The 115,343-nt window shown below is 66.7% G+C and carries 103 protein-coding genes, 3 tRNA genes and 3 pseudogenes (1 of these 109 running past the window's edge); 66 read left to right on the top strand and 43 right to left on the bottom strand.

Features of this window, described 5'->3' with window-relative positions; translation table 11 throughout:
• On the bottom strand, positions 1-352 hold the 5' portion of the coding sequence (locus AC1DNG_RS14545) for a universal stress protein (RefSeq protein WP_459383496.1). It extends 608 nt beyond the left edge of the window; only the first 352 of its 960 coding nucleotides appear in the window; the start codon lies at positions 350-352; its stop codon lies beyond the left edge, outside the window.
• Between the two features lie 54 nt (positions 353-406).
• Positions 407-1,795, bottom strand: coding sequence for a flavin monoamine oxidase family protein (locus tag AC1DNG_RS14540; protein ID WP_476873857.1), 1,389 nt, complete (start codon positions 1,793-1,795; stop codon positions 407-409).
• Between the two features lie 194 nt (positions 1,796-1,989).
• On the opposite strand from AC1DNG_RS14540, the gene AC1DNG_RS14535 reads away from it, so the two are divergent.
• Entirely contained in the window at positions 1,990-2,682 is a 693-nt protein-coding gene (locus AC1DNG_RS14535) for a TetR/AcrR family transcriptional regulator (RefSeq protein ID WP_476873856.1), read from the top strand.
• 196 nt (positions 2,683-2,878) lie between these two features.
• Here AC1DNG_RS14535 and AC1DNG_RS14530 read toward each other — a convergent pair.
• Positions 2,879-2,961, bottom strand: a tRNA-Leu gene (locus tag AC1DNG_RS14530).
• A gap of 384 nt (positions 2,962-3,345) precedes the next feature.
• Between AC1DNG_RS14530 and AC1DNG_RS14525 the strand changes: the two genes are divergently transcribed.
• The 7 genes from AC1DNG_RS14525 to pknB are packed head-to-tail and all read left to right on the top strand — an operon-like array spanning position 3,346 to position 13,105.
• Positions 3,346-4,095 carry an FhaA domain-containing protein gene (locus tag AC1DNG_RS14525; RefSeq protein WP_476870300.1) on the top strand — a complete coding sequence of 250 codons (750 nt, stop codon included), beginning with the start codon at positions 3,346-3,348 and terminating at the stop codon, positions 4,093-4,095.
• The gene (locus AC1DNG_RS14520; protein ID WP_018775647.1) at positions 4,092-4,574 is read left to right on the top strand and encodes an FHA domain-containing protein FhaB/FipA; all 483 of its coding nucleotides are present in this window, start codon (positions 4,092-4,094) and stop codon (positions 4,572-4,574) included. The genes AC1DNG_RS14525 and AC1DNG_RS14520 overlap by 4 nt, the downstream gene beginning before the upstream one ends.
• A 2-nt stretch (positions 4,575-4,576) precedes the next feature.
• Positions 4,577-6,388, top strand: coding sequence for a PP2C family protein-serine/threonine phosphatase (locus AC1DNG_RS14515; RefSeq protein WP_476873855.1), 1,812 nt, complete (start codon positions 4,577-4,579; stop codon positions 6,386-6,388).
• A complete protein-coding gene (locus AC1DNG_RS14510) occupies positions 6,385-7,830 on the top strand; it encodes an FtsW/RodA/SpoVE family cell cycle protein (RefSeq protein WP_476850716.1) in 1,446 nt (481 codons plus the stop codon). The genes AC1DNG_RS14515 and AC1DNG_RS14510 overlap by 4 nt, the downstream gene beginning before the upstream one ends.
• Complete coding sequence (locus AC1DNG_RS14505; RefSeq protein ID WP_476850715.1) at positions 7,827-9,284, top strand: peptidoglycan D,D-transpeptidase FtsI family protein; 1,458 nt, start codon at positions 7,827-7,829, stop codon at positions 9,282-9,284. Before AC1DNG_RS14510 ends, AC1DNG_RS14505 begins: the two co-directional genes overlap by 4 nt.
• On the top strand, positions 9,281-11,125 hold the full coding sequence (locus tag AC1DNG_RS14500) for a protein kinase domain-containing protein (RefSeq protein WP_476850714.1): 1,845 nt from the start codon (positions 9,281-9,283) through the stop codon (positions 11,123-11,125). Before AC1DNG_RS14505 ends, AC1DNG_RS14500 begins: the two co-directional genes overlap by 4 nt.
• 6 nt (positions 11,126-11,131) lie before the next feature.
• Entirely contained in the window at positions 11,132-13,105 is a 1,974-nt protein-coding gene (gene pknB / locus AC1DNG_RS14495) for a Stk1 family PASTA domain-containing Ser/Thr kinase (RefSeq protein WP_476859649.1), read from the top strand.
• Positions 13,106-13,168: 63 nt separating this feature from the next.
• Here the strand turns inward: pknB and AC1DNG_RS14490 are convergent, their stop codons facing one another.
• Both AC1DNG_RS14490 and AC1DNG_RS14485 read right to left on the bottom strand, forming a co-directional pair.
• A complete protein-coding gene (locus AC1DNG_RS14490; protein WP_028278232.1) occupies positions 13,169-13,810 on the bottom strand; it encodes an anthranilate synthase component II in 642 nt (213 codons plus the stop codon).
• A 170-nt stretch (positions 13,811-13,980) separates the two neighbouring features.
• Entirely contained in the window at positions 13,981-14,748 is a 768-nt protein-coding gene (locus tag AC1DNG_RS14485; RefSeq protein WP_476873854.1) for a class E sortase, read from the bottom strand.
• Between the two features lie 177 nt (positions 14,749-14,925).
• Here AC1DNG_RS14485 and AC1DNG_RS14480 point away from each other — a divergent pair, with 177 nt between their 5' ends.
• Complete coding sequence (locus AC1DNG_RS14480) at positions 14,926-15,180, top strand: cell division protein CrgA (RefSeq protein WP_028278234.1); 255 nt, start codon at positions 14,926-14,928, stop codon at positions 15,178-15,180.
• Between the two features lie 105 nt (positions 15,181-15,285).
• On the top strand, positions 15,286-15,891 hold the full coding sequence (locus AC1DNG_RS14475) for a DNA-3-methyladenine glycosylase I (protein WP_476850711.1): 606 nt from the start codon (positions 15,286-15,288) through the stop codon (positions 15,889-15,891).
• Between the two features lie 1,126 nt (positions 15,892-17,017).
• Here the strand turns inward: AC1DNG_RS14475 and AC1DNG_RS14470 are convergent.
• Complete coding sequence (locus AC1DNG_RS14470; RefSeq protein ID WP_230008395.1) at positions 17,018-17,887, bottom strand: rhomboid family intramembrane serine protease; 870 nt, start codon at positions 17,885-17,887, stop codon at positions 17,018-17,020.
• Positions 17,888-17,896: 9 nt separating this feature from the next.
• The gene (locus tag AC1DNG_RS14465) at positions 17,897-18,442 is read right to left on the bottom strand and encodes a peptidylprolyl isomerase (protein ID WP_026538031.1); all 546 of its coding nucleotides are present in this window, start codon (positions 18,440-18,442) and stop codon (positions 17,897-17,899) included.
• Positions 18,443-18,597: 155 nt separating this feature from the next.
• Between AC1DNG_RS14465 and AC1DNG_RS14460 the strand changes: the two genes are divergently transcribed.
• Both AC1DNG_RS14460 and AC1DNG_RS14455 read left to right on the top strand, forming a co-directional pair.
• On the top strand, positions 18,598-19,596 hold the full coding sequence (locus AC1DNG_RS14460; protein WP_230011606.1) for a hypothetical protein: 999 nt from the start codon (positions 18,598-18,600) through the stop codon (positions 19,594-19,596).
• A 188-nt stretch (positions 19,597-19,784) separates the two neighbouring features.
• Entirely contained in the window at positions 19,785-20,657 is an 873-nt protein-coding gene (locus AC1DNG_RS14455; protein ID WP_223914864.1) for a glycosyltransferase family 2 protein, read from the top strand.
• A gap of 54 nt (positions 20,658-20,711) precedes the next feature.
• On the opposite strand, the gene AC1DNG_RS14450 is transcribed toward AC1DNG_RS14455, so the two are convergent.
• On the bottom strand, positions 20,712-21,641 hold the full coding sequence (locus AC1DNG_RS14450) for a DMT family transporter (RefSeq protein WP_476850708.1): 930 nt from the start codon (positions 21,639-21,641) through the stop codon (positions 20,712-20,714).
• Positions 21,642-21,772: 131 nt separating this feature from the next.
• Between AC1DNG_RS14450 and AC1DNG_RS14445 the strand changes: the two genes are divergently transcribed.
• A complete protein-coding gene (locus AC1DNG_RS14445; RefSeq protein WP_230006371.1) occupies positions 21,773-22,141 on the top strand; it encodes a cupin domain-containing protein in 369 nt (122 codons plus the stop codon).
• 58 nt (positions 22,142-22,199) lie between these two features.
• Here AC1DNG_RS14445 and AC1DNG_RS14440 read toward each other — a convergent pair.
• The 11 genes from AC1DNG_RS14440 to dnaA all read right to left on the bottom strand — a co-directional run bounded on the left by AC1DNG_RS14440 (position 22,200) and on the right by dnaA (position 34,590).
• Positions 22,200-22,275: transfer RNA gene (locus AC1DNG_RS14440), tRNA-Ala, on the bottom strand.
• A 72-nt stretch (positions 22,276-22,347) separates the two neighbouring features.
• Positions 22,348-22,464, bottom strand: coding sequence for a DLW-39 family protein (locus AC1DNG_RS14435; protein WP_230006372.1), 117 nt, complete (start codon positions 22,462-22,464; stop codon positions 22,348-22,350).
• Positions 22,465-22,533: 69 nt separating this feature from the next.
• Positions 22,534-22,607: transfer RNA gene (locus tag AC1DNG_RS14430), tRNA-Ile, on the bottom strand.
• Positions 22,608-22,705: 98 nt separating this feature from the next.
• Complete coding sequence (locus tag AC1DNG_RS14425; protein WP_476873852.1) at positions 22,706-23,338, bottom strand: DUF3566 domain-containing protein; 633 nt, start codon at positions 23,336-23,338, stop codon at positions 22,706-22,708.
• Positions 23,335-26,073, bottom strand: coding sequence for a DNA gyrase subunit A (gene gyrA, locus AC1DNG_RS14420; protein WP_476850707.1), 2,739 nt, complete (start codon positions 26,071-26,073; stop codon positions 23,335-23,337). The genes AC1DNG_RS14425 and gyrA overlap by 4 nt, the downstream gene beginning before the upstream one ends.
• Before the next feature lie 61 nt (positions 26,074-26,134).
• Entirely contained in the window at positions 26,135-28,234 is a 2,100-nt protein-coding gene (gyrB, locus tag AC1DNG_RS14415) for a DNA topoisomerase (ATP-hydrolyzing) subunit B (RefSeq protein WP_374706707.1), read from the bottom strand.
• A 414-nt stretch (positions 28,235-28,648) separates the two neighbouring features.
• Positions 28,649-29,206, bottom strand: a complete 558-nt coding sequence (locus tag AC1DNG_RS14410) for a DciA family protein (protein WP_223914868.1) — start codon at positions 29,204-29,206, stop codon at positions 28,649-28,651.
• The gene (gene recF / locus AC1DNG_RS14405; protein ID WP_476873851.1) at positions 29,203-30,429 is read right to left on the bottom strand and encodes a DNA replication/repair protein RecF; all 1,227 of its coding nucleotides are present in this window, start codon (positions 30,427-30,429) and stop codon (positions 29,203-29,205) included. Before recF ends, AC1DNG_RS14410 begins: the two co-directional genes overlap by 4 nt.
• 45 nt (positions 30,430-30,474) lie before the next feature.
• Positions 30,475-31,359 (bottom strand): phosphogluconate dehydrogenase (NAD(+)-dependent, decarboxylating), encoded by an 885-nt coding sequence (gene gnd / locus AC1DNG_RS14400; RefSeq protein ID WP_223915420.1) that lies wholly within the window; start codon positions 31,357-31,359, stop codon positions 30,475-30,477.
• A gap of 99 nt (positions 31,360-31,458) precedes the next feature.
• A complete protein-coding gene (gene dnaN, locus AC1DNG_RS14395) occupies positions 31,459-32,583 on the bottom strand; it encodes a DNA polymerase III subunit beta (RefSeq protein WP_018775670.1) in 1,125 nt (374 codons plus the stop codon).
• A 585-nt stretch (positions 32,584-33,168) separates the two neighbouring features.
• The gene (gene dnaA / locus AC1DNG_RS14390) at positions 33,169-34,590 is read right to left on the bottom strand and encodes a chromosomal replication initiator protein DnaA (RefSeq protein WP_018775671.1); all 1,422 of its coding nucleotides are present in this window, start codon (positions 34,588-34,590) and stop codon (positions 33,169-33,171) included.
• Positions 34,591-35,053: 463 nt separating this feature from the next.
• Between dnaA and rpmH the strand changes: the two genes are divergently transcribed.
• From rpmH to AC1DNG_RS14350, 8 genes are all read left to right on the top strand, one after another.
• Positions 35,054-35,191 (top strand): 50S ribosomal protein L34, encoded by a 138-nt coding sequence (gene rpmH, locus AC1DNG_RS14385; protein WP_003800212.1) that lies wholly within the window; start codon positions 35,054-35,056, stop codon positions 35,189-35,191.
• A 41-nt stretch (positions 35,192-35,232) separates the two neighbouring features.
• Positions 35,233-35,643, top strand: coding sequence for a ribonuclease P protein component (gene rnpA / locus AC1DNG_RS14380; RefSeq protein ID WP_079552763.1), 411 nt, complete (start codon positions 35,233-35,235; stop codon positions 35,641-35,643).
• Positions 35,636-36,031, top strand: a complete 396-nt coding sequence (gene yidD, locus AC1DNG_RS14375; protein ID WP_230009110.1) for a membrane protein insertion efficiency factor YidD — start codon at positions 35,636-35,638, stop codon at positions 36,029-36,031. The genes rnpA and yidD overlap by 8 nt, the downstream gene beginning before the upstream one ends.
• A 15-nt stretch (positions 36,032-36,046) precedes the next feature.
• Positions 36,047-37,018: a membrane protein insertase YidC gene (gene yidC, locus AC1DNG_RS14370; RefSeq protein ID WP_223914872.1), complete on the top strand. Its 972-nt coding sequence runs from the start codon at positions 36,047-36,049 to the stop codon at positions 37,016-37,018.
• Positions 37,018-37,608 carry a Jag family protein gene (locus tag AC1DNG_RS14365; protein WP_476856762.1) on the top strand — a complete coding sequence of 197 codons (591 nt, stop codon included), beginning with the start codon at positions 37,018-37,020 and terminating at the stop codon, positions 37,606-37,608. The genes yidC and AC1DNG_RS14365 overlap by 1 nt, the downstream gene beginning before the upstream one ends.
• 16 nt (positions 37,609-37,624) lie before the next feature.
• Complete coding sequence (gene rsmG, locus AC1DNG_RS14360) at positions 37,625-38,275, top strand: 16S rRNA (guanine(527)-N(7))-methyltransferase RsmG (RefSeq protein WP_370116794.1); 651 nt, start codon at positions 37,625-37,627, stop codon at positions 38,273-38,275.
• An 87-nt stretch (positions 38,276-38,362) separates the two neighbouring features.
• Positions 38,363-39,430, top strand: coding sequence for a ParA family protein (locus AC1DNG_RS14355; RefSeq protein ID WP_275450894.1), 1,068 nt, complete (start codon positions 38,363-38,365; stop codon positions 39,428-39,430).
• 67 nt (positions 39,431-39,497) lie between these two features.
• On the top strand, positions 39,498-40,772 hold the full coding sequence (locus tag AC1DNG_RS14350) for a ParB/RepB/Spo0J family partition protein (RefSeq protein WP_476856763.1): 1,275 nt from the start codon (positions 39,498-39,500) through the stop codon (positions 40,770-40,772).
• Between the two features lie 187 nt (positions 40,773-40,959).
• Here the strand turns inward: AC1DNG_RS14350 and AC1DNG_RS14345 are convergent.
• Positions 40,960-42,206 (bottom strand): annotated as a pseudogene (locus AC1DNG_RS14345) (IS110 family RNA-guided transposase); the annotation flags it as partial.
• 1,464 nt (positions 42,207-43,670) lie between these two features.
• Here AC1DNG_RS14345 and AC1DNG_RS14340 point away from each other — a divergent pair.
• Positions 43,671-43,913, top strand: a complete 243-nt coding sequence (locus AC1DNG_RS14340; protein ID WP_230008313.1) for a hypothetical protein — start codon at positions 43,671-43,673, stop codon at positions 43,911-43,913.
• Between the two features lie 4,713 nt (positions 43,914-48,626).
• Here the strand turns inward: AC1DNG_RS14340 and trxA are convergent.
• From trxA to AC1DNG_RS14315, 5 genes are all read right to left on the bottom strand, one after another.
• Entirely contained in the window at positions 48,627-48,953 is a 327-nt protein-coding gene (trxA, locus tag AC1DNG_RS14335; RefSeq protein WP_223914875.1) for a thioredoxin, read from the bottom strand.
• A gap of 37 nt (positions 48,954-48,990) precedes the next feature.
• Entirely contained in the window at positions 48,991-49,947 is a 957-nt protein-coding gene (trxB, locus tag AC1DNG_RS14330) for a thioredoxin-disulfide reductase (RefSeq protein WP_028277980.1), read from the bottom strand.
• Positions 49,948-50,244: 297 nt separating this feature from the next.
• Positions 50,245-51,792, bottom strand: a complete 1,548-nt coding sequence (locus AC1DNG_RS14325) for an ABC transporter substrate-binding protein (RefSeq protein ID WP_476856764.1) — start codon at positions 51,790-51,792, stop codon at positions 50,245-50,247.
• Positions 51,793-51,963: 171 nt separating this feature from the next.
• Positions 51,964-54,027, bottom strand: coding sequence for a murein biosynthesis integral membrane protein MurJ (murJ, locus tag AC1DNG_RS14320; RefSeq protein WP_476856794.1), 2,064 nt, complete (start codon positions 54,025-54,027; stop codon positions 51,964-51,966).
• Between the two features lie 62 nt (positions 54,028-54,089).
• The gene (locus AC1DNG_RS14315) at positions 54,090-54,638 is read right to left on the bottom strand and encodes an NUDIX hydrolase (RefSeq protein ID WP_223914878.1); all 549 of its coding nucleotides are present in this window, start codon (positions 54,636-54,638) and stop codon (positions 54,090-54,092) included.
• Between the two features lie 171 nt (positions 54,639-54,809).
• Between AC1DNG_RS14315 and AC1DNG_RS14310 the strand changes: the two genes are divergently transcribed.
• The 5 genes from AC1DNG_RS14310 to AC1DNG_RS14290 all read left to right on the top strand — a co-directional run bounded on the left by AC1DNG_RS14310 (position 54,810) and on the right by AC1DNG_RS14290 (position 60,954).
• Positions 54,810-56,288 carry a CCA tRNA nucleotidyltransferase gene (locus AC1DNG_RS14310; protein WP_223914879.1) on the top strand — a complete coding sequence of 493 codons (1,479 nt, stop codon included), beginning with the start codon at positions 54,810-54,812 and terminating at the stop codon, positions 56,286-56,288.
• Positions 56,289-56,873 (top strand): histidine phosphatase family protein, encoded by a 585-nt coding sequence (locus tag AC1DNG_RS14305; RefSeq protein ID WP_028277661.1) that lies wholly within the window; start codon positions 56,289-56,291, stop codon positions 56,871-56,873. It abuts the gene before it with no gap.
• A 752-nt stretch (positions 56,874-57,625) separates the two neighbouring features.
• Positions 57,626-57,760, top strand: coding sequence for a hypothetical protein (locus AC1DNG_RS14300; protein WP_263407439.1), 135 nt, complete (start codon positions 57,626-57,628; stop codon positions 57,758-57,760).
• Positions 57,761-58,030: 270 nt separating this feature from the next.
• Positions 58,031-59,509, top strand: coding sequence for a glycosyltransferase family 87 protein (locus AC1DNG_RS14295; RefSeq protein WP_476850699.1), 1,479 nt, complete (start codon positions 58,031-58,033; stop codon positions 59,507-59,509).
• Entirely contained in the window at positions 59,506-60,954 is a 1,449-nt protein-coding gene (locus AC1DNG_RS14290; protein ID WP_476856765.1) for a phytoene desaturase family protein, read from the top strand. Before AC1DNG_RS14295 ends, AC1DNG_RS14290 begins: the two co-directional genes overlap by 4 nt.
• 3 nt (positions 60,955-60,957) lie before the next feature.
• Here AC1DNG_RS14290 and AC1DNG_RS14285 read toward each other — a convergent pair whose 3' ends face one another.
• Positions 60,958-61,686, bottom strand: a complete 729-nt coding sequence (locus tag AC1DNG_RS14285) for an ABC transporter ATP-binding protein (RefSeq protein ID WP_476887643.1) — start codon at positions 61,684-61,686, stop codon at positions 60,958-60,960.
• A 43-nt stretch (positions 61,687-61,729) separates the two neighbouring features.
• On the bottom strand, positions 61,730-62,830 hold the full coding sequence (locus tag AC1DNG_RS14280) for an FtsX-like permease family protein (RefSeq protein WP_476887642.1): 1,101 nt from the start codon (positions 62,828-62,830) through the stop codon (positions 61,730-61,732).
• Between the two features lie 196 nt (positions 62,831-63,026).
• On the opposite strand from AC1DNG_RS14280, the gene AC1DNG_RS14275 reads away from it, so the two are divergent.
• The 14 genes from AC1DNG_RS14275 to AC1DNG_RS14210 all read left to right on the top strand — a co-directional run bounded on the left by AC1DNG_RS14275 (position 63,027) and on the right by AC1DNG_RS14210 (position 80,931).
• Positions 63,027-64,439: a sensor histidine kinase gene (locus AC1DNG_RS14275; RefSeq protein ID WP_476887641.1), complete on the top strand. Its 1,413-nt coding sequence runs from the start codon at positions 63,027-63,029 to the stop codon at positions 64,437-64,439.
• A complete protein-coding gene (locus AC1DNG_RS14270; protein ID WP_476887640.1) occupies positions 64,436-65,092 on the top strand; it encodes a response regulator in 657 nt (218 codons plus the stop codon). Before AC1DNG_RS14275 ends, AC1DNG_RS14270 begins: the two co-directional genes overlap by 4 nt.
• Before the next feature lie 72 nt (positions 65,093-65,164).
• Positions 65,165-67,183: a penicillin-binding transpeptidase domain-containing protein gene (locus tag AC1DNG_RS14265; RefSeq protein ID WP_476856769.1), complete on the top strand. Its 2,019-nt coding sequence runs from the start codon at positions 65,165-65,167 to the stop codon at positions 67,181-67,183.
• Between the two features lie 35 nt (positions 67,184-67,218).
• The gene (locus AC1DNG_RS14260; RefSeq protein ID WP_476856770.1) at positions 67,219-68,901 is read left to right on the top strand and encodes an ABC-F family ATP-binding cassette domain-containing protein; all 1,683 of its coding nucleotides are present in this window, start codon (positions 67,219-67,221) and stop codon (positions 68,899-68,901) included.
• A gap of 140 nt (positions 68,902-69,041) precedes the next feature.
• Positions 69,042-69,815 (top strand): DeoR/GlpR family DNA-binding transcription regulator, encoded by a 774-nt coding sequence (locus AC1DNG_RS14255; protein ID WP_476856771.1) that lies wholly within the window; start codon positions 69,042-69,044, stop codon positions 69,813-69,815.
• Positions 69,812-70,999: an MFS transporter gene (locus AC1DNG_RS14250; protein WP_476856772.1), complete on the top strand. Its 1,188-nt coding sequence runs from the start codon at positions 69,812-69,814 to the stop codon at positions 70,997-70,999. Before AC1DNG_RS14255 ends, AC1DNG_RS14250 begins: the two co-directional genes overlap by 4 nt.
• Positions 71,000-71,014: 15 nt before the next feature.
• Positions 71,015-72,511 carry a phosphatase PAP2 family protein gene (locus AC1DNG_RS14245; RefSeq protein ID WP_476856773.1) on the top strand — a complete coding sequence of 499 codons (1,497 nt, stop codon included), beginning with the start codon at positions 71,015-71,017 and terminating at the stop codon, positions 72,509-72,511.
• A gap of 177 nt (positions 72,512-72,688) precedes the next feature.
• Positions 72,689-73,630: an ABC transporter ATP-binding protein gene (locus AC1DNG_RS14240; protein WP_476856774.1), complete on the top strand. Its 942-nt coding sequence runs from the start codon at positions 72,689-72,691 to the stop codon at positions 73,628-73,630.
• A 3-nt stretch (positions 73,631-73,633) separates the two neighbouring features.
• Positions 73,634-74,518: an ABC transporter permease gene (locus AC1DNG_RS14235; RefSeq protein WP_476856775.1), complete on the top strand. Its 885-nt coding sequence runs from the start codon at positions 73,634-73,636 to the stop codon at positions 74,516-74,518.
• A gap of 49 nt (positions 74,519-74,567) precedes the next feature.
• The gene (locus AC1DNG_RS14230; protein WP_476856776.1) at positions 74,568-75,947 is read left to right on the top strand and encodes a sensor histidine kinase; all 1,380 of its coding nucleotides are present in this window, start codon (positions 74,568-74,570) and stop codon (positions 75,945-75,947) included.
• Positions 75,907-76,668 (top strand): response regulator, encoded by a 762-nt coding sequence (locus AC1DNG_RS14225; protein WP_476856777.1) that lies wholly within the window; start codon positions 75,907-75,909, stop codon positions 76,666-76,668. Before AC1DNG_RS14230 ends, AC1DNG_RS14225 begins: the two co-directional genes overlap by 41 nt.
• A 285-nt stretch (positions 76,669-76,953) precedes the next feature.
• Entirely contained in the window at positions 76,954-78,417 is a 1,464-nt protein-coding gene (locus AC1DNG_RS14220) for an amino acid permease (protein WP_223914895.1), read from the top strand.
• 247 nt (positions 78,418-78,664) lie between these two features.
• Positions 78,665-79,555: an intradiol ring-cleavage dioxygenase gene (locus AC1DNG_RS14215; RefSeq protein ID WP_476856795.1), complete on the top strand. Its 891-nt coding sequence runs from the start codon at positions 78,665-78,667 to the stop codon at positions 79,553-79,555.
• A gap of 62 nt (positions 79,556-79,617) precedes the next feature.
• Positions 79,618-80,931, top strand: coding sequence for a M18 family aminopeptidase (locus tag AC1DNG_RS14210; RefSeq protein ID WP_476856778.1), 1,314 nt, complete (start codon positions 79,618-79,620; stop codon positions 80,929-80,931).
• An 11-nt stretch (positions 80,932-80,942) separates the two neighbouring features.
• Here AC1DNG_RS14210 and AC1DNG_RS14205 read toward each other — a convergent pair whose 3' ends face one another.
• A complete protein-coding gene (locus AC1DNG_RS14205) occupies positions 80,943-81,626 on the bottom strand; it encodes a DUF1345 domain-containing protein (RefSeq protein ID WP_476870321.1) in 684 nt (227 codons plus the stop codon).
• Positions 81,627-81,897: 271 nt separating this feature from the next.
• Between AC1DNG_RS14205 and rpsF the strand changes: the two genes are divergently transcribed.
• The 4 genes from rpsF to rplI all read left to right on the top strand — a co-directional run bounded on the left by rpsF (position 81,898) and on the right by rplI (position 83,669).
• Entirely contained in the window at positions 81,898-82,203 is a 306-nt protein-coding gene (gene rpsF, locus AC1DNG_RS14200) for a 30S ribosomal protein S6 (protein WP_026266755.1), read from the top strand.
• A 55-nt stretch (positions 82,204-82,258) separates the two neighbouring features.
• Positions 82,259-82,834 carry a single-stranded DNA-binding protein gene (locus AC1DNG_RS14195; RefSeq protein ID WP_018775330.1) on the top strand — a complete coding sequence of 192 codons (576 nt, stop codon included), beginning with the start codon at positions 82,259-82,261 and terminating at the stop codon, positions 82,832-82,834.
• A gap of 125 nt (positions 82,835-82,959) precedes the next feature.
• Positions 82,960-83,199 (top strand): 30S ribosomal protein S18, encoded by a 240-nt coding sequence (gene rpsR, locus AC1DNG_RS14190; protein ID WP_003800144.1) that lies wholly within the window; start codon positions 82,960-82,962, stop codon positions 83,197-83,199.
• A 17-nt stretch (positions 83,200-83,216) separates the two neighbouring features.
• Complete coding sequence (rplI, locus tag AC1DNG_RS14185) at positions 83,217-83,669, top strand: 50S ribosomal protein L9 (protein WP_018775331.1); 453 nt, start codon at positions 83,217-83,219, stop codon at positions 83,667-83,669.
• A gap of 171 nt (positions 83,670-83,840) precedes the next feature.
• Here the strand turns inward: rplI and AC1DNG_RS14180 are convergent, their stop codons facing one another.
• Positions 83,841-84,263: a DUF1801 domain-containing protein gene (locus AC1DNG_RS14180; protein WP_476887639.1), complete on the bottom strand. Its 423-nt coding sequence runs from the start codon at positions 84,261-84,263 to the stop codon at positions 83,841-83,843.
• Between the two features lie 140 nt (positions 84,264-84,403).
• On the opposite strand from AC1DNG_RS14180, the gene AC1DNG_RS14175 reads away from it, so the two are divergent.
• Positions 84,404-85,030, top strand: coding sequence for an FMN reductase (locus tag AC1DNG_RS14175; protein WP_476887638.1), 627 nt, complete (start codon positions 84,404-84,406; stop codon positions 85,028-85,030).
• Positions 85,031-85,082: 52 nt separating this feature from the next.
• On the opposite strand, the pseudogene AC1DNG_RS14170 reads toward AC1DNG_RS14175, so the two are convergent.
• Positions 85,083-85,139 (bottom strand): annotated as a pseudogene (locus AC1DNG_RS14170) (hypothetical protein); the annotation flags it as partial.
• Between AC1DNG_RS14170 and AC1DNG_RS14165 the strand changes: the two are divergent.
• Positions 85,116-85,556 carry a TFIIB-type zinc ribbon-containing protein gene (locus AC1DNG_RS14165; RefSeq protein ID WP_476887637.1) on the top strand — a complete coding sequence of 147 codons (441 nt, stop codon included), beginning with the start codon at positions 85,116-85,118 and terminating at the stop codon, positions 85,554-85,556. The pseudogene AC1DNG_RS14170 and the gene AC1DNG_RS14165 sit on opposite strands and share 24 nt — an antisense overlap.
• 57 nt (positions 85,557-85,613) lie before the next feature.
• Here AC1DNG_RS14165 and AC1DNG_RS14160 read toward each other — a convergent pair whose 3' ends face one another.
• Positions 85,614-86,186: a hypothetical protein gene (locus AC1DNG_RS14160; RefSeq protein ID WP_476859629.1), complete on the bottom strand. Its 573-nt coding sequence runs from the start codon at positions 86,184-86,186 to the stop codon at positions 85,614-85,616.
• 3 nt (positions 86,187-86,189) lie between these two features.
• Positions 86,190-86,636, bottom strand: a complete 447-nt coding sequence (locus AC1DNG_RS14155) for a hypothetical protein (RefSeq protein WP_476850679.1) — start codon at positions 86,634-86,636, stop codon at positions 86,190-86,192.
• A gap of 829 nt (positions 86,637-87,465) precedes the next feature.
• On the opposite strand from AC1DNG_RS14155, the gene dnaB reads away from it, so the two are divergent.
• On the top strand, positions 87,466-88,851 hold the full coding sequence (gene dnaB, locus AC1DNG_RS14150; RefSeq protein ID WP_018775337.1) for a replicative DNA helicase: 1,386 nt from the start codon (positions 87,466-87,468) through the stop codon (positions 88,849-88,851).
• Positions 88,852-88,861: 10 nt separating this feature from the next.
• On the opposite strand, the gene AC1DNG_RS14145 is transcribed toward dnaB, so the two are convergent.
• Positions 88,862-89,836, bottom strand: a complete 975-nt coding sequence (locus AC1DNG_RS14145) for an acyl-CoA thioesterase (protein WP_230007189.1) — start codon at positions 89,834-89,836, stop codon at positions 88,862-88,864.
• Between the two features lie 166 nt (positions 89,837-90,002).
• Positions 90,003-90,437: a DoxX family protein gene (locus AC1DNG_RS14140; RefSeq protein WP_028277632.1), complete on the bottom strand. Its 435-nt coding sequence runs from the start codon at positions 90,435-90,437 to the stop codon at positions 90,003-90,005.
• A gap of 149 nt (positions 90,438-90,586) precedes the next feature.
• Between AC1DNG_RS14140 and AC1DNG_RS14135 the strand changes: the two genes are divergently transcribed.
• The 3 genes from AC1DNG_RS14135 to AC1DNG_RS14125 all read left to right on the top strand — a co-directional run bounded on the left by AC1DNG_RS14135 (position 90,587) and on the right by AC1DNG_RS14125 (position 93,041).
• Positions 90,587-91,942 carry an MATE family efflux transporter gene (locus AC1DNG_RS14135; RefSeq protein ID WP_476856783.1) on the top strand — a complete coding sequence of 452 codons (1,356 nt, stop codon included), beginning with the start codon at positions 90,587-90,589 and terminating at the stop codon, positions 91,940-91,942.
• Positions 91,943-92,001: 59 nt separating this feature from the next.
• Positions 92,002-92,595, top strand: coding sequence for a hypothetical protein (locus AC1DNG_RS14130; protein ID WP_028277630.1), 594 nt, complete (start codon positions 92,002-92,004; stop codon positions 92,593-92,595).
• Between the two features lie 83 nt (positions 92,596-92,678).
• On the top strand, positions 92,679-93,041 hold the full coding sequence (locus tag AC1DNG_RS14125) for a hypothetical protein (protein WP_079555031.1): 363 nt from the start codon (positions 92,679-92,681) through the stop codon (positions 93,039-93,041).
• 98 nt (positions 93,042-93,139) lie between these two features.
• Here the strand turns inward: AC1DNG_RS14125 and AC1DNG_RS14120 are convergent, their stop codons facing one another.
• Positions 93,140-93,682 carry a CGNR zinc finger domain-containing protein gene (locus tag AC1DNG_RS14120; protein ID WP_230007185.1) on the bottom strand — a complete coding sequence of 181 codons (543 nt, stop codon included), beginning with the start codon at positions 93,680-93,682 and terminating at the stop codon, positions 93,140-93,142.
• Positions 93,683-93,922: 240 nt separating this feature from the next.
• On the opposite strand from AC1DNG_RS14120, the gene AC1DNG_RS14115 reads away from it, so the two are divergent.
• A complete protein-coding gene (locus AC1DNG_RS14115) occupies positions 93,923-94,876 on the top strand; it encodes an EamA family transporter (protein WP_476887650.1) in 954 nt (317 codons plus the stop codon).
• A gap of 118 nt (positions 94,877-94,994) precedes the next feature.
• Complete coding sequence (locus AC1DNG_RS14110) at positions 94,995-95,267, top strand: DUF2277 domain-containing protein (protein ID WP_476887636.1); 273 nt, start codon at positions 94,995-94,997, stop codon at positions 95,265-95,267.
• 26 nt (positions 95,268-95,293) lie between these two features.
• On the opposite strand, the gene AC1DNG_RS14105 is transcribed toward AC1DNG_RS14110, so the two are convergent.
• The 4 genes from AC1DNG_RS14105 to AC1DNG_RS14090 form a co-directional block, all read right to left on the bottom strand.
• Complete coding sequence (locus AC1DNG_RS14105) at positions 95,294-97,597, bottom strand: heavy metal translocating P-type ATPase (protein WP_476887649.1); 2,304 nt, start codon at positions 97,595-97,597, stop codon at positions 95,294-95,296.
• Between the two features lie 180 nt (positions 97,598-97,777).
• The gene (locus tag AC1DNG_RS14100; protein WP_028277624.1) at positions 97,778-98,008 is read right to left on the bottom strand and encodes a heavy-metal-associated domain-containing protein; all 231 of its coding nucleotides are present in this window, start codon (positions 98,006-98,008) and stop codon (positions 97,778-97,780) included.
• Positions 98,009-98,075: 67 nt separating this feature from the next.
• Positions 98,076-98,435: a metal-sensitive transcriptional regulator gene (locus AC1DNG_RS14095; RefSeq protein ID WP_476887635.1), complete on the bottom strand. Its 360-nt coding sequence runs from the start codon at positions 98,433-98,435 to the stop codon at positions 98,076-98,078.
• Positions 98,436-98,649: 214 nt separating this feature from the next.
• Positions 98,650-99,147, bottom strand: a complete 498-nt coding sequence (locus AC1DNG_RS14090; RefSeq protein ID WP_476850674.1) for a universal stress protein — start codon at positions 99,145-99,147, stop codon at positions 98,650-98,652.
• A 150-nt stretch (positions 99,148-99,297) separates the two neighbouring features.
• Here AC1DNG_RS14090 and AC1DNG_RS14085 point away from each other — a divergent pair, with 150 nt between their 5' ends.
• The 3 genes from AC1DNG_RS14085 (at position 99,298) to AC1DNG_RS14075 (ending at position 101,055) form a co-directional block, all read left to right on the top strand.
• Positions 99,298-99,510: a hypothetical protein gene (locus AC1DNG_RS14085; RefSeq protein WP_028277621.1), complete on the top strand. Its 213-nt coding sequence runs from the start codon at positions 99,298-99,300 to the stop codon at positions 99,508-99,510.
• Positions 99,511-99,588: 78 nt separating this feature from the next.
• Positions 99,589-100,713 carry a WD40/YVTN/BNR-like repeat-containing protein gene (locus tag AC1DNG_RS14080; protein WP_476850673.1) on the top strand — a complete coding sequence of 375 codons (1,125 nt, stop codon included), beginning with the start codon at positions 99,589-99,591 and terminating at the stop codon, positions 100,711-100,713.
• Between the two features lie 15 nt (positions 100,714-100,728).
• On the top strand, positions 100,729-101,055 hold the full coding sequence (locus tag AC1DNG_RS14075) for a MoaD/ThiS family protein (RefSeq protein ID WP_476850672.1): 327 nt from the start codon (positions 100,729-100,731) through the stop codon (positions 101,053-101,055).
• 4 nt (positions 101,056-101,059) lie between these two features.
• On the opposite strand, the gene AC1DNG_RS14070 is transcribed toward AC1DNG_RS14075, so the two are convergent.
• The 3 genes and pseudogenes from AC1DNG_RS14070 to AC1DNG_RS14060 form a co-directional block, all read right to left on the bottom strand.
• A complete protein-coding gene (locus tag AC1DNG_RS14070) occupies positions 101,060-101,296 on the bottom strand; it encodes a hypothetical protein (RefSeq protein WP_018775353.1) in 237 nt (78 codons plus the stop codon).
• A 152-nt stretch (positions 101,297-101,448) separates the two neighbouring features.
• Positions 101,449-103,182, bottom strand: coding sequence for an alpha-amylase family protein (locus AC1DNG_RS14065; protein ID WP_476856786.1), 1,734 nt, complete (start codon positions 103,180-103,182; stop codon positions 101,449-101,451).
• Between the two features lie 142 nt (positions 103,183-103,324).
• Positions 103,325-103,435: pseudogene (locus AC1DNG_RS14060) on the bottom strand (LLM class F420-dependent oxidoreductase); the annotation flags it as partial.
• A gap of 118 nt (positions 103,436-103,553) precedes the next feature.
• Between AC1DNG_RS14060 and AC1DNG_RS14055 the strand changes: the two are divergent.
• Positions 103,554-104,639 (top strand): ATP-dependent DNA ligase, encoded by a 1,086-nt coding sequence (locus tag AC1DNG_RS14055; RefSeq protein WP_476874159.1) that lies wholly within the window; start codon positions 103,554-103,556, stop codon positions 104,637-104,639.
• 126 nt (positions 104,640-104,765) lie between these two features.
• Here AC1DNG_RS14055 and AC1DNG_RS14050 read toward each other — a convergent pair whose 3' ends face one another.
• Positions 104,766-106,082, bottom strand: coding sequence for an MFS transporter (locus AC1DNG_RS14050; RefSeq protein ID WP_230007574.1), 1,317 nt, complete (start codon positions 106,080-106,082; stop codon positions 104,766-104,768).
• Between the two features lie 225 nt (positions 106,083-106,307).
• Between AC1DNG_RS14050 and AC1DNG_RS14045 the strand changes: the two genes are divergently transcribed.
• The 9 genes from AC1DNG_RS14045 to AC1DNG_RS14005 form a co-directional block, all read left to right on the top strand.
• A complete protein-coding gene (locus AC1DNG_RS14045; RefSeq protein WP_476850668.1) occupies positions 106,308-107,150 on the top strand; it encodes an IclR family transcriptional regulator in 843 nt (280 codons plus the stop codon).
• 216 nt (positions 107,151-107,366) lie between these two features.
• Positions 107,367-108,248, top strand: a complete 882-nt coding sequence (locus AC1DNG_RS14040) for a shikimate dehydrogenase (protein WP_230007572.1) — start codon at positions 107,367-107,369, stop codon at positions 108,246-108,248.
• The gene (locus tag AC1DNG_RS14035) at positions 108,248-110,221 is read left to right on the top strand and encodes a bifunctional sugar phosphate isomerase/epimerase/4-hydroxyphenylpyruvate dioxygenase family protein (protein ID WP_476887634.1); all 1,974 of its coding nucleotides are present in this window, start codon (positions 108,248-108,250) and stop codon (positions 110,219-110,221) included. The genes AC1DNG_RS14040 and AC1DNG_RS14035 overlap by 1 nt, the downstream gene beginning before the upstream one ends.
• Before the next feature lie 41 nt (positions 110,222-110,262).
• Complete coding sequence (gene pcaH / locus AC1DNG_RS14030) at positions 110,263-111,171, top strand: protocatechuate 3,4-dioxygenase subunit beta (protein ID WP_374706709.1); 909 nt, start codon at positions 110,263-110,265, stop codon at positions 111,169-111,171.
• The gene (gene pcaG, locus AC1DNG_RS14025) at positions 111,164-111,754 is read left to right on the top strand and encodes a protocatechuate 3,4-dioxygenase subunit alpha (protein WP_476874162.1); all 591 of its coding nucleotides are present in this window, start codon (positions 111,164-111,166) and stop codon (positions 111,752-111,754) included. The genes pcaH and pcaG overlap by 8 nt, the downstream gene beginning before the upstream one ends.
• Positions 111,751-113,298, top strand: coding sequence for a lyase family protein (locus AC1DNG_RS14020; protein ID WP_476856790.1), 1,548 nt, complete (start codon positions 111,751-111,753; stop codon positions 113,296-113,298). Before pcaG ends, AC1DNG_RS14020 begins: the two co-directional genes overlap by 4 nt.
• Positions 113,291-114,109, top strand: a complete 819-nt coding sequence (locus AC1DNG_RS14015) for an alpha/beta fold hydrolase (RefSeq protein WP_230007407.1) — start codon at positions 113,291-113,293, stop codon at positions 114,107-114,109. Before AC1DNG_RS14020 ends, AC1DNG_RS14015 begins: the two co-directional genes overlap by 8 nt.
• A complete protein-coding gene (pcaC, locus tag AC1DNG_RS14010; protein ID WP_476850664.1) occupies positions 114,106-114,591 on the top strand; it encodes a 4-carboxymuconolactone decarboxylase in 486 nt (161 codons plus the stop codon). The genes AC1DNG_RS14015 and pcaC overlap by 4 nt, the downstream gene beginning before the upstream one ends.
• Positions 114,588-115,343 (top strand): thiolase family protein (locus AC1DNG_RS14005; protein ID WP_476887633.1); only part of this gene is annotated, 756 nt, incomplete at its 3' end. The genes pcaC and AC1DNG_RS14005, both read left to right, overlap by 4 nt.

The raw sequence follows: 115,343 nt of genomic DNA, 5'->3' as shown, positions 1-115,343 counted from the left end.
TGAACCGTTTGAAGAGCCCGGTGCTGGTGGCCCCGATGATGAGCATGTCCGCGCCCAGTTCCTCGGCCGCCTCGATCAGTGCGTGCGCGTCGGAATCATGGCTGCGGATGTGGGCCTGCGCCGGGACACTGGATGGAACCAGCGCCAGGGCCTGGTCGAGCCACTCCTGGGCCTGCTCGGTGAGCAGATTTTCGAAGCCCGCCTTCGGCGCGAGGGCGTGCCCGGACTGCTGCACTTCGGGCACCACCAGCACAAGGTCCAGGCTCGCCCCCCGCCCGAGCGCCAGGGAGACGGCCAGATTGACCGCATCATGGCCCCTGGCATTGGCTGAATACCCCACTACGTAACGCATCTGGCCGCTCTCCTAACTGAACTGGACTGCATTCAACTGAATTGTTGGGATTTTCTACGAGGCGACGGACGCACGGTCCGCAGCAGCGACGATCCGGGCCGCCGTGAGCTGCCCCATCCGGACGGCGCCGTCAACATGCTGGTAGCCCTCGGCCGCAAGGTCCGAGCAGGACCAGTAGATCGGCCCGACCGGCGTCAGCTGGTCCTTGCCGTAGCGGTGCAGTCCGCCAAGGTCGTAGCTGGCGGCGTAAGCCCCCCGGGTCCATTCCTCCGAACCCCAGTCGGACTCGTAGTAAACCTCGGGATCCAGGGCCTTTTCGCCGAGGAAGGACGCAATCGACTCGAGGATGGCGCGGCGGCGGTCCTCCGCGCTGAGCTCGAACATGGCGTCGGCCTTCTCATCCGAGACAAAGCCCACCAGCGTGCCGCGCGGGTCCTCGTGGTTGGTGTTGTCGTAGACCTCCTGCACAATGGCGCCGGCGCCGAAGGCCGTTCCGGACAGCCCGTCTTCGCGCCAGAACGGGCTGCTATAGACGGCGTGGACCTTGATGACCAGGCCAAGTGACTGGTGCTGGTGCATCTGGTGCTGGCGGCGGGGCAACGGCGGGTTAAAGGACACCCGGGTGTAGAGGTTCGGCGGCACGGCCATAATGACGAAACGTGCGTTCACCGTGGCCCGGTCGGAGACGGCAGTGACACGGTAGCCTCCGCTCGCGTCATCGGCCCAGTTGATGGTGCGGACCGGGCTGCCGAGGACGACGTCGTCGCCCAGTTCCGCGGCCTGCAGCAGCGAAACCTGCTGCATCCCGCCGACAACCCGCTTGTCCAGGATGAAGTCCTCATCCGTGAGGTTGGTGAAGGACCCCGCCGAGGCAGCCATGAGGACGGCCTGCAGGGCGGAGAAGGCGTGGGCCGGTTTGGTCAGCATGCCGCCGGCGATGAACAGGCCGATGTTGTTGCAGGCTTCCTCATCTGTTGAGTTCTGCCGCAGCCAATGGTGAAAGGAGATGGTGTCCAGCTCGCGGGCCTTGGGGTGGGCCCACGGCTCCTCGGGAGCCATCTCCGCGGCCAGGGAGTCCAGCAGGGCCGTGAGCTTGTCCATTTCGACGGCGGTGGTTTCGCTGACCGGGAAGGTGTCACCGGTGTACAGGGTGCGCCTGCCGTCCGCGCCAATGTAGACGGATTCGCCGTCGCGGTAGCGGGAATAGGTCTGCAGTCCGAGCTCATCCAGGAGCCCCAGGAGCCCGGTCTGGTCCGGCGAAACCCACTGGCCGCCGATCTCGAGCATGGCCCCGTCAACCGTGTCGGTCCAGGTCCGGCCGCCCACGCGGTCCCGCGCCTCGAGCACCGCCACACTGAGTCCGGCCTTTCTCAGCTCGCGGGCGGCGGTCAAGCCCGACGGGCCGGCTCCTACGATGACGACGTCGCGGTCAAGTTCCAGCATGATGTTCCTCCCCGTGGCCGCTAGAGTGATGCGGACCACAAAATGAATGGCGTTCATTTAGAATGATAGACCTTCCACACGCTTCGGGGAAGACCCTCCGCCTAATGAATTTCGCCCGTAAAGTAGGGGCAGAACGGGCTCACCCCGAACCCGCCAGCCAAACTGAGAAGCCAAGCAGAGAAGAAAGGCCCGGAATGACGGCAGCAACCAGCGCCCCCGCCGATCCGCACGGCCCCGCAGCCAGGCCCCGCCGCCGCGCGGGACGGCCCGCCGCGGCAGTGCTGGACCAGAACGGCATCACCGTGGCGGCCCTGCAGCTGATTGGCAAGAGCGGCTACGACGGGTTCACCATGGCTGCCCTGGCGAGGACCCTCAACGTGGCTCCCTCGGCGCTGTACAACCATGTCTCGTCCAAACGGGACGTGCTGGTCCTCGTCCAGGACCACCTGACCTCGTTCGTGGACGTCACCGCCTTCGAGGCCGGGGACTGGGAACAGGCCGTGAGGGATTGGGCCTGGAGCTACCGCGATGTATTTTCCAAGCACACCCCGCTGATTCCCGTCATTGCCGTACTGCCCGTGACCGACGCGCCCAAGACACTGGCCATGTATGAGGCCGTCAGTGCCGGTTTCAGCCGCGCAGGCTTTCCGCAGAAGCGCATTGTCCCGGCCATTGTCGCGATCGAATCGTTCATCTTTGGCTCCGCCTACGACGTCACCGCACCCGCGGACATCTTCGATTCCGGCACCATGGCCGCGTCGACACCGCATTTCACCGCCGCCGTCCAGCGCCTGGCCGAGGAAGGCCATGAGAAACCGGCCGACGTCGCCTTCAAGCTGGGACTCGAGGCACTCCTCGCCGGGCTCGGGGCGCTGCGGGCAGCCTAGCGGTCTTGCCGCGTGGTCCGCTGCTGCGGAGTTTCCCCACTTTTGACGGACCGGCGCCGCCCCACACCGGCGGGTCGGCGCAACACGCCGGGCCAAGCCTTCGAATGTGGGGAAACCGGGAAACCCCGACGCCGGCTGCCCCCGTGCGGGTTAAACAAAAGAACCCCGGTCCAAGACCGGGGTTCTTTCGATTGCGTGCGCGAGGGGGGATTTGAACCCCCACGCCCTTTCGGACACTGGCACCTGAAGCCAGCGCGTCTGCCGTTCCGCCACTCGCGCGCAACTTCTTCCACTCGGATAGGGCCGGTTTCCCGGACCGCCAACCTCGTAAAAGCAGCGAGATCAAGCATAACGGACAATTGCCGGAAAACACCAATCGAGCCCCAGAGCCCCCTGAATGGGGTCGTTTGCCGGCCACGCTTGCCCCGCGGCCGGGCGTCACGCGGGGACCCGCCGCGGCAGTCCCGGCGGCGGTGTCCGCGCACGTCAGGGCGCGGCGGGCACTCATTTTGACGTCGCCCCGGCGGCGTCCGTTGAGGCCATTCCCAGACACGCCCAGTAGTATCTGATGTAGGAGTGTCCGCTGAGCGCGGGCTCGCAAAAGTTGGAAACCGAGTTCCGGAACGAACGCTGCCCCGCAGCCAACAGGAAAGGAGAAGGACCATGGGATTGCTGGACAAAGTCGAGCGCGGCATCGAAAAGGCCGTCCGCGGAGTCTTCTCCACCGGTTCCCGCGCCCAGGTTGAGCCTGTCGAGATCGCGAGCCGCCTCCGCACCGAGGTGGACAACAAGGCCATCACGATCGCCGCGGGACGCACCCTGGCCCCTAACGTTTTTGACGTACTCCTCAGCAGCGAGGACTTCCAGCGCGCCCAGGAATGGGGCACACCGCTCGCGGAGGAACTGTGCGACGTCGTCATCAACCATGTCCGCAGCCAGGGCTACACCCTCCAGGGCCCGGTCCGGATCAGTTTCCGCCGCGATGAGGAGCACCGCGCCGGGAATTTCGACATCACCTCGCGGACCGAGAAAGCCTCCGCCCCTTCCGTCCCGGCGCAGCCGGGTATTCACGGCAACGTACCCGCGGCTCCGACACGCCAGCCGACACAGCTTCAGCCTGTACTGGACATCGACGGCCAGCGCTATTCGCTGAACGCGCCCTCAATCGTCCTCGGACGGTCCTCCGAAGCAGACATCCTTATTGACGACACCGGCGTTTCGCGCCGCCACCTGGAAATCCGGACTGGGCCTGGTACGGCCCAGGCGATCGATCTCGGCTCCACGAACGGCAGCTACGTCAACGGCCAAAAGATCGTGGGCAGTTCGGATCTTGCTGACGGCGCCACGATCATGATGGGACGAACCAAAATCATCTTCCGCCTACTGCCCGCCCACCCAGGCGGCCACGCATGAGCGAATTGACCATCACGGCCCTGCGTTTCGGGTTCCTCATCCTCCTGTGGGTGCTGATCTTCAGCATTGTCTCGGCCATGCGCCGCGACCTGATGATCGGCCGCAAGGCGGCGGCCGGTGCCCCCACGGCACGCCAGGTGCGCAAGAATCCTTCCCTTGCTGAACCGCCGCCCGCCCCCGTCAAACAGCAGGCCCGCCAGCTGATCGTGACCGAGGGACCGTTGAAGGGCACCACCATCGCCCTCGCGGCGAGCCCGATCCTCCTTGGCCGGGCACAGGAAGCCACCCTGGTCCTGGAGGACGACTACGCCTCGGGCCGCCATGCCCGCCTGTTCCCGCAGGGCAGCCGCTGGTTCATCGAGGACCTCGGCTCCACTAATGGCACATATCTGGCAGACCAGCAGCTGACCCGGGCCCTCCCGGTGGAGCTGGGCGTCCCCGTGAGAATCGGCAAGACGGTCATCGAATTGAGGCCGTAGCCGTGGCTGCCCCGGAATTTCCCGCAGACAGGGCCGAAGGCAAGCCAACTGCCCCGAAGCGGCCGCTCATCATGCGCTACGCCGCGCGGTCAGACGTCGGCCGCATACGCGCCAAGAATGACGACTCCGCCTACGTCGGCCGGCACCTCGCCGTCGTTGCCGACGGCATGGGTGGCCATGCCGGCGGCGACGTCGCCTCCGCCGCGACCGTCCTGGACATGATCCACCTGGACCATGACGACTACGACGGCGACGCCGGGACCGTCCTCGCCGACGAAATCCAGACGGCCAACTCCCTGCTGTCCGAACTGGTGCACATGAATCCCAAGCTCGCCGGGATGGGCACCACGGTCACGGCCCTGCTCCTCGCCGAAGGAAAGCTCCACTTCGCCCACATCGGCGACTCCCGGGCCTACCGGCTGCGCGACGGCGAGTTCGAACAGGTCAGTGTCGACCACACCTTTGTCCAGCGGCTCATCGATGAGGGCAGGCTCCGCCCCGAAGAGGCCGAAACGCATCCGCACAAGAACGTCCTCATGCGCGTGCTGGGCGACGTCGATGCCAGCCCGGAGCTTGATCTTGACACACTGGCAGTCCAGGCCGGGGAACGATGGCTGCTCTGCTCGGACGGCCTGAACTATGTGGCCGGCCACGTCGTGGAGCGCACCGTCCGGGAGACGAAGGACCTGGGCGAATGCGCCGAACTGCTGGTTGAACTCACGCTGGAGGCCGGCGCCCCGGACAACGTGACCGTGGTGGTACTCGACATCGCCGAGCCGACACGCGATGACGTCCGGACCGCCGCCGTCGACGTCGTGCCCGCGCCCGCAGCGGCCGCCGGGACGTCAGCGCCCGCCGCCCCGGCCGGACCCCTGGCCGGGCCCCTGGCCGGGAGCACCGTTGGTGCCGCGAAAACCCCCGGCGAGTCCGTAAACGAGTCCGTAAAGAAGGACAACTCCGCCCAGGACACCGGGCCCGCCGCGCTGGCCGCCGCGGCAGGAGCCTCGGGGCCGCCGGCCGAACCGGCCGCAGGGTCCCCGGCCGACGGCACATCGCCGGCCGCCGCCACACAGAAGGCCGCCGAGGGCAAGGAACCCGAGACCACCACCGACCCGCATCTGGGCGAACACCTCTCGGCCGAAGTCCTGCGGGAAGAACTCTCCATGCGCCCGCACGAACTTGTCGGGGCCGCCGCCGCAGCAGCGGAATCAGGGTCCATTCCTTCCATCGCCGGACGCACCGTGGCCCGGCGCGCGGCCACGGTCCTCACGCACAAGTCCGAACAGGACCGCGAGGAGGCAGACGACTTCAGGCCCGCCGGACGGCCGCGCCGGTGGCTTACCGTATCCATTGCCGCCGCGATCGTCGCGCTGCTGGCCGTCGGACTCTGGCTTGGCTACGCCTGGACCCAGACGCGCTACTACATCGGCGAACACGATCAGCATGTGGCCATCTTCAACGGCGTCTCCCAGCGTCTCGGACCTATCCAGCTTTCCACTCTCGAAGCGGTAACCGATATCAAGATGTCCGACCTTCCCGAATTTTCGCAGCAGCGGGTGCGCCAGACTGTGCCCGCCCGCGACCTCTACGACGCGCAGCGGATCGTCAAAAACCTGGAACGCACCGGCACGACCGCCCCGGCCGATGAATGCCTCACCCCGTCCCCCGCAGCGACGGCCGCCGGTGCCACCCCCTCCCCCGGCACCACGGCCAAGCCGGGCTCCACGGCGTCGCCAAGTGCCACAGCCTCCCCTGGAGCGGCCAAGCCGTCGCCATCCGCCACCCCGACTACGAATTGCGAGGGGGCCAAATGACACCCATCGACCCCGTGCCCAGGCCACGACGAAACGTGGAGCTTGTCCTCCTGGTCCTCGCCCTCGCCGTAGGGATTGGTGCCCAGGCACTCGTGGGCGTGGACCGGCAAAAAGCGTTTGACACCGACTTCTGGTTCCAGTCCGGACTCCTGGCGTTGGCCGCCCTCGCCTTCCATGTGGTGCTGCGGCTCCGCGCAAAATATGCCGACCCGGTAATACTTCCGCTCGTGGTCGCCCTTAACGGGCTGGGCCTGGCCATGATCCACCGGCTGGACAGGGTGGGCGAAGACACCGGCAACAACCAGCTGCGCTGGACCCTGGTGGCCATGGCGGTCGCGATCGCGGTCATTTGGTTCCTCAAGGACCACCGGATCCTGCGCCGCTTCACCTATATCTCCCTGGCCATCAGCGCCGTGCTCCTCATCCTGCCGCTGGTTCCCGGCGTCTCCGCCGGAGAGGTCCTGGGTGCCAGCGTCTGGATCAAGATCGGTTCCATGACCTTCCAGCCGGGTGAAATCGCCAAGATCACGCTGGCCATCTTCTTTGCCGGCTATCTGTCGTCGAACCGGGACCTCATCCTGCTGGCGGGCCGCAAGATCGGCCCGGTGCAGTTCCCGCGGTTCAAGGACATGGGCCCCATGATCACCGCCTGGCTCGTGAGCATCGGCGTGCTGGTCTTCCAGCGTGACCTGGGATCCTCGATCCTGTTCTTCGGCCTGTTCCTCGTCATGATCTACGTCGCCACGAGCCGCATCAGCTGGGTGATCATCGGCCTCGTGCTGATTGCCGTCGGCGGCGTCGTCGCTGCCCGCGTGTTCTCGCACGTGGCCCTGCGGATCGACGGCTGGCTCAACGCGTTCACCGATGAGGTCTACGGCCGGCAGTTCGGCGGCAGCCTCCAAATTGTCGAGGGCCTGTTCGGCATGGCCAACGGCGGCCTGGTCGGCACCGGCCTCGGCCAGGGCCGGCCCAACCTCGTCCCCTTCGCCAACAGCGACATGATCATCGCCTCCTTTGGTGAGGAACTGGGCCTGATCGGCGTCTTCGCGATCGTCCTGATGTACCTGCTGCTGTTCACCCGGGGCTTCCGTGCCGCGCTGGGCACCCGTGACGCGTTCGGCAAACTGCTCGCCACCGGGCTCTCCTTCGCGATCGCGCTGCAGTGCTTTGTGGTGATCGGCGGCGTGACGCGCCTGATCCCCCTGACCGGACTTACGACGCCGTTCCTCGCCGCCGGCGGGTCCTCGCTCCTGGCGAACTGGATCATTGTGGGTCTGCTGCTCATGATTTCGCACTCTGCGCGCGGCCCGGTGGATACAACGCCGTTGCCGCCCGGCCAGGAACCCGGTGCGCGCAAGAACTTCCCCGTGCTGCCTGCCAAACCGGCGCCGGATCCCCGTAACAGTCCCGACGCACCCACCGAGGCGGTGAAACAGCTGTGAACCAGGCCATCCGCAATTCATGGATTGCCGCCATCGCGATGTTCGTGCTGATCTTCGGCGCGCTCAGCTATGTGCAGGTGGTTGGCGCCGACGAGCTTAAGGCCAACGCCTGGAACAGGCGCGCCATCCTGCAGAACTACTGCAACGACCGCGGTGCGATCATTGTCGGCGGCACCCCGGTGGCAGAGTCCGTGCCCGCCACGGAAAGCTGCAAATTCCAGCGGACCTACTCCCAGCCCGAGCTCTACGCGGGCGTCACCGGCTACTTCTCCAAGAACTACGGCCTCACCGGACTCGAGAAGTCCATGAACGATGTCCTGGCCGGCAGCTCGGACCAGCAGTTCCTGGACCGGGTGGGCCAGTTGTTCCTCGGCAACCAGCCCAAGGGCGCGTCCGTGGAGCTGACCCTGGACCCCAAGCTCCAGAAGCTGGCGTACGACCTCATCCCGGACGGCATTCGCGGGCACATCGTGGTCACCAACCCGAAGACCGGCGCGGTCCTGGCCATGGTGTCCAAACCGTCCTATGACCCCAACCTGATTGCCACCCAGGACGCTGCCGCCGAACAGGCCAACTACACCGAGCTGAACCAGGTCCCCGGGATCAACCTGAACCAGAACGTCTCTGGACCCACGGGCGAGCTGCTGGCACCGGGATCGGTGTTCAAGCTCATAGACACCTCTGCGGCGCTGAAATCGGGCAAGTACAACAAGGACAGCGACCTGCCCAACCCGGCCGAGATGTCCTTCCCCGGCATCGACTACAAGCTGCCCAACTACGCGGGCGGCAACTGCTACACGCGCACGACGGCGTCGTTCGCGTTTGCCCTGCAGCAGTCCTGCAACACACCGTTCGCCAGCATCGCCCTGGACCTGAAGCAGAAAGCCATCGCGGACGAGGCGGAGAAATTCGGCTTCGGCCAGGACTTCGGCGACCAGCTCAAGCTCGACAGTGCCCCAAGCTTCTTCCCGACCGAACCGCTGGACGACGCCGGGCTGGCGCAGTCCTCGATCGGCCAGCGCGACGTCCGCGCCACGCCGCTGCAGATCAACACCATGACAGCGGCGATCGCCAACGACGGAGTGCAGATGCAGCCGAACCTGATCAAGGCCGTACGCGCCCCCGACCTGCGGACGATCAACGAACCGAAACCCCAGGCCCTGCGCACCGCCACGACTCCGGAGATCGCACGGCAGATCAACGAGTGGATGGTCAGCGTTGTCGACGACGGCATCGCACACCGTGCGGCCGTGCCCGGTGTCCAGGTGGCCGGCAAGACCGGTACCGCGGAACTCGGCAACGGCCTGAACAATTCTTGGTTTACCGGGTTTGCCCCGGCAAATGACCCGCAAGTGGCCGTCACCATCGTCATGGAAGGCGTAGACATCACCACTGGCGCAAACCTAACCAGTCCGAACGCGAAGAAGATTTTTGAGGCGGTGTTGAATAAGTGAGGCCTACTTCGGGAATCACCCTCGGCGGCAGATTCCAGCTGACCACGCGCATTGCGATCGGCGGCATGGGAGAAGTCTGGAAAGCCAAAGACCTGATCCTTGGCCGCATCGTCGCCATCAAGGTGCTCAAGGAGGAATACACGGGCGACCCCGGTTTCCTGCAGCGCTTCCGCGCCGAGGCACGCCATACCGCCCTGCTGAACCACGTGGGCATCGCCAACGTCTTCGATTACGGCGAGGAAGAGGGTTCCGCCTACCTGGTCATGGAACTGGTTCCGGGCCAGCCGCTGAGCAGCATCATCGAGCACGAACAGGTGCTTTCCCCGGACCGCACCCTTTCGATGATCGCCCAGACGGCGCGGGCCCTGGCAGTCGCCCACGCCCAGGGCCTCGTGCACCGCGACATCAAGCCGGGGAACCTGCTCATCACCCCCGACGGCCGCGTCAAGGTCACCGACTTCGGCATCGCGCGCCTGGCCGACCAGGTTCCGCTGACCCAGACCGGCCAGGTGATGGGCACCGCCCAGTACCTGGCGCCCGAACAGGCCACGGGGCAGACTGCCACCGGAGCCTCGGACATCTACTCCCTCGGCGTCATCGGCTACGAGTGCCTCACGGGCCACCGGCCGTTCTCCGGGGAATCCCAGATCGCCATCGCGCTGGCCCAGGTCAACGATGCGCCTCCGCCCCTGCCGGACACACTGCCCAGACCCGTCCGCGCCCTGCTGATGTCCATGCTGGCCAAGGATCCGAAGAACCGCCCGGCCGACGCCATCAAGCTGTCCGAGGCGGCCGAGGCCATCCGCAACGGTGATATCGCCGCCGCACACGCAGCCGTACCGGGCATGCTGCTTTTCGAGGCAGCCACCGGGCCCATCACGGCCCCCGTCGACGTCCCCACAGCGGCCACCAGCGTCATTGGCTCCAGCGCCGCAGAGGACAAGTCGACGTCGGCGACGTCCGCGCTGCCCGTAGTGGGCGCCGCCGGTGCAGGTGCAGCCGCGGGCCTGGCAGCAGGCGCTGCCGCAGCCAGCGGCTACGGCGCCCGCAACGCTCTCAACCGCGCCGATGCCCTGGCGGCCGAGCGAAGCTGGGTGCAGGAAGAGGAGGAAGAAGACTACGACGAGCCGGAGGAGGAGCCGAAGCGCCGCGGACGCAGCCCGTGGACGTGGCCGCTGATTGCGCTGATCCTGCTGGTGGTGTTCGCCCTGGTCGGTGTGGTCCTGAGCCAGGCCGGCAGCCTCTTCCCCTCGCAGGGTCCGGCCACGAGCAGTGCCACGTCCAGCATCGCGAAACCGAGCAGTGCCACGCCGTCGGCGTCCTCGGCTTCCCCGACCGAGACCCCCACCCCCACGCCCAGCTCCGCGACACCCACCGAATCCACCCCGGCCGCGGTCAACCTGATCCCGGACGCCTACCTCGGGCGGCCGTACAACGATGTCCGCAATGAGCTGATCGGCAAGGGGCTGCAAGTCACCGGTGTCGAGGTCGTCAACGACGCGACGCCAGGCACCGTCACCAACATCGATCCCTCCGGTGCGGTCCAGCCCGGCACCACCATCACGGTCAGCTACTCCAAGGGCCCGGAAATGGTCGACGTCCCGTCCATCAAGGCGGGCGCCAGCGAGGCTGAAGTCCAGCAGGCAATCCAGGACGCCGGGCTGCGCTGGGCCAAGGGAGCCGACGTCAGTCCCACAAACAAGAAGGAAGATCCGGGCACTTTCGTGAGCTCGCAGCCTCCTTCCGGGTCCAAAGTGACCGCGGGAAGCGTCGTGACCTACCACCTCGCCAAGGCCACGGCCGCATCCCCTTCACCTTCAGCTACCAAGTCCGGACCCTAAACGATCATGAGCAATACACCCCGCACTCCGTCGCACAGGGAGGAACGCCCGGCGAACACGCAGCGCGTCCTCAGCGGGCGCTATGAGCTGGGTGAGCTGATCGGCCGTGGCGGCATGGCGGATGTTTTCCGCGGCCTCGATACCCGGCTGGGACGTACCGTGGCCGTCAAGCTGCTGCGCCCGGACCTGGCCCGGGATCCGCAGTTCCAGGCCCGCTTCAAGCGCGAGGCCCAGGCTGTCGCGGCACTCAACCACCCCTCGATCGTGGCTGTCTTCGACACCGGGGACCACGCGGTCCCCGGTGACCACGACGACAGCGTCCGGGTGCCCTACATCGTGATGGAGTTCGTTTCCGGCAAGACCATCCGCGACATGGTGCGGGCCAAGGACGTCACCATCGACCAGGCGATCGACTTCACCCTGGGCGTGCTGTCCGCGCTCGATTACAGCCACAAGGCCGGGATCGTGCACCGCGACATCAAGCCCGCCAACGTGATGTTTTGCCCCGATTCAAACAGCGTCAAGGTCATGGACTTCGGAATCGCCCGCGCCATTGCGGATTCGTCCGCCACCATGACACAGACGCAGGCCGTCGTCGGCACGGCGCAGTACCTGTCCCCGGAACAGGCGCGGGGCGAAGCCGTCGACGCGCGCAGCGACCTGTACTCCGCCGGATGCCTTCTCTACGAGATGCTGACCGGCCGGCCGCCCTTCATCGGCGACAGCCCCGTCTCCGTGGCCTACCAGCACGTTCGCGAGATCCCCGAGCCCGCCAGCAGCCTCAATCCCGAAGTCTCCGCCGCGCTGGACAGCGTGTTGATGAAGGCCCTGCAGAAGAACCGCGCCGACCGTTTCCAGGACGCCGCCGCCTTCCGCCGCGCCCTGCGGGCCGCGCGCAGCGGCGTTCCGGTGACGGCGCCGTCCGCCAGCGAGGCCCCCACCGACCCCACCAACGAGGTTCCCCGGCACGACCCCCTGGCGCCCACGGCAGCTTTCTCCCTGACCGGCGCCAAGTTCCTCGACGATTCCCCCGGCGGCCGGCTGCGGCCCGCCGAAGAAATACCCGACGACGAGGAAGTGCTGCAGCCGGCTGGCACCGAACTCTATGGCATTGCGGACACCGGCAGCCTGCCACTGGCACTGCCGGTCGAACGCGAGCACACCCCGCGCCAGAAGACGCGCCGCCGCACCTGGATCGCGACGCTCGTGGTCCTCACACTGCTGGTGCTGGCCGGCGGCGGCCTGTGGCTGTACAACCTCATGAATCAGGCCCCGCCGCAGGCAACCAAGGTACTGGTTCCCACGGTGACGTCCCTGACGGAATCAGAGGCCCTGCAAAGGCTGTACAACGCAGGTTTCAAGCCACAGCTCCAACGGCTGCAGCACGAGAGCATTCCCAAAGGCACCGCGATTGGCACCGTGCCGACGTCGGGGAGTTCCATGGACGCCAACTCGGACATCATCCTCAACATCTCCGAGGGCCCCAGCGCGATCACCATTCCGACGGATCTGCCCGGCCGGACCGAGGCGGCAGCCCGCGATCTTCTCCACCAAACGGGGCTGACTGGCGCCCTCACCACCAAGATGTCCAACAACCCCACGGTTCCGGTCGGCATTGTCATCACCACCAACCCGGCCCCCGGCCAGATTGTGGCCGTGGCGGACGCGGTCGAAATCGTCGTCTCCACCGGCAAGGTGGCTGTGCCGCAGCTGATCGGGCTGCCGCTGGCGGAGGCGGAGGCGAAACTGAAGGAACAGGGCCTGGTGCTCAAGGCCACCGAGGTGGAGAACTCCCAGGTGGCTCCGGGCAAGGTGACAGGCCAGGCCGATGCCGCGGATTCGCTCGTCGAACAGGGCAAGACCATTACCGTGACCGTGGCGAAGGCACCGGCGCCGCCGCCGCCCCCGCCGTCGCCCACACCGACGCCGACCAAGAGCGCGTCCAAAGAGGACGCGGCCCTGGGCGGACTGTTCCCCTAACCCGGTCGGGAAAAACCTAAGGTGCCGGCTACCGCCGCGCCCGCGCTTTCAGTGCCTGCCGGGTCAGTGTTTGATGAGCGGGCTCAGGTCCGCTGCCCGTTCGGCAGCGCCCGCCATGCCCAGTGACTCCAGCCAGTTGCCGAGCATCTGGTAGCCGCCTTCGGTCAGGACGGATTCCGGGTGGAACTGGACGCCGCACAGCGGGGCGGTGCGGTGCTGCAGGCCCATCACCACACCGGTGCCCGTTTCCGCGGTGATCTCCAGGACCTCCGGGATGCTCTCGCGGACAGCGGCCAGCGAATGGTAGCGGGTGGCCGTGAGGGGCGACGGGAGCCCCGCAAAGACGCTGGTTCCATGGTGTTCGACGAGGGAAGTCTTGCCGTGCATCAGTTCGGGAGCGTGCGTCACGGTTCCGCCGTAGGCCTCCGCCAGCGCCTGGTGCCCCAGGCAGACACCCAGCATGGGCTTGTCGTGGCTGCCGCACCACTTGATCAGCTCAATGCAGACGCCGGCCCCGGCTGGATTCCCCGGACCGGGAGAGATAAGGACCCCGTCCCGCGCCTCGGCCATTTCGATCGCCTCGGCGAGCGTGACGTCGTCGTTGCGGACTACGGTGGTCTCCGCACCGAGCTCCTGGAGATAGCCGACCAGGGTGTAGACAAAGCTGTCGTAGTTGTCTACGACCAGGATCTTCGTTGTGCTCATGGGTGCCTTGCCGAACCAATCGTTGAATCTGTTAACTGGGTGAATTGCGCCAGCCAGGGAAAAAGGAACTGAACCATCAATACCAGTGCTCCGGCCGCCAGCACCAGCGCGGTCGCAATCCTGAGCCACAAGGGCCCGGGAAGGCGGCGGAAAAGCCAGCCATACATTCGTCAGCCTTCCCCGGCCGCGCGGGCCGCCCGGGAAATTTCAGCCGGCGGTCCAGCCGAAAGGGACTGCCACCGCTCCAGCAGGGCGTAGGCCACAAAGCGTTCCTCGGAGCCAAACCGCGGGTTGCAGCTCGTCATGGTCAGGTAGCTCTCTGTCGGCGCGGCGCCCGGCCGCATCGGCACCGGCAACAGCACATCGGTCCGCGAGGGGAGGACTGTCTGGCTGTTCCGGAACACGTAGACATAGTAGCCCTCACGGGTCTGGACGTAGATCCGGTCCCCGGGCACCAGGGCGTCGATATGGTCCAGGACGGCGCCGTGGGTCTGCCGGTGCCCTGCCAGGGCGAAGTTTCCCGCAGCCCCTGGCATGGCCGTGCCCTGATAGTGCCCGATGCCCAGAGTGTCCAACACCGCCGGAGTGGTTCCCTGAACGATTGGACGCGTGTATCCGGCGCCGAAACGGGGAACATACAGGATGCCGATGGTCGCGCCCTCGGCCGGTTCGGGCGCGTCGGCGGGATCCGGGGCAACAGCCGACGGCAGAGGCGGCGCTGCGGGAGCGGCTGTTCCAATCCCGCGGGCGAAGTCGTGCACCGCCTCGCGCTGCCGGGCGTCGGAGGCCACATTCGTCCACCACAACTGCCAGGCCACAAAGAGCAAGACAATGACGCCCACGGTCAGGAGCAGCTCGCCCGCGACGTGGATGGTGCGCAGGAGCAGCCCGCGGCGGCTGCGCGCCGTCCGGCCGGATTCCTGCTCCAACTCCAGCACTGCGGGTTCTCCTCCAGGACGGTTGCGCGGGTCCCCGGCGTGGCCGGAACTACAGCTAGAATTGTGCGACACAAGAATTCAAGCTCGACCAAGAGCACGTTGGCCGGCGGGGGCTCGCTTCCTGCAGGATACCAAGCCACGTTGGCCGCTCTTGTTCCAGCCCGCCAAGGAGGATCAGTGCCCGAGTCGAAGCCGCGTAAAAGGACTGCCCGTGTGGCCCCGCAGACTTCTGCCGCGGAGGCCTACAAGCCCAATCCGGTCTGGTTCAAGCCCGTCATGTTTGGCCTGATGATCATTGGCCTGCTGTGGATCATCACGTTCTACATCACAGAGGGCGCCTTCCCGGTTCAGGCTTGGGGCTCGTTGAACATCGTCGCCGGCTTCGGAATCGCGATCATCGGCTTCCTGATGACTACCCGCTGGCGTTCCTGACACCAGGCCCGCGCGGCGCAGATCCCTGACGGGCCGGTACACACAGTGTGCCGGCCCGTCGCCGTTAACCCACAGCACTAGTCCCTGCCCAGCGAAGGAATCCAGATGACCCCGGCAGTAAACGGCTCGACCATTGGCGACGACGGACTGGCGCGGCCGGCGTGGGCCGCCGTGGATCCCATGCTGCGCGAGTATTACGACTCCGAATGGGGCATGCCCGTCCGGGACGAACAGGGCCTCTACGAACGCATCAGCCTCGAGGGATTCCAGGCGGGGCTTTCATGGGCGACGATCCTGCGCAAGCGGCCCGCTTTCCGCGCGGCGTTCAAGGAGTTCGACCCGGAACTGGTGGCGCGCTTCACGGACGCCGATGTGGAGCGGCTCATGCTCGATGCCGGGATCGTCCGGAACCGGCTGAAGATCCAGGCAACCATCACCAATGCCCGCGCTACTCTGGCGTTGAGGGACGACGGCGGCCTGGTTGACTTCGTATGGGCGTTCCAGCCGCCCGCCACACCCCGGCCGAACTCCCTGGATGAGGTCCCCACCACCTCGGCCGAGTCCGTCGCGCTCTCCAAGGCGCTGCGCAAGAAGGGCTTCGCCTTCGTGGGGCCCACCACGATGTTCGCGCTCATGGAGGCCATCGGAATGGTCGACACCCATCTGCTGGACAGCCACAGGCGCGGGTCATCGGGCGTCTGGCCGCAGTGACCCGGCGGTGACCCGGCGAGGTCCCGCCTCATTATCCACAGCTGTGCACAAGTCTGGGGAAACTTATCCACACTGTTCATAAGTTTCCGGGTCTTCATGCGGTTCAGCCGGGTTCGGCGGCCACAGCGGGGCGCAAAGCCACTGTTGAGATCCCCGGCCGGTCCTGAATTACACGGCTGTAAGTTATTAACAGTGTGGATTTCCTGTGGACAAGTTCCCTGATCCCGGCAACAGGCCGCGGATGGCACCGCGGTCCCGCCGCACGGCCGGCTCACGGCAGCCTCGGGGCCGCCTCGGGGCAGGCCGGCCGCCCGCCGTTGTGGCCCGTCCCGACCACAGCTGCACCGGACGAGTTATCCACTTAATAACAGCTCACTACCCACAAGTTATCCACAGCTGGGGATAACAGCCGGCGCATCGGAGCCGCAACCCCCTCTGCCGGGCCATGAGCCGGGTTAAATCCCGCGGATGCTCAGACCATCAAGTTATTAACACTGTGAATAACCCTGTTGAAACACACACCGCGGCCGTCCCACGGCCCGTCGCGACCTGCCGCCGCCGCGCGCGGGCCCTGTGGGGGCGACGGCGCTGGGAGAACGTCGGGGAGACGCGGCGCCGCCTGAAGGTCCTGAGGCACCGGTCCTGGTGTGCCCGTGGCACCGTTCTGTGGAGTACTACCTTGAGTGCCCACGGCGCAGGGCCTGCGCAGGGCCGGAACAGGGCTGGTGCCGCCCGGCGCCAGGCAACAGGGCTTGGGCGGGCAAAGTTGTCCACTTACTCACAGGGCAACCCACAGAAGTTATCCACAGGTGTGGAGATCGGGTCGGCAGCATTGCCTGCAAGCTGGATAATCGCCAGCCCGGGCGGTCAGAACCGGGTCGTCACAGTGAACTACACGCTTGTAAGTTATTAACAATGTGGATAAACGCTGTGGAAAACTCTCGGATCCGCACCTGTGAATTCAGGTTCGGGGCGCGGCCCGGGTGTACAGGGGGAAAGATCCACAAAGCGGAGGGAACAGCCAAGGAACACCAGCGAGGGAAACACTGGAAAAGAGTGAAGGGGCCGGGCGTTCAATTCCGGCCGGTTACGGCCGATTGCGGCCGGGGACTTCGGCAGGAACGGGCTAAGCGCCGGCGCCGGCCATCCGCACGACGGACACGGCGATCACCAGGGCCAGGACCACCGCGAGGCCGATGGCCTGCAGCAGGGTCTGCCGCGGGCCGCGGGGGGTGTAGGCAATCACGGCGGCGCTCAGGGCGCCGGTGACGAGGCCGCCAAGATGGGCCTGCCAGGCGATCTGCGGGACCATGAAGCCGATGACGCCGTTGATGGCAATCAGGACCAGGAGCTGGCGGACTTCGCCGCCGCGCTGGCGCTGGACCACCAGCAGGGCGCCAAACAGGCCGAAGATGGCGCCGGAGGCGCCGACGAGGCCCACCGGGCCGTTCAGCGGATACACCGGGGTCAGCAGGAGGAAGCCGACGGAGCCTCCGACGGCCGAGAGCAGGTATATGGCCAGGAAGCGGGCGTGGCCCAGCAGCGGCTCGAGGATCTGGCCGAATATCCACAGCGTGTACATGTTCAGGACGATGTGGAGCAGGAATCCCTGCGAGTGCAGGAACGCCGAGGTGAGCATCCGCCACGGTTCAACGCCGGTCAGGGCGGGAGCGTAGGCCAGTTGCTGGTAAATCCCGTCGTTGGGGACTATCCACTGCAGCGCATAGACAAGGGCACACAGCGCGATGATCACGTAAGTGACCACGGGTTTGCCAGCGGTCACGGCGCCGCCGTAGACGGTCCTGACGGCCGGCGTCGTGCGCTTGGTTTCGTTGACACAGTCAACGCATTGGAATCCGACGGCGGCCGCCCGCTGGCAGTCGGGGCACGCAGGGCGCCCGCACCGCTGGCAACGCACATAGGCGGGCCGGTCCGGGTGCCTGGGGCATACCGGGACCTCTGCGGACGGCTCTGCCGCCGGAATTCCGTAGCTCATGGTGGTGGGTTAGAGCTTTTCGATGTCAATGCTGTTAATGGTGACATCCTCGACGGGGCGGTCGCCCATGCCGGTGCGGACGCCTTCGATCGCGTCGACGACCTTCTTGGATTCGTCATCGGCGACCTCACCGAAGATGCTGTGCTTGCCCTGCAGCCAGCCGGTGGGGATGGTGGTGATGAAGAACTGCGAGCCGTTGGTGCCGCGGCCCATCTGGACGCCGGCGTTGGCCATGGCCAGCTTGTACGGCTCGTTGAAAGTCAGTTCCGGGTGGATCTCATCGTCGAACTTGTAGCCCGGTCCACCGGTGCCGCGGCCCAGCGGATCTCCGGCCTGGATCATGAAGTCCTTGATGATGCGGTGGAAGATGGTGCCGTTGTAGAGCGGCGTGCCGGTCTTGTCCTCGCCCGTTTCCGGGTGGGTCCAGGCCTTCTCACCGGTGGCCAGCCCGACGAAGTTGTCGACGGTCTTCGGCGCGTGGTTGCCAAAGAGGTTGACGACGATGTCGCCGAGGCTCGTGTGGATAGTGGCTTTTGCGGTTGCGTTGGCAGTCATAGGGCCCATTCTTCCATGACGGCTACGCCCGCATAGGGCCGCACAGTCAGTTCCGCGCTGGGTGAAATCCACTGGAAATCGGCCTGAAGAATAGCCGGTGCGTTCCTAGACACGTAGGCTAACAGCAGAACCGTCACATTAATCGGGAGGTAGTTGTGAAGAAAACGGATCGTATTGCCCGTGACTTGGAGCAGTCAGTCAGCACCGGAGTAGACAGCGCCAAGGATTGGGCGGCCCCGCGGGTTGAGGCTGCCGTGAACTGGGCTGTTCCCCGCCTGCAGCACGGACTGGACACCGCCTCTCCCAAGATCCAGGAGGGCCTCAAGTCGGCGGCCCACAATCTGGCCGGCGGCGTTGCCACTGTCACTCCCCGCCTTCAGGATGGCCTGGCTCAGCTGGCGCCGAGGATCCACGATGCCGCGGACAGCGCGACCCCGCGCCTGCACGAAGCTGTGGACAAGGCAGCCCCGGTCATCGCCAATGCACGCGACCGGGTTGTTGTCGAGTACCTGCCCAGGCTTTCCGACCAGATCGGGCAGGCTTCCGTGGCCGTCCACCGCACGTTGGAAAACGCCCCGGCCCACGTGGACGCCGTCGCACAGAAGCTTGTTGATTCCGGTGTTGTCACCGGCGTCCAGACGCAGGCCCAGGCCGTCAAGGGACACGCCAAAAAGGCAGGCAAGAACGCCAGCAAGAACATCAAGGCGGCCGCCAATGAGGTCACCAAGACGGCTAATGCCAAGCTCGCCAAGCAGCAGAAGCCCAAGCACCGCGGCCTGCTGATCTTCGGCATCATCGCTGCCGCCGTTGCAGCCGGTGTCGCCGCCTGGCGGGCGTCCAGGCCGGTGGAGGACCCCTGGAAGGTACCGACGCCGGTAAAGCCCGCCCCCACGGCCGCCCCGGCCGGCGAATCGCTGAAGGACGCCGCCGACAAGGCCGGTTCCGCGACTGTAGCGGCAGCGGACTCCGCGGCTGAGGCATCCAAGGAGGCTTCCGATTCCGCAGCCACCGCGGCGGACAAAGCCACGGAAACGGCCAAGGACGCCGCCGGCAACGCCGCTGAGGCCGCCGACAAGGTTGCCACCGACGCCAAAACGGCCGTACGCAACATCGCGGCCAGCCTGAACAACGGCGCAGACAAGCCCGGCAAGTAGAACCTGGCCGGCACAGGCCGGCTGAGTCGAGACCCTGCGCCGGGCAGTCCCGCTGCCGGCAGGTGACCTGCACTCTCCCAAGGAGGGATTCCGCCACGGTGCGGGATCCCTCCTTTTGTTTGACGCGGCCTCCGCAGGCACGTCACGGTCCGGCTTGAAACGCCAGGCTAGATGCTAAATTTGTGGTGATGTCACCCCATAGATCACCCCAGGATGCCTTGCTCCTTGCTCCGCCGCCGGCTGTGTCTATCGTCATCCCGGCGTACAACGAGGAAAGCGTCATCCGGCAGTGTCTGATCGCCGCGGTTTACCAGTCGGTGCCCGCCCACGAAATCATTGTGGTGGACAACCTGTCCAAGGACCGCACGGCGGAAATCGTGCGGCAGATGCAGCTGGAGTATCCGGAGAGCCCGATCATCCTGCTCAGCCAGGACCGCGACCAGGGGCTCATCCCCACACGCAATTTCGGTTTGGACCATGCCACGGGCGATATCCTCGGCCGGATCGACGCCGATTCCGTGCTGGAACCGGACTGGGTGGAGCAGGTGCAGAAGGCCTTCGCCGACGAGTCTGTGCACGCTGCGACCGGTCCGGTGGTCTATTACGACATGCCCATGCGCCGGTTCGGGCTCAAGGCCGACGACAAAATGCGCCAACTGATGCTCAGGCTTGCCAAGCACCAGTATCACTTCCTCTTCGGTTCCAACATGGCAATGCGCCGCTCGGCCTGGGAGACCATCCGCACAGAAGCCTGCCGCGACGAGCGGGACGAGATGCACGAGGACATCGATCTGTCGCTGCACCTGGCCGACCACGAGCTCAGGATCCAGTACTGGCCGCAGATGATCTCGGGCATGTCGGCCCGGCGGCTGGAGGACTCGCCGCGGGATTACCGCTACTACGTGACGCGCTTTGACCGCACCTACAAGGCCCACAACGTCAAGAAGATGGCACTGAAGGCGCCCATGGTGGTCTTCTTCTCGGTCTACTTCCCGGCGAAACTGCTCCGTGCCATCCACACGGTCAACGTTCCCCAGCCGGCCCGCCGCGGCGGCCAATAGCGGCCAATGACGGCGGCCACGCGGCCACCGGGAGATGCGGCCGCCGGGAGCGGCCTAGTCGGTGCCGAGCTCCGCCAGCCGCTCTTCACCGGCTCCCTCGCCCGTTCTCCGGGCGGAACGTGAGCCTCGCTGCCCCAGGACCACGACGGCGAGCCCCACCAGGATCATCGCCAGCCCCGCGTAGGTTCCGGCCGGCAGCGTCTCGTCCAGGAAGGCTGCGGCCAGGAGCGCCGCTCCGGGGATTTCCAGCAGGATGATCATGGACACCAGCAGCGGGCTCATGGTCGCCAGCAGATAGTTGAACGCGGTGTGCCCCACCAGCTGTGCGCACACGGTAATGGCGAGGATCCCCAGCCAGCCGGTGGCTTCGAACCCTGCCAGCGGCTGTCCAGCCAACAGCGCCATCCCCGCCACAATCGCGGCGCACATGCCGTAGCACAGGGTCGTATAGACGCCGGTGCCCATGCTCTGCCGCGCCTTGCCTCCGGCGAGCGTGTAGATGCCCGCCAGGGCGCCGCCGGCGACGGCCAGGAGATCGCCCACAAGCGCCTCGGGCGAGGAACCCATATCAAAACCGGTGATTGTCACGACACCGCCGAAGGCGAGCCCCAGCCCTACCAGGACCGGCCAGCGGAACCGGACTCCCCGGAAGAGTTGGAAGATCGCGATCCAGCCTGACTGAAGGCACACCAGCGCCGTCGCCGCCGCGACCGACGTCAGCTGCAGGGAGGTAATGAAGCACGCGAAGTGCAGGGCCAGGGCCACCGCCGCGGCGAGCGACCAGCGGAACTCGGCTCCGGTCACCTTTCCGAACTGACGGGGGTTGCGGACCACAACCGGACCGGCCATCACGACTGCTCCAATGGCGTTGCGCCAGAAAGCGATGGCGAGGGCACTGACCGACGTGGCGCCCAGCGTGGCGGCAATGAGGGGCCCCGACGAGGCCACACCCAGCACGCCTACGGCCGCAAGTAAGAAGTTCACGCTCCAACACTAATGGGACGGACAGCAGGGGCCCTTACGGCCCCTGCTCCTTGACGGGTGCATACCGCGGTGCCAATCTTAAGGCGCGGTCTCACGTTCCGGTCTCGCCATCATCGAAGAAGGAGACCATCATGGCGTCAATGATCCGCAAGAGCCTGGACGATCCCGAAGAGACGCGCCCCGTTGCCGAGGGCATGGGTCAGGTGGATCTCGTCAACCTCGAGGCCGGCCCGGTTGGACGGGCCACCTTCCTTCCGGGCTGGAAATGGTCAGACCACGTCAAGCCGATCGCCAAAACTGACAGCTGCATGGCCAGCCATACCGGCTACACGATTTCCGGCCGCATCAAAGTCGTCATGGACGACGGCGAAGAACTCGAATTCGGGCCCGGCGACTTCGGTGTGATTCCGCCGGGCCACGACGCCTGGGTCCTCGGCGACGAGCCCTACGTGTATATCGACTGGCAAGGGATGGCGGACTACGCCAAGCCGAAGGAGTGAGTGGGGAAGGCATGAAAAAAGCCCCGGACAGCGTTTCCGCTGTCCGGGGCTTTTCCTATGGTGGAGGCACGGGGACTCGAACCCCGAACCCCCTGCTTGCAAAGCAGGTGCGCTACCAATTGCGCCATGCCCCCATAAGAAGCAACCAGACAATCATACCCTAGGTCTGGAGAGCCGGTTTCCAGCTTCCATCCCCAGATTCCGGGCTAGTCAACCGTATCGGTTGAATTGCTCCAGACCACTTTCCGGGCTTCGGATTCCTGCACTTTCCTGTAGAGGAGGACGCCTGCGACCGTGGCTGCGATAACCAGCAACTTCTTCACATGCACCCCGTTCCGGTTCTGTCATGGACGAACCTTCACTAACCTCTGCCAGAACCAGTACAGGTTCCGTGGGCGTACCAGGACTTGAACCTGGGACCTCTTCGTTATCAGCGAAGCGCTCTAACCGCCTGAGCTATACGCCCCGATGCCTCATCGGGCCGAGATATGACTGTACAGCACATCCCGGCCCGATCTCAAATCGAGGCCTTTTTCCGCGGGAATCCGCGGAAAAGTACGGGAATTAGTCGTCCGTGAGGGTCACGCCGATGCCGCCGACGAGCGTCGCGGCAATGTTGTAGAGCACCGCCGAAAGCATCGACAACGCCGTCAGCAGCACCACATTGATCACGGCGATGATGGTGGCGAATGACGCCACCTGGCCCAGGGATGCCACCTTCTTCAATTCGAAGCCGCCGCCTTCAGAGCCGGCGAGGGTCCCGAGCAGGCTGTCCACCTGGTCAAAGATCCCGGTCAGGTCCAGGACGGTCCAGAGCACGATCGCCGCCACGACGGTGACGATTCCCAGCGCCACGGAGAGCAGGAAGGCCATTTTCAGCACGGACCAGGGGTCCACCTTGCTGACCAGCAGCCGGGCACGGCGCACCTTGGCCTTGGGAGCGGGCTTGATCAGCCCGGCAGTGCCTTGCCCGCCGGGCTGGGCGGGGCGCTGACCCGGGACGGCGGGGCGCTGTCCGGGGACCGTGGGGCGCTGGCCGGGTGCGGCGGGCCGCTGGCCCGTTCCCGTGGGTGCGCCGGACACGCCGGGGCGCTGCTGCGGACGCGAGGGGGCGCCTACGCGCGGTGCGGCGGCGGGCTGCCGCACTCCGCTCGGCACGCCGCTGCTCGGCTTGGGATATGAGTCGGAATTACTCACTCGTTACCTCCGGTATTGTCTTCGTCCAGCTCGGCATTGCCTGATGACTCATCTGACTCCGGGGCCGGTACTGATTCTGCCGCTGCGGACTCCTCATGCAGTCCGCCATCTTCAGCCAACGTTACGTCATCGGGCGTGGATGCCCGATTTTCGGTCACGTCTGCGGTATTTTCGCCGGTGTCTTCACCGGCATCTTGACCTTCGGCCGGTTCCTCGACTTCGAGCCCGCGTTCGCTGTTGCGCGCGACGGCGATGATGCGGTCGTTCTTGTCCGGCTTGGCAAAGATCACGCCCATGGTGTCGCGGCCCTTGGCCGGCACGCCGCTGACCGACGAGCGGACCACCTTGCCGCCTTCCATGACCACCAGGACTTCGTCTTCCTCGTTGACAATGAGGGCCCCGACGAGGTGGCCGCGTTCTTCCTGGTACTTGCCCACCTTGATGCCAAGGCCGCCGCGGCCCTGGAGGCGGTATTCCTCCACAGCGGTCCGCTTGGCGAAGCCGCCTTCGGTGACAATGAAGACAAACGAACCGTCCTGCACGACGTCGGCCGCCAGCAGTTCGTCGTCCTCGCGGAACTTCATGCCGGTCACGCCCGAGGTGGCACGGCCCATCGGGCGCAGCGCATCGTCCGTCGCGGTGAAGCGGACGGACTGGCCCTTGCGGGAGACCAGCATGAGGTCATCGGTCTCGGACACCAGCTGGGCCGAGACAAGCTCATCGCCGTCGCGCAGGTTGATGGCGATGACGCCGGCGGACCGGTTGGTGTCGTAGTCCTCCAGACGGGTCTTTTTGACGAGGCCGCGTTTGGTGGCGAGCACCAGGTACGGGGCGTGCTGGTAGTCGCGCAGGTCCAGCACCTGGGCGATGTGCTCGTCCGGCTGGAACGCCATCAGGTTTGCCACGTGCTGGCCCTTGGCGTCGCGGCCGGCTTCCACGAGCTCGTACGCCTTGGCGCGGTAGACCCGGCCCAGGTTGGTGAAGAAGAGCAGCCAGTGGTGGGTGGTGGTGACGAAGAAGTGTTCGACGACGTCGTCGCCGCGCAGCTGCGCGCCCTTGATGCCCTTGCCGCCGCGCTGCTGCGAGCGGTAGTTGTCGCTGCGGGTGCGCTTGACGTAGCCGCCGCGGGTAATGGTGACGACCATTTCCTCCTCGGGGATCAGATCCTCGATGGACATGTCGCCGTCGTAGCCCAGCAGGACCTTGGTGCGGCGGTCATCGCCGTGCTTAGCCACGATCTCCGAGAGTTCGGTGCTGATGATCTCGCGCTGGCGCTCCTCCGAGGCCAGGATCGAGTTGTATTCGACGATCAGGGCCTCAAGTTCGGCGTGCTTGTCCTGGATCTTCTGGCGCTCCAAGGCGGCGAGCCGGCGCAGCTGCATGTCCAGGATGGCCCGGGCCTGCACCTCGTCGATGTCCAGCAGCTCCATCAGCCCGTCGCGGGCCGCTTCGGTGGTGGTGGACGCACGGATCAGGGCAATGACCTCATCGAGCGCATCCAGCGCCTTGAGAAGGGCCCGCAGGATGTGCGCTTCCTCCTCCGCCTTCCGCAGCCGGTACCGGGTGCGGCGGGCAATGACGTCCATCTGGTGCGTGACCCAGTGCCGGATGAAGGCATCGAGGCTGAGCGTGCGCGGCACGCCGTCGACGATCGCGAGCATGTTGGCGGCGAAGTTGTCCTGCAGCTGGGTGTGCTTGTAGAGGTTGTTCAGCACCACCTTGGCCACGGCGTCGCGCTTGAGCACGATCACCAGTCGCTGGCCGGTGCGGCCCGAGGTCTCGTCGCGGAGGTCGGCGATGCCGGAGATCTTGCCGTCCTTGACGAGTTCGGCGATCTTGATGGCCAGGTTGTCCGGGTTGGCCTGGTACGGCAGCTCGGTGACCACCAGGCACGTGCGGCCCTGGAGTTCCTCGACGTTGACCACGGCGCGCATCGTGATGGAGCCGCGGCCCGTGCGGTAGGCGTCCTCGATGCCCTTGTGGCCCAGGATCGTGGCGCCGGTCGGGAAGTCCGGTCCCTTGACGCGCTGGATCAGCTCTTCGAGCAGCTCTTCGCGGCTGGCGGTCGGGTTGGCCAAGTACCACTGCACACCGTCGGCGACCTCACGGAGGTTGTGCGGCGGGATGTTGGTGGCCATACCGACGGCGATGCCCGAGGAACCGTTCACCAGCAGGTTCGGGAACCGGGCCGGCAGGATGGTCGGCTCCTGGTTCTTGCCGTCGTAGTTGTCCTGGAAGTCGACGGTTTCCTCGTCGATGTCCCGGACCATCTCCATGGCCAGCGGCGCCATCTTGGTTTCGGTGTACCGCGGGGCGGCCGCGCCGTCGTTGCCGGGCGAGCCGAAGTTGCCCTGGCCCAGTGCCAGCGGGTAGCGCATGGTCCAGTCCTGGATCAGGCGGACCAGGGCGTCGTAGATCGCGGTGTCGCCGTGCGGGTGGTACTGGCCCATGACCTCGCCCACCACGCGGGCACACTTGTTGAAGGAGCGTTCCGGGCGGTAGCCGCCGTCGAACATCGCATAGAGCACGCGGCGGTGGACGGGCTTGAGGCCGTCGCGGACATCCGGCAGGGCACGGCCCACGATCACAGCCATGGCGTAGTCGAGGTAGGAGCGCTGCATTTCGGTCTGCAGGTCAACCTGCTCGACGCGGTCGGTCAGTACGTCGCCATCGAGGATGGCGCCTTCAAGGACGGGCTCGGAGCCGGCCGGCACCTCTGGTGTTTCGTCACTCATAGTCTATATTTTCCGTTTCAGGTATATATCAGTCCGGGCATATTCGGGGCTTGACTGCCCTCTAGATGTCCAGGAACCGAACGTCCTTGGCGTTCTGCTGAATGAAGTTTCGGCGCGATTCAACGTCCTCGCCCATCAGGACCGAGAAGATCTGGTCCGCCGCCAGGGCATCGTCCATCGTCACCTGCAGCAGGGTCCGGTGGTCCGGGTCCATGGTGGTGTCCCACAGTTCCGTGTAGTCCATTTCACCGAGGCCCTTGTAGCGCTGAATGCCGTTGTCCTTGGGGATGCGGCGGCCGGCGGCCTGGCCCGAGAGCAGCTTCGCGTCGCGTTCACGGTCGCTGTAGACGTAGTCGTGCGGGGCATTGGACCACTTGATCCGGTACAGCGGCGGCTGCGCGAGGTAGACGTAGCCGTTTTCGATCAGCGGGCGCATGTAGCGGAACAGCAGCGTCATCAGCAGCGTCGTGATGTGCTGGCCGTCGACGTCGGCATCGGCCATGAGCACGATCTTGTGATAGCGCAGCTTGGCGATGTCGAAGTCCTCGCCAATGCCGGTGCCGAATGCTGTGATCATGGACTGGACCTCCGCATTGCCGAGCGCCTTGTCCAGCCGGGCACGCTCGACGTTCAGGATCTTGCCGCGCAGCGGCAGGATGGCCTGGGTCTCCGGGTTGCGGCCGCGCTTGGCGGAGCCGCCGGCCGAGTCACCCTCCACGATGTAGACCTCGCACCTCTCCGGGTTCTTCGAGGAGCAGTCGGACAGCTTGCCGGGCATCCCGAAGGATTCCAGCGGGCTCTTGCGGCGGGCGTTGTCCCGGGCCTTCCGGGCGGCCATGCGCGCCTGGGCTGCGGAGATGGCCTTGCGGATGACGTCCCGGGCGGGGCCGGGGTTGCGCTCGAGCCAGTCGCCCAGGCCGTCCGTGACAACGCGCTGGACAAAGCCCTTGACCTCGGAGTTGCCGAGCTTGGTCTTGGTCTGGCCCTCGAACTGCGGTTCGGAGAGCTTCACGGAAATGACTGCCGTCAGGCCCTCGCGGATGTCGTCCCCGGTGAGGTTGTCTTCCTTTTCCTTGATGATGTTCTTCTCCCGCGCATAGCGGTTGATGAGTGAAGTCATCGCGGCGCGGAAACCCTCTTCGTGGGTGCCGCCCTCGTGCGTGTTGATCGTGTTGGCGTAGGTGTGGACGCTTTCGGAGTACGCGTTGGTCCACTGCATCGCCATTTCCAGGGCAATGTGCCGTTCCGTGTCCTCGGTTTCGAAGGCGATGACGTCCTCGTGGACCACATCAACCTTCTTGCCGGAGTTCAGGTGCTTGACGTAGTCCAGCAGGCCGTCGTCGTACTGGTAGACCACGGTGTGGAATTCCGCGGCGATCTCACCTTCGGTGGGGACGGTGTCCAGGTCCAGGTCGTCGTCCTCGGACGATTCCTCCGGAGCGCGGCGCTCGTCCGTCAACGTGATGCGCAGGCCCTTGTTGAGGAATGCCATCTGCTGGAAGCGGGCCCGCAGTGTTTCGAAGTCGAAGTCGGTGCTCTCGAAGATGCTGGCATCGGGGTAGAACGTCTGGGTGGTGCCGGTCTCGGTGGTTTCCTCGCCCTCGACCAGGCCGCCTTGCGGCTTACCGCCGTCAGCGAAAGACATCCGCCAGACGTGTCCCTGGCGGCGGACCTCGGTGTCGACCCGGCTGGAGAGTGCGTTGACCACCGAAATGCCGACGCCGTGCAGGCCGCCGGAGACAGCATATCCGCCGCCGCCGAACTTGCCGCCGGCGTGCAGGATCGTCATGACGACTTCCACGGTGGGCTTGTGCTCGGTGGGGTGCATGTCCACGGGGATGCCGCGGCCGTTGTCGACCACCTTGACCCCGCCGTCGGCCTGCAGCACGATTTCGATGTGCGTGCAGTAGCCGGCCAGGGCCTCGTCCACCGAGTTGTCCACCACTTCATAGACCAGGTGGTGCAGGCCGCGGGGGCCGGTGGAGCCGATGTACATGCCGGGACGTTTCCGGACAGCTTCCAGGCCTTCAAGTACGGTGATGTCGCTGGCGCCGTATTCGCGCGATGTCGCGGTCCCCGACGGCGCCGCCACCGCAGCCTCTTGTTCCACCGCTTCCGCTACGTCTTCCACTGCCGGGATCTCTGCATTGTCGTTAGCCACAGGCGCTTTCGACTCCTCTATGTTCGTTGAAGGCCGGCGGTTGCCCCTTCCGTGGAAAAGGCTCCTGCCAACAGGCACGTCACTGACGACGCCGGGTGTTTCCGCTGACTTGGGGATCCCGTCCGCCGCACGCTGAAATTGCGTCGGAAACGGACTCAGTCAACGCTTCACCGGCGCCCAGTTATCTACACCGATTCTATCGTGTTATAGGGGCCAAACTTGCATTCCAGGGCGCCAAACGGGCGGGAAAGTGCCGCTGGGAGGGCGCTGGCTCCCCCTGCAAGGCTTTCGGGGTCCAGCCCTAGGGTTCCTATACGACTCCGGGAGGTTCAAGCGCCCTACACGCCGCTTGCGGATTTTTCAAGGGTTTTTGCAAGAAGTGCTTCAGATCCGGTGCCCGCCATTGGGCCGGGGCTATCCGTACGTGTCGCGGGGACCCCGGCCGTTGACCGTCCGGAGGCCCTTGCGCCAGCTCGGGGCGGCGGGTCCGAGCACCTGGATGCTGGTGACGACGCCATCGCCAAGCTCGGTCCGGAATTTTTCCAGCAGGCTGCTGCTGAGCAGCCGCAGCTGGGTTGCCCAAGCCGTGGAATCGGTCCGCACATGCAAGGTGGTGTCGGTAAAACTCTCGGGAGTGCAGTGTGCCGAGATCTCCGGGCCCACCAGCACGGCCCACTGCGCCATGACGGACCCGACGGCCACCGGCGAGCTCCAGCCGCGTTCGGCCACGAGGCGTCCCACGACTTTTCCGAGGCCCAACGGATCCCTGCCGGTACCGTGGAATTGGGAGAACCCGCGGGTTCCAGCGCTGCGGGCAGGCTTTTGGGTGCTGCCGGGCCGCGGCGGCGCCTTTCGGCGGATTTCGCCCCGGGCCGCGGCGGCGTCGCGCATCCGGTTCAATGCGGCCTGCGCGGCATCGATATCGTCGGGGTCACGGCCGGGCTGCAGGCCGCCGTCGGTATCCTTATTCATCGATTTTCCTGCTCATCGATTCCTCCCGGGATGACCTTCACCCGCCGTCCGGTCAGCTCTGCCGGGATATCGTCCTCGACGGCGGCAGTGACCAGCACTTGCTCGGCGCCGGATACTATTGCCGCCAGTTTACGCCGCCGCTGGACGTCGAGTTCGGCAAAGACATCGTCCAGAATCAGGATCGGGGGCGAGCCGCCCGTGCGGGCATCGTCGAGCATGACGTAGTAGGAGGCCAGGCGCAGGGACAGACACATGGACCAGGTTTCCCCGTGGGAGGCGTAGCCCTTGGCCGGCGCCGATCCAAGCACGAGCTCAAGTTCGTCGCGGTGTGGACCGACCAGCGAGATTCCCCGTTCCAGTTCCTTGCGCCGGGCTGCGGCGAAGGCCTGGATGTAGCGGTCGGTGAGCTGCTCCACCGAGAGCACGCGCAGGTCGTCCGCCGGTGCGGCCTCATCGGCTGCGGTTCCGTCCGCAGGCCTGGAATCCGCTGGTCCTGAGGTGGCGCCGTCGTCGTCCAGGCTGTCCTGCAGCGTGGAACGGTACACCGCAGTGGCCTCCTTGGAGCCGTCGGTCAGCTGCGCGTAGGCGTTTTTCAGGTGCGGTTGCAGCCGGTCCACCAGCTCCAGGCGCGCGTGCAGCAGCTCAGCCCCGGCCCGGGCCATGTGCTGGTCCCAGACATCGAGCGTTGCCTCGTGGCCGGTGCTGAATTTTCCGGCGCGGGCCGACTTGAGCAGCGCGTTGCGCTGCTTCAGGACCCGGTCATAGTCGCTCCTGGTCGCGGCGTGGCGCGGCATGAGGCTGACCAGGAGCTCGTCCAGAAACCGGCGGCGGCTGGACGGATCGCCCTTGACCAGCGCCAGGTCCTCCGGCGCGAAGAGCACCGTCTGGCAGATCCCGAGCAGGTCCCTGGCACGGACCGGATTGCTCCGGTTGATTCGGCCGCGGTTGGCCCGGCCCGCGTTGATTTCCAGCTCCAGCACGGTGGACTGCTCGCCACGGACCAGCTTGGCCCGGATCATGGCCCGCTCGGCACCGAACCGCAACAACGGCGCATCCGTGCTGACCCGGTGCGAGTTGAGCGTGGCCAGATACCCGATCGCCTCCATCAGATTGGTCTTGCCGATGCCGTTGGAACCCACCAGGACGGTGACTCCGGGCTCAAGGCTGAGATCGACCTGGGCGTAGCTGCGGAAATCGGTGAGCGAGAGCTTTTCTAGGTACACGCGGGATTCAGGACTTCACAGGCAGGATCAAGTGGCCGGGCAGGATTATTTGGCCGGCCGGGTCGCGTGGCCGCCGAACTGGTGGCGCAGCGCCGAGACCATCTTCATGGCCGGCGAATTGTCCTCGCGGGAGGAGAACCTGGCGAACAGCGCAGCCGTGATCGCCGGGGCCGGCACCGCGTTGGCAATGGCCTCCTCGACGGTCCAGCGGCCTTCGCCCGAATCCTCGACGTAGTCGGAGATCGATTCCAGTCCGGGATCCTCGTCAAGGGCCTTGACCATGAGGTCCAGGAGCCAGGAGCGGACAACCGTTCCCTTCTGCCAGGCCCGGAATGTCCCGGGAAGATCGGCGACGATCTCCTTGGCGGCCAGGAGCTCGTACCCCTCGGCGTAAGCCTGCATCAGGCCATATTCGATCCCGTTGTGGACCATTTTGGCGTAGTGGCCGGCGCCGACGCCGCCGACGTGCACAAAGCTGTCGGCCCGCTCACCTGCGGGACGGAGCGCATCGAAGACGGGGAGTGCCCGTTCGATGTCCGCGGCATCGCCGCCCGCCATCAGGCCGTAACCGTTCTGGAGGCCCCAGACCCCGCCGGACACGCCGCAGTCCGCAAAGCGGATTCCCTTTTCGGCCAGCGCGGCACCGTGCTTCTGGTCTTCCGTGAAGCGGGAGTTGCCGCCGTCGATCACGAGGTCACCGGCGTCGAGCTTGGTGCCCAGTTCGGTGATCACGGCGTCGGTAATCTCGCCCGAGGGGACCATGACCCAGATCAGGCGCGGCGCCGGGACGGCGGCGATGAGTTCGTCCAGGGTGGCGACGTCGGCAACGTCGGGGTTGCGGTCAAACCCGGTGACCTCGATCCCGCCGTTGCGCAGCCGTTCACGCATGTTGAAGCCCATTTTTCCAAGGCCGATTAGTCCGATGTGCACGGGGATGAACTCTTTTCTGCGCTGGGGTGCTTCGTTGGTGACGGCCGTGATGGCCCGCAGGTGCTGTGCTCCGGAGGTCCGGGGCACGGCAATGACGGGCTAGTTGGGCAGCCGGACGGGCATGACGAGGTAGCGGTAGTCGCCCTGGTCCTCGCCCTCGGCGTCCTGCTGGGCAGTGATCATGGCCGGCTTGGGTGCGGTGGTGAAGGAGAACCGCACAAACTTGGTTTCGATGACGCTGAGGCCCTCGATCAGGTAGTGCGGGTTGAAGGCCACGGTGATGTCTTCACCGGACAGCTGGGCTTCGAGCTCTTCGGAGGCCTGGGCGTCCTCGCCGGTGCCGGCGTCCAGGTGCAGCTGGCCCTGGGTGAACGCGAGCCGGACAGGCGTGTTGCGTTCGGCCACGAGCGAGACGCGGCGCACGGCTTCGACCAGTTCCTGGGTCTGCACAGTGGCGTGGATGGGGGTCGAATCCGGGAAGAGCGAACGGATCTTCGGGTAGTCGCCGTCGACCAGGAGTGAAGTGGTGGTCCTGCCGCCGCTCTCGAAGCCGATCAGCCGGCTGTCGTCGTCGGCGAGGGCGATGTTGATATCGCCGCTGCTGCCCAGGGTTTTCGCCACTTCGTTGAGGGTCTTGGCCTTGACCAGAGCGCTCGTGGAGATGCCCGGCGTCGCAGGCTTCCACGGGACTTCCCGCATGGCCAGGCGGTAGCGGTCGGTGGCCAGGAGGGTGATGAGGTCGTCCTCGATTTCCATCCGCACGCCGGTCAGGATCGGCAGGGTGTCGTCCTTGCTGGCCGCGATGATCACCTGGGATACGGCCTGGGCGAACGAATCGCCGGGCACGGTGCCGCTGATCGTCGGCAGGGCCGGCAGCGGCGGGTATTCAGCCTCGGGCATCGTGGCCAGGTGGAAGCTGCTTCGGCGGCAGGTGAGCGTCACTTTGTTGCCGTCGGTTTCGACCTCGACGGGGGCGGATGGCAGGCTGCGGCAGATGTCCGCGAGCAGGCGGCCCGATACCAGGATAGTGCCCTCGGCGCTGATGTCCGCGGGGATTTCGAGCCTCGCGGAGGTCTCGTAGTCGAAGCTCGACAGGCTGACGGTACCGGCTTCAGCTTTCAGGAGCAGGCCCGAAAGTACGGGAACGGGCGGCCGCGGAGACAACGACCGGGCGGTCCATGTCACGGCTTCTGCCAGGACGTCCCGTTCGACTCTGAACTTCACGGAAGGGTGCCGCCTTTCATTGCTGCTGTTAGTGCTGAAAATCGCTGAAACTGCTCGAGCTGCGGCGGACCTCGGCAGGGACGCCGAATTCCGTCAACAAGGGAATCGTCCGCCCGCCCGGGCCCCATGGCCCGGTAGGAACCACAAAAGATGTCCGGGACGGACGCACTGCAGACAGCTTAGCCCCAAGGTGAGCGTTTCTCCCATCCCCGGGTTACATCGGTGTTGTTCGCGGGGCCGGTCTCCTGCGCCGGTCCGGAACGGGCCTGGGCGCTGCTTGGAGGTGGGAAGGAGATTGTTGTTTGAGGGAATTTCATTTTCTTGGGATTAGTAGTGTTAATAACTGCTGTGGAAACTGTGGATAACTCGATCCTGCCGTGCGAATCCGCGGTTAAGCCCTGTTCATGGACTGTGGGCGGAGCAGGTTTTAAACAGGGTGTGGATGGGGACAAGATTTTTGGCCGGCTGGCCAATCCACAGGCGCCTTAAGGGTTTTAAGCCCATTAACCGCGGTTGTCCCCTTAACTATCCACAGGGTTGTCCACAGGGCCCTGTTAATAAGGTATGAGTGCGCCGGCCGATGGCTCAGGAATTGCGCTGCTGCTGCTTGATCCGGTTGGTCAGCTCGGTCACCTGGTTGTAGATGACCCGGCGCTCGGCCATGAGTTCGCGGATCTTGCGGTCGGCGTGGATCACGGTGGTGTGGTCGCGGCCGCCCAGCTCCTGTCCGATCTTGGGCAGGGACATGTCCGTCAGCTCCCGGCACAGGTACATCGCGATCTGCCGGGCGGTCACCAGCGTGCGGGTGCGCGACTTGCTGCAGAGTTCTTCCATGCTGAGCTTGAAGTAGTCGGCTGTCTGGGTGAGGATCTGCGCCGAGGTGATTTCCTGGGCACCGTCGTCGGTGATCAGGTCCTTGAGCACCATCTCGGCCAGAGCCACATCCACCGGCTGCCGGTTCAGGCTGGCGAACGCCGTGACGCGGATGAGGGCTCCCTCAAGTTCGCGGATGTTGCTGGAAATCTTGGAGGCGATGTATTCGAGCGCATCGTCCGGCGCGGAAAGGCCCTCGCTGAGGGCCTTCTTCCGGAGGATCGCGATGCGGGTCTCCAGTTCGGGCGGCTGGATGTCGGTCAGCAGGCCCCATTCGAAGCGCGACTTCATCCGGTCCTCGAAGCCGGCGAGCAGTTTCGGCGGCTGGTCCGAGGTGATGACCACCTGCTTGTTGTTGTTGTGCAGGGCGTTGAACGTGTGGAAGAACTCCTCCAGCGTCCGGTCCTTGCCGGCCAGGAACTGGATGTCGTCGATCAGCAGCACATCCACGTTGCGGTACGTGGTCTTGAAGCTGGTGCCTTCATCGTCGCGGATGGAGTTGATGAAGTCGTTGGTGAATTCCTCGGAATTGACGTAGCGGACCCGGATCCCGCTGTAGAGCCGGCGCGCATAGTGGCCGATCGCGTGAAGCAGGTGGGTCTTGCCGAGTCCGGAGTCCCCGTAGATGAACAGCGGGTTGTAGGCCTTCGCCGGCGCCTCGGCTACTGCCACGGCGGCTGCGTGGGCGAACCGGTTGGAGGAACCGATCACGAAGGTGTCGAAAACGTACTTCGGATTCAGCCGGCCGAATTCATGCGAGGTGCTCGGCAGCATCGGCTGCGGCTTCAACTCCACGGTCGGGTCGGCGGCCAGGGAAAGTTCGACGGCGGGTTCGGGTTCTGTGTGCAGCGGCACCAGATCCGTGTCGACGTCGATCGCGCAGCGGATTTCGTCGGAGAACACGCTGCGGAGCGCGTCGTCGAGGGCTTCCTTGACCTGGGTCTGCAGCACTTCGCGGGTGAGCTCATTCGGAACTGCAACCAGCAGGGTGGAACCGATGAGCCCCTGCGCCTGGGCGAGGATGACGAAGCCGCGCTGCCGGGGAGAGACACGGTGGTCGTTCTCCAGGAGGCTCACTACCCGCCGCCAGGAACTTCCGACAGTGTTGGCTTGGTTGGCTTCGTCTACTGTCATCAATCAGTTCCTCAAACTTGCTGGCCTGCATTACGTGCATCCACGCGGTCCGGAGCTGTCCACCGGCCGGCTCAATCCACAGGGTTATGCACAGTCCGTGGATAAGGGGTTACTGAGACACTGTAGGGGATGAAAACGCCAGAAGATAGCTGGGTTCAGTCCTGTGGATAATTACACCGTTGTGGTTCTGAAATGGGGTGCGTGACGCACTTCATCCACAGGCTGCGGGAGGAGTTAGCCACAGCTGGGGATAGCGTGCGGCGCGGTCCCCGGTTTGACTCGGGAGGTTGGCAAGCCCTAACGTTGTGAAGTCCCATGTGTACGCTTTTCGCCTCATCTGCATCTTTCCTGACGCCCCGCGTCGTGCGAGATACGAGGGAAGCGGCACATACCAAAACTTAGCGTCGGCCAGTTCTTCCCCTTGATCGGGTGGGCGCACCTTTGATCCACTGGAGTAACTAACGTGAGCAAGCGGACTTTTCAGCCGAATAACCGCCGTCGAGCCAAGAAGCACGGCTTCCGCCTTCGTATGCGTACCCGTGCCGGCCGTGCCATCCTGGCAGCCCGTCGTGGCAAGGGCCGCACCGAACTGTCGGCCTAAATAACTGACTCGTCGGTCCATATCCCTGTGCGAGTTGAACGGTGCTAGCCACCAGGAACCGTCTGCGGACATCAACCGATTTTTCAACAACTGTACGTTCCGGTGTCCGCAATGGACGCCGGAACGTAGTGTTATATGCGGCAGCTCTCGCTGCCGATGAACCAAGCCGGATCGGATTCATCGTTTCCAAGAGTGTCGGGAACGCTGTTGTCAGGAACCTCGTTAAGAGGAGACTGAGAGAAGCCGGTGCATTGTCGTTGCAGAAATACGGCAGCGGGTTCGCCATTGTGGTCCGGGCCCTGCCCGCCGCAGCGGGAGCCAGCTGGGACCAGCTGCTTGCCGACTATGACGCCGCTTTGGAGACGACCATGAAAAGGCTGGGCAACCGCCTTTCGCAGGCTGCTTCACCAGGTTCTAACGAGACGACACAGGAAGGGACCCCGCGTGCGTAACTCAACTGCCGCCGTCGTCCCTCCTGCAAGATCCGCAGCAGCATGGTTGGGCCGGGCAGTCTGGAACCTGCCCCGCGATGTCCTCATCCTGTTGCTCCTGGCGTACCGCAAGGTGATCTCACCGCTGTACGGCCAGGTTTGCCGTTTTTTCCCCAGCTGTTCGGCCTATGCCCTTGAAGCGATCACCGTCCACGGCGCGGTGAAGGGAAGCTGGCTCGCTGCGAGGCGCCTGTTGCGCTGCCATCCATGGAATGCCGGTGGTGTGGACCATGTCCCCGCCGGGCATCGGGAATGGCCCGCGGGCCGCACCCCCACAATTGTTGTGCTGAACAATCCGGACATATACCTGGCTGCTCAGCCTGATGGAGAAGGCCGCACTGCGGCCTGACGAATAGGGAATCGTATGGACATCTTTGGAACAATCTTGGCCCCGTTCAAATGGCTGGTCTCAGCCATCATGGTCGGCTTCCATGACGGACTCAGCGCCATTGGCATGCCGGCGGCCAGCGGCTGGACCTGGACCCTGGCCATCATCGGGCTGGTGCTGGTCATCCGCGCCGCCCTGATTCCCGTCTTCGTCAAGCAGATCAAGGCCCAGCGCGGGATGCAGCTCCTGCAGCCGGACCTGAAGAAAATGCAGGACAAGTACAAGGGCAAGACGGACCAGCTCTCCCGCCAGGCCATGGCGCAGGAACAGATGGCGCTGTACAAGAAGCACGGCACCAACCCGTTCTCCGCCTGCCTGCCCATGCTGATCCAGATGCCCTTCTTCTTTGCGCTCTTCCAGGTGCTCTCCGGCATCAGTTCGGCTAAGGCGGGCGGCCAGGGCATCGGCGCCATGAGCCCGGAACAGGTCAAGCAGTTCGACGAATCCACCATCTTCGGTGCCCCGCTCTCCGCCTCCCTGCTCCACGGCGGCGGCGGGAACCAGATGTCGGTGTGGATCCTCTCCATCGTGATGATCCTGGCCATGACGGCCTCGCAGTTCATCACGCAGAAGCAGATCATGGCCAAGAACATGTCCGAAGAGGCCCTGGCCAGCCCGTTCATGCGCCAGCAGAAAATGATGCTCTACATCCTGCCGGTCGTCTTCGGTGTGGGCGGTATTAACTTCCCCATCGGCGTCCTGATCTACTGGACCACCACCAACCTGTGGACCATGGGACAGCAGTTCTTCGTGATCCGCCGGATGCCTACGCCGGGATCGCCGGCGGCCAAGGCTCTCGCCGAGCGCCGGGCAGCCAAGGGCCTGCCCGCCCTGCCCCTTTTGGGCGGCAAGAAGGTCGACGCCGAGGCCGAAGCCTCCGCCGCGGCCGCCGTCGAAGCCAAGACCCAGCGCGTCCAGCCGCAACGCAAGAACAGGAAGAGGAAGTAATGTCCGCCGAGAGCACCGAACACGCTATTTCCGCCGAGTTTGACGAGGACCGGGACGACGCCCAGAGCGCGGCCGACGACTCGTCACAGGGTGCGGACGCCGGCACCGGCAAGAGTGTTTCCGCCAGCCGCCTCGAAGAAGAAGGCGACGTCGCTGCGGACTACCTCGAGGAACTGCTGGATATCGCGGACATTGATGGCGACATCGACATCGAGGTCCGCAACGGCCGCACCTACATCTCGATCGTCGCCGAAGAGGAAGCCGCCGGGCTGGACAGCCTGGTGGGCCGTGACGGCGAAGTCCTTGAGGCCCTCCAGGAGCTCACGCGGCTCGCGGTCCTCTCCGCGACGGAGAACCGCTCCCGCCTGGTGCTGGATATCAACGGCTACCGTGCCGAGCGCGCCGGCGACCTGCAGAAGATCGCTGAAGACGCCGTCGCCGCTGTGAAGGATTCCGGTGAGGCAGTTGCCCTGGCTCCGATGAGCGCCTACGAACGCAAGATCGTGCATGACGCCGTCGCTGATTTGGGACTCGTGAGCGAGTCCGAAGGCGAAGGCGCCGACCGGCACATCGTTGTCTCCGCAGACTGAACCGTTGACTAGCTTGATGGTTGAAATTACCGCGCCGGAACTCAAGGCAGCAGAGTCCATCTTCGGCGACCGCCTGGAACTGGCGAAACGCTACGTCGAGCACCTGGCGACATCCGGGACCGAGCGGGGCCTGATCGGGCCCCGTGAGGTGCCGCGGCTTTGGAGCCGGCACGTGCTTAACTGCGCCGTCATTGAGAGCCAGATTGCCCACGGAAGCCATGTCGCCGACGTCGGCAGCGGCGCCGGCCTGCCTGGCCTGTGCCTGGCCATTGCGCGGCCGGATCTGGAACTGACGCTGATCGAACCACTGGAGCGCCGCGTCATCTGGCTCCAGGAGGTGGTGGATGATCTTGGCCTCCAGAACGTCACGATCATGCGCACCCGCGCGGAACTCGCAGTGGGACTCGTGAACGCCGACGTCGTGACTGCCCGCGCCGTATCCGCGCTGTCCAATCTCGCCGGGCTGACCATTCCGCTCCTGGCCGGCAAGGGAGAAGTCGTCGCCATCAAGGGACGCAGCGCCGGCGAGGAAATCGAAAAGGCCGCCAAGGTTATCCGCAAACTGGGCGGCATTCAGACGTCCGTGGTGGTGGTGGGTGAAGACCTGCTTGAGGAACCCACCACCGTTGTGCGAATCGTAGTGAACAAGCCTCAAAAGATTACCTAGCACCGGCCCCGGTGCCCGGGGAGTCTGAGGGGAAGAGGTTAGGCTAGTAACCGGCAGTAAGAGCCGAATGAGAGTGAGCGTGTCATAGTGAGCAGTAGCGAAGCCTCCACACAACGGATCCCGCCGTTTGTGTCCCTGGGGTCCGCACGGGCGTTTACGGCTCCTGCAGTAGCTTTTGACTACTCCGGAAATCACACGGCTTCGGTTGCGAAGACGACCGGGATGGCCGGTGTTTCACGTGAAACATCCCTTCCGCACACGGGGAACGTGCTGGATTCCATCGACGATTCCAGTCCCATCGCCCGCGAACTCGCACACGAAAACAAGCGCCGCGAGCGGTTGCTCGGCCGGCAGCTCCCCAAACCGGAGAAAACCCGGATCTTCACCGTTTCCAACCAGAAGGGCGGCGTCGGCAAGACCACGACGACCGTGAACATCGCCGCCGCGCTGGCGGCCGCTGGCCTGAACGTGCTCGTCATCGACATCGATCCGCAGGGCAACGCCTCCACCGCCCTGGGAATCGAGCACCACGCCGATGTCGACAGCATCTACGATGTGCTGATCAATGATGTCCCGCTGAAGGACGTCGTGGCCCCGTGCCCCGACATCGACAACCTGATCTGTGCGCCCGCCACCATCCACCTTGCCGGTGCCGAAATTGAACTCGTCAGCCTGGTGGCCCGCGAGCAGCGGCTGCGCCGCGCAATCGATGTGTACTCCAAGGAGCGCGCCAAGAATGGCGAGGAGCGGCTGGACTACATCTTCATCGACTGCCCGCCGAGCCTCGGGCTCCTGACGGTCAATGCGTTCTGTGCGGCCGGCGAAGTCCTCATCCCGATCCAGTGCGAGTACTACGCCCTCGAAGGCCTCAGCCAGCTCCTGAAGAACATCGAGATGATCCAGAAGCACCTGAACGCTGATCTGGTTGTTTCCACTATTCTGCTGACCATGTATGACGGCCGCACCAACCTCGCCGCCCAGGTGGCAGCCGAGGTCCGGGAACACTTCCCGAAGCAGGTGCTCGGCGCTGTGGTGCCGAGGTCGGTCCGTATTTCCGAGGCGCCGAGCTACCAGCAAACTGTCATGACGTATGATCCTTCTTCCAGCGGTGCCCTGTCCTACCTGGAAGCCGCCGCGGAAATCGCGGAACGTTAGAATCTTTCAAGAATTGCACTAACCAGAGCCAGGTGAATCCCGGCTCTTCCACTGGAGGGATTTATCCATGAGCGATAAGCGACGCGGCCTCGGCCGTGGACTTGGCGCACTCATTCCAAGTTCCGCCGCGGCTAATGCCTCCGGAAACGGTGCTGCCCCGTCCCGGCCCGTGGACCTCTTCTTCCCTGAAGCCCGAAAAAAGACCTCCGACGCCGAGACGCTCGCGGACACCAAGGCCGCGCTGGCCAAGGAGCCGGAGTCCACACCTGTCAAGGCCGACGATTCCGCTGATCTCACGGTTGACACCACTGAAGCAACCAGCGCTGCTGCCGGAGCCGACGTTGCTGCCGACAAAGCCGACGCAGCTGCCGCCGCCGTGACCAAGAAAACCCCCGCCCGAAAGTCGGCTGCCTCCAAGCCGGCGACCGCTGCTGCCAAGGCGGCCGCATCCGACGCCGGCGAACAGCTGACGTTTGACTCCACGCCCGAGCACGGTGACGAGGGAACTGTTGACCTCGTAGAGGTGCCCGGCGTCAGATTTGCCGAAATCCCGGTCACGGACATCCATCCCAACCGCAAGCAGCCCCGCTCGGTCTTCGATGAGGATGACATGGCGGAGCTGGTGCACTCTGTGCGGGAAATTGGCGTCCTCCAGCCAATTGTGGTCCGTACCTCAACCGAAGAGGGTGTCGAACCCTATGAGCTCGTCATGGGTGAGCGACGGTGGCGTGCAGTACAGGCCGCAGGCCTGGAAACTATCCCCGCGATTGTCCGTGACACCACCGATGACGACCTGCTTCGCGACGCGCTGCTGGAGAACCTGCATCGCAGCCAGCTGAATCCGCTCGAAGAGGCGGCGGCCTACCAGCAGCTACTCGAGGACTTCGGCACCACGCACGAGCAGCTGGCGGACCGGATCGGACGTTCGCGTCCCCAGGTTTCCAACACCCTGCGCCTGCTGAAGCTGCCCCCGCTGGTGCAGCGCCGGGTTGCGGCAAATGTCATCTCCGCAGGGCACGCCCGCGCACTCCTGGCACTTCCTGACGCCGCGGCCATGGAACGCCTGGCGCAGAAGATTGTTTCAGAAGGCATGTCGGTCCGGGCGACCGAAGAAGCTGTGACCCTGTATCAGAGCCCCGCCTCGCCGGCCAAGAACAACATCCCGCGGGCCGGAGCCCGCCACGAACGACTGGATTACCTGGCGTCATCGCTGTCTGACCGCCTTGATACTAACGTCAAGATTTCGCTTGGTGCCCGCAAGGGGCGTGTCAGCATTGAGTTCGCCAGCGTCGAGGACCTGAACCGCATCATGGACGTCCTCACGCCGGGAGCGCCTAGCTAGGTCGCGACTCGCTGAGTTCTCCGGGAGGGTCTGTTTCACGTGAAACAGACCCTCCCTTCTTTGTCTCTACCGATGCTGCCGGTGCCGGCGGATTCGGTGGAGCCGAGTTCGGCGCTGCCGTGTTCGCCCACTGCCGGAGAGTTGCGGGGGGTGCCTCTATGGTTTTCGTCAAGCCGCTGGGGTTTAGCCGTGGTTCGTAGAGAGTGCCGTCGCGCAACATGGCGTAGAGGGTGTCGGAACGGCGGCGGGCGAGGGCGATGAGGGCTTGGTTGTGGCGTTGGCCTTCGGTTCGTTTGCGGTCGTAGTAGGCCCTGGATGGCGGGTCCATCAGTGCGGCGAAGGCGGAGAGGAACAGGGCTCGCTTGAGGATCTTGTTTCCTTTCCGCGATGGGTGGTCGCCGCGGATGGATGTCCCGGATCTCCAGGTCACTGGGGCGAGGCCTGCGTAGGAGGCCAGGTGTCCTGCGGATGCGAAGTCTTTGCCGACTATCTCGGTGAGTATCCGTGCTGCGGTCCTGACGCCGACCGCCGGGAGTGACGTCAGGACCGGGTAAAGAGGGTGGGCCTCCACGAGGGCCTCGACCCGGGTGAAGACGGTGTCCCGGGACTCGCGGATGTCGGCGAGCATCCGGGCCAGTTGGGGCAGCACGATCGTGGCCGCGTTCGTCCCCACGACAGTGACTGTTTGCTGGCCGAGCGCGTCGATGATTTCGCCGGCAAGGCGTTCGCCCATCCGGGGTGCACGCTTTTTGAGCCGGTTTCCGATCCTGCGCCGACCTGCATGGCGCAAGGCTTCTGGGGTTGGCCAGGTCCGCAGCAGGTCCGACACTGCCGGGTGGTCCAGGTGCGGGCCAAGGACACGCTCCAGGGCAGGGTGGATCTGGGTCAGCAGGCCTCGGATCCTGTTCGATGTTGCGGTGGCCTGTTTGGCCAAGTCGTCGTCGAAGCCGCAGAGCATGGTCAGTTCGGCGAGCTGTTCATCGGCGATCTGGATGGAGCGCAGTGTGTGGGGCATGGTCCGGGCCGCTTCGGCGATGATGAACGCGTCCCGGGCGTCGGTTTTCGCTTCGCCCGGGTGCAGGTCCGCGATCCGGCGCATCGCCAGCCCGGGCAGGTATCCGACGGTGACACGGGCGGCCTGGGCAACCGCGACGGGGAGTGCACCGATGGTCGCGGGCTGGTCAACGACCAGCAGAATGTGGCCGTGTTTGCCCAGAGAAGTCAGTATTTCGCGGAGCCGGGCCTCGTCGTTGGGCAAAGCCTTGTCGAAGAGCTTCATCCCCGTCCGGTCCACTGCAACGGCGTGGTGCTCGCCGTTGCCGACGTCCAGGCCGATGAAGACATCAATGCTTTCGTGGTTTCCGATCACCTGTACCTCCCCGTCACAGCAGCTGATACCTGTGCTGGACTGTCCGCGGTGTCCGAGCCCGGCATCCACGTTACGCACGACGATCCCAAACTGTCCTGCCTCTATTAGCGGTCTCTCCGGCACCTACCGGACCCCGGTGACAACACCCCCCGGATCATTGACGACTGGGGGCGGCAATCATGCCGGGGCCGGCAGGCCAGCACACCCTCATCCTGCAACAGGAACGGGCTACGAAAAAGCTAACGGGGCGGCACCGGTGGCGCCGACTAGTTCCGGCGGCTCTCTCGCTTCCGTCCTGGCCCGGGCTCTCGCGGGTTGCGGCCGTGGGTGGGGGGCCGACGCAGTGCCGTGGTCTTTCTGTGGAAATCGTCAGCATCGCGGCCCTGCTTGGGCGAGACCGAGGGACACGTGCGGAACGACGGGTTGGTGCTGGGCAGGCGGGTGTCCCTGACTGGGGCGGAGCTTCCTGAGCGTGGAGTCCGATGCGTTTCCGGTGGCCGTACCGTCCACTCTGTTGCGTTCCGTGGGTGGAGCTTCTGATCGCATGGAACGGCCACACCGTGCATAAATGGCAGCTGCACAGTTCTCGTTGTTGCGGAAGGGCCCCCTCTCTGCCGGTGCCGCTGCGATCGCGCTAGTCAGCAACAGCCATCTTCGCCGCCTTCCAGAGCTCACTGACCATCTGGGCTGGAGTGGTCCGTCAATGTTTCACGTGAAACGGGGCCGCGAATCTGCGCCTTGCCCCATCGAACGCCAGGCAGGCTGGGCACCTATGTGAGGAGACAAAAGGGCAGATGAATCCGGCCAGCGGTTGGAGACCGCTGCGCAGTCGTCAATCCGGCAGCCGGACCACATCCCTGCCCATGCGAGTCCGCCTGCGGATTGGCGATCCGGCTCGGCCATTGCGCCGTAGGTGGTCAGCGCAATGCCGGTGGACTGGGGTGCCGACCAGTCGTTTGACCAAGGGTCCATCGTCTGCGTCATGATGGTTCGGCTTCCCCTTGCAAGGAATCGACCCACAGCTATGGCCCACTTTTGCCTGTCGGCCGGGCCGGCCGCGGGTGCGCCATGCGACCACATTGGTCCATGCCGGTGCGAAGCAGGAGAAGCGGCTCACTACGGCGCGGCTGCTGCTTGGCGGCGGAGCAAGCTCGCCGCAGCCACAGACGAACCTCGGAGCGACTGTTGTACCGTTCCCAGTCTCTGCGGGATCACCTGCTCCTGGGCGCCTCTGAAAGCGTCATATGGCGCCGCTACTGCGTTGTATGCCCGCGTGGTTGGCTGAACGAAGGCTAAGCAGGCTGCAGGGCATCCGAAGCCTTGCACGCCTCGGGATGCTCTAATACGGCACTGTCCGGTCCTGGCGGAGGCCGGCGGCACTCTCTCGCTGCTTACGATCACGGGTCGTGGGGGCAGCTTCCGTGAACGAAAATTGAAGTGGGTTGAACCGTGGGTTCGCGCGCGGGCCGGCAGGTTGGTCTGCTTGCTGCTTCGTCGGGTTCGGGCCATGGCTTTGTAGGAACGTTCCGGTGGTTACGGTAGAAATTGGCGCCGGACACGCGCCTCGAAAAGCGAACCTCAACAGAGGTCTCGATGTGGGCGTGGACGAAGATCGGGACAAAGTCGACGGCGCAGACCTGGACGCCGACCTTGGCGCGGGAACGGATGCGGGCCGTGATGCGGACGGTGATCTGGCGTCGGCGCCACAGGAAGCATGTAGTCTCGATCGCATTGTTGAAGACCTCTTGTGGGAGTCTGATCGCGAAAGCTGACCGGAACTGCCTCGCTTTGCGGATGTCTGCGTCCTTCGACTCCCCCGCTAACTTGCCGCTCACCCCTTCGCCGGCTTGCACCCACGTCCCCGATTCCGCATTCGGTACATGATTGTGCCTGTCAGTTTGCCGGGACCCGGGCAAAGGGAACCGGGGCCCTGACACGCATCCTCCCCACCCAGGTAGCCGGGTGCCATGACCGCCAACGTTCTGCTGCAGTCCCATCGCCGCATCCAGCTGTAACCATGCGCCATGGGGCATGCCGGCGTGCCAGGCATGCCTGATCTCCTTGGGGCCCCGGCGGGCGTGCTGTTCCTGCCGCATTTTTCAGCTTCCTCCGGTGAGCCCGACGCCTTATCCAATAGCCGAGATGGCACTCTGGGGGTCTATTCCGGCACTCCGGACACGGCTCCCCTCATCCGGAACAGCACACCGGACGCCTCGCGGGCCCCCCACACTGTGCCGCTGCTGACGCACCTGCCGGCTTGCCAGTACCCGCTTGATGAGAGTGCAGTGCAGATCCTGTACTGCTGCACACCGGCTGATCCTGCTGCAGAGTGTTGGAAGGAGTCTTCCGGTAGGAGCTCAGGCCGCGCGACGCACCCGCGAGAAGGGAAGCGGAGGCCATGTGAAGTAGGGCCGGGGTCGTGCCGACTGATCCCAGACGCCGACCGCGCCTTCCTGTGGATTCGGCCTGGCTGGAACTGTCGGGATGGCTCTTGTGTGGGCATCCAACCGCCATCATAGGGAAGCAGCCGAGCTGCTGCATGTTCCAACTACACGGCTACCCGCGCCGGGTCCGCTCCCCCGGACCAGTGTGTTTCGGGCGGCCAGGTTCGTCGCCCCGGGCACCAGGGCGCAGTTGCCTGCAGGATCCAATCCGCTGATCGCACCGGACCCGTAAGTTGGTGCGGCAACCGGAGGGATTCAAACCGCAAAGAAGGAAGGTCTGCATCCGGACCAATCTGATTGGGTTCGGGACTCGTGCTTGCGCGTGTCACCTGTGCGGGCTCGACCGGCCCGACCGCTTTTGCAGTCCGGTGCCTCCCTCATCCAAATCCCCGGGTCGACTGGCAATGCTTCAGTCGGGACACGTCCAGGGCCGTCTCAATGCAAACAACGCATGGCAAAAACACGGTCGACGAGCCTCTTCGTGTCTGCATCGGCCAACGGACACGGCGGTTCCGCGAGGACCGGAGTGGAAAGATGATCAACCGGACAGACCCAGCGAGTGCGTGAGGCCCGCCAAGGTCTCCGAGCTCAGAGCATGTGAGCTGCCCGGCAAAGCCCACGATTCAGCGGGTGCCGTCGTCGCATCTTGGCCCGGCAAAACGATCCCCTGGACGTGGGGCGGGAGGGTTCCTTGGGACAGTGGCTCCGCTCCCCTGGTCTTCTTGAAGTCCGCCTTGCGCTGTGGAACAAGCTGGCTTCGGCCGGCGCGACGGGCGATGCAATGACACGTCGGCGGTCCCGGCGCTCGACGAGTTTTGGTTCGACCCACGTGGATTTGCAGCTCCCGGCCGCCCTGGGATGACACGTCCGGAGGGTACTTCACCGCAGGTCAAAGCTGCATCCAGGTGAGGTTCGCGGGGCCGCTCCCGGCCCGAGTTTTAGCCAGCGGCCGGTCGATGGCGCGGTGGATAGGGCGGTGGATATTGCTGTGGATAACTTTGTGGATTAGTGACTGACGGCAGCCCGCTCGGGACGCCAGATTCTTGTACGAGCTGCTGCCGTGACAACTGCCACGAAGCTCCTTTAAGGGCCCACTGTCCGTTTCACGTGAAACATGATTATGGTGTGCAGCGACGATGGTCGAAGCATTCGCGAAGATGTACTAAATCGCCGTTCAACGGTTAATTTTTCGGGGATATTCGCTCGAACACCTGATTGCGAGCCGGAGTTCCTCATTGGGGTCCAGGACATATCCCCGGCACGGTGGGTGGCTGGTCAGAGGACCAGTGCCGGAGGGGCGACGGCGCTCGGCCGCTCACCAGGAAGGGCATGTGAATAATCTCTCAGCACCTGTGGATAACGGTGTGAATAACTTCTGTGGAGAAACTGGTGGATATCGAGTGAGCTCCGGATCATATAGCCGCTGGACAGACCGGAAATGCTTGGGTGTCGGCCACCGCCGACCTCCGCTTGGTACCCAGGTCGGCGGTCGTGATGGCTCGTGGATTGACGGTCGGAAGGCCTGCACCGGTCACTATGAGAGTGGGGAATTGCGGACAGACGCCGAGGGCTCGAAGGACATCCATAGCGGGCAGCGGCGGTTGCGGCGCCTGCCGGGGCGGGGGCAGGTTCGCGGCTGGACCTGGGTGTCCTTGGTCTTGCCGCCATGGAATCGAACCTGCTGCGCCGCGACTGTCAGGGCACAGACACCAACCTTCATGAGAACAAGACTTCATGAGAGCAGGCGTGCGATCTTCTTGTCCCGCGAATGCCGAATTGGCCCTACTCGGGGACACAAGAGCCGGCCCAATCCGGTCCCCTCTAGAGCAAAATGGGGCGACCAGCTGCTGACGGCACAGGAGTTTGGGCAAGCTTAATGCAGCTTGAGTGGAGCCTGAGATCGAACCGGGCCGGGGCGGAGACAGTGGGCATTGATCAACGGAGACAATATCATGGCGCGAGCTGAACGGAGATGGTGTTTGGGGAACCGATCAGCCCACGAACTCTGAACAGGCAGTGCACGATTGACTTTGCCGCCGCCGGATGAGCCCTGGACAGGAACCTTGGTGAAGCGGAGCAGCGACTCGTACAGGGGCGTAGGACGCGGACCGGAGGCTGCGACGGTCCAATTGTCGGGACGAGCCATGGATTGGACAAAATGTCGGACCTAACCGTCAGAATCGCCTCCGAGCCGGGCCCTGTGTTTGGTCGGGTGCCCTATGGAATGCAGGACCGGTTCCGTGCGTCCCACGCCGCGCAGGGTGCGGGAACTGCGCCGGCCGTAACGGCGGCGGGGCGTGTTCATTCGATGACTGACTGCCGCAGCGATCCGAAATTGATCATCGGTTCGCTTTCAAATCAAACAACATAGGCCCATGGTCGTAGGCGGGCGGCCGAGAACGCCCATGAACACTCTGCCCCAAGCTCCGGCGGCTGAGCACAGGCAAGTCCCCTCGCCGGTTCCGGGGCGCACTGCACGCCGCTTCAAAGGCACCCACGTTCGCCTTTCCCCACACACGGCGGGTCACAGAGGCCTGAAGGCTGGCGGCCGTTCCCCCGTCGGTGGCTACGGACGGGAATCTTGGGTCTGCTTCGCCGCAGACTGTTTCTGGTCCGCCGACATGTTTCACGTGAAACTAGGCGGTCTGGAGATGTTGGGACGGGATCGGATCCGGTGAACCGTACGAAATCCGGTCTGTTGTGCGGAATTTGGGTCGGAGCCGGCGGTGCTGGAGCGAGCGTTAGGGCGAGGAACGATGGCGTTCACGGGCGCAGGCCAACGTCCCTGGGGCCGCTCGGCCAAGGTTGGGCCAGGCCTTTCCAGCAGGGAGGCGCAGACCATCAAGCGCATCTTTGCGTCCCACCGACCTTTTTTCCTGCGGAAATGGGCACGCTGAATTGGTAACCGCAGAGGATTATCGAAGAGTTAACTATTACTTCGCTCCAAGTTGCGATTTATGGATTGCGACTAGGGGTGTTTCACGTGAAACATCGGCGCGGGGGGGTGGGCGGAAGTAGTCGGCACTCTCGCGACGTGCACACCCGTTTCACGTGAAACATGGGTAGCGTGGAGGTGGGCCGGACAATTCGGCAGCTGCGACGTACACACCTGTTTCACGTGAAACAGGGTCCGAACCGGGCGGCCGGTGGCTACGGCCGGTCGTGACTGGCCGGCATTGATCGCCGTTCTTGGAAAACGGGGCGAATGTGTGTGTTAGAGACATTCGATCGCAGTCCTGGTCACCCGCCGACTAGTCTACTATTTTGCCGCGGACCCGGGTGACCCCCAACTCTCCCCGGACCCGTGGCGGACGTGCAGGAGCAGTCATGGCGTGTTGCGCTGGCAGGAGGGCCCTGGCCCTGCCCGAACTCGGGGCGGCAGCGGAGTGCGGCGCCGCCTTAACGGCAGTATCGGCGGAAGCCTTCCCGTCAGAAAACCACGAACCTAGTATAAGTGAGACCTCTACCGTAGACTCCCCCGCGGCGGGCCGCGAGTGTTGGAGTGCATTTCGAGTCCGGACTCATCCGAAAGCCGTCCCAAACTTCATGACCCTGGAAGTTGGATGTTTCACGTGAAACACGTCCATTACGCGACATGGCGCATGGTGCTTCGGTGGAATTTGGGCAACCAACCCTCGGCATAAACGCAGTCAACGCAAATCGACTGTGATGTTCTAATGGGAACCCGCTGTGTCTACGCACAGGTTCACATCGCGCACCGAACTGATAAGTGGGGGTGCAGCGGTCATCATGTTTCACGTGAAACAAGAGGGTGGCGTCCCCTAAGCAACGGCCAAACACCTTCCGTGACTGTCAGCACGAATAGCAGTTCGCCGGCCGAGGGATAGCCCATTTCACAAGACGGCGGCGCCCAGGGGAATTGTGAGCCAGCAGACCAAAAAACCAATCCGATAGACAGCCACCCAAGGTTGCAAAACCGTTCATGGCAGATTTAGGGGCTGTCCCTACTCCCCGATCGTGGGCCGTGGAGCACAACAAAAAAATGGCCCCCGCCAGAAGCGGGGGCCACTTTCGGTCAGCCTAGGACAGGACGTCCGCAAATTCCTTCTCGAAGAACTGCTTGGGCCGGGCGCCGATCACGGTGCCCTTGACCTCGCCGCCCTGGAACAGGTACACGGCAGGGATGGAGGTGATGCCGTACTCGGCAGCGATGGCCGGGTTGTCGTCAACGTTCACCTTGACCACATCAACCTTCTCGCCGTACTCGACCGAAATCTCGTCAAGAATCGGACCGAGCTTGCGGCAGGGGCCGCACCATTCGGCCCAGAAATCGACAATGACGGGCTTCTCGGAGGCCAGTACATCAGTGCTGAAGCTGGCGTCCGTTACGTCTTTTGCGTTGCTCATAACCTTTGTCTCTCTTCCGTTGGTTGCTGCGCGCCGGTTAGGCGTGGAAATCTGCGAGGTAGTGCTCGACGTCGAGGGCGGCCACGCACCCGGAACCGGAGGCTGTGATGGCCTGGCGGTAGGTCGGATCAATGACGTCACCGGCAGCGAAGACGCCCTGGACGCTGGTCTTCGAGGTGCGGCCGTCCACGGCGATGGTTCCCTCTGCGGTCAGCTCGAGTTTGCCCTTGACCAGATCGGTGCGGGGATCGTTGCCGATTGCCACGAATACTCCGGTTACGGCCAGTTCGGATTCCGTGCCGTCCACCAGGTTCTTCAACCGCAATGCGGTGACTTTGTCCTGTCCCAACACGTCTTCCACACCGGTGTTCCACACAAAGTTGATCTTCTCGTGGGCCAAGGCGCGGTCAGCCATGATCTTTGAAGCGCGGAGGGCATCGCGGCGGTGGACCACCGTGACGGACTTGGCGAACTTGGTGAGGAACAGGGCCTCTTCCATGGCGGAGTCGCCGCCGCCAATGACGGCAATGTCTTGATCCTTGAAGAAGAAACCGTCGCAGGTTGCACACCAGCTCACACCGTGGCCCGAAAGCCTCTTCTCGTTCGGCAAGCCGAGCTCGCGGTAGGCCGAACCGGTGGAAAGAATGATGGAACGGGCCTTGAAGGTCTCCCCCGTACCGATGGTGACGGTCTTGACGTCGCCGTCGAGGTCCAAATCGGTGACGTCCTCAAACTGGATCTCCGTGCCGAAACGGGCGGCCTGCTTCTCGAAGTTCTCCATCAGGTCCGGGCCCATGATGCCGTCGGGGAACCCTGGGTAGTTCTCCACGTCCGTAGTGTTCATCAGTTCGCCGCCGGCCGTAACCGAGCCTGCCAGGAGCAGCGGCTTCAGGTTCGCGCGCGCCGTGTACACCGCTGCGGTGTAGCCCGCCGGGCCGGAGCCGACGATGATGACATCACGTACTTCGGAGGCAGTGTTTTCTGCGTTGCTCACTGAACGGTGAACCTCTTCCTTTGTCGATGCGCCCGCCTCGATGGCCGGCCACATGGCACAACTATTGCCGGGCATTGAATATTCCGGCCGAAATGGGCGTCACGGAGCAACACCACTACTCAGGGTACCGGTTTGCCGGGGCCGGGGCCGGAGACGGCCCAGGATTACCGGCCATCCGGCGGGCGTGGCCTCCGCTGCACGACAGCCGCCTTAGGGCGCAGCGGCAGCCTTAGAGCGCAGCCGCAGCCTTACAGCGCAGCCGCCGCCTTTGGGCGCAGCGGCAGCCGCGCAGGGCCGTTACTGGACTTTGATTTCGGCCAAGCGCAGGCCGTACCCATAGCGGGTCTTGGGTGCGGCCAGCTTCGGAAGCTTCTTGATGGACACGATCACGTACTGCGCCGTGACGGGTTCAGACAGCGGCATGGTCAGGTCCGGTGACGTAAAGCTGTTGCTGCCAATCTGCTTTGCACCGTCCAGGGTCGGCTTGTCATTGGTGAAGACGCTGATGTTGCCACCGGAGGCCCCCAACTGGCTCAGAGTGACGGAGGAGACCTTGGAAGGGTCCTTCAGCTTGACCACGAGCGGAACTTCGGAGGCGAGTCCGCCCCAGTCGTCCGTCGCGAATTCCATGTCTGACCAGAAGCTCGCGCCGTTCCCGTCAAAAGTCTTGACGAGGTCGGAGTCGTAATTTCCGGCGAAATCGAAGTTGCCGAGTCGCGTCACGTCTTCGATGACGGGCGGTCCGGCCGCCGGCGCCTCGGTGGCGGTCGACGACGGCTGCGCGGTGGACGGTTCCGGTGCGCTGGAGGAGGCGGAGGTTGCGGCGTTGGTCTGCGGGCTGCTCTTGAAGAGGCTGCCAAGGTTGGTGACCGCGAAGATCAGGCCGACCACCAGCACGGCAGCCAGGAGCCCGCCCACCAGCCAGCGCATGGAACGCGGCTCCCGGTTGGGCTCGTCCTCGTCTTCGTACTCGTACTCGTCCTCATCCTGGTCGACGGCGGCACGGGCGGAGGCGGGGAAGTTGCCCGGAGCCCGATCCGCCGAGTCGAAGCCGGCAGCAGCCACTCCGGCAGCCGCGGCTGCGCCGCCGTGGTGCTCTCCGCCGCGGTGATCGTCACCGGTGTAGTCGTCGTCGGACCACAAGGAAACTTTTGGTGCCGCGGCGGTTGCCGGCTGCTGCGCTGCCGCTTCGGCCTGGCGGGGCGCGCCGCCGTTCTGGACGGGCTGCGGCGCCGTTGAATGCGCCGCCGTCTCCTGCGGTGCGGTTGTGGGGGCCTTGGGTGCCCTGGCGGCCGCCGCGGCTGCTGCCGCGGCAGCAGGAGCGGAAGCGGGCCGCGACGGTACTCCCGCGGGGGGCGGTGCCGGAGAAGCCGGCGGCTGTGCGTTTGTGCCCTGGGCCTGGCCATAGTTGATGTACCCGGCGTCGACTTCCTCGTCGTCGTAAAGCCCGTCGTAGGTTTCGGGTTCGTGGGAGCGGGCCTGCCCAAAGATCTCGCTGCCCAGCGTGTCCGTGAAGAAGGGTTCGACGTACGGCGGGTTGGAAGAGACCACAAGATCCAGCAGATCCGCGGCCGAGGTGTGATTGGTGATCAGGTACGTGGTGGCGTCGCTGACGCCAAGATCGAGGATCTGCACGTTGCCGGGACGTTCGCCCGTGGCCACTTCACGGGCGCTCTGGGCCACCTGGTCGGCGTTGCCCGGGCCTGCGACGAGTATGCTCACGGGGCGGTTGAGCACCTGGTCCACACCGTCCAGCACCAGATCCTGGTCATGTGAGGTCAGTACGGTGGCAGTGACCTTGTAGCGGCCACCGAGTACTGATCCGACATCGATCGGGTGGGACACGGGCTCCTCCTAGACTGTCCGGGACCTGCCGACGTGGTCACTCCGAGAGCGACCGTGTGCCCTCCGGTAAGCCGGTTGACCGCTGGTCCGCAACTTCCCTTGTTAGTCTTCGATCCTAGCCGATGCTCTGTCCAGGCCGCGTGAGCACGGCAGTTCGAAACGGAGCCGGGATCATTTTTTCTTTTTCCCGCCAAACGGGAAGTAGGGGTTGTGGCCGGCCGGCCCCTGGTAGGTGCGGCGGCCCGGCAGGGGAACATCGCCCTTGCCCAAGCCGCCCTGCGCGGTGCTGGGGAGGTCTTCTGCCGGCAGGTAACCGCCCTCCGGGCCCGCGGGACGGCCGTAAGGGAACGAGTCCTCTTCTCTGATGTCGGGACCGGCACGGAACGACTCGGCGTCGAACTCGCCGGAAATTCGCGGAATCAGGCCCGTATCCACCGAGACGGTGGCCCGCTCCGGTGCCCTCCGGACCTCCGCCGCGCCGCCTGCCTGCGGCCCCGTGCCGGGCCCTGCGGCGGTGCTGCGCCGGAGCCGCCCAAGCAGCGGCTGCAGGAGGTCCTGCAGCTCGGTGACCCGGAAGAGCTTCAGCAGCAGGAAATAGGCGGCCAGCATGACGGGACCGACGACGACGATTGTCACCAGGGCGGCGGTCCGGTCGCTCCAGGCGTAGCCGTCCGGGTTGTAGCTGCCCAGCAGCCACAACGCCACAGCTCCGGCGAGGGCGGAACCCAGGGCCGCATACCCCATGCGGATGTAGGAGCTGGCGATGCGGGGCCCGTCGAGGTGGCCCAGGAGCCGGCGCAGGAAGGTCGCGCTGACGATCACGGAAAGGATGTTGCCGGCCGTGTAGAGGATCGCGATGGCGAAGATGATCTGATCGAACGGCAGGAACTGGATCGCGAACGCGGCCGACAGGTTGACCAGCGCCAGGACCAGCTGGATGAAGAACGGCGTCCGTGCGTCCTCATTGGCGTAGAACACCCGCGACATCATGAAGTTGGCGCTCATGAACGGGGTGCTGAGGGCCAGGATCGTGAGGGTTTGGGCCAGCATGACGCCGTCCAGGCGATTGTTGCCGGAGAAGAACATGCCCAGCGGTCCGGCCAGCGCGAAGAGCGCCAGCGCGCCGAAGACGGTTGCCACGGCCATGGTCCGCAGCCCGTGGGAGAGCGCGTTTCGCAGGGCGGCCCGGTCACCGTCCTGGGACGCCCGGGTCATCCGGTTGAACAGCACGGTGGCCAGGGACAGGGCAATGATGGAGTGCGGCAGCAGGTACAGCTGGCTGGCCACCTCCAGCACCGCGTTGCCCGGAATGAAGGCTGCCGCGGGATCCCCGGCCTGCTGGAGGCGGAGCCGTTCCGCGCCCGGGATCGTCGCGATGCGCATGACGTAAAGGAAGGCGAACTGCCCGACGGCGGCTGTCGCCAGGGTCCAGACGCTCAGCTTCGCGGCATGGCCCAGACCGACCCCGCGCCAGCCGAAGCGCGGCCGCAGCCCCAGCCGGAGCCTGAACACGGGGATGAGCAGCACGGCGGTCTGGGTGACGACGCCGATTGTGGAGAACCCGGCGACGAGGATGGTCTGGAACGGGCCCCAGTTGTCGATCGTGTGCGGGTTGGTGGCGTTGGACCCCATGATGCCGATGAACATGCCCAGCCCGGCGATCGCCACGACGTTGTTGATGATTGGCGCCCACATCGCGGGTCCAAAGGCCCCGTGGGCGTTGAGGACCTGGGTCAGCAGGGCGTACAGGCCGTAGAAGAAGATCTGCGGAAGGCACCAGAACGCGAACGACACCGCGAGGGCCTTCTGCTGCGGCGAGTAGCCCTGGGTGGTCAGTTGAATGACTGACGGCGCCAGGAGCGTGACCAGCAGCGTGAGAACGAGCAGCACCAGCACCGCCAGCGTCAGCAGCCGGCTGATGTAGTCCGCTCCCTTGTCCGGCGCCTTGCTGGCTTTGATGATCTGCGGCACCAGAACAGCATTGAACACCCCGCCGGCCACCAGCAGGAAGATCAGGTTGGGAAGGTTGTTGGCGTTGATGAAAGTGTCGTTGACCGTCGAGCCCAGGCCCAGGGCGGCGGCCAGCATCCAGGTCTTGGCGAAGCCCAGGAAACGCGAAACGAGGGTTCCGGCAGCCATGACGGCGCTGGAACGGGCTTCTCCGGATTGGGCAGCTTTGGAATCGGCGGGGCCGGAGGGTACGGGGGCGGGTTTGGCTGATGACATCGTCTTCATCGTCTCACCCGCGCGGGGCATTAGTCGCTATCCGTGGACGTGACCGGCCGCACCGGCGGCCTTCAGCGGTCTTCCGGCAGGACTTCTTTGGCCAGATCCGCGATGCGGCGTTCGTTGGGGAAGGACAGCTTGCGCGCCAGCTCCTGGATCGGAACCCACGCGACGTCCACGGCTTCTTTGTCCGGATCGTTTTCGATGGTGAGTTCCCCGCCGGTGGCCCGCAACAGGTAGTGGTGCACGGTCTTGTGGACGCGGTGCCCGCTCACGGTGAACCAGTAGTCGATGCTTCCCAGCGGTGCCAGGATCCTGCCTTCGATCCCGGTTTCCTCGGCGATCTCGCGGACCGCGGCTTCCTCGTTGCTTTCCTTGCCTTCCGGGTGGCCCTTCGGCAGGCACCACTCGAGACGTCCGCCGCGGTTAAGGCGCGCGATGATCGCTACCCGCAGGTCGGCGTCGGACATGTCCACCACGACGCCGCCGGCGGAGATTTCCTCCACGGTGGGCAGGGAGGCCTGGCCCGTGTGCTGGACAGGCGCGACGTTGGCACCTATTGCCGACGGCAACGGTGCGTTTGTCCTCCTGCCGGGAGCGCTCGGTACGGGATGGGCCATGAGGTCCACTCTAACGACTCTTGCCCGCTGTTGATGACCTAAACATGGCCGGAAAGTAGACGGCCGGGAAAGTCGGCCCGCGCCGGTTCGTGCGCAATCGTGACGAACCCGCCGGATCCTTGCGGGTTCCGGTGTGGTGCTGGCGCGGTTTTCTGACAAGCTTAAGTAACTATGGCGCACGCACATCACAAGACTGACTCCCACACCGTTTCTTTCCAGGTGGATCCGGTGGTTCTGGAGCTCGGGCAGCGCTTCGTGGACGCCGGCCACGAGCTGTCCCTCGTGGGCGGGCCGGTCCGTGACCTTTTTCTTGGCCGGGTCTCGCCCGACCTGGACTTCACCACTGACGCCACTCCGGACCAGACGGTTGCCCTGATCAAGAAATGGGCGGACAACTACTGGGAGATCGGGCGCGCCTTCGGCACCATCGGGATGCGCAAGGACGACTTCCAGATCGAAATCACCACCTACCGGGCCGACGCCTATGATCCGGAGTCCCGCAAGCCGATAGTGGCCTTCGGAACATCCCTGACGGATGACCTGTTGCGGCGGGACTTCACGATCAATGCCATGGCCCTGCGGCTGCCCATGCTGGAGCTCGTCGATCCTTTCGGCGGCGTCCGCGACCTGCACGCCTCGATCCTCAACACGCCCGGGCCGCCGGAAACGTCCTTCTCCGACGACCCCCTGCGCATGATGCGCGCCGCGAGGTTCGCGGCCCAACTGGGGGTGTCGCTGCACGCCGACGTCCGCGAGGCCATGGTCCGGATGGCTGAACGGATCAGCATCATCTCGGCCGAACGCGTGCGCGATGAACTGATCAAGCTCATCTGCGCCGCGCAACCGCGGGCCGGCGTGGACCTGCTCGTCGATACCGGACTTGCGGACCTGGTGCTGCCGGAAGTCTCGGCCCTGCGCCTGGAATCCGATGAACACCACCGCCACAAGGACGTCTACCAGCACTCGCTGCAGGTCCTGGAACAGGCAGCAGCGCTGGAGTCGAAGGCGGACGGCCCGGTTCCCGGCCCGGACTTCGTGTTGCGGTTCGCCGCCCTCATGCACGACGTCGGCAAGCCGGCCACGCGCCGCTTTGAACCGGGCGGCGCAGTGAGCTTCCGCCACCACGACATGGTGGGCGCCAAGCTGACCGCCAAGCGCATGAAGGCGCTGCGCTTCGACAACGACACCATCAAGGCCGTGGCCAGGCTTGTGGAGCTGCACATGCGCTTTTACGGCTACGGTGAGGCCGGCTGGAGCGATTCCGCGGTGCGCCGCTACATCACCGACGCCGGTCCCCTCCTGGAGCGCCTGCACCGGCTCACCCGCTCCGACGTCACCACCCGGAACCAGCGCAAGGCGGACCGGCTGTCCTTCGCCTACGACGACCTCGAGGACAGGATTGCGGCGCTGCGGGAGCAGGAGTCCCTCGACGCCGTCCGCCCGGACCTGGACGGCGGCCGGATTATGGCGCTGCTTGGTCTCAAGCCCGGTCCCGTGGTGGGCCGCGCCTACAAATTCCTGCTGGAAGAACGCATGGAGCACGGCCCGCTCGATCCCGCCGTCGCCGAATCCCGCCTGCGGGACTGGTGGGCGGCACAGCCCGAGGCGGCGCCCGCCGGCGCCGAACTCTCCACCACTGAGGAGTCCTAAGTGATTGCACCATCCAACGGCCCCCGCCCCCAACTGTGGATCCTGCGGCACGGTGAAACAGAGTGGTCCAAGAGCGGGCAATACACCGGTCTCACGGACATGCCCCTCACGGTGGAAGGCGAGCAGCAGGCCGTGGAGGCGCGCAGGGTGCTCGAGACCGTCGACTTCGACCTCGTACTGACCTCACCCCTGCGCCGTGCCCGCCGGACCGCCGAACTCGCCGGCTACCCCGACGCCCAGTTGGAGCCGCTGGCGGTGGAGTGGGACTACGGCGACTATGAGGGCATCAGCTCGGACCTCATCCGCAAGGACAACCCCGAATACCTGATCTGGACGCACGGCGTGCCCAATGGTGAAGCGCTCGACGACGTCGCCGCCCGCGCGGACAAGATCGTGGCCCGGGTGCTCGAATCGGGCCTGGACAATGTGCTGATCGTCGCGCACGGGCATTTCTCCCGCATCCTGACCGCCCGGTGGCTCGGATTGGACCCCCGCGAGGGCCGGCATTTCGTGTTGGGGACCGCCAAAGTCTGCACACTGGGATGGGATAAGAAGACACCGGCAATCGTGCGCTGGGGACTCTAAAACCGGTTTTTAAAACAAAGTTAAAAAAAGTTTATGAATTCGGTAGGCAACTGCCGCATTCGTAGTGTATTTTTATTTCTGACCCCAAGGCGACTTGCCGGGGTCACGGCGCGCGTCGCCCGGCCTGTCAGCCGGAGCCACGGCAGAACAGAAAAGGAGGTTGGGAAAATGATGATTACTTTGACTAGCGGATGGATGTACTCCACCACCGCCAACCCGGCCTCGTTCGCTGACCCGCGCCCAAATGTCGGACTGACTGTTTCCTGACCGCTTTCCCGTCCCAGGCAATGCAGCCTGGGGCCCGCGGCAGTTGGCCTTCCATGACGGAAAGCCCAATGACGGCAGCCTGAACAGGCGGAACCACGCGGTTGCGCAGCCTCCCCATAGTTCGGAACCCAGCTTCTTGTTGGGGTTTCGGCGCTACCGCGTCCAGGGGCCATTCTCCATCGAATAACTTTTTCCTATCCGGAATTCCGGCCTAATTAAGGCCAGGGATTTTCGGGCTAATTGCCACGCCCGGAACCGGTTATTCGAATTCCCTGCATCCAGCGCTCTATTTGTCGCGCCCAAAATACGGCGGCCCGTTCATCCGCCCATTCCTGCTGCCTCCTGTTCGCCCCATTGAACCAAGGCGGCTCAATCCCCACCAACGAAAGGTCCCTGTGACTACCGCAACCACCGCTCCTGCCCACCGCACAGCCCTGCCCGCCACCAGGGCGCGCCGATCGAGTCCCCGAGGGGAGGTAAGAACCATGATGAACAAGCTCTATACGGTCCTGTTCCGAAAGCTGAGCCGCAGGGAGTCGACACGCTTCAACGGCCAACTCCTGGACCAAAGGCGGGACGACACGTTCCTCGCCATGCATCAGGCCGGCCTGATTCGCTGACGCCCGATCTGCTGACGGCCGGACATTTCCGCCACCGGCGCATGGACTAGTCCCGTGCAGGGGCGGAGCCCGTTGCCGGCAGGACTGTCCGCAGCGAAGGAGGACCTGATGACTGACATTGGAACCGATCCCAGGGAGCCCGTGCGTCGCCGCACGGGCTCCCCCTTTTAAGCATCCCTTCGTGGCCAGCCGTTGTGGCGGCTCCGATACGACGTGCCAGCGAAGACCGCGGCGCGGCACGGGTCAATGTCCCCCGGTAAGCTCAAGGTCATGCAGGAGACAAAGCCGCCGGAGCGCAAACGGGTCCGATTGGTCATCCCGAGCCGCAGCGACCCTTTTCTCCGAAACTTCACGGAACTGGTAGGCGGTCCCTTGGGCCACCGCTCGGCGCCCGGGATCGTTTCGCCGGGATTCTTTACGGTGGATCGTGTTCTGGTCATCCTCACTGTCCTCGCCGCCCTGGCCGGGATTCTGCTCAAGAACTTCTGCCGCACCAACGGCTGGGAAACACCCGGGCAGTTCTACGCCACGTGCTACTCGGACTTTCCGGAGCTGTTCCGCAACCGCGGCCTCGGCGATGGCGCCTTCCCCTTCATTACCCCGGGAAGCCTCTTCGAGTACCCCGTGCTGATGGGTTTGATTGCGGGTGCCACCGCACTTCTGGTGCCCGGCGCCGGCACCGACGATCCCCGCGTCCTTGGCTACTTCGACGTCAACGCCACCTTGATCGCCGCCGTCTGGATCATCACCGTGCTGGCCACGGCGCGGACGAACCGCCGGCGGTCCTGGGACGCGGCGATGGTTGCCCTCGCCCCCGGCATTGTCCTGGCGGGCGTCATTAACTGGGACATGTGGGCCGTGTGCATGCTGGCTCTTGGCATGTACTTCTTTGCGCGGAACAAGCTCGTCCTCGCCGGGATCTTCATCGGCCTGGGCACGGCCACCAAGCTCTACCCGCTGTTGATCCTCGGCGCCGTCCTGCTGCTGGCGCTCCGGAGCGGGCGCATCCGGGCGCTGCTGATCACGGCCGGTGCCGCAACCGCGGCCTGGCTGGCGGTCAACGTCCCGGCAGCCGCGGCAAATCCGGACGGCTGGAAGTACTTCTACCAGTTCACGCAGGAGCGGCCGGCGGGCTACAGCTCGCCCTGGTTCGCCTACAACCTGGTGGCCGCCCGGCTGGGCTGGAATCCGCTTGAGGCCGCGGCCATCAACTCCCTGGCACTGGATCTGTTTCTCCTGGCCTGCATCCTGATTGCGGTCCTGGCACTGACGGCACCCCGCCGGCCGAGGATCGCGCAGCTGGCGTTCCTGATCGTGGCCGCGTTCATCCTGACCAACAAGGTGTACTCCCCCCAGTTCGTGTTGTGGCTGATCCCCCTGATCGCCCTTGCCCGGCCCCGCTGGCGTGACTTCGTCATCTGGCAAGCCATCGAAGCGCTGCACTGGGGCGCCATCTGGATGTACCTCGGGCAGGCAACCAGCGGCGGCTCGACCCAGCACAACATCGACATGCCCTACTACGTCCTGGCCGTGGTTGCCCACATGCTCGCCACCGCGTACCTGATGGCCCGTGTCGCCTGGGACATCTGGGATCCGTCCAGCGACGTGATCCGCCGCCACCGCATCGATGATCCGCATGGCGGCCCCTTCGACGGTGCACCGGACTGGCTGCGGATTGATCTGCGCCGCCCCGCGGCGTCCCTGGTGCCGTGGCGGAAGCGTGCCGTGGCGGAAAGCCACAGCGCATGACTGACGTCGCCGTCGTCGGTTCCGGCCCCAACGGGCTGGCCGCGGCGGTGACCATGGCGCGGGCCGGACTCAAAGTCCACGTGTTCGAGGCAGCCGCCACACCCGGCGGCGGACTGCGCACCGCCGAACTGATGGAACCGGGCCACTTCCACGACGTCTGTTCGGCCGTGCACCCCATGGTTCTGGCCTCACCCTTTTTCCGCCGGTTCGAGCTGTCCAGGCGCGTGCCCCTGGAGGTGCCCGAGCTCTCGTACGGATCCCCGCTCGACGGCGGCCGCGCGGCGCTGGCCTACCGTTCCCTGGACCGCACCGTTGCGGAACTCGGGAGGGACGGCGCCGCCTACCGCCAGCTCATGGAGCCCCTCGTGCGGCGGGTGGAGGGCGTCGCGGACCTCACCCTGAACCAGCTGCTGCGGATTCCGGCAGATCCCCTGGCCGCCGCCGCGTTCGGCCTCCGGGCGCTCGAACAAGGCTCGCCGCTGTGGAATGCGAGGTTCAGCCAGGACCTGGCTCCCGCACTGCTGAGCGGCGTCGCTGCGCATGCCGTGGCGCCGCTGCCCTCGATCACCGCCGCCGGCGCCGGGCTGATGCTGGGCGCCCTGGGCCATGCCGGCGGCTGGCCGGTTCCGCGCGGCGGATCGGCCGCGATTGCCCGGGCGCTGACCGCTGACATCGAGGCCCATGGCGGGGTGGTCGAGACCGGCAGGCGGATCACATCGCTCGCGGAGCTGCCGCCGGCCCGGGCCACGCTGCTGGATGTGGCACCCCCCGCGCTGCTGCACCTGGCGGAGGGCCGGCTCCCGTCGCGCTATAAGAGCGCCCTGGCGTCCTTCCGCTTCGGGAACGCTTCCTGCAAGGTCGATTTCATCCTCTCCGGACCGGTGCCGTGGGCGGCGGACGGCCTCGCCGATGCCGGGACGGTGCACGTGGGCGGCACCCGGGCGGAAACCGCCGAAGCGGAACGCCTGGTCGCCTCGGGACGGCATCCGGACCGGCCCTACGTGCTGGTATCCCAGCCCTCGCGTTTTGATGCCGGCCGCGCGCCGGCCGGCCGGCACATCCTGTGGACCTATTGCCACGTTCCGGCCGGTTCCACTGTGGACATGAGCGATGCGGTCATGGCGCAACTGGAGCGCTTCGCGCCCGGGTTCCGGGATGTGGTGGTGCAGTTCAAGGTGACCACGGCCGCAGGGCTGGCGGCGTACGACGAGAACTTCGTCGGTGGGGACTTCGGCGCAGGCCGCATGGACCTTTGGGGCATGTTGCGGCGGCCGGTGCTGAGCCCGGTGCCCTGGCGGACGCCGCTGCCAGGGGTGTACTTGTGCTCGTCGTCGACCCCGCCCGGTCCCGGCGTCACCGGGATGCCCGGCTTCCACGCCGCCCGGCATGCCCTCAAGGACATGTTCGGTCTCGGCGTCCCGGACCTCGGATACCGGGTCCCCTAGCCGCTAGCCCCGACGCGGCGCCGCAGCGGCCGCCGTCGCCGCCCTGGCGGACAGCCGTCCGTCGCGCATGCTCGCGACGGCGTCGGTGAGCGGCACGTAATCGGTGTCGTGGGTGACCATGACCGTTGCCACGCTGAACTCGTCGGTGACCTGCCGCAGCAACCGGATGATCGCTTCGCTGCGCTGGTGGTCAAGGGCTGCCGTCGGCTCGTCCACCAGCAGCACGGCAGGGTTGCCCATGAGTGCCCGGGCAATGTTGACGCGCTGGCGCTGGCCGCCGGAGAGCTGGTGCGGCCGTTTCGCCAGGGCATGCCCGAGGCCGACAAGGTCCAGCAGAGCCGCGGCGCGTTCCCCGGCCGCCCGCGCCGTCCCGCCGCGCAGGCGCTGGGTGATCACGAGCTGCTCCACCGCGGTGAGGGAGGGCAGGAGGTTGGGCTGCTGGAAGATGATGCCGATCTTGTCCCGCCGCAGTGCGGTGCGGCCGGAGTCGGGCAATCCGCCGGCGTCCTCGCCGTCGACCACCACCAGGCCGGCGGAGGGCCGGACCAGGGTGGCGGCGACGGCCAGCAGGGACGACTTGCCGGACCCCGAGGGGCCGATCAGGGACACGAATTCGCCTGCGTTCACCTTGAGGCTCACGGAATCCAGGGCCTTGAGGGTGCCGTCTCCGTCCGGGTACTCCAGGGTGACGTTGACGAGGTTCAGGGCGGTGTTGTTCAGAGTTGAATTCACGAGATATGCCTTTCTAGGAATATATGGGGCGGGCCGGGGCTGCTCAGTTGCCGCCGAGGGCGATGAGCGGATCGACGCGGGCCACGCTGCGGACCGCGAGGGCTGCCCCGGCCAGGCCCAGGAGCACGATTCCGGCGATGGGCAGCAGCGTTGTCCAGGGCGTGAGGAGGAACGGTGCCGCCTGCGCCGCGAGGACTCCGCCGGCCACACCGGCCAGCCCGCCGGCCACCGCGCCGGCCAGCAGGACCAGGGCCGCCTGCGCCATGGCGTCCCGGAGGATGTAGCGCGCGGACCCGCCCAGTGCCTTCAGAACGGCGATGTCCCGGGTGCGCTGGACCGTCCAGACCGTCAGGAAGGCAACAATCACGAGGGCTGAGATGCCGTAGAGAAAGGCCTGCATGAGCAGCAGCGAGCCGTTCTCGCTCTTGTAGGAGCCGAGGGCCTGGAAAGACCCGTCGATCGTGGTGCTGACGGTTCCCGCGGCGGTATTGGCGGCACCGAGATCTACCCCTGTTCCGGACGTGGAGTCGAATGTCACGGCCAGCACCGTCGCGGCGTCCGTGTCTTGGATATGCGCCAGCTTCTGCCAATCGGCCAGCGTGGTCCACACGACGCCGGTGTGGGAATACCACTGCTCCGGCACGACCGCCGTCACCACGAGGTCGGCGCCGCCCACCGAGGCGTGGCTGCCGATGTTGAGCTCCAGGTCCTCCGCCAGTCCAGCTCCGACGGCGATGGTTCCCTCTGCCAGCGGGGCGGGAGCCAGGCCTGCGCCGGGCTCGGTGCCGAAGACCGCAACGCTTGCCGTGTGTGCCGGCACGCCTCCGGCGCCGAGTGCCTGGAAGCGGCTCTGGCTGATCCCAACGGCGTCGGCGCGGGCGACGCCGTCGCGCGCCGACCACAGGCTCTGTTGGGCGCGCGTGACCTCGGATTCGGTAAACGAGGCCTTGGGTTCGCTCCCCGCCGGGGCGCCGAAGACCAGCTGGTCGGCCGGGAGGGCGGCGAGGGCCGACGTCGACTGGTTTCCGAGGCCGGCCGTCAGTCCGGAAAGCATGACGAGCAGGAGGGTAATGAGGGCGACGACCGCACCCATCAGGGCGAACCGTCCCTTGGCAAAGCGGATATCGCGGATGGCGAGATACATGGTGTCCTTAGTGGTGTCGTTTGAGGCGCTTGTGGCGTTGCTTCCAGCCTTCCCTCCGCCGAGCTCCGGGGCATCGGCCGCCCGGTTGGACCGCCGGCACCGGTCGGACGGCCCTGCGATCAACCAAAAGGTTGATTCCGCCGGGGGCGGGCCGTTTTCCGCAGGAGCCCCGCCGCACCGGCACTACGCTGGAAGCATGGAGGGCGACGCCGGAAACACGGTCCACAACGGCACAGGACCCAAGGGCGCTGGGCACGCCGACGCTGGGCATGCCGGCGCACCGGCGCCGGGCACGGAGCCCACCGGGGCGGCCGTCATTCTGCGCGTCCTTCGCGTGAGCCTGCACGTTGGCTTTGCGGTGCTGCTTTTGGTAGCGCTGCTCCGGCTCCTGGCCGGCGGCATCACGGGCCAGGAGTGGATCACCTTGTTGCTGGCCGTGCTGCTCGCCGCCTTTTACCTCGCGGGCACCGTGCTGGAGAAACGGCACGCCGCCCGCCGGACCCGGTTCGATCCGCGGCCCTACTCGGCCTGGTGGCTGGGCGGCGTCTGCCTCCTCTGGCTGCTGCTGGTCTGGGCCAGTGCCGACTTCGTCTGGCTGGCCTTCCCGCTGTTCTTCCTGCAGTTGCACGTGCTCCGGCGCCGGTTGGCGCTGCCGGCGATCGCACTGAGCACAGTGTTTGTCATTGCGGCGCTCTGGTTCCACAACGGCGGTACCGCGTCTCCCGATCTGGCCAGTGCGGATCCGGCCAGCGTGGGGCTGCAGCTGCCCATGGTGCTCGGGCCCTTTTTCGGCGCAGCCTTCGCTGTGGTCACCGGGCTGGCCTACCGGGCACTGTTCCTGGAGGCGGAAAACCAGCGGCTGGCGGCCGAAGAGCTCCGCCGCACCCGCGCCGAACTCGCCCGGACCCAGCACAATGCGGGCACCCTGGCCGAGCGGACCCGGCTGGCCCGGGAAATCCATGACACCCTCGCCCAGGGCTTGTCCAGCATTGTGCTGATGGGGCGCGCGGCCGAAAAGGCCCTGGACGACGGCGAACCCGCCGTGGCACGGGACAGGCTCCGCATTGTCCGGGACACGGCCGCCGCCAACCTGGCAGAGGCCCGCAACTTCGTCCGGGCCCTGCAGTCCCCCGATCTTGAGGACGGCTCCCTCGTCGCCGGACTTCTCCGGCTGTGCGAAACGACCGAAGCGGAGACCGCGGCGCGGGGTGCCGGGCTGCGTTGCCGCCTCGACGTCGAAGGCGTGCCGGTGGAACTCCCCGGCTCCCACCAGACGGTCCTGCTCCGGGCCGCGCAGGCGAGCCTGGCCAACGTGCGGGCGCATGCGCAGGCGGGCACCGCCGTCGTCACCCTTTCCTTCCTCGGCCCGGAGGTGGCCATGGACATCTACGACGACGGCGCCGGATTCGACCCCTCGGCCTTGCCGGCCCGTCCGGACGGGTCCGGCTATGGGCTGACGTCGCTGCGGGACCGCGTGGCCGCCCTCCACGGGCAGCTGGACATCGAGTCTGCCCCGGGTGAGGGAACCGTGGTGGCCATCCGGCTGCCACTGGGCCAAGCGCCCGGTTCCAACGCCGCGCCGGCGCCGGCCCGCGGGGACCGGAAATGAACAACATCCGGGTGTTCCTAGTGGACGACCACCCGGTGGTCCGGGCCGGTCTGCGGGCAATGCTGGGTGATCTGGAGGGCATCACAGTGGTGGCCGAGGCCGCCGACGGCGCCGCCGCGCTGACCGGACTGGCCAGGCTCCACACCCTGGGCGAGCCCGCGGACGTGGTGCTCATGGACCTGCAGATGGGCGCCGGCATGGACGGCGTCACCGCCACCGGCCGGATCAAGGCAGGAGAGGCCGGCGAGCCGGCGCCGCCGGTGCTCATCTTGACCACCTATGACTCCGACGCCGACATCCTGGCCGCCGTCGAGGCCGGCGCCAGCGGCTACATGCTCAAGGATGCCCCGCCGGAGCAGATCCGCCAGGCGGTGCTCTCTGCCGCGGCGGGCGGCACCGCGCTGGCCCCCGAGGTCGCGGCCCGGCTGATGGGCCGGATCAGGAATCCGGAGCCCGCCCTGTCCGCCCGCGAGGTCCAGCTGCTCGGATTGCTGGCCACCGGGATGGGAAACCGGGCGATCGCGAAGCAGCTGTTCATTTCCGAGGCCACGGTCAAGACGCACCTGGTGCACATCTACGGCAAACTCGGCGTGGACAACCGCACCGCCGCGATCGCCGTGGCAGCGCAGCGCAGGATCATCCGGCGGCCCTAGGCGTCCCCGGCGGGCAGGTGACGGTGTTATGTGACAACAGAATTGTTGGTGGCCCGGGGCATAATGGGCGCCATGGGGAACTCATCAAAACTTGCACTGGCCCTTGTGGGCCTTGTTCTTGGCGGCTCGCTGGTCGCCTGCGGCGACGGCCGTGAGGGCGCCGAAAGCGCTGCCAAACAGCTCGCCTCCGCGGTGTCCGCGCTCGACGTCGGATCCGTCGCCTTTGAGGGCAAGGACTCCGGTGCCGCCAACGACCAGCTCAAGGAAATATTCAAGGGGCTTGACCCGGCCCGGCCTGCAGTGGACAGCGGCCAACTGACGCTGGAGTCCGATAAGGCCACGGTCCCGCTCAACTACCGCTGGAAGATCGGCTCCGAAGAGTGGAAGTACACCACCTTCGCCGAATTCAAGAAGTCCGGCGACAAATGGCTGACGGTCTGGAACCCGGCCACCCTGGTCCCCGAACTGGCCGAAGGCGAGCTCGTCGGCTCGGCAACCCATTCGCCGTCGCGCGCCGACATCCTGGGCGCCGGCGGGGTCCCGCTGGTCACGTACCGGCCCGTGGTCAATGTTGGCATCGACAAGCCGGCGCTCGGCGGTGCAGACGCCGCCGATTCCGCCACCAAGCTTGCCCAACTGGTGGGGGTCGACCCTGCGGCGTACGGCCAGCAGGTCGCGGCGGCCGGCCCCGAGGCGTTCGTTGCCGCCATCACTTTGCGTGAAGAAGGACGGACCATCACCGACGCTCAGATCGGTGAGATTCCCGGCGCCCGTGCCATCCGCGACTCCCTTCCGCTGGCACCAAACCGCACCTTCGCCCGCGCCCTGCTGGGCACGGCAGCGGAGGCGAATGCAGAACAGATCGAAAAATCGAACGGCGCACTCAAAGCCGGGGACACCACGGGCACCGGTGGCCTGCAACAGCAATACGACGCGCAGCTTCGCGGCAGCGACGGCATTCAGGTCTTCGCCGAGAAGGCAGGCCTCACCGCCGCAGAGAAGCAGGCTCTGCCCAACGCGGGACGCCGCGTACTTTTTCAGACTGAGATAAAAGAAGGCACCCCGCTGAAAACCACCCTGGACCCGAAGCTGCAGCAGCTTGCGGAAGACGTCCTCGGCAAGGTCGGCCCGGCGTCGGCGATTGTGGCGCTCCGGCCCTCCAGCGGCGCCGTCCTGGCGGCCGCCTCCGGGCCGGGCAGCAACGGCTACGACACCGCGATGCTGGGACAGTATGCCCCCGGATCGATCTTCAAGATGGTCGATTCCCTGGCCATGTTCCGCAACGGCATGACGCCCGACTCCAAGGTGAACTGCCCGCCCACCCTCACGGTGGACGGCCGCACCTTCAAGAACGCCGAGGGATACCCTGAGTCCTCCCTGGGGTCCGTGACGCTGCGCGACGCCTTTGCGCACTCCTGCAACACCGCGTTCATCAACGCCCGCGACACCGTCACCCAGGCACAGCTCGAATCCGCCGCGACCTCCCTGGGCGTGGCAGTTGAAGCACCTGCGCTCGGCGCGGCCGCATTCCTCGGCTCCGTCCCCGGGGATGCCGAAGGAACCGAACATGCCGCCTCCATGATCGGCCAGGGCAAAGTGCTCCTGTCCCCCCTGGCCGCCGCCGTCATGGCCGGCTCGGTTGCCAAGGGAGCCCCGGTGGCCGCCCAGCTGGTATTGAATCCGAACGAGGGCGACAGTCCCCCAGATGCCCAGGGCGCCGCCCCCACAGGAACGGCTACAGCCGGCACGTCGCCGGCTGCCCCGGCCTCCGGTGACGCGACGCCGACGGCCCCAGCACCGGCCACGGCCGTCGAAAAGCCGGTAACTGCAGCGGAAGCCGCGGCACTGGCTGACATGATGCGGGCCGTCGTCACCAGCGGTCATGCCGGGTTCCTGGCCTCCGTCCCGGGCGAGCCCGTCGGGGCCAAGACCGGAACGGCCGAGTTCGGCAACGACACCCCGCCCAAGACGCACGCCTGGATCGTGGCCGTGCACGGTGACCTCGCCGTCGCCGTGTTCGTCGAGGACGGCGGACTCGGGGCCACCACGTCCGGGCCGCTGCTCAAGGAGTTCCTGACCCGGGCCGGCTGAGCGGACGCTTTCCCGGCCGTGGGAAGATTGAACGCGTGGCTCATATTGACGTATCCGGCATCGACTACTTCCTCTCCGACGGCACCCAGCTGCTCAACGGGGTGACCTTCAAGGTCCCGGACGGCACCAAGACAGCGCTGATCGGGCCCAACGGGACCGGCAAGACCACGCTGTTCCGGATCATTTCCGGCGATCTCGTCCCGGACGAAGGCGTGATCGGCCGGTCCGGCAACATGGGCATCATGCGCCAGTTCGTGGGCCAGGTCCGGGACGAGTCCACGGTCCGCGACCTGCTGGTCTCCGCCGCCCCGCCTGCCCTGGCCGCCGCCGCGCGGGCCGTCGACGAGGCAGAGCTCGCCATGCTGGAGCACGACGACGAGCCCACCCAAATGGCCTATGCCCAGGCGATCGTGGACTGGGGGGATGCCGGCGGCTACGACGTCGAAACCGTCTGGGACGAGGTCTGCATGGCCGCCCTCGGACTGCCCTTCGACCGGGCACAGCACCGCCCGGCGTCGAGCCTGTCCGGCGGCGAGCAGAAGCGGCTGGTCCTCGAGGCCCTCTTCGCCGGCCCCGACGAACTGCTGCTCCTCGACGAGCCGGACAACTACCTCGATGTTCCGGGCAAGCGCTGGCTCGAGGCCAAACTGAATGATTCGAAGAAGACCGTGTTCTTCATCAGCCACGACCGCGAACTGCTCAACAACGCCGCCGGCCGCATCGTCACCCTGGAACCGGGCATCAACGGCGCCGGCGCCTGGATCCACGGCGGCGGCTTCGGGTCCTACGTGGACGCCCGGGCCGACCGGAACGCGCGCTTCGAGGAACTGCGCAAGCGCTGGGACGAGGAGCACGTCAAGCTCAAGGAACTCGTCAACATGTACAAGAACAAGGCCGCGTTCCGCTCCGACATGGCCAACCGCTATCACGCGGCGCAGACCCGGCTCGCGAAGTTCCTCGAAGCCGGCCCGCCCGAGGCCCTTCCCATCGAACAGAACGTGCAGATGCGGCTCAAGGGCGGGCGCACCGCCAAGCGCGCCGTCGTGGCCGACAAGCTGGAACTGACCGGCTTGATGAAGCCGTTCTCCACCGAAATCTGGTTCGGCGACCGGGTGGGCGTCCTGGGTTCCAACGGTTCGGGCAAGAGCCACTTCCTGCGCCTGCTCGCCACCGGCGGCACGGATCCCGAGCGGGAGCACCTGCCGGTGTCCGACGTCGAGATCGCCGAGGTGCCGCACGAGGGCACCGTGAAACTCGGCGCCCGGATCCGGCCCGGATTCTTCGCCCAGACCCACGTCCGGCCCGACCTGCTGGGTAAGACCCTGCTCGAAATCCTGCACCGGGGCGACGAGCACCGCTCGGGCATGGGCCGCGAAGCCGCCGCCGGGGCCCTCGACGGCTACGGGCTGGCGGCGCAGTCCGAGCAGAAGTACGAATCCCTCTCCGGCGGCCAGCAGGCGAGGTTCCAGATCCTGCTGCTGCAACTCTCCGGGGCCACGCTGCTGCTGCTCGACGAGCCCACGGACAACCTGGACCTGCACTCGGCCGAGGCCCTGGAACGGGCGATCGACCACTTCGAGGGCACCGTCCTGGCCGTCACCCACGACCGCTGGTTCGCCCGAACCTTCGACCGCTTCCTGGTTTTCGGCTCCGACGGCAGGGTCTACGAGTCCGCCGAACCGGTCTGGGACGAAAAGCGCGTCGAGCGCGCCCGCTAGAGCCATCGCGGGGTCCACTAAGCAACGCGGGGTCAGATACCGCCCATTCCGGGGGCGGTTATGGGCGCTAAGTGACCCCGCGTTGCTATTTGAAACGCGCAACAAATGATTAAATGATCACCAACCGCTAGCATTTGAGCATGAACACTGATGAGCGGCACCGCCTGATCGGCGGACTGCTGCGCGACCGGGAGCACGTGACGGTGGACGATCTGACGGCCGCCTGCGGCGCCTCCGGCGCCACCATCCGCCGTGACCTCGACATCCTGGCCCTGCACGGCGTGTTGCGGAGGGTCCACGGCGGAGCCAAGAGCCTCGTTTTCGGCGGCGAAAACCCGCACTACGGGCAACGCGAACTCGAGGACCACACCGCCAAGATGCGGATCGCCGCCGGGGTGGCGGCCATGCTCGCGGACCGTGGACACGTCTGGCTGGACAGCGGCACCACCGCCACGGAGATCGCCCGCCAGTTGCGCCAGCGTGAGATGACGATCATGCCGATGTCGCTGCGGGCCGTCACCGCGCTGTCCGCGGACGACGGTCCGGCCGGGCGCCGCCCCGAACTCCTGATGCCCGGCGGCAGCCTCGTCCCCGGCGAACTTTCCTTCCGGGGGCCGATGACGGAATCCAACATCCGCTCGCTGCGCTTCGACACCGCCGTCGTCACGCCCTGCGCCCTGAACCTCAAGGACGGGCTGTTGGCCCACGACCTCGACGACGCCGCAGTCAAACGCGCCGGCCTCGAATCCGCCGCCCGGGTGATCGTCGCCTGTGCCGCCGCCAAATGGAACGCCACCGCCGTCGCCCTCGTCGCATCTCTGGACGCCGTGGATGCCATCGTGACCGACCGGCAGCTCAGCCCTGAAGAACTTGACCAACTCGCCCAGCACTCGGTGGAAGCAGTGATCGTATGACCAGTACCGCAACCGTCCCGCAACTCAAGGCTGCCACCGGGGCGACTTTCCTTGTCTTCGGGATCAACGGATTAGTTTTCGCCAGCTGGGCAGCCCGCATCCCGGCCGTGACGGAGATCCTGCAGATCACCGCGGGCCAGATGGGAACCCTGCTGCTGTGCGTCGCGGTCGGTTCGCTGATCGCCCTGCCGACGGCCGGGTTCGTCGTCGGCCGGATCGGCACCGCCAACACCGTCCGCAGCGCCGGACTCGTGGCCGCGGCGGCCGGTGTCGGCGTCGCGCTCTCCCTGATGGCGGCCTCCATCCCTGGGACTGCCATTGCCCTGTTCTTCTTCGGGATAGGCGTCGGGTTGTGGGATGTTTCGCAGAACATTGAAGGTGCCGACGTCGAACACCGGCTCGGGCGCACCATCATGCCGCAGTTCCACGCGGCCTTCAGCGGCGGCGCGTTCGTCGGTGCCCTGATCGGCGCCGGATTATCCACCCTGGGGGTCGGGCTCCCGGAGCACCTGCTGGTCATAGCCGCCGTCGTCGCCGTCCTGACCACGGTGGCCCCCCGGTATTTCCTGCCCCATCTGCCTGCCGAGGCACCCGCCGCGGGGGACGCGGACCGGGGCAACGCAGGTTCGGCCTGGCGGGACGGGCGCACGCTGCTGATCGGTGTCGTCGTCCTCGGCGCCACCCTGACCGAAGGCGCCGGCAACGACTGGATTGCCAAGGCCGCGGTTGACGGCCTGGGCGCCGAACAGTCCACGGGGGCGCTGCTGTTCGCCGCGTTCGTCCTGGCCATGACCGCCATGCGCTTCTTCGGTGGCCGTGCGATCGACGTCTACGGCCGCGTTGCCGTGCTGCGGGCCAGCATGGCGGCGGCGACCGCGGGCCTCTGCCTCTTCGTGTTCGCCGGCACCATCTGGCTGGCCGCCGCCGGCGCCGTGCTCTGGGGCGTGGGGGCGGCCCTCGCGTTCCCGATCGGAATGTCCGCCGCCGCGGACGACCCCAAGAAGGCGGCCGCCCGGGTGTCCGTGGTGTCCACACTGGGCTACATTGCCTTCCTCGCCGGGCCGCCCCTGCTCGGCTACCTGGGCGATGTCACCGGTGTCAGGACCGCCCTGCTGGCGATCGGGATTCCGATTGTGGTGGCGCTGGTCCTCGCCGGAGCCGCGAAGCCGCTGCCCGCGAGGTAGCAGTATGGTGGTCCAATGCGAACCATGCTGAGGAAGGCCCCCGGCCGCCTGTCGAAATTCGATCGCAAACTGGTGCGCGCCGTCTCCAATCTGCCGGGAGGAGGCCATGACGACTTCTTCCGCCGTCTGTCCGCCGCCGCCAACAAGGGCAAACTTTGGTTCGGCGTTGCCGGAGCCATGGCCCTGGTGCCCGGCAAGACGCGCCGGGCAGCGGTGCACGGACTCATCGCGCAAGGCGCCGCCTCGGCGGTCACCAACGTCGTGTTCAAGACCCTCCTGCCCCGGGCCCGCCCCCTGCCCGAACACCTTCCGGTCTTCCGCTTCGTGAACCCGCAACCGACGAGTTCGTCGATGCCGTCGGGACACTCCGCCTCCGCGGTGGCTTTCGCACTCGGGGTGGGCATGGTCCGCCCGGCCCTCGGTGCGGCGCTGGCCCCCGTCGCGGCCGGAGTGGCCTACTCCCGGGTCCACACCGGGGCCCACTGGCCCTCGGATGTGCTGTTCGGGTCCGCGATCGGCGCCGGCGCGGCCATGGTGACGCGGAAGTGGTGGCCCGTCCGTCCGCCGTTCCCGGAAACCAGCCGCGGCGCCGCCCCGGCCGCGGAACTACCGGACGGCCAGGGGCTCGGCATCGCGGTCAACACCCTCGGCGGGTCCTATGCTGACGAGACTGTCGACGCCCTGCAAAAAGTATTCCCTAAGGCGTATATAAAGGAAATCGGGCCCGGTGAGTCCGTCGACGCGGGCATCGCCCAGGTCGCGACCCGACCGGGCATTGCGGCCCTGGGCGTCTGGGGCGGCGACGGAACCGTGGGCGCCGCGGCGGCCGCCGCCGTCGAACGTTCCCTTCCGCTGCTGGTGCTCCCCGGCGGAACGCTGAACCATTTCGCCCGCGACGCCGGAACCCCCACCCTGGCGGACGCCGTGCAGGCGGCGTCGCGCGGCGAGGCCGCCGTGGCCGACGTCGGCCACGTGAGTGTCGAGCGCGGGCTCCCCGACAGCCCGGAGCAGCTCGAGCTGATCATGCTCAACACGGCCAGCATCGGCCTCTACCCGAACCTGGTCCGCCGGCGGGAGCAGCTCCAGCCGGCACTGGGCAAACCCCTGGCCGGAGTGGTGGCCATGTTCCGGACCTTCGCGGCCGGCACCCCCACCACGCTGATCGTCAACGGGGTCCGGCACCGGCTCTGGATCCTGTACATCGGCCGCGGCCGCTATTACCCCCGCGACCACGCGCCGCTGGTGCGCCCGGTACTCGCCGACGGTGTCCTGGACCTGCGGATGATCACTGCCGATGAGCCGTTCGCCCGGTTGCGCCTGCTCTGGGCCGTGCTCACGGGCACCGTGGCCACGTCCGGGATCACCCATCTGAGCGAAACGGACCGGATCACGGTGGAACCCGGGAACGGGCCCATGGTCCTCGCCGTCGACGGAGAGGTCATGCCCGGGGTGCGGCGGGTGGAATTCACGGTCCGCCCCGGCGCGCTGACCTACTACTCGCCCCTCGGCTGAACCCCGTCATCCAAACCCGTCATCCAACCCCTGTCATCCTCCCGGACTACCCTGATTAGCCCCTGAATCATCCCTGAGACCGGCGAAATACGCAGCTTGCCTCGGTAGCGTGGTGTGCAGACGGGCCCGTGACTGCGGTGCCCCGGATCATCTCCCGCTACGCAAAGGAACGCTTCCATGATCGAAGCACGAGGCCTGACCAAGGTTTACGGCGACAAGACCGCCGTCGCCGGCGTCAACTTCACCGTCGAAGCCGGCCGGGTCACCGGCTTCCTGGGTCCGAACGGGGCCGGAAAATCCACCACCATGCGCATGATCATGGGGCTGGACCGGCCGACGTCGGGCTCGGTGACCGTCAACGGGTCCCCGCTGACCAGGCACGCCGCCCCGCTGCGCGACGTCGGCGCGCTGCTCGATGCCAAGGCAGTCCACACGAGCCGCTCCGCCTACAACCACCTTCTGGCCATGGCGGCGACCCACAGCATCCCGAAGAAACGGGTCCACGAAGTCATTGAGATGACCGGGCTGGCCGAGGTGGCCAGGAAGAAGGTCGGCGGCTTCTCGCTCGGCATGGGCCAGCGGCTGGGCATCGCCGCCGCCCTTCTGGGCGACCCGCAGACCGTCATCCTGGACGAGCCCGTCAACGGCCTTGACCCGGAGGGCGTGGTGTGGGTCCGCAACCTGGTGAAGTACCTGGCCTCCGAGGGCCGCACGGTCTTCCTTTCCAGCCACCTCATGAGCGAGATGGCAGTCACGGCGGACCACCTGATCGTGATCGGCCGCGGGAGGATCATTGCGGACGCCCCGATCCAGGAGATCATCACAGGCAAGGGCCAGGGCCGGACGCGGGTCCGCACCGACCAGCCGGACCGGCTCATGCAGCTGCTGGCCGGGACCGGGGTCTCGGTGGAGGTCCAAGAGCGCGAACTCCTCGAAGTCACAGGCCTGGACCCGCGCCAGATCGCCACTGCGGCGCTGGAGAACCACGTCATGATCTACGAACTCACCCCGCTGCAGGCCAGCCTCGAGGAGGCCTACATGGAACTGACCAAGGATGAGGTCGAATACCACTCGCTGATCACCACGGGCGCCGTTCCCGTCGAAGCCGGAGGCAACTAAGCCATGAGCTCCACAACCGTTGAATCCACGCCCTCGCGCCGCGGCGCCGACTCACAGCGGTCCGGAAACGGCAGCAGTTCCGGCCCCGGCCCCAGCTTCCTGCGGGTCCTCAACTCCGAATTCATCAAGTTCCGCACCCTGCTCTCCACGCTGATCCTGCTCGGCTCAACAGTGGTGGTCATGGTGGGGTTCGGGGCGCTTTCGGCCTGGGGGACGGGCCAGTTCTCCGAGGCCGCGGCCCGGGACCCGGAGGTCGGGGCCAGGCTCGCGGCCCAGGGCGGCGACATCGCCGTCAGCGTTCCCACCTCCGGCATCGCGTTCGCCCAGCTGATCCTGGGCTCCCTCGGCGTGCTGCTGATGAGCTCCGAGTTCACCACGGGCATGGCCCGGTCCACGTTCGCGGCGGTGCCTAAACGCATCCCCGCCTTCGCGGCCAAGCTCGTGGTGGTGGTGGTGACCTCCTTCGTCGTCACCGCCGCATCCACCCTGGCCGCCGGATTCGTATCCGTGCCGATCCTGGACAACTACGGCCTGGGCCTGGACCTGGGCAGCCCGCAGTCGGTCAAGCTGCTCCTTGTCAACAGCATTTACGTGGCGGCGGTCGCGGCCATCGGCATGGCGCTGGGCACGCTGATCCGCAACTCGGCGGGCGGCATCATGAGCCTGGTGGGACTGTTCTTCGTGGCACCCATCGCGTTCCAGCTCATTCCGGGCGACTTCTTCGTGGAGGCCCGCAAATACCTGCCCGGCAACACCGTGGATCCGCTGACCGCGGTGGAGCACATCCCGGACACCCTCGAAGCCTGGCAGGCGGCCCTGGTGCTGGGCGCGTGGGTTGTCATCCCGGTGCTCCTGGCCGCCGTCCTGCTCAAGAGGCGGGACGTCTAGGCCGGCGCCACGGGCAGCGTCCAAGCCCTTCAGCATTTAGGCTCAGAGCATGATCGATGCGGTACCTGTCAGGGACGCGCCGGCCGGACCGGCCGACGCGTCCCTTGCTGAACTCACGGCCCGCCGCCGCGGCCGGCTCCGGCGCTACCTGCTGGCCAATCCGCGGGTCATGGACGTCCTGGTGGTGCTCTGCTACCTGGTCCTGGTCACGCCCACGGCGGTCGAATCGGTCATCCACGGCGACTGGCCGGTGGCCGTGTTGCTCGCCGCGGCCGCGCCGGTCCTGCTCTTCCGGCGGGCGTATCCGGTGCGGGTGGCGGCTGTTGTGGGGGCCCTGGAACTGGCGGTCACCTTCCTGCATCCCTGGGGGTCCAATGTCTCCGCCGGGCTCTGGTTTTCGCTGTACGCCGTCGCCGTCGTCCGCACCCGGCGGTTCGCCCTAGCCGCCCTGGCCCTGACCACCGCCCCGCTGCTGCTCCTGTACTTCCTGCTGGCCGTCGGCCCGCTGGACGGCCGGCTCCCGGACATGGCCGTCCGCACACCGGAGAATTTCCAGCTGCTGACGGGCATCGCGGCGGGCATCGGCATCGCGCTCTCGAATGTGATCGCCACGGGGATCGGGATCTCGGTGCGGCAGCGGCGCGAGCACGAGCACGAGATCGCGGCCTGGGCCGCCCGGGCCCAGCAGCTGGGCTCGGTCACGGAACGGAACCGGATCGCGCGCGAAATGCACGACGTCGTGGCGCACTCGCTGACGGTCATGATCAGCCTGTCGGACGGCGCCGCCGTCGTGGTCAAGAAGGATCCGGAGCGCGCCGCCGGCGTCCTGGCCGAACTCTCCCGGACCGGGCGCACCGCGCTGGCCGACATGCGGCGCGTCCTTGGCGTGCTGCGCGAGGACGCCCCCACCGGACATGCCCCGCGCGAGCCGCTGGTGGCCGGGGGCAGCCTGGCCAAACTGCTCGAGGGCTTCCGCACCGCGGGACTGCCCCTGCACTACACGCACACCGGCCCGTCCCTGCCCGACGATGCGGCGTTCCAGCTGACCGTCTACAGAATTGTGCAGGAGTCGCTGACCAACGTGCTGCGTTACGGCCGCGCCCTCAGCCGGGTGGAGGTCAGCATTGTCCGGAACGGCTCCCGCGTCACCATTGAAGTGCTCGACGACGGCAGGGGCACCGTTGACCCGGGCGCTCCCGGGACCGGCGCGCAGGCGAAGCCTGACGCACTGGACTCCTTCGGCACCGGGCATGGAATCGCCGGGATGCGGGAGCGGGCCAGGATCTACGCTGGCACCGTGTACGCCGGGCGCGCCGGTGACCGCGGCTGGCGCGTGCACGCGGAACTGAACTGCAACGGCGAGAATGCCACGGAATCAAGGGGAAACAATGTCCGACAACACGCCGGTACGCGTCCTGCTGGTGGATGACCAGCCGCTGCTTAGGATGGGCTTCCGCCTCATCCTGGAGGGTGAAGACGATTTGCGCATCGTGGGCGAGGCATCCAACGGCGCCGAAGCGGTCCGCCACGTCCGGGAGCTCGCGCCCGACGTCGTCCTGATGGATGTACGGATGCCGGTGCTGGACGGGATCGAGGCCACCCGGGCGATCGCCGCCTCGGGCTCCGACGCCAAAATCATCATCCTGACCACCTTTGACCTCGATGAATACGCCTTTGCAGCACTGCGGGCAGGGGCCTCTGCGTTCCTGCTCAAGGACGTGGCGCCGGCAGAACTGGTCAGCGCGGTCCGGGTGGTGGCCAGTGGCGACGCCGTGGTGGCACCCCGTGTTACGCAGCGGCTGTTGGAGACCTATGTCCGCGGTGCAGGCGGCCCGGATCCTGCAGGGACAGGCGGCGCCGGCGGCCAGCACGCCGGGGCGGACGAGGGCGGCCAGCAGGCCGGCAGCCCCGCACGCCCGGCGCGGGACCCGTTGCTGGAGGACCTGACACCCCGCGAAAACGAGATGCTCGGGGCGATGGCGGAGGGACTCTCCAACGCCGAAATCGCGCACCGGTACTTCCTGTCCGAGGCCACCGTCAAGACGCATGTGCGCCGGATCCTGACCAAGCTCCACCTCCGCGACCGCGTCCAGGCCGTGGTGTACGCATATGAGACCGGCCTCGTGGTGCCCAGCAACGCGGACTACTGACGGCCGCCGCCCTGCCGCCGCAAGGCAGGTTACCGGCAGGTAGTACCTGAAGCAGTGGTTTCAGGCACATTGCCGAATTGCCCGTGAGGCAACTTTGGTTGACCCTATGGCCCTCGCGTTGGGTGATGGCCCGGTCTGACCGGCCGTCATTTGTGGGACTGCACAAGACGGACGGTCCGCCGCGCGGTCTAGTGTGAAACGACATTGTGGTCCGCCGCACAGCATGGATTCGATTCCGTGCCGGCATCGAGCGGGCCTGAACCCCCCACGAAGGACGGCGCTTCCATGCCCGCTGACCAGCAGCTTTCAAAATCCCTGAAACCCAGGCATCTGTCCATGATTGCCATCGCCGGAGTGATCGGCGCCGGACTGTTTGTCGGTTCGGGTGCGGCGATCCAGCAGGCCGGCCCCGGCATCCTGGTTGCGTACGCCGCGGCGGGACTCGTCGTCATCCTCGTCATGCGGATGCTGGGCGAGATGGCCGCGGCCAACCCGGAAACCGGCTCATTTTCCACCTACGCGGACAAGGCCCTGGGCCGCTGGGCCGGGTTCAGCATCGGCTGGCTCTACGCATGGTTCTGGATCATTGTCCTCGGCATCGAGGCAACGGCTGGGGCAGCGATCATGCACCGCTGGGTCCCCGGCATTGACCAGTGGGTGTGGGCGCTTGCCCTGATGGTGCTGCTGACGCTGACCAACCTCGGGTCCGTTAAGTCGTTCGGCGAGTTCGAGTTCTGGTTCGCTTCCATCAAGGTCGCGGCAATCGTGCTCTTCCTGCTCTTCGGCGTCGCCGCGATCCTGGGCCTCATCCCCGGCGTTCCGGCGCCCGGCCTGGACAACCTGATCGGCAACGGCGGGTTCATGCCCAACGGCCCCGGCGCCGTCCTGGCCGGCATCCTCGTGGTGGTGTTCTCGTTCTTCGGCGCGGAAATTGCCACCATTGCCGCCGGCGAATCCGAGAACCCGGTCGATGCCGTCAAGAAGGCCGTGAAGTCCACTGTCTGGCGCATCCTCGTGTTCTACATCGGCTCCATCGCCATTGTGGTCACCCTGCTGCCCTGGAACTCCGCTTCCGTCGCCAAGAGCCCCTACGTCGCGGTCATTGAGCTGTTCGGCATCCCCGGCGCCGGAACCATCATGGACATTGTGGTGCTGACCTCGGTGCTCTCCTGCCTGAACTCCGGGCTCTACACCGCCAGCCGCATGCTGTTCTCGCTGTCCCGCCGCGGCGACGCCCCCAAGTCGTGGATGCGGATTTCCAAGCGCGGCGTGCCCGCCGCCGCGGTACTGGCCTCCACCGTGGTCGGCTTCGTCACCGTCGGACTGAACTACGTCGCCCCGGACACGGTCTTCCTGTTCCTGGTCAACACCTCCGGCGCCATCGCGCTGTTCGTGTGGCTCGTCATCGCGACCTCCCAGCTGATCCTGCGCCGCCGCATGGGCGCCGCCGCCAAGGACCTTCAGCTGAAAATGTGGCTCTTCCCGTACCTGACCTGGGTGTCGATCGTGAGCATCGTGGCCCTGCTGATCGGCATGGTGATCCTGGAAACCACGCGGGAATCGCTGCTGCTCTCGCTGGCTCTCGCCGCCGCCGTCGTGGGGATCGGGGTCATCCGCTACCGCAGGAACGGTGCCAAGGCCGCTGTTCCCGCAACAGGGGCCGGCGAGGCTCCTGCCGGGGACGCCACCCCGGTTGACGCCGAGCCTGGCGCTGAAGACGCCACAGTGGGCGCCCGCCCGGTGTCGTAGCCCCGGAAGGCCCCCGCGGCCGTCCCGCTCCACCGGACATGCCCTCCCCCTGCGCCCACCACTGGACATAGCGCCATCATGTCCACTGCCCGGCGCGAGGGGAGGGCATATCCATGCGTGCCGGGGGGACATGCCCAGTCCCCGGGCCGAGGGGAGGGCATGTCCATGCGTGCCGGGGCACAGCCGCGTCACAGGAAGGGACTAGCCAGCCCATAGCGCTGCCGGGTTCGATGGGGTCATGACAAAAATGCCGCAGCCCCCGCACGAGCCGCACCCCAACCACGACCGCGGCCTGGAATTCGATCTCTCCACCCTCGTCAGCCGCCGATCGCTGGGCATGTTCCTCGGCGCGGGAACGGCCGCAGCCCTTGCGGCCTGCAGCCCGGGCGGCACCAGCGGCACCAGCGGCAGTTCGACGTCGGCCGCGGGGACCTCGGCCGCAACAGCCCCGGCGCCCTCGGCCGCGTCGGCGTCGGCCACTCCGACGCTCACCCGGGCGATCGCCGAGTGCGGGGTCGAAATCCCGCAGGAAACCGCCGGCCCCTACCCCGGTGACGGTTCCAACGGGCCCAACGTCCTCGAGGCATCCGGCGTGGTTCGTCAGGACATCACATCCAGCTTCGGGACCTCCACCAGCACAGCCGAGGGCGTACCGCTGACCGTCACGCTGACCCTTCTCGACAACGCCAACGGCTGCACCCCACTGGCCGGTGCCGCGGTGTACGCCTGGCACTGTGACCGCGAGGGCAAATACTCCATGTACGATTCGGGGCTTCAGAACGAGAACTACCTCCGCGGCGTCCAGGAGGCCGACGCCAACGGCCAGGTCACGTTCAAGACCATCTACCCCGGCGCCTACAACGGCCGCTGGCCGCACATCCACTTCGAAGTGTTCGAGTCCATGAACAATGCGACGGCGGCCGGCCAGGTCCTGGCGGTGTCACAGATCGCGCTGACCGAGGCCGCGTGCAAGGAGGTCTACGCGTCGGCCGGGTACGAATCCAGCGCGCAGAACTTCCCCCGCACCACGCTGAAGTCCGACAACGTGTTCGGCAACGACGGCGGCATCTACCAGCTGGCCACCATCACCGGCTCGGTGGCCGCGGGCTACGCCGCCGGTCTCAACGTCACCGTCTAGGCGCGGCGTCGCCCGGCACCGCGGCCCCCGGGGCCCGTGCGTGCCGGGCTAGACTCGGAGCCATGCCCACACCGAGCACTGCCGCAGAGCACATCCAGGACCTCGGCGCGTACGTCAGCGCGTCGCCGTCGAGCTTCCACGCCGTCCACGAGGCCGCGCGCCGGCTGGACGCGGCGGGCTTCACCGGCCTGGACGAACTGCAGCCCTGGCCGGAGCCCGCGGCCGCCGCCGGCAAGTTCTACGTGATCCGCGACGGCGCCCTCATCGCCTGGGTGGTGCCGGCAGGCGCCGGACCGACCACGGGTTTCAACATTCTCGGCGCGCACACGGACTCGCCCTCCTTCAAACTCAAGCCGAAGCCCACTACCGGCAAGTTCGGCTGGCTGCAGGCCGGCGTCGAGGTCTACGGCGGACCCCTCCTGAACTCCTGGCTGGACCGCGAACTCCAGCTCGCCGGCCGGCTCGTCATGCGCGACGGCACGCAGCACCTCACGGCCACCGGTCCGCTGCTGCGCTTCCCGCAGCTCGCCATCCACCTGGACCGGGCCGTCAATGAGGGCCTGGCCCTGGACAAGCAGCAGCACATGAATCCGGTCTTTGGCCTGGGCGATCCCGCCGGCGAGGACCTGCTCGGACTCCTCGCGGACCGCGTTGCCAATGCCGAGGTGGATCCGGCGCAGATCGGCGGGTACGACGTCGTCATCGCAGACACCCAGGCGCCGGCGGTGTTCGGCGCCAGGGGCGAATTCTTCGCCTCCGGCCGGCTCGACAACCTCTCCGCGACGCACGCCGGGCTCACGGCGCTGATCGCGCACGCCGCCACACCCGTGCCGGACGGTGCGCCGATTGCCGTGCTGGCCGCCTTCGACCACGAGGAAATCGGCTCGGCGTCCCGGTCCGGGGCGTGCGGGCCCATCCTCGAAGACGTCCTCGTGCGGATCTCGGACGGACTCGGCGCCTCTGCAAGCCAGCGGCGGCAGGCCTTCGCGGCGTCGTTCTGCGTCTCCGCGGACGCCGGCCACGCCGTGCACCCGAACTATCCCGAGCGGCACGATCCCGCCAACCGGCCGGTCCTCAACGGTGGTCCGCTGCTGAAGATCAATGCCAACCAGCGCTATGCCACCGACGCCGCCGGCGCCGCCCTCTGGGCCCGGCTGTGCACCGACGCCGGTATTCCGTACCAGGAATTCGTCTCCAACAACGTGATGCCGTGCGGGTCGACGATCGGCCCGCTGACCGCCACCCGGCTGGGAATCCGGACGGTCGACGTCGGGGTCGCCCTGCTGTCGATGCATTCGGCGCGCGAGCTGTGCGGCGTCGAGGACCCGCACCGGCTGGCCGCGGTGACCCGGACGTTCTTCCGGACGGCGGCCTGACGCCTGGCGCCCTACGCGGCGACGCCGACTACGAGGTTGATGGTGGTTGCCAGAATGATGGTCCCAAAGAGGTAGGAGAGCAGGCTGTGCTTGAGGGCCTCGGCCCGGATGCCATGGTTCTGCAGCGCGGTGTCCGATACCTGGTACGTCATGCCCAGACTGGTGGCTAAGTAGGCGAAATCGGTGTACTGCGGCGGCCGGCTCTGGTTGAAGTCGATGCCGCCCACCCGGGAGCCTGCCCTCGTGCCCGTGCCGTAGTACAGCTCCGCGTACCGCAGTGTGAACAGCGTCTGGACCAGGGTCCAGGACAGCGCCACCGAGACTACCGCGAGCAGCCCGCCGGCAATCCTGGAGAGGGTGTCAGTGTTGTTGTGCGAATCCACGATGACCGCTCCCGCCGCCGCCAGGCTGGCGGCGTTGGCGGCCAGGATAAGCAGGTCTGTCGTGCTCCGGGCCGGGTCTTCCGTTGTGGCGTGCAACCGGGTGTCCGCGGGGTCGAGGCGGCCGATAACCAGCCAGACCCAGACGACGTAGGTCAAGGCGGCGGCGCACCAGCCAATCGTGGGAGCCTGCACCCAGTGCCCCGACATTCCGGCCGCCCCGGCGGCGAGTAGCCCCAATAGCACCATGGCGGCGAAGCGGAGACGGCTGCGGCGGAGCGGTGGCGGCACGGCTGACGAGGGGTTGGTGTGCATTTTCAGATCATGGCACAGCCGATGCGCCCCCCGACTGAACGCTGGCCGTGTGGCGGTTATCCACATGGCCGCCGACGCTCTTCCCGGCCACGCCGCGGGGCCGTACGGTGGAGGCACGGAATCGCGGATTCCGGCCCGCATGCACTAAGCTATTGAAGTCTGTGCTGCGCCCTGCCTCCGTTCCGGCGGCCGGGCATTGCACGACACCGCAAATGAACCTCCTGTTACGGAAATGCCGTAACCGCTTAGCCCAAAGGAGGTGGGTTCACATATGCGTCCTTACGAATTGATGGTAATCATCGACCCCGAGGTCGAAGAGCGTGCCGTTGAGCCGTCGCTTCAGAAGTTCCTGAACGTCATCACCAACGATGGTGGAACCATCGAAAAGGTTGACATCTGGGGCCGTCGTCGCCTGGCTTACGAAATCCAGAAGAAGTCCGAAGGTATCTACGCCGTGGTGAACTTCACCGCTGAGCCGGCTACCGCCAAGGAACTTGACCGCCAGCTGAGTCTCAACGAGACCATCATGCGCACCAAGATCACCCGCCCCGAAGAGCAGAAAGTTGTTGCTGAGTAATTCAGCGGCCAACCTTCAATCTTCATCCCCGCAGGAACGCACAAGGAGGCAGTAGATGGCAGGCGAAACCACTATCACGGTTATCGGTAACCTCACCAATGACCCCGAACTCAGGTTCACACCGTCCGGTTCGGCCGTAGCGAATTTCACCATCGCTTCTACTCCCCGCACCTTCGACCGGCAGTCCAATGAGTGGAAGGACGGGGAAACCCTGTTCCTCCGCGCTTCGGTCTGGCGCGAAGCAGCCGAAAACGTCGCCGAGTCCCTGACCAAGGGCATGCGCGTTATCGTCTCCGGCCGCTTGAAGAGCCGTTCCTACGAAACAAAAGAAGGCGAGAAGCGCACCGTTATCGAGCTTGAGGTCGATGAAATCGGCCCGAGCCTGCGCTACGCCAACGCCAAGGTCAACCGCACCCAGCGCTCCGGCGGTCAGGGTGGTCAGGGTGGCTTCGGCGGCGGCAACAGCGGCGGTGGATTCGGTGGCGGCCAGGGTGCAAACCAGGGCGGCAACACCGGTGGGACATGGGGCGGCAACCAGCCCGCCGCGCAGGAAGACCCGTGGGCCACGCCCGGGGTCAGCAATGCGGGCGGCGGCTGGGGCAACGGCCCGGATTCCGAACCTCCCTTCTAAACAACATCTAAGGTCCGGCAACGAAAACCGACTGGCCGCCGCAAGGCGGTCTGGTGCAGACTGCGCCGGATCACCACCATCCCGTGGATCAATATCCACGGGCTCCATCGAATAGGAGCTCCACGATGGCTAAGGCTGAACTCCGTAAGCCCAAACCAAAGTCCAACCCCTTGAAGGCCGCTGACATCACTGTCATCGACTACAAGGACGTAGCATTGCTGCGCAAGTTCATCTCCGACCGCGGAAAGATCCGCGCCCGTCGCGTCACTGGCGTCACGGTGCAGGAACAGCGCAAGATCGCCCAGGCAATCAAGAACGCCCGCGAAGTTGCTCTGCTGCCTTACTCCGGCGCTGGCCGCGGCTAAGGAAGGGATTAACTAAAATGGCAAAGCTCATTCTGACCCACGAAGTAACCGGTCTCGGTGCTGCTGGCGACGTTGTCGAGGTCAAGGACGGTTACGCACGTAACTACCTGCTGCCCCGCAACTTCGCCCTGACCTGGTCCAAGGGTGGCGAGAAGCAGGTTGAGTCCATCAAGGCTGCCCGCGTTGCCCGCGAGCACGCTTCCCTGGAAGACGCTCAGAAGCAGGCTGCTGCACTCTCCGCCAAGCCGGTCAAGCTGGTCGTCAAGGCTGGCGCAACCGGACGCCTGTTCGGCACCGTCAAGCAGGGCGACGTGGCCGACGCTGTTGAGGCCGCAGGCCTGGGCCGCATCGACAAGCGCAAGGTTGAACTGCCGGCACACATCAAGTCGACCGGTTCCTACCAGGCAAACGTCCGTCTGCACGACGACGTTTCCGCTGTGATCGAACTCGACGTAGTCGCAGGCAAGTAGCCCTCACCGGCTGCAGTCCTGAACTGCTGGAAGGCCCCCGCCTCCGGACCTCTCTGAGGACCGAAGGCGGGGGCCTTCTGCTTTAACCCCAACACGAGGTCACTTGCGGTCCATGTTGGACGGCGTCATGGGCCGTAGGTGACCCCGCGTTGCTTTGGCGGGGCGGATCCCTTAGGCGTGGTGCAGCGCCGTGGTGACATGCCGGTAGCCGAGCCGGACCAGTTCAGTGAGCACGGCATCGTCGACGTCGTCGAGCTTGTTGACGTACAGGCAGCCGGCGCCGAGCTTGTGCCTGCCCAGCCTGCCGAGGAGTTCGGCGGCCTCCGGCCCATATGTCAGGCCGTAGAGCGACAGGCTGGATTTCCTGGGGGAGAAGCCGACCGCCGCGGCATCGCCCTCCCTGCCGCTCGCGTACTTGTAGTGGTAGCGGCCGAAGCCCACAATCGTCGGACCCCACATTTGCGCCGGTTCGCCCGTTATTTCGGACATCAGTGCCAGCAGGCGGAACCCGTCGGCGCGCCGGACCGGATGCTCGACGGCGGCCAGGAACTCCTGAACCGACGCGCCGGTTGCCTGCGTTTTGTTTTCAGCCATGAGGGCAGTCTTGCAGAGCGCGACATTCCTGTCAGGCGGGGAGGGTGGCCGGGAATAAATCCCCCTGCCCGCCGCTTCTAGAGGTAGATGCAAACGCATGTAGTCGCGTTGCTGACCAGGATTCAACTTAGGAGCACTCCGTGGAAACCCGCCGTATCACCGTTATCTCCGCCGGACTCGGCGTCCCCTCCTCAAGCCGCCTGCTCGCGGACCAGCTGGCGGCCTCGGCCGAGCGGCAGCTTGCCTCGGCCGGCTACGCCGTGGACATCGAGGTCCTGGAGTTGCGGGACCTCGCCGTGGACATCGCCAACAACTTTGTAACCGGGTATGCGGCTCCGCGGCTCGCCGAAGTGATCGCCGGCGTCGAGGCCTCTGATGGCCTGATCGCCGTCAGCCCCGTGTTCAGCGCGTCCTACAGCGGGCTTTTCAAGTCCTTCATCGACGTGCTCGATCCCAAGGCGTTCGAAGGCAAGGCCGTGCTGATCGGGGCCACCGCCGGCACGGACCGGCACCAGATGGTGCTGGACTTCGCGATGCGGCCGCTGTTCACCTACCTGCGCACCCGGATCGCCGCCACCGCGGTTTTCGCCGGGCCGCAGGACTGGGGAAACAACGACGACGGCGGCTCGCCACTGTCGGTGCGCGTGGACCGGGCGGCGGGGGAGTTTGTCGCTCTGCTGCAGGACTCAGGGCCGCAGCAGAAGCCGGTCGCGCTGGAGTCCCTGCCGTTTGAGCAGCTGCTGGCCGGGATCGCTGCCCAGCGGTAGGTCTGCCCGCGCAGGGCTTCCGGGCCTGCAGCGCCGTCCGAACCTTTTCGGCCGCCCGCTCGTTGTCCGGGACATGAAGTGTCCCGTGGATTCTATTGACCTGATCATGAGTGAACGCAGCGGCGTGGAGATTGACTATTGCCCCCAATGCCGCGGGGTGTGGCTGGACCGGGGAGAGCTGGACAAGATCATTGACCGTGCGGCGGAGTCGTTGGGCCCGGCAGCCGGCGTCCCCGCCGCACCACTGCCGCCGGCAGCGATGCCACCTACGGCGTTTTCACCTGCTGAGTTTTCACCTGCGTCGTTTTCACCTGCGGTTGCTGGCCACATTCCGCCGCCGCTGTACAACCCCGACCCGCGCCGGGACGACCGGCGTCCGGATGACCGCCGCTATGACGAGCGCCGGTACGATGACCGCCGCGACCGTCCGCGTCCCGACCAGTCCAGGTATGAGCAGCCGCGTTACGATGACCGCCGTCGTCCGAAGAAGAAGGAAGGCTGGCTGGGGGACTTGTTCGACTTCTAGCCATGCCGGGTCCCCGGCCGTGCCGGTGGCCCGGAGCCGGCGCGGGCCCCGCGGGGCTCAGTCGCCAAGCAGTGCGATGAACTCCCGGGCCTGTTTCATGGAAATATCCGAGTGGCGGGTCAGGGCGGTCGCTGCGGCCTCGGTGTCGCCGCTCTTAGCCAGGGTGCGGATCCTCCCGTAGATCTCATCATTGAGCATGTTGCTGCTCACCTCGCGGGTGACATCGCCCTTGCTGGCGATCGCGCGGTAGCGGTACGAGAACCGCTGGGGCACGTCGTCGTCGTCCGGAACGGCCGCCGGCGCCGGCTCAGGGGCGCGGAAGGGCTGGGGGTGGGCTGCCAGCGCCGCGACGGCGTCGCGGGACGCCCGTAGGCCCTCGCCTGTGGCCTCGAGGTAGACCTTGATGGCGGTCATGGCCTGCCCCTGCGCGATCAGCGCGTAGAGCTGCCGGTGCTGGTCCTCGGTGAGCCTGGCGGCCGCCGTCCGGGCCAGCTCCGCGGAGTTGGGGTCCGGCTGCGGCGCTGGTGCCGGCATGGTGCGTTCGCCGCGGCGGCTCCACGCCCGTATCGCCAGCAGTACGGCGGCGGCCACGAGCACCAGGATCAGTACGGGAATGAGCAGGGAGTCCATGTGCTAGAGCCGATCTACGTAATTCTTTGCGGTCTTCAGGTCCGAGCGCGTCGATTGCCGCAGCAGCCGGACGGCCTTCGTCTTGTGGCCGTCGTGGGCCAGCGACTGGAGCTGCAAGAGGAGCTGTGGGCTCAGGTGTCCAATGGCGGACAACGCATCCTGGTGGCCGGAGCTGTCCCGGCCCAAAAGGGCGGAGCGGGCGTGGTCGGCCTGCTGCGATTGCTGCTGGGAGTTCTGGCTGGGGCGCGTGGTAGCTTCAATCCGGGCGCGGGAGGCCTCGGCAGCCCGGACCTGTGCCGCGTAGTGGGCCTGGGACTTGAGCGCCAGTTCCTGCTGGTAACGCTCGGCATCTGAGATGCCGTGGTTCCGCGGCTTCAACGCCGTGACCGCCGCCCAGAGCACCGCCGCGAGGATGAGGGCAGGCAACATGACTATCAGTACATCGCCCATGATTAGAGCTTATGCCAGATTGCGGTTATCCACAGCATGTTCCGCACCTCGCGTACAGTGCGCCGCTGCTGGCGTCAATTCGGCTCGGCGGGAATGAATCCGGTCACAAAATGTGCGTATCGGGCGGCAAATGTGGCCTCCTGTGCCGCATCGTATCCCCAGCTCCAAGGTGCAGGCTGTGGATGAAGCTTGGCGGAAATTGTTTTGTGTCCACAAGATGAATGCAACATTTCCGCAGGTCAAGCACTGATTACAGGCTTAACTTTTTTTCTATCCACAGCTCTACCCACAGACTGTGCACAAGCATCAGGCACTAGTGCACAGGTTATCCACAGGGCAGCGGAGCGGCCGGGTTGGTGCCTGCCCCGGCGGCGGATAACGTAGCAGGATATCGGGCGTGGGAAGCGGAAAAACCTGCGGTCGCCGGATGGTGCCCACCAGGACACCGGCTCCGGGATCCGGTGCCCTGCGGCCGCACCAGCACTGTGGATAACGGCGGTTGCTGGTCCGGCGCGAACTGTCGGAGCTGACTGGTAAGAATAGAGCGGCCGGCATGTGCCGGGTTTTGCCGCCCGCATCACAGCAGTTCGGCAACACAGCAGTTCGGGATCACAGCAGTTCGGCAACACAGCAGGTACGCATCACAGCTCCGCAATGACAGCAGTTCGGCATCACGGCCGTTGAGCACCGCAGCGGCTGGGCGTTGACCCGGCGGGATACGGTGCTTGGCCTTGAGGCACTGGGTACGAGGGCATTGGGCATAAGGCGCAGTGCTTACGCGCCGCGGCGAACGGACATCCGCCACGGCACACAATGAAGGACGGCAGTTTTGTCAGTTACGCATCTGGACTCAGTCGAGGGTACGCGGGGAGCCGAGGGCAGCCGCAAGCCTCCGCAGGACATCCCCGCGGAGCAGTCAGTCCTGGGCGGCATGATGCTGTCCAAGGACGCCATCGCCGACGTCGTCGAGATCCTGCGTGGCCAGGACTTCTACCGTCCGGCGCACGAAACCATCTACGAGGCCATCATCGACCTCTATGGCCGCGGCGAGCCCGCGGACGCCGTGACCGTCTCGGACGAGCTGACCAAGCGCGGCGAAATCAACAGGATCGGCGGACCCGCCTACCTGCACGAACTCATCCAGACCGTCCCCACGGCGGCCAACGCCGGTTACTACGCTGAAATCGTGGGCGAACGCGCGGTGCTGCGCCGCCTGGTCAACGCCGGCACCAAGATCGTCCAGCTCGGCTACGGACAGGACGGCGAGGTCGAAGACCTGGTCAACCAGGCCCAGGCCGAGGTCTACGCCGTCGCCGAACGCCGGACCGCCGAGGACTATGTGGTCCTCAAGGACGTCATGGAATCCACCGTGGACGAGATCGAGGCCTCCGGCCACCGCGGCGAGGGCATGGTGGGTGTACCCACCGGCTTCTACGAGCTCGATGAACTCACCCACGGCCTGCATCCCGGCCAGATGATCGTGATCGCCGCCCGCCCGGCCGTCGGCAAGTCCACGTTCGCGCTGGACTTCGCCCGCTCGGCCGCCATCAAGAACAACCTTGCGACCGTCATGTTTTCCCTCGAAATGGGCCGCAACGAGATCGCCATGCGCCTGCTGTCCGCCGAGGCCACGATCGGTCTCCAGGACCTCCGCAAGGGCACCATCAAGGACGAGCAGTGGTCCAAGATTGCCACCACCATGGGCCGGATGAACGATGCGCCGCTGTTCATCGATGACAGCCCCAACATGTCGCTGATGGAGATCCGGGCCAAGTGCCGGCGCCTGAAGCAGCAGCATGACCTCAAGCTGGTGATCCTGGACTACCTGCAGCTCATGAGCTCGGGCAAGAAGGTGGAATCCCGCCAGCAGGAAGTCTCCGAGTTCTCCCGTGCCCTGAAGCTCCTGGCCAAGGAACTCCAGGTGCCGGTGATCGCGCTGTCGCAGCTGAACCGTGGCTCCGAGCAGCGCCAGGACAAGCGCCCCATGGTCTCGGACCTGCGCGAATCCGGCTCCATCGAGCAGGATGCCGACATGGTGATCCTGCTGCACCGCGAAGACGTCTATGACAAGGAGTCCCCGCGCGCGGGCGAGGCGGACATCCTGATCGCCAAGCACCGTAACGGCCCCACAAAAGACATTGTGGTGGCTTTCCAGGGCCACTACTCGCGGTTTGCCAACATGGCCGCCGACGCCGGCGGTGGCGGCGGCTTCTAGCCCCGCCCGGCTAGTGGTCGCGGGCCGCGAGCAGGTGGTTGGGCAGCCGGTTCCCCGGGGCCCGGCCGCGGATTTCCAGCAGTTCGCGGGCGTGGGAGTGCAGCCGGATATCCTCCGCTGACACCGGCACCCACTGCGGAATCGGGACCGAGGTGCCGGTCTCGTCGCGGGCGACCATGACCGTCAGGCAGTATGTGGTCAGGTTCAGCTCGCGCCCCTTGGGGTCTCCGGAGCGGACGTGGACGGCGATGTGCATGCCCTTGGTGCCGGTGTAGACCAGACGGGCCTCCACCTCTACGACGTGGCCGATCAGCAGCGGCCGGTAGAACCGCACGCCGCCGGAGAATACGGCCACGGTGTCCTTGCCGCAGTAGCGGGAGGCGCAGACGTAGGCAGCCTCGTCGATCCACTTCATGACGATGCCGCCGTGCACCTTGCCGCCCCAGTTCACGTCCGTGGGCGCGGCCATGAACCGCAGCACCACGCTCTCGGCCGTGCCGGCGTCGGTATATTCCTGTCCGCTCATGGCCTCCACGATGTCCTCGCGGACCTTGATCCGGGCCAGCGCGTGGTCCCGCTGTTCGATTTCGTCCGGCGTCTCAGGGACGAACTGCGGCACCGGTATGGGCTTGCCGTCCGCGCCCACGGCCACGAAGATCACGATGCACTGGCTCCGCATGGTGGCGGGGCCGCCCTTCGGATCGCCCGAGGACACCACGGTCCGGATGTGCATCGAGGACCGCCCGGTGTACACGATCGTGGCCTCGACCTCCACCATGTCGCCACTGTTGACCGGGTCCGCGAAGTGGATGTTCCCCACGTAGGCCGTCACGCAGTAGGACTTTGCCCAGCCGACGGCGGCGGCATAGGCCGCCTTGTCCACCCACTCGAGCACGGTGCCGGCGTCGACCGAGCCGCTGTGGCCGACATCGGTGGGGGCCGCCAGGAAGCGCAGGGTCACGGAATTGGGCGCGTTCTCGCTCATATTGTGAGTTTACTGATTGGCCCGGCGGGCGCGGCCGGCCGGCGACACAATCGCTCTCCTGCAGGCCACAACCACGCCATAACCCGGAGACACACGACGGCGGGCGGCCACCAAAAGGTGACCGCCCGCCGTCGCGCTCCAGGCCGTGAGCTATGCCGTGGAGGCCTTAGGCCAGGACGCGGAGCTTCGAGTCGGCGCGGCCGAAGAGGGCGCGGTCGGCGGAGAACTTGCCCGCACCGACGAGGGCCACGGCTGCAGCGGCGGCCGCCAGGATCAGGACGAGTTCATAGCCGCCGGTTGCGACGAAGACGCCGGCGGAGGCGTGGACCATGAACAGGGCGCCGAGCATGTCCAGTGCGAGGAGGACCGCAAACACGCGGGTGAGCACGCCCAGGATCAGCGCGACACCGCCGACGAGCTCGAGGGTCGCGACGACGGGAGCCACCGCCTGGGCTGCCGGAACACCCATCTGGGTGAAGGCGGCCTGGGTGCCTGCGATCGTGAATTCGTTGAACTTCTGCCAGCCGTGGGCGGCGAAAAGGAAGCCGGCGATGACGCGCAGGATGGTTCGGGCGGAGGTGGTCAGGGCGGGCTGGTTCATGGGAAATACCGTTTCGTAAGTAGGGGGCGTCGCGGCTCTCAGCCGCCGCGGCTTCGGTTGCGTTCAAGATCCAGTCTTCCGGATATTTAGTTGAAATGTCAACTAAATGACGTGCTGGGTCGATTCAACGGCCCGGCTAGGGTTAACGCGTGCAACCTTCCCCGCAGCTGTCCACCGCCCCGCCGCCGACTACCGGGCAGCGCCGGGAAATCCTGCGCCTGGCAGTGCCGGCCTTCGGCGCCCTGATCGCCGAGCCGCTGTTCCTGCTCGCGGATTCGGCCATTGTGGGCCATCTCGGCGTGGCCGAACTGGCCGGCGTCGGGCTGGCATCGGCGGTCCTGCACACGGCAGTCGGACTGATGGTGTTCCTCGCGTACTCCACCACCCCGGCAGTGGCGCGGGCCATCGGCAACGGCCAGCTGGCCAAAGCCCTCGCCGCCGGGCGCGACGGCATCTGGTTGGCGTTGCTGCTCGGACTCGTCCTTGCGGTCGCCGGGTTCCTGGCCGCGGGGCCGCTCCTGGACCTGATGGGCGCCGACGGCGAGGTGCATGCCTTTGCCGTGGACTACCTGCGCGGGTCCATGCCCGGCCTCGTGGCGATGCTGCTCATCTTCGCGGGCACCGGGGTGCTGCGCGGACTCCAGGACACCCGGACCCCGCTGATCGTCGCCGCCGCGGGTTTCACGCTGAACATCGCGCTGAACCTGGTCCTCGTCTACGGGTTGGGCTGGTCCGTGACCGGCTCGGCCGTGGGCACGAGCATCGCGCAGTGGGCCATGGCTGCCGTCTATGTGCTGATCGTCCGGCGCAACGCCCGCAACCACGGGGTGTCCCTGCGGCCGGACTGGCGTGGCATCCGGGCCCTGACCGGGGTGGGTTCCTGGCTGATGCTGCGCACACTCAGCCTGCGGATCGCGATTCTCGCCACGGTGGTGGTGGTCACCGCCCAGGGGCCGGTCAATCTCGCCGCACATCAGCTGGCCATGACCATCTTCACGTTCTTCGCTTTCGCCCTCGACGCCCTCGCGATCGCGGCCCAGGCCTTGATCGGCAAGGAACTCGGCGCGGCCCGGCCGGTGGCGGCACGAGCGCTGACGCGCACCATGACCCGGTGGGGGGTCGGCTTCGGCGTCCTGACCGGAATCCTTCTGGCAGCCGCGGCACCGTGGGCGGGCGCCCTCTTCACACCCGACGCCGAAGTCCGGGCGGCACTTACCCTCGCCCTGTGGGTGCTCGCCGCCGGGCAGCCGCTGGCCGGGTACGTCTTCGTCCTTGACGGCGTCCTCATCGGCGCGGGCGACGCCCGCTACCTGGCGATCGCGGGCGTCGTCAACCTCGCTGCCTACCTGCCGCTGCTGCTGGCGGTGCTGTATTCCGGCGCCGGTGCCGGCGCGGGATTGCTCTGGCTGTGGGCCGCGTTCTCGCTCGGCTACATGGCGGCGCGGGCGCTGACGCTGGGCCTCCGGGCCCGGACGGACCGGTGGATGGTGCTCGGCGCGCGGTGAGTGCGGGCTGGCGCCGCCGGCAGGCGTGCGAAGCCGCGGCTTCGCACTAAACTGGACGGGTGACTCTTCCCGCAGCGCCTGACGCGACCCCTGCCATCCGCGCCGCGGCCGACCTCTTCAAGCCCGTGCTTGTCAGGGCGGCCGTCGCGCTCGTGTTTGGCGCGGTCACCGTGTTCTGGGCGGCACCGCCAGAATCGGGCATGGGCTGGGCCGGCGGCCTCTACCTGCTGGCCACCGGTGTGGTGATGATCTGGACCGTGCCCAAGACCGGATTCCCACCGCGGGAAGGCGCTGGCAGAGTCCTCTCCGCCGGCGGGGCAGCCCTGGCCGGAGCCGGCGCGGCCGTGGCCCTGATCCCCGCCCCGCTCGTCTTCGGAACCATCGCGGCTCTGGGCCTGGGCGTGGCCGGCGCCGCGGAGCTGTTCGCGGGCATTCGTGGCCGCGGCCGGTCCGTGCTGGCCCGTGACTGGATCGCCTCCGGCGTGATCGGACTGGGCACTGCGATCGCGCTGCCGTTCTTCATCGGCCTCGGCCCGCACGCCCTCCTCGGGGTTGCCGGCGGCGGGGCCATCATCAGCGGCGTCCTGTGGATGCTGTCCGGACTGACCCTGCGCCATGATGCTCCGGGCGATTCCGCGGAGGCCGTAAACTAGTACCGACAGGTTCTACCCGGCGTAGAACAATTGCGGTAACAAGACAGCCACGCTATTTGCGCGGGCTGCAGGAGGAAAACACCTTGGCACAGCAGAAACCCGGAGCGCCCCGCAGCCTGCGGACCTCGGTCAAGGGACCGCTCATGTTCTCCGCGTTCTGGGCCGTGGTGGTTTTCTTCGGCGTCCTGATCTTCGCCTCGGGCGGCAGCGCCCGCTCGCCCCGGTTCGATCTGGCGCTCACCGGCGCCGGCATCGCCTTTATTGTGATCCTGGTGGTGGCCGCCATGCTGGCCATGAGTCACAAGGAGAATCCCGCTGACCTGGGGAAGGGCTCCGGCGTCAACCTCAGTTCCAAGCGCACGCCCTCCGGCCATGGCGGCCCGTCAGCGCAGCCCCGGCCCGAGGCCGGCCCCGGCGATTCCCGTGACAGCGGCCCGCAGGCCTAGCAACGAGGCCTGGCAGCGTGGCCCCACGGTGAGGCCCGACAGGCCGGCCTGACAGCAGGGCCCGACACCGCGGGCCCCTCCCGCCGGCACCCTCGGCGTCAGGACGCGGCTTTCCGGGCCCGGTACGCGGCCACATGCGCGCGGTTGGCGCAGTTTCCCGTGTCGCAGTAGCGCTTCGAACGGTTGCGGCTCAGGTCCAGCACGACGGCGTCGCAGTCGTCCGCGGCGCACACCAGCAGGCGGTCCATTTCCTTGCTGCGGATCACGTCCACGATCGCCATGGCCGCCTCCGTACTCATCCGGTCGGCCAGCGGCGCCTCCGGGGTGGTGGCGTGCAGGTGCCAGTCCCAGGGTTCGTGCTTGACCAGCTGGGGCAGCGCCCGGGCCTCCCGGAGCAGCCGGTTCACGGTTCCCGCGGCTGCCGACTCCTCGGCCTGCCAGAGCTCGGCGAGCTCGCCGCGGAGCCGCCGCACGCTGGCCAGCTCGGCCCCGTCCCGGGTGCGGGAACCGGTGAAGCCCTCGGCCTCCAGGAAGGCATCCAGATCCCTGACCGTGGCCAAATGTTCCTCACCGTTGGCCGCGGTGTTGATGAGGTTGACCACAGAACGCAGGGCAACTTCCGTGTCAGGGGCAAAAACCATCTTGACTCCTTACCTTGCCGGGGCGTAATGTCATGAGCATAACCCTACTTTACTCCTGACAGGAGAATGCCCGTGTCTGCCCCCCAGCGCCCCGTCGCCACGCCGGTCCGAGACCTAGCCGCCCAGCGGTCTGCCTCCGAACCGGGCGGCACCCCGCAGGGAAGCAAACTCGAAGGCAAACGGGGAGGCAAGCAGGCCGCCAGGCAGAGCACTACGCCGGCCGCCGCACCATCAGGGTTCATGGCATCGGGCCTGGGCGTCGCCCTGTTTTCGTCCGCGGTGTTCGGGCTCTCCGGATCATTCGCCAAGGCGCTCCTGGAAACGGGCTGGACTCCCGGGGCGGCCGTCACGGCCCGGCTTACCGGTGCGGCCCTGATTCTGGCCGTCTTCGCCATTCCCTCCTTGCGCGGGCGTTGGCACCAGCTCCGGGACAACTGGCTGACCGTGCTGCTGTTCGGATTCATCGGCGTCGCCGCCTGCCAGCTGTTCTATTTCAACGCCGTATCCCGGCTCTCGGTCGGCGTCGCCCTGCTGCTGGAGTACCTGGCGCCGGTGCTGATCGTCCTCTGGCTGTGGGCCGCCAGCCGGAAACGGCCGCGGCCACTGACGATTGCCGGCACCCTCCTGTCCCTCGGCGGGCTGATCCTGGTCCTGGACCTCACCGGAGCCGTCAAAGTCGACCTCATCGGGGTGCTGTGGGGGATCGCGGCCGCGGTGTGCCTGGCCATCTATTTCTTCATCACGGCCAAGGAAAACGACACCCTGCCGCCCATCCTTCTGGCCTCCGGCGGGCTCATGGTGGGCGCCATCGTCATGTGGCTTGCCGCGGCAACCGGGCTGCTGCCGATGGCCTTCAGCACGGCCGACACCCGCCTGGGGCCTTGGGTCACCCCGTGGTGGGTGGCGCTGGGCGGCCTCGTGGTCCTGGCCACGGTGGTGGCGTACGTGTCCGGGATTGTCGCCGCCCGGGCACTCGGCTCGAAAGTCGCGTCCTTTGTCTCGCTCACCGAGGTGCTGTTCGCCGTCATCTGGGCGTGGCTGCTGCTCGGCGAACTGCCCGGACCCATCCAGCTCCTGGGCGGGCTGCTGATCGTCGGCGGGGTGGTGCTGGTCCGGCTGGACGAGCTCCGGGCCCCGTCCGGCACCGGCGCGGCAGCGCTGGACCACGCGAACGACTGCGAGCCCGTGCCGTAGTCGGTTGTCCGTTCGGCCCGGGCACCTCGTTCCCGGGCCCGAAGGAATCTCAATTGGTCGACAGCCTACAACGCGCCTAACCGTGCCTCAATCACCACAAGGCCCTTAGCATGGAGATATGTGCCGAAATATCCGGACCCTCCACAATTTTGAACCCCACGCCACCACCGCGGAGGTGGAGGCCGCCGCGTTGCAATACGTGCGCAAGATCAGCGGCAGCACCAAGCCGTCCAAGGCCAACGAGGACGCCTTCAACCGGGCTGTGCATGAGATTGCCCATGCGACGCAACACCTCCTCGACTCCCTGGTGACCCACGCCCCGGCAAAGGACCGCGGGGAGGAAGCGGCCAAAGCCAAAGCCAGGGCTGCCATCCGCTATGGCGCGGCCTGAGGCGGGGCGCCCGGCCTAAGGCCTGACTACTTTCCGAAGCTGCGCAGCCGCAGCGAGTTGGCCACCACCAGCACGGAGCTGGCGGCCATGGCGGCGCCGGCGATCATCGGGTTGAGCAGGCCCAGGGCTGCCACCGGGATGCCCACGGCGTTGTAGAAGAAGGCCCAGAAGAGGTTCGTCTTGATGGTGCCGAGCGTCCGGCGGGAAAGCTCGATCGCCTGCGCCACCTGTCCGAGGTCGTTGCCCATCACCGTCAGATCGGCTGCCTCGATGGCGACGTCGGTGCCGGAACCCATGGCGATGCCCAGGTCCGCCTGCGCCAGCGCCGCGGCGTCGTTAACGCCGTCCCCGGCCATGGCCACAGTGGCGCCGGCCGCTTGCAGCGTCCGCACGGCCTCAACCTTGCCCGCCGGGAGCACACCGGCAAAGACGTCGCGCGGGCTGATCCCGACGGCGGCCGCCACCTGGGCAGCCACAGTGGCGTTGTCGCCGGTCAGCAGGATCGGCCGGAGCCCGAGCTCCCGGAGCCGGGTAACTGCGGCCGCGGAACCGGGCTTAACGGTGTCCCGCAGGCTGATGATTCCGGCGATTTCGCCGTCCACGGCAACCCAGACGGCCGTGGCGCCGGAGTCTTCGGCAGCACCAAGCGCCTCGCGCTGAGCCGGGGCCGGAGCGACGCCGGACTCCAACAGCCAGCCGGTGCGCCCCGCGACCACGCGCCGGCCGTCGACGGTGCCATCGACTCCGCCGCCGGGTGCGGAGCGGAAGCCGGCGACGGCGGGGAGGCCGGCGCCGTTGTTGTTCACACGCCCCGCCGCCGCACCCAACGCCGCAGCGGCGATGGCCCGGGCGATCGGGTGCTCGGAGGCGTTTTCCACAGCACCCGCCAGGCGCAGGACCTCGGCTTCGCTGTGCGGCCCGAAACTTTGGACGCCGTCCACGGCAAGGCGGCCGGTGGTGACGGTTCCGGTCTTGTCCAGCAGGATCGTGTCCACCGTCCGGGTGTCCTCGAGGACTTGCGGACCCTTGATCAGGATCCCCAGCTGGGCGCCCCGCCCGGTCCCGGTCAGCAGTCCGACGGGCGTGGCCAGCCCGAGGGCGCAGGGGCAGGCAATGACCAGCACGGCGACGGCGGCGGTGAAGACGGCCCGGACCTCGCCGGCGTTGACGGCAGGTGCGGCCGCAATCAGCCAGGCCCCGAAGGTGAGGGCGGCGATGACCAGGACGACCGGTACGAAGACGGCGCTGATGCGGTCGGCGAGCCGGGCGATGGGTGCTTTTCCGGTCTGCGCCGCGGAGACGAGCCTGCCCATCTGGGCCAGGGTGGTCTCGGACCCGACGCGGGTGGCGCGGACCAGGAGCCGGCCTGAGGTGTTGATGGTGGCCCCGGTGACCTGGCTGTCCGGGCCGACTTCCACGGGCACGGATTCGCCGGTCACGAGGGAGGCGTCCACCGCAGAGGCGCCGTCGATGACGACGCCGTCGGCGGCGATCTTCTCGCCGGGGCGGACCACTATCACGTCTCCGAGGGCCAGCTGGTCGGCCGGGATCTTGTGCTCGGTGCCGCCGCGCAGGACAGTAGCGTCTTTTGCCCCCAGGTCCAGGAGGGCCTTGAGGGCGTCGCCCGCCTTCCGTTTGGCGTTGGCCTCGAGGTAGCGGCCGAGCAGCAGGAACGTGGTGACCACGGATGCGACCTCGAAGTACAGGCCGCCGGAGCCCATGCCCTCCGCTGCCAGATGTTCGGTCATACCCGGGTCGGCAAGGAGTTGCCCAACCGAGAAGGAGTAGGCGGCAATCACGCCGATGGACACCAGGGTGTCCATCGTCGAGGCCAGATGCCGCGCGTTGATGGCCGCGGCGCGGTGGAACGGCCACGCCGCCCAGGCAACCACCGGCAGGGCCAGGATGGCGGCCACCCAGCCCCAGTTCGGGAACTGGAATGCCGGGATCATCGAGATCGCGAAGACCGGGACGGTGAGTACGGCCGCCACAACCAGCCGCGGGCGAAGCGAGGGTGCGGCTGTGGCGGCCGGAAATCCGGTGCCGGCCGGGAGCCCTGCGTCCTCCACCGGCGTGCCCGGATACCTGGCGGACCGGACCGTGGCCTTGTAGCCCGCGGCCGCGACCGTGGCCGTGATCTGGTCATCGGTAATGTCCGCCGGGACGCTGACCCGGGCGGACTCGAGGGGCAGGTTGACGCTGGCCTCGACTCCGTCGAGCTTTCCGAGCCTGCGCTCGACCCGGTTGACGCAGGACGCGCACGTCATGCCCTCGATATCGAGGTCAATGACACGGCTCCCGGCCCGGTCCAACAACTGCTGGTCCAACAACTGCTCGCTGCTCACGGCGCCCTTCTTTTTCGGCTCGATTGGTTTTCTGCCGTTCCGGCGCCTGCGCCCGACGGCGGTTGCCGTTCCGGCGCCTGCGCCCGACGGCGGTTGCCGTTCCGGCGCCTGCGCCCGACGGCGGTTGCCGTTCCGGTGTCTGCGCCCGCCCGGGGCTGTTGTCACTCAGGCTTCGCTGGCGACCACGAGGTAGCCGGCTTCGGCGATTGCCTCGCCGATTTCGGAGGAGGACAGTGCTTCGTTGGAGGTGATCGTGACGGTGGAGATGCCGCCGGCGTTGAGGTCGACGTCGATCTTTTCGACGCCGGAGAGCGCCTCAAGTTCTTCGCTGACAGAGGACACGCAGTGGCCGCAGGTCATGCCGGAAACGTTGACGGTGGTGGAAACGGGGGCCATGGGGTGCTCCTTGTCGCTGGGCCGGGTGTGGTTCCCCGGCCCGGTGGTGTGGTGGGTGGTACGGGTACTAGCGGAGCAGGCGTCCGATGGCATCGGTGGCCTCCTTGACTTTGACATCGATGGCCTCCGCCCGAAGCTCCGGGTCTGGCTCGGCGGCGGCGCCGACAACGCAGTGGCCGATGTGCTCTTCGACGAGCCCGAGGCTCACGGCATGCAGGGCCTTGGTGACGGCGGCGACCTGGGTGAGGATGTCGATGCAGTATTTGTCCTCGTCAACCATCCGGGCGATGCCGCGGACCTGCCCTTCGATCCGCTTGAGACGGCGAAGGTAGGCGTCCTTGTTGGACGTGTAGCCGTGTTCATGGGGCGGGGCTTCAAGGGGAACAGTGTCCAGACGTGCCGTGCCGGGGACTTCTGACTCGCTCATGCCCTCAACATATACCCCCTAGGGGTATGTTTCAAGCCCGCGGCCCGGCCGGCGCAGCATGTGGAATGTTGGGTAAAACAAAGAGCTCCGGAGTGCGTTATTGGGGGATACGCACTCCGGAGCAGCTTTGGGGTAGGCCGTTCCTCCGGCCTACAGATCGAGCTTACTCGCCGGTAGTGGGGTAACACCAGCGCTCTGAATAAGTACTTTCGCTTTATTTTCTTCCTGCCGGAGCGACGCCCGGAACGATCAGGATCGGACGTTCCTGATGGTGGCTGAGCCATGCCGCCACGGAGCCGTTCAGCGCGGCGGAGATGCGGTGGCCGATGCCGCGTTCGGGGGTCCCCACCACGATCATGGATGCGTTGGTGTCCGCGGCCAGCCTGCCTATCGCCCGGGCGGGATCCCCGGCCAGGGTGCGCAGCGTCCAGTCGATTCCCAGGGGAACGCAGAGTGCCTCAACAGCGGAACGCAGCTCCTGGGCGGTGGCCCGGATCCGGGCGTCGTCCGCGTCCGGGTGCAGAGACAGGCGGTGCGCGGACCGCGCCGGGTCCCACTCCACGAGGTAGCTGGCCTCGTCCACGTAGGCGCAGATCAAGGGCGCGGCGAGGGACTTCGCGAGGGATGCCGCCGTCTGCAGCACTTCCGGATGCTGTCCCGGAACCACACCCACCACGAGGGGCGCCGGGCCGTGGGCGGAGTCGTCAGGCATACTTCATTCTGGCGCCGGGGTGCGGCCCTGAACAGGGGCTTACTTCCCGTCTGCCGGCCCGGGAGGGTGCGGGCGCCGTTTGCCGCGGCCTCCCTTGAACAGCCCGGGGGTGGGGCCTACGGTTGAAGAACACAGGAGGAGGTGGCCGCCGTGGAGATCTACATGTGGTGGTTGGATCTGGATTTGGCGAGCAAGGAATGGCTTCGGGAAAACCTGCGGACCATTGAACTGCCCGAGGCCGTGCAGCGGGGAATCGCCGATGCCGGCGGGCCCGGTCCGGCTGAGCCGTCCGCCGCCGGCGCGGCCGTATTGACGGCCGCGGACTGGGACTTCATCGAGACGCAGTCGGAGTTCGTCGACTGAAAGATGCCACCGGCGCGGCAGAGCATGCCGGCGGGCGCCGGGAGAAAACCGTTGCGGCCTTCGGGCGGGGATGGTTGCATGGACCCCATGGCTACTGCAGAGAGTTACGTCCTGGCGATCGGGACCAAGAAAGGCCTTTGGCTGGCGACCAGCCGGGACCGGAAGGACTGGTCGCTGTCCGGCCCGCATTTTCTGATGAGTGAGGTGCCCAGCATCGCCATCGATACCCGCGATGACAGGACCCGGATCCTGGTGGGGGTCCGCTCCGAGCACTGGGGCCCCACGGTTTTCCACTCAGATGATCTCGGCGGATCCTGGACCGAACCCGAAAACGGCGCCATCACGTTCCCCGACGGCACCGACGCCGCCCTGGAACGGATCTGGCAGATCTATCCCGACGCCGACTCCCGCCCGGGCGTCGTGTGGGCGGGCTGCGAACCGATCTCGGTCTGGAAATCCACCGACGGCGGCGAGCACTTCGAGCTCAACCGCGGCCTCTGGGACCATCCGCACCGCAGCGAATGGGGCGCAGGCTATGGCGGCGCTGCGGCGCACTCGATCGTCGTCGACCCCACGGGCGAGAAAGTCCACGTCGCCATGAGCACCGGAGGGGTCTACCGCTCGCTCGACGGCGGCACCTCCTGGGAGCCGCGCAACAAGGGAATTTCCGCGTACTTCATGCCGGATCCCAACCCGGAATTCGGCCAGTGCGTCCACAAGATCGCGGCCGACGCCGCCGTCGACGGCCGCCTGTACGCGCAAAACCATCACGGCGTGTACCGCAGCGACGACGGCGCCGAATCGTGGGAGTCGATCGCCGAAGGGCTGCCGGCGGACTTCGGTTTTGTGATGCTGACGCATCCGCGCCGGGCCGGTACCGCCTGGGTGGTCCCGCTGAAGGCTGACGGCGAACGTATCCCGCCGGACGGGAAGCTGGCCGTACACCGGACCGATGACGCCGGCGCCAACTGGAAACGGCTCGATGCCGGGCTGCCGGAAGCCGAGTACAACGCCGTGCTCCGTGATGCTGCCAGCGTCGACAGCGCGGAGCCTGCGGGCGTCTACTTCGGGACGCGCGGCGGCAGTGTCTACGCCAGCGCTGACGAGGGAGAACACTTTACCGAGGTCGCCTCGCACCTGCCGGATGTGCTGTGCGTGCGGGCAGCCGTGGTCTCCACTGCCCTGCTCCCGGCGCAGGCGTGAAGGGGTAAAAAGCGCATGAACAGCGGCGAGATCAGCGGCGACGCCATGCCGGCAGACTCGGCGATCAGCGTGGTCCTGCCCAGCGTCCTCCAACCGCTCGCCGGCGGGCAGTCCATCCTGACTGCGCCCGCCGAGGCAGCGGTGACGGTGGAGTGGGTGCTGGATACGGTGACCGGGGGCTATCCGGCGCTGTCGCGGCGGTTGCGGGACGAGACCGGAAGTGTTCGCCGTTATGTGAATATATACGTCAACGGGAATGAAATCCGGCGGCTGCAGGGTCTGGTGACTGCCGTGGCGCCGGGCCAGGAAGTCCTCATCATCCAGTCGGTGGCCGGAGGCTGACGCCTCAGGCGACCCGCCAGACGCTGCATTCGTCGGCATTGATGGCCTTGCGCATGCCGGTGTGGCGGTCCATGATCCAGACGACGCCGATTCCGGGGGCCGTTTCCTGAACGCTGCCGCGGCGGATCACGACGTCATCGTAGTTCGGGCCCACCCGCAGGCGGGCCTCGATCTCGTCGCCGCGGTGCAGCTGGTCGAGCGCGCGGACGCGGGTTACATGGGCTTTCGCTTCCTTCAACATGGCGGGGCCTCCTGGACTGGAGTCGGTGCCTGCTCTTGCCGGCACTTCCAGTCTCCTGCGCCAATGTTGCGTCCGCGTTTCGGCACGGTAAGGGGCCGGTTAGATTTCGGGGGCGCAGCGGATACCGGCCACCATCAGGGCTGCGGGCGCCCTCAGGGGAGCTGGCGTTCGCCCGGGCGCTCGACCCGGAACCACCGGTACCCGTAGCGGTCCAGCGGGACTTCGAAGGCGCCGTCGTCGGAGAGCGGGATGTCCTCGCCGCCGAGCAGGTCCCGGAGCACGGCCCCGGCGTAAGACCGCCCCGCCGCGCCCTTCCCGTCCGGACCCGCCGGGCCGCCTTCCTCGCCCTCCGGCGGGACCACCGAGGCCGTCACAGACGCCGGTTCGGCGCCAAAATTGTGGGCGACCACCACTGTAGAGCCGTCCCACGTGCAACGGTGCAGCAACACCGCCGGTGAGGCCTGCTTGATGAGGGCAAACCTGCCCCAGCCGAGCTCGGGACATTCCCGGTACCGCTGGATCAGTGTCGCGATGAAGTTCCACAGCGAATCGGGATCCCGTTTCGCGGCCGCGGCGTTGATGCGCGCGGGCCCGTACGGTCCGTCCACGGGCTGGGCGACGAGGTCCCCCGGCGGGGCGGTCGAGAAGCCGCCATTTTCGGTGTGGTCCCACTGCATGGGGGAGCGGACGGCCGAGCGGCCCTTCGCGCGCAGATCTTCGCCCATCCCGATCTCTTCGCCGTAGAAGAGCACCGGGGTGCCCGGCAGCGAGAACATCAGGGAGTACACCATGCGGATCCTGGCCGGGTCGCCGCCGAGCATGGTGGGCAGCCGCCGCCGCAGTCCGCGGCCGTACATCTGCATGTCGGGATCCGGACCGAAGGCCGCGAAGACCTCCTCGCGTTCGGCATCGCTGAGCTTGTCCAGGGTGAGTTCATCGTGGTTCCGGACGAACATGGCCCATTGGTTGTCGGGATTGACCTTCGGACGGCTGCCGAGCGTCCGGGCCAGCGGCCGGGCGTCCTGCCGGGCCAGTGACAGGTACATGTTCTGCATGGAGAGGAAATCAAACTGCATGTTCAGCTCGTTGCCGGCAGGGCCGCCGAAGTACTTCAGCTGCTCTTTGTATGGAAGGTTGACCTCGCCCAGCAGCACCGCGCTGCCATGGCGGCGGTTGAGGAAGCTGCGCAGGGCGCTCAGGTACTGGTGCGGGTCGATTTTCGCGGCTTCATCCTTGGGCTCGCCGACCAGCTCCAGGAAGAAGGGCACCGCGTCCAGCCGGAAGCCGTCCAGGCCCAGCTGCAGCCAGAATCCCATTGACTTCGCAATCTCGTCCCGCACCTTGGCATTCATCACGTTCAGGTCCGGCTGGTGTTTGGCGAACATGTGCAGATACCACTCACCGGTGGCCTTGTCCTGGGTCCAGATGGACGTTTCCTCGCCGGGAAACACCACCTGGTCCGAGGTGTCCGGCGGCGTGTCCTTCCGCCAGACGTAGTAGTCGCGGTAGGGGTTGTCCACGGACTTGCGCGCCTGGACGAACCACGGGTGCCGGTCGGAGGTGTGGTTGATGACGAAGTCCGCGATCACCCGGATGCCGCGGTCGTTGGCGGTGCGGATGAATTCCACCAGGTCCCCCAGGCTTCCGAGCCGGGGATCCACGCCGTACATGTCGGTGACGTCGTAGCCGTCGTCGCGGTCCGGGGAAGGGTAGAAGGGCATGAGCCAGATGCACGTGATGCCGAGCGCGGCAAGATAGTCCACCCGTTGGATCAGTCCGCCGAAATCTCCGGTGCCGTCGCCGTCGCCGTCGAAGAACGTCTCCGGATCCAGGCAGTAAATCACCGCGTTCTTCCACCAGAGGTCCGAGGTCTCGGCGATTCTCACAGCGCACCGTCCGTTCCGGCCGGAGCCTGTCCCGCCGCCGGGCGGAGCTGGGGGATACCGGCCACCATCAGGGCTGCGGGCGCCCTCAGGGGAGCTGGCGTTCGCCCGGGCGCTCGACCCGGAACCACCCGTACCCGCAGCGGTCCGAGCACATGGCGGCATCGAAGCCGGCCTGCCCGGCCAGTTGAACGTCCTGCAGGAGGCGCCGGGGGCTGATCTGCTCATGCGAGGCGTGGAACCCGATGGTAGCCATCACCCATGTTTACCGCCGGGGCCGGGCCGTGTCGAGGAGCCCCCAGTTGAGGAGCCCCTCGCGAGGACCCACAGCGTGGGGCTGGCGGTCCTGGGTCCGCGGCGCAAGAATGGGCGCTATGCACCTGCCGTTGATGCCTCCCATTGCGCCCATGCTGGCCAAAGCACTGCCGGCCCTGCCGTCGCCGGACGCCGGAACGGGCTGGCTCTTTGAGCCGAAATGGGACGGGTTCCGCTCCATCATCTTCCGTGACGGCGACGAGGTGGAGATCGGCAGCCGGAACGGCAAGCCGATGACGCGCTATTTCCCCGAGCTTGTCGAGGCGCTGAAGTCGGAGCTGCCGGAACGCTGCGTGGTGGACGGCGAGATCATCATGGTGGCGGCCTCCGGGGACCGGCTGGACTTCGACGCGCTCCAGCAGCGCATCCATCCGGCCGCCAGCCGGGTGAAGCTGCTCGCGGAACAGACCCCGGCGCGCTTCGTGGCGTTCGACCTGCTGGCCCTCGGCGACGAGGATCTCACGGGCAAACCCTTCTCCGAGCGCCGCCGGCAGCTGGAGCGCGCACTGGCAGCCAGCGCGGCGCCGGTCCACCTCACAGCCGCGACCTCCGACCGGGACACGGCGCAGCGCTGGTTCCGGCAGTTCGAGGGCGCCGGACTGGACGGGATTGTGGCCAAGACGCTGGAGGGCAGCTACCAGCCGGACAAGCGCGCGATGGTCAAGGTCAAGCACGAACGGACGGCGGACTGCGTGCTCGCCGGATACCGCGTGCACACCTCCGGTCCGGACCGGATCGGCTCGCTGCTCCTGGGGCTCTACGACGACGCCGGGGTGCTGGCGAACGTCGGCGTGGTGGGAGCTTTCCCGATGGCCCGGCGCGCGGAGCTGTTTGCCGAGCTGCAGGAACTGGTCACCGGTTTTGACGGCCACCCCTGGGCCTGGGCCCGGCAGGAGGAGGGGGCGCGCACTCCGCGGAAGGCCGAGGGAAGCCGGTGGAGCGGCGGCAAAGACCTGTCCTTCACCCCGCTGCGGCCCGAGCGCGTGGTGGAAGTGAAGTATGACCATATGGAGGGCGAACGGTTCCGGCACACAGCCCAGTTCCTGCGCTGGCGTCCGGACCGTGATCCGCGTTCCTGCACCTATGACCAGCTGGAGGAACCGGTGAAGTTCGATCTCGCCGCGGTACTGGGCGCCGCCCGCTAACCGGTTAGCCCGCTAACCCGCTCAACGCATCAACGACGGCGGCCCGCCCCCAAAGGGACGGGCCGCCGTCGTTGATGCGGAATAGCTGTGCGGAAGTGCGGTTGAGATCCGCTGCCGGTGCGGGGGCTACCGCTGGCCGAGCTGCTTAGTGGGGACCCGGAATGTTTCCTTGGCCGTCAGCGCCGCGACGGTGGCGATGAGGCAGATGATTGCGGTGAAGATGGAGATCTGGACCCAGCCACCGGGCTGGATGCCGCCCATGGCCGCCACGATCGCCGGGGCGAAGCCGGCCATCAGGAAGCCCAGCTGGGTGCCGATTGCGAGGCCGGAGAAGCGGACGTTGGTGCTGAACATCTCGGCGTAGAAGGAGGGCCAGACCGCGTTGGCCGCAGCGTAGCCGAAGGAGAAGAACGCGATTGCCGCAAGGAACATCAGCGCGACGTTGCCGGATTCGAGGCTCAACAGGAAGACCGGGGTCAGGGCTGCGCTGGACAGTGCGCCGTAGATGAAGACCGGCTTGCGGCCGATCTTGTCGGCGAGCATGCCGAAGAGCGGCTGGGTGCCCAGTGCCATGAAGTTGGCGCCGACGACGAGCCAGAGGGTGGTGGTGCCGTCCACGCCGGCGACGTTCTTGGCGTAGCTGATGGCCAGGGTGCCGAAGACGGTGGACACGGCGGCGATGAAGGCGCAGGCGATGACGCGGAGGACATCGCGCCAGTGGCTCTTGAGGAGGTCCGCGACGGGGAGCTTGGAGATCTGCTTGGTCTTCTGGGCCTCCTCGAACGCCGGCGGTTCGTGCAGGGTGCGGCGGATGAAGAACGCGATCAGCACAACCACGGCGCTGAGCCAGAACGGGATGCGCCAGCCGATCGTGTACTTGATGTCGTCAGGCAGGGCGAGGACCGGGATGAAGACGAGGGCGGCTAGGATCTGGCCGCCCTGGGTGCCGGTCAGGGTCCAGGAGGTGAAGAAGGAGCGGCGGTTGTCCGGGGCGTGCTCGAGCGTCATGGACGAGGCGCCGGCCTGCTCGCCGGCGGCGGAAAAGCCCTGGCAAAGACGCGCCAGCACCAGCAGGACAGGGGCCCACCAGCCGACCGTCTTGAAGTCCGGCAGGCAGCCGATGGCAAAGGTGGAAGCGCCCATCAGCAACAGCGTGAACATGAGGACCTTCCGGCGCCCTATCCTGTCACCGAAGTGGCCGAGGATAACGGCGCCGACCGGGCGGGCAATGTAGGCAAAGCCGAAGGTGGCGAACGACATGATCGCCGCGTTGGTGTCCGCATCGGGGAAGAAGACATGCGGGAAGATCAGCGCGGCTGCGGAACCGAAGATGAAGAAGTCGTAATACTCGACGGCGCTGCCCAGGAAGCTGGCAAGGGCCGCCTTCTTCGGCGTCCCTCCTGTGGTTATACCCGGCGTCGTGGACGGGACAGTGTGGCTCATGGTGTTCCTTTGGTGTGACGACGTTGTCGCGGATGGATCAGGAAGGTCTCGGCTGCCGCTTGGTTAAGTGTGGTGCAGCCGGAGGTCCGTGGAAAGACCCGGACTAGTAGCCACATGGTGGAAGCTACTTGTGCTATGTAGCAATCATGACTGTGAGCGCAGTCACTTGTCAACAAAAATAATCACCATCTAGAAATAGCTCTCACTATGTGGGAACATCGATGCATGAGTGTGAATCAAACCACAGATGTTCCCGCCGTTTCCGGGTATCCGGCGGAAGCCCCTTCGAAGCCTGCCAAGGCCGCCAGGGAGGACTCGCGGACGGACATGGTGGGCAAGGCCCTGGGCCTGCTGGTCCTCCTGGGCGACGAGCCGCGGGGCGCCAGCGCCGCGGAGATCTCCCGCCGCGCGGATCTGCCGTTCAGTACCACGTACCGCCTGCTCGGCTCCCTGACGCGGGACGGCTTCGTTGACTACGAGCCGGACGGCCGCCGGTACCACCTGGGACTGAGGGTCTTCCAGCTTGGCCAGCGCGTCTCCAACCACCACGGCTTCGCGGGTACGGCGCTGCCCATCCTGCGGCGCGTGACCGAGGAAACGGGTGAGGCTACCATCCTCTCCGTGCGGGACGGCATCCACCACCTGACGGTGAACAAGGTGGACGGCCCGCAGACCTTCCGGGTCACGAGCGACCCCGGGCATCTCGGGGCACTTCATACCACCTCGGTGGGCAAGGCGCTGGTGGCGTTCGCCGACGACGCCACCCGCGCCCAGCTCGTCGAGGAGCTGCCCCTGGAACCGCTGACGGCGCTCTCCATTACGGACCGCGAGGCTTTCCGGGCCGAAATCGAGCAGGTCCGGCGCCAGGGCTTCGCCACCATGGATGAGGAAAACGAACTCGGCATGCGCGCCGTCGCCGTCCCGGTTTTCAACGCCCAGGGGCACGCCTTCGCCTCGCTGGCCACCGCGGTCCCGGTCTTCCGCCTGAGCATGGAGGCCCTCGTGGCCCTCGTGCCGCTGCTGCAGGCGGCGGCCGCCGAGCTGTCGGCCCGGCTGCCCCAGCGGTGACGGCCGACCAGCCTGCGTCATGAAAGCCTGCGTCATGAAAGCCTGCGTCACGAAAGCTGGCGCCGAAACGAGCCGGCGCCGTAATAATATGTTCGTCATTCGAACAACAGTGCAACATGTGAACAAGGTCTGTAATGTAATCCCTATCACCCGGCCCGCCGCGGACGCCGCAAGCGTCGCAGCCCGCCGAGTGCCGTTGTCAAAGGAGCAAACTGGATGAGCAATCGAGCAGAGTCCTTCCTCGTGGGCCTCGTGGGAGACGGCGTCATGCCCTCCCTCACGCCCTACATGCATGAACGCGAGGGCGACGTGCAGGGCCTCCGGTACCTCTACCGCCCCATCGACCTCACCGAACTCGGCCTGCCCGGCCGGGCCGTGGGGGAGTTGCTCTCCGGCGCCCGAAGCCTCGGGTTCAACGGATTGAATATCACGCACCCCTGCAAGCAGCTCGTGCTCGAGTACCTGGATGAGGTCTCCGCCGACGCCCGGCGCCTGGGCGCCGTCAATACCGTGGTGATCCGCGACGGCCGCTTCATTGGCCACAACACCGACTTCTCCGGCTTCGCCGCGGCGCTGGCCTCCGGGCTTCCCGGCGCCACCCTGGATCGCGTGGTGCAGCTGGGGGCCGGCGGCGCCGGCTCCGCCGTCGCCTACGCCCTGCTCACCGCGGGGGTCCGCGAGCTGGACCTCGTGGACACCGACGCGGCCCGGTCCGCCGCGCGGGCGGCCGAGCTCGCCGGGTTCTTCCCGGACCGGACCGTCACCGCCCGGACGACGGCGGAGCTCCCGCAGCTCATGCCGCAGGCCGACGGCCTGGTGCACTGCACCCCCGTGGGCATGGCCGCCCATCCGGGGGTTCCGCTGGACATGTCCCTCGTGGAGTCCCGGCACTGGGTGGCCGACATCGTGTACCGGCCGATCGAAACCGAGCTCGTCCGCGAGGCGCGCGCCAAGGGCTGCGAGGTGCTCGACGGCGGCCGGATGGCCGTGGGCCAGGCGGCGGACGCCTTCCGGATCTTCACCGGGCGCCAGGCCGACGCCGACCGCATGCGCTCCCACTTCCTGGAACTTGTGGCCGCGGAAGAGGTGCCCGCCTGATGCGCACCGGGATCGCCACCGTCTGCCTCGCCGGCACCTTGCGGGAAAAAATGCAGGCCTGCGCGGTGGCCGGCTTCGACGGGATCGAGATCTTCGAACAGGACCTCGTGACGTCGCCCCTGAGCCCGGAGGATGTCCGGAAACTGGCCGCCGACCTTGGCCTGACCCTGGATCTCTACCAGCCGTTCCGGGACTTCGACAGCGTTCCCGAGGACCTGCTCGCCGCCAACCTGCGCCGCGCGGACGCCAAGTTCCGGCTCATGTCCCGCCTGGGCATGGACACCATGCTGCTCTGCTCCAACGTCGGCACCGCCACGATCGACGATGACGAGCTCCGCGCCGCACAGCTTTCCCGGCTCGCGGACCTCGCGGGTGACCACGGCGTCAAGGTCGCCTATGAGGCCCTGGCCTGGGGCAAGTACGTGAACGACTACGAGCACGCCCACCGGCTGGTTGGGATGGTGGACCACCCCAGCCTGGGCACCTGCCTGGACTCTTTCCACATCCTCTCCCGGGACTGGGATACCGCGCCGATCGAGGCCTTCGACCCGGAGAAAATCTTCTTCGTCCAGGTCGCCGATGCCCCCAAGCTGTCCATGGACGTGCTGTCCTGGAGCCGGCACTACCGGGTGTTTCCAGGGGAGGGCCAGTTCGAACTCGCCAAGTTCATGGGCCACGTGGTCCGCGCGGGCTACACGGGACCGGTGTCGCTGGAAGTGTTCAACGACGTCTTCCGCCAGGCCGACGTCGAGCGCACCGCCGTCGACGCCATGCGGTCGCTGATCTGGCTCGAAGAGCAGAGCGCCGCCTGGCTCGAGGCAAACCCGGCGAATGCAGCAGGCGGGATGACCAGCGGGGCGGCGGGCCCGGTGTCCGGTGCCCGGCGCCGCTACCCCATGGAGCTTGCCACGCTTCCCCGCGTGGCCGAGCCCGCCGGCTTCAACTTCGCCGAGGTCCGGGCCGGTGACACCGCCGGACTGGAAACCCTGCTGGGCCAGCTGGGGTTTGCGTTCAACGGGCGGCATCGCACGAAGGATGTGCAATTGTGGACCATGGGCCACGCGCGCGTGATCATCAACGAAGAACCGGCAGCCATCGGCACGGCGACCGCTGCCGCCGGTACCGGCCAGCCGGCTCCCGCCGCCCCTGCCATCTCCGCCCTGGGCTTCGACGTCGACTCTCCCGTCATCGCCGCCGCCCGCGCCCAGCAGCTCAAGGCCCCCGCCGTGCCGCGCAAGAGCCAGGCCAACGAGGAAGTCTTCCAGGGCTTCGCCGCGCCGGACTCCACCGAAATCTTCCTCTGCCAGGGCAGCCCGGACGGCACCCCCGCGTGGACCCGGGAATTCGGCGACGGCCCGGACGTCGCCGCGGCGGACCCGGCAGAGCACCCGGGCGCGGTGATCGACCACGTGAACCTCGCGCAGCCGTGGCAGCACTTCGACGAGGCCGTGCTCTTCTACACCAGCGCCCTCGCACTGGAACCGCAGCCGTTCGCCGAGGTGGCCAGCCCCACCGGGCTGGTCCGGTCCCAGGTGATGCTGACGCAGGACCGCGGCGTCCGCCTGGTGCTGAACCTGGCCCCGCTGATCCAGCAGGAAGGGACTGCCGGCACCGGCCACCGCCCCGGCTACCAGGAACACATCGCCTTCGCCGTGGAAGACCTCGTGGCCACGGCCCGGGCCGCACGGGACCGCGGACTGGACTTCCTGCAGATCCCCGCGAACTACTACGAGGACCTCGACGCCCGGTTCGCTCTGGACCCGGAATTCCTGGCCACGCTCCGTGAGCTCAACCTGCTCTATGACCGCGACGCCGACGGCGAGTTCCTGCACTTCTACACCGCCACGGTGGGCAGCGTGTTCTTCGAAATGGTGGAGCGCCGCGGTGCCTACGACGGCTATGGCGCCCCGAACGCCCCGGTGCGGCACGCCGTCCAGTACGACCACCTGCACCAGCTGACCCGTACTTCCTGACCCCATCCGAACAACAAACACACCAACGAAAGGAGGCTGCTGTGCCTGAAGAAATCAACCTCGACGTCTTCAACGCCGACCCGATCACCGAGGACGTGTCCGACGAAGCCACGGAGGCCGCACCAAAGACGTATGCGCCCGCCGCGCATGCCTTGGATACTGCCGCGGAGTCGCAGGCGGACCTCAGCGCCGAGATGAAGGCGATCGGCGAAGCGTACGCGCAGGCCCTCAAAGGCGGAGCCCCGGCCGAAACCCAGCCGCGGCTCGACTACGCGCCGTACCGCAGCAGCGTCCTGCGCCACCCCACCAAGGATCTGCACCACGCGGATCCGGAAACCATCGAACTGTACTCGCCGGCGTTCGGGCACATGGACGTGCACGCGCTGGAAGCGGACCTGACCATCGCGCACAACGGCGAGCCGCTCGGCGAACGAATCGTGGTCTCCGGCCGGGTGCTCGACGGCGACGGACGCCCCGTCGCCGGCCAGCTTGTCGAAATCTGGCAGGCGAACTCCGCCGGCCGCTACATCCACAAGCGTGACCAGCACCCGGCACCGCTGGATCCCAACTTCACCGGCGTCGGCCGCTGCATCACGGGCGCGGACGGCTCCTACAGCTTCACCACCATCAAGCCCGGCGCCTACCCGTGGAAGAACCACCTCAATGCCTGGCGCCCGGCCCACATCCACTTCTCCCTGTTCGGGCAGGAGTTCACCCAGCGGATCGTCACCCAGATGTACTTCCCCGGTGACCAGCTGTTCCCGCTGGACCCGATCTACCAGTCGATCGTGGACCAGGATGCCCGCGACCGGCTCGTGGCCACCTACAACCACGAGCAGACCAAGCCTGAATGGGCTCTGGCGTACAACTGGGACATCGTCCTGACCGGGTCCAAGCGGACCTGGACCGAAAACGAGGCATTGGGCGCAGGAGGCGATGAGAATGAATAGCAACGCCGTGGGTAAACTCACTCCGACACCGGGCCAGACCGTGGGGCCGTTCTATGGCTACGCCCTGCCCTTCGCCAAGGACCGCGAGCTCCTGGCTCCCGGAGCCCCGGGTTCCATCCGGCTCCAGGGCACCGTCTATGACGGCGCCGGGCACCCGATCCCGGACGCGATCCTGGAGATCTGGCAGGCCGACGCGGACGGCAAGGTCCCGCACCGCACGGGCTCCCTGGTCCGGGACGGCTACACCTTCACCGGCTTCGGCCGCAGCGCTGTCGGCAACACCGGCGCCTTCACCTTCACCACGGTGAACCCCGGCCCCACCGAGGAGGGCGCGGCGCCGTTCATCGCCGTCGCCGTCTTCGCCCGGGGCCTGATGAACCGCCTGTTCACCCGCGTCTACCTGCCGGAAGACGAGGAAGCCCTGGCCAAGGATCCGCTGCTCAGCTCGCTTGACCCGGACCGGCGCCGGACCCTGATCGCACGCCGGGATCCCGACGGCGGACTGAACTGGGACATCCGCCTCCAGGGCGAGGGCGAGACCGTGTTCCTGGATTTCAGCAGCGCCGAGGGTGCCTCCAAGTGACCTTCTTCGAAACCGACGGCGACGCCGGCCTGCTGAGTCCCGTGTCGGCGTCGCCGTTCGTGGCGGCGCTGACCGGGGACCGTGCGGTGCTCGCCGCCATCCTCAAGGTCGAGGCCGCCTGGGCGGCGGTCCTGGACGAGGCTGGCCTGGCCCCGGCCGGCTCCGCCGCGGTGGTGGCCGCCGCCGCGGACGTGCAGCGGTACGACGTCGCGGACCTCGCCGTCCGGGCCCAAGGCGGCGGCAACCCCGTCATCCCGCTGCTCGCCGACCTCCGGGAGCAGGTCAGGAACCTGGACACCGCCGGACTCGGTGCCGTCCGCGCCGTTCACACCTCGCTGACCAGCCAGGACGTGCTCGACTCTGCCCTGATGGTGCTGGCCGCCGGGGCCATCCGCGAACTGCTCGCGGAGCTCCGGTCGGCAACGGCCGCCCTCGCCGGCCTCGCCGAAACCCACGGGCACACGCTTTGTGTGGCCCGCAGCCTGACCCAGCACTCGCTTCCCTACACCTTCGGGCTGCGGGCCGCGCAATGGTTCAGCGGGCTGGCCGCCGCGGCCGGCCGGCTCGAGGCCCTCGAACTGCCGGTACAGACCGGCGGCGCCGCCGGGACCCTGGCTTCCGGCACTGTACTTATTGACGGCACTGTACTTATTGACGGCACTGTACTCACTGACGGCGCTGGGCCGGCCGCGGGGACGCTGTCCCCGTTTGACCTCGCCGACCGGCTGGCCGCCCGCCTGGGTCTCGCTCCCGTTCCTGCCCCCTGGCACAGCAACCGGCTGGCCGTGACCTCGCTCGGCGACGCGCTGGCGGCGGTGACCGACGCGGCCGGAAAGATGGCCGCAGACGTCCTGTTCCTGAGCCGGCCCGAAGTTGCCGAGATCGCGGAACCGCGCGTCGCGGGGCGCGGCGTGTCCTCGGCCATGCCGCAGAAGCAGAACCCCGTGCTCTCCGTGCTGATCCGCAGCGCCGCCCTGCAGGCCCCGGCACTGGCCGCACAGCTGCATCTCGCGGCCGCCAATTTCAACGACGAACGCCCCGACGGCGCCTGGCACAGCGAATGGGCGGCCCTGCGCCAGCTGCTGCGCCTGGCCCTCGGCGCCGCGGTGCAGCTGCGCGAACTGGCCGAAGGGATGGCGGTCTTCCCCGGAGCGATGCGCCGCAACCTCGAGCTCGGCGGCCCGCTGCTGCTTTCCGAAGCCGTCAACGCCGCCGTCGCACCGCTCTTGGACGGGACCGTTGTGGACGGGACCGGTGCCGGCCCGGGAGCCGCCCGGACCGGGAAACAGCGGCTGCAGGCCGTCGTGGACGAAACGCTCCTGGCCCCGGCTGCGGAGCAGGCGGACACCTACCGGGCACTGCTCCGCGCCGCTGTCCCGCAGGAGCTGCTCAGCGACGCCCGGCTTGAGGAACTTTTGAACCCGGCCAACTACCTCGGCCAGGCCGCTGAGGTCTCCCGCCGCATCCTCGCGGCGTATCCGGAATACACCGGCCAGGCCGGCGCCCTCGCCCACCAAATCCAGAACGGAGCTTCCCGTGGCTAGACCCACCGTCAAAGCAGTCCTGCTGTCGCCCCAGCGCGAACTCGGCGACAAGCCCCTCCTCATCGTCGGACCCTCGCTCGGAACATCCTCCCTGCTGTGGAGCCAGGCCGGCACGTTGCTGGGCGCCGACGTCGACGTCATCGCCTGGGACCTGCCGGGGCACGGCGTCTCGCCCGCGGCGGAGGAGACCTTCACGGTCGCCGACCTCGCGGATGCCGTAATCGGCCTGGTCGATTCGATCGCCCCGGGCGCGCGCTTCCACTACGCCGGGGTATCTCTCGGCGGCGCCACCGGACTGCAGCTTGGCATCAAGCACGGCGACCGGCTCAAGAGCCTCTCCGTGCAGTGTTCCGGCGCGAAGCTCGGCACTGCCGAGGGCTGGCTGGAACGCGCAGAAACCGTGCGCACGCAGGGCACCCCGGTGATGATCCAGGGTTCCGCGCAGCGCTGGTTCGCGCCGGGCTTCATGGAGAGCCAGCCGGAGCTCAGCAGCCGGCTCCTGCACAGCCTCAGGGACGCCGACCGCTTCAGCTACGCCTTCTGCTGCGAGGCCCTGGCCGGCTTCGACGTGCGGGACCAGCTCGGCACCATCCGCGTTCCCACCCAGGTTGTGGCGGGCGCCCTGGACGACGTCGCCCCGCCGTCGATGGCCGGGGAAGTCGCCGCGGGCATCACCTCCGGCGGCGGCACTGCCACGGCCGTCAGCCTGGAGGGCGTGGCACACCTGGCGCCGTTCGAGGCGCCGGGTCACGTCGCCGAGCTGCTCAAGGGCCTCATCACCTGGACCGAGTCCCAGGGAGCGGGAGCATGACTCTCTCCGAAGCCGGCAGTGCTGAACTCCTCGGGCCCGAACGCAACGGTGTGGTCCAGCCCGGCGCGACCAGCCAAGAGATCTACGACGGCGGCATGAAAGTCCGCCGCGAGGTCCTCGGCGCCGCGCACGTGGACCGCGCCAACGCCAACAAGGATTCCTTCACGGAGGACTTCCAGGACATGATCACCAGGATCGCCTGGGGCGGCATCTGGACCCGGCCCGGGATCAGCCGCCAGATGCGCTCAGCCGTCACCCTGACCGCCATGGTGGCCCACGGGCACTGGGAAGAACTGGCCATGCACATCCGCGCCGCCATCACCAACGGCCTGAGCCGGGACGAGATCAAGGAAATCCTGCTCCAGACCGCCATCTACTGCGGGGTCCCCTCCGCCAACACCGCGTTCAAGACCGCCCAGCAGGTCTTCCATTCCATGGACGACGCAGCCATGGACGAAGCAGAAACGGACAAGAACCCATGAATCAGGCATTTATCTATGACGCTGTGAGGACGCCGTTCGGGAAGTTCGGTTCCGGCCTCGCCGGGATCCGCCCGGATGACCTCGCCGCGCACGTGATCCGCGAATCCGTGAAGCGCGCCCCGGCCCTGGACGTCGAGCGGATCGATGAGGTGGTGTTCGGCAACGCGAACGGCGCCGGCGAGGAGAACCGCAACGTCGCCCGGATGGGCACCCTGCTGGCCGGGCTGCCCGTCTCGGTCCCGGGCACCACGGTCAACCGGCTCTGCGGGTCCTCCCTGGACGCGGCGATCATCGCCTCCCGCCAGATCAACACCGGCGACGCCGAGCTGATGCTGATCGGCGGCGCCGAATCGATGTCCCGGGCCCCGTGGGTGCTGCCCAAGACCGAGAAGCCCTACCCGGCCGGGGACCTGACCCTGGCCTCCACCACGCTGGGCTGGCGGCTGGTGAACCGGGCCATGCCGGCGGACTGGACCATCTCCCTGGGCGAGGCCACCGAACGGCTCCGGGAGAAGTACGGCGTGACCCGCGAGCAGCAGGACGAGTTCTCCGCCGGCTCCCACAACCTCGCCGCCGCGGCCTGGGACGAGGGGTTCTACGATGACCTCGTCGTCCCGGTCCCGGGCACGGACCTGGTCCGCGACGAGGGCATCCGTCCCGGGTCCTCGGCGGAGAAGCTCGCCGGGCTCAAGACCGTGTTCCGGACCGGGAACGGCACCGTCACGGCCGGGAACGCGTCCCCGCTCTCCGAC

It is taken from the genome of Arthrobacter sp. 01T425, from assembly GCF_056398725.1.
The sequence above is the reverse complement of the archived record's forward strand: the minus strand, read 5'-3'. Positions and strand labels throughout refer to the sequence as shown.

Bases quoted from the DNA above. Each gene is read 5' to 3' on its own strand.
- AC1DNG_RS14275 (WP_476887641.1), top strand. From the start codon at position 63,027: ATGGAGGGCGACGCCGGAAACACGGTCCACAACGGCACAGGACCCAAG.
- AC1DNG_RS14225 (WP_476856777.1), top strand. From the start codon at position 75,907: ATGTCCGACAACACGCCGGTACGCGTCCTGCTGGTGGATGACCAGCCG.
- AC1DNG_RS14280 (WP_476887642.1), bottom strand. From the start codon at position 62,830: ATGTATCTCGCCATCCGCGATATCCGCTTTGCCAAGGGACGGTTCGCC.
- AC1DNG_RS14300 (WP_263407439.1), top strand. From the start codon at position 57,626: ATGATGAACAAGCTCTATACGGTCCTGTTCCGAAAGCTGAGCCGCAGG.
- AC1DNG_RS14235 (WP_476856775.1), top strand. From the start codon at position 73,634: ATGAGCTCCACAACCGTTGAATCCACGCCCTCGCGCCGCGGCGCCGAC.
- AC1DNG_RS14220 (WP_223914895.1), top strand. From the start codon at position 76,954: ATGCCCGCTGACCAGCAGCTTTCAAAATCCCTGAAACCCAGGCATCTG.
- AC1DNG_RS14250 (WP_476856772.1), top strand. From the start codon at position 69,812: ATGACCAGTACCGCAACCGTCCCGCAACTCAAGGCTGCCACCGGGGCG.
- AC1DNG_RS14145 (WP_230007189.1), bottom strand. From the start codon at position 89,836: ATGAGCGAGAACGCGCCCAATTCCGTGACCCTGCGCTTCCTGGCGGCC.
- yidC (WP_223914872.1), top strand. From the start codon at position 36,047: ATGGACATCTTTGGAACAATCTTGGCCCCGTTCAAATGGCTGGTCTCA.
- AC1DNG_RS14195 (WP_018775330.1), top strand. From the start codon at position 82,259: ATGGCAGGCGAAACCACTATCACGGTTATCGGTAACCTCACCAATGAC.
- AC1DNG_RS14160 (WP_476859629.1), bottom strand. From the start codon at position 86,186: ATGGACTCCCTGCTCATTCCCGTACTGATCCTGGTGCTCGTGGCCGCC.
- AC1DNG_RS14110 (WP_476887636.1), top strand. From the start codon at position 94,995: ATGTGCCGAAATATCCGGACCCTCCACAATTTTGAACCCCACGCCACC.
- AC1DNG_RS14310 (WP_223914879.1), top strand. From the start codon at position 54,810: ATGGCGCACGCACATCACAAGACTGACTCCCACACCGTTTCTTTCCAG.
- AC1DNG_RS14120 (WP_230007185.1), bottom strand. From the start codon at position 93,682: ATGGTTTTTGCCCCTGACACGGAAGTTGCCCTGCGTTCTGTGGTCAAC.
- AC1DNG_RS14080 (WP_476850673.1), top strand. From the start codon at position 99,589: ATGGACCCCATGGCTACTGCAGAGAGTTACGTCCTGGCGATCGGGACC.
- AC1DNG_RS14070 (WP_018775353.1), bottom strand. From the start codon at position 101,296: ATGTTGAAGGAAGCGAAAGCCCATGTAACCCGCGTCCGCGCGCTCGAC.
- AC1DNG_RS14240 (WP_476856774.1), top strand. From the start codon at position 72,689: ATGATCGAAGCACGAGGCCTGACCAAGGTTTACGGCGACAAGACCGCC.
- AC1DNG_RS14035 (WP_476887634.1), top strand. From the start codon at position 108,248: ATGCGCACCGGGATCGCCACCGTCTGCCTCGCCGGCACCTTGCGGGAA.
- AC1DNG_RS14410 (WP_223914868.1), bottom strand. From the start codon at position 29,206: ATGAATAAGGATACCGACGGCGGCCTGCAGCCCGGCCGTGACCCCGAC.
- pcaC (WP_476850664.1), top strand. From the start codon at position 114,106: ATGACTCTCTCCGAAGCCGGCAGTGCTGAACTCCTCGGGCCCGAACGC.
- AC1DNG_RS14045 (WP_476850668.1), top strand. From the start codon at position 106,308: ATGAGTGTGAATCAAACCACAGATGTTCCCGCCGTTTCCGGGTATCCG.
- AC1DNG_RS14475 (WP_476850711.1), top strand. From the start codon at position 15,286: ATGACCCCGGCAGTAAACGGCTCGACCATTGGCGACGACGGACTGGCG.
- AC1DNG_RS14535 (WP_476873856.1), top strand. From the start codon at position 1,990: ATGACGGCAGCAACCAGCGCCCCCGCCGATCCGCACGGCCCCGCAGCC.
- AC1DNG_RS14230 (WP_476856776.1), top strand. From the start codon at position 74,568: ATGATCGATGCGGTACCTGTCAGGGACGCGCCGGCCGGACCGGCCGAC.
- rplI (WP_018775331.1), top strand. From the start codon at position 83,217: ATGGCAAAGCTCATTCTGACCCACGAAGTAACCGGTCTCGGTGCTGCT.
- AC1DNG_RS14210 (WP_476856778.1), top strand. From the start codon at position 79,618: ATGCCCACACCGAGCACTGCCGCAGAGCACATCCAGGACCTCGGCGCG.
- AC1DNG_RS14455 (WP_223914864.1), top strand. From the start codon at position 19,785: ATGTCACCCCATAGATCACCCCAGGATGCCTTGCTCCTTGCTCCGCCG.
- AC1DNG_RS14095 (WP_476887635.1), bottom strand. From the start codon at position 98,435: ATGAGCGAGTCAGAAGTCCCCGGCACGGCACGTCTGGACACTGTTCCC.
- AC1DNG_RS14215 (WP_476856795.1), top strand. From the start codon at position 78,665: ATGCCGCAGCCCCCGCACGAGCCGCACCCCAACCACGACCGCGGCCTG.
- AC1DNG_RS14470 (WP_230008395.1), bottom strand. From the start codon at position 17,887: ATGAGCTACGGAATTCCGGCGGCAGAGCCGTCCGCAGAGGTCCCGGTA.
- murJ (WP_476856794.1), bottom strand. From the start codon at position 54,027: ATGAAGACGATGTCATCAGCCAAACCCGCCCCCGTACCCTCCGGCCCC.
- AC1DNG_RS14365 (WP_476856762.1), top strand. From the start codon at position 37,018: ATGTCCGCCGAGAGCACCGAACACGCTATTTCCGCCGAGTTTGACGAG.
- AC1DNG_RS14525 (WP_476870300.1), top strand. From the start codon at position 3,346: ATGGGATTGCTGGACAAAGTCGAGCGCGGCATCGAAAAGGCCGTCCGC.
- dnaA (WP_018775671.1), bottom strand. From the start codon at position 34,590: ATGACAGTAGACGAAGCCAACCAAGCCAACACTGTCGGAAGTTCCTGG.
- AC1DNG_RS14350 (WP_476856763.1), top strand. From the start codon at position 39,498: ATGAGCGATAAGCGACGCGGCCTCGGCCGTGGACTTGGCGCACTCATT.
- AC1DNG_RS14255 (WP_476856771.1), top strand. From the start codon at position 69,042: ATGAACACTGATGAGCGGCACCGCCTGATCGGCGGACTGCTGCGCGAC.
- AC1DNG_RS14115 (WP_476887650.1), top strand. From the start codon at position 93,923: ATGGCATCGGGCCTGGGCGTCGCCCTGTTTTCGTCCGCGGTGTTCGGG.
- AC1DNG_RS14265 (WP_476856769.1), top strand. From the start codon at position 65,165: ATGGGGAACTCATCAAAACTTGCACTGGCCCTTGTGGGCCTTGTTCTT.
- AC1DNG_RS14290 (WP_476856765.1), top strand. From the start codon at position 59,506: ATGACTGACGTCGCCGTCGTCGGTTCCGGCCCCAACGGGCTGGCCGCG.
- AC1DNG_RS14490 (WP_028278232.1), bottom strand. From the start codon at position 13,810: ATGAGCACAACGAAGATCCTGGTCGTAGACAACTACGACAGCTTTGTC.
- AC1DNG_RS14075 (WP_476850672.1), top strand. From the start codon at position 100,729: ATGAACAGCGGCGAGATCAGCGGCGACGCCATGCCGGCAGACTCGGCG.
- AC1DNG_RS14520 (WP_018775647.1), top strand. From the start codon at position 4,092: ATGAGCGAATTGACCATCACGGCCCTGCGTTTCGGGTTCCTCATCCTC.
- AC1DNG_RS14245 (WP_476856773.1), top strand. From the start codon at position 71,015: ATGCGAACCATGCTGAGGAAGGCCCCCGGCCGCCTGTCGAAATTCGAT.
- rsmG (WP_370116794.1), top strand. From the start codon at position 37,625: ATGGTTGAAATTACCGCGCCGGAACTCAAGGCAGCAGAGTCCATCTTC.
- rpsF (WP_026266755.1), top strand. From the start codon at position 81,898: ATGCGTCCTTACGAATTGATGGTAATCATCGACCCCGAGGTCGAAGAG.
- AC1DNG_RS14140 (WP_028277632.1), bottom strand. From the start codon at position 90,437: ATGAACCAGCCCGCCCTGACCACCTCCGCCCGAACCATCCTGCGCGTC.
- AC1DNG_RS14510 (WP_476850716.1), top strand. From the start codon at position 6,385: ATGACACCCATCGACCCCGTGCCCAGGCCACGACGAAACGTGGAGCTT.
- AC1DNG_RS14155 (WP_476850679.1), bottom strand. From the start codon at position 86,636: ATGGGCGATGTACTGATAGTCATGTTGCCTGCCCTCATCCTCGCGGCG.
- AC1DNG_RS14295 (WP_476850699.1), top strand. From the start codon at position 58,031: ATGCAGGAGACAAAGCCGCCGGAGCGCAAACGGGTCCGATTGGTCATC.
- AC1DNG_RS14050 (WP_230007574.1), bottom strand. From the start codon at position 106,082: ATGAGCCACACTGTCCCGTCCACGACGCCGGGTATAACCACAGGAGGG.
- AC1DNG_RS14315 (WP_223914878.1), bottom strand. From the start codon at position 54,638: ATGGCCCATCCCGTACCGAGCGCTCCCGGCAGGAGGACAAACGCACCG.
- AC1DNG_RS14270 (WP_476887640.1), top strand. From the start codon at position 64,436: ATGAACAACATCCGGGTGTTCCTAGTGGACGACCACCCGGTGGTCCGG.
- AC1DNG_RS14055 (WP_476874159.1), top strand. From the start codon at position 103,554: ATGCACCTGCCGTTGATGCCTCCCATTGCGCCCATGCTGGCCAAAGCA.
- rpsR (WP_003800144.1), top strand. From the start codon at position 82,960: ATGGCTAAGGCTGAACTCCGTAAGCCCAAACCAAAGTCCAACCCCTTG.
- pknB (WP_476859649.1), top strand. From the start codon at position 11,132: ATGAGCAATACACCCCGCACTCCGTCGCACAGGGAGGAACGCCCGGCG.
- trxA (WP_223914875.1), bottom strand. From the start codon at position 48,953: ATGAGCAACGCAAAAGACGTAACGGACGCCAGCTTCAGCACTGATGTA.
- AC1DNG_RS14090 (WP_476850674.1), bottom strand. From the start codon at position 99,147: ATGCCTGACGACTCCGCCCACGGCCCGGCGCCCCTCGTGGTGGGTGTG.
- AC1DNG_RS14180 (WP_476887639.1), bottom strand. From the start codon at position 84,263: ATGGCTGAAAACAAAACGCAGGCAACCGGCGCGTCGGTTCAGGAGTTC.
- AC1DNG_RS14100 (WP_028277624.1), bottom strand. From the start codon at position 98,008: ATGGCCCCCGTTTCCACCACCGTCAACGTTTCCGGCATGACCTGCGGC.
- AC1DNG_RS14540 (WP_476873857.1), bottom strand. From the start codon at position 1,795: ATGCTGGAACTTGACCGCGACGTCGTCATCGTAGGAGCCGGCCCGTCG.
- gyrA (WP_476850707.1), bottom strand. From the start codon at position 26,073: ATGAGTGACGAAACACCAGAGGTGCCGGCCGGCTCCGAGCCCGTCCTT.
- AC1DNG_RS14040 (WP_230007572.1), top strand. From the start codon at position 107,367: ATGAGCAATCGAGCAGAGTCCTTCCTCGTGGGCCTCGTGGGAGACGGC.
- AC1DNG_RS14445 (WP_230006371.1), top strand. From the start codon at position 21,773: ATGGCGTCAATGATCCGCAAGAGCCTGGACGATCCCGAAGAGACGCGC.
- pcaG (WP_476874162.1), top strand. From the start codon at position 111,164: ATGAATAGCAACGCCGTGGGTAAACTCACTCCGACACCGGGCCAGACC.
- AC1DNG_RS14465 (WP_026538031.1), bottom strand. From the start codon at position 18,442: ATGACTGCCAACGCAACCGCAAAAGCCACTATCCACACGAGCCTCGGC.
- AC1DNG_RS14205 (WP_476870321.1), bottom strand. From the start codon at position 81,626: ATGCACACCAACCCCTCGTCAGCCGTGCCGCCACCGCTCCGCCGCAGC.